Here is a 96,559-nt window from a genome sequence, read left to right on the forward strand (position 1 = left end):
ACCGGCAGTAGTGAAGCGGATAGTGGCAATGCGGTATTACGTGCTAACGGTACGCTGAGCAACAGCGGCACCCTGTATGCCAGCGGCAATATCGACATGGCCGATGCCAGTGGCAATAGCAGCGAGGGCTTCAACAATAGCGGCACGGTGCAGGCGATTGGCAATCTGTCACTGAAAGGCGCTGCTGCCAGCAATACCGCCAGTGGCTGGGTACAAGCGGGTGGCTATAGCAGCCTGCAATTGGCCAGCCTGAACAACGCCGGCAGCTGGCTGCTCTCCACCGGCAGTGGCAGTACGGCAGATAGCGTGAGCCTGAGTGGTGCGCTGACGGATAGCGGCACGCTGCAGTCGGGCCGGGCTTTCAATCTGACTGCGGGCAGTGCGGATATCAGCGGCAAACTGCTGGCTACCGGCGATCTGGGCCTGACACTGGGCGGCACGCTATCCAATGACAGCAATGCCAGCATTCAGTCTGGCGGCACTTTGACGGCCAGCGGTATTACCACGCTGACCAATAGCAGCGGAGCCTTGCTGGCTGGTGACAAGCTGAATGTGAGCGCGGGGACACTGAATAACAGCGGCAATATTCAGGCCGGCACGTCGGCAACCAGCAGCCTGACTGTTAGCAATACCCTGACCAACAACAGCGGTGCGCTGATCAATATGGCTAGCCAGACTGGTGGGGGTGGCACGGTGAGTGCGGGCACCATCAGCAATAGCGGCGCCTTGCAATCGGCAGGTAATTTAAGCCTGTCCCTGGGCAGTGGTGGGCTGAACAATAGCAATACCATTGTGGCTGATCAGACCCTGGCGATCAGTGGCCAGGGCGGTAGCCGCCGCACGATCACCAATAATGGCACCATTCAGGGAAATACCCTGAATGTGACCGCCGATAGCCTGAGCATAGGCAGTGGCAAGTCAGTCCAGTCGCAAGGGGATATGACGCTAGACCTGAACTCGCTGAGTTTTGCCAGTAGCTCGGCGCACATCATTGCTGCGCGTGGTGGTAGTGGCACCGGTACCCTGACCCTGCATTCGGCACTGACTGACAATGCCGGTATTTACTCGCTGGACAATCTGGTACTGAATGCCCCCGGGGTAACGGTGAGCAGCACGGGTGGCATTTCTGCGCTGGGTAATCTGACACTGAATAGCGCTGGTGACATCAGCAACAGTGGTGCACTGTTTGCCGGTAACAATCTGGCAGCCACTGCCAGCGGCTATACCATTACCAACGTTGGCAGCGAAAGCAGCGGGGCAGTGGGCACCATGAATGCAGGAGGCAATCTTGCGCTGACTGCCAGCACCATTACCAATAACAGCACCATCAATGCCAGTGGTGACATCACCCTGACGGCGGCGACCATCAATAATGTCGTGCCAGGTGGTGACAAGCGTGTCTGGGGTGCGGCTTCCAATGATTCCGGCACGGTAGAGACCGGACATGATGATTGCTCTGATTGCGATGGGGCAAACCGTACCCAAACCTGGTATTACCAGCGTACCTGGACGCAGACGCAATACTATGATGCCGCCTATCCGGTGATCGGCGGTCAGGCCACGCCACCCAAGCCACAGATCATCGCCGGTGGAACGCTGACACTGCAGAACTTCAATACCGCCTACAATCTGGCCGGTGTCATTTCGGGCTCGACGGTCAATCTGCAAGGTAATAACGGCTCCACTTTTACCAATGATGATTATTCACTGCAGCAGAAAAATTATCAGCAGACCTGGGAGCATTACATTGACTATATCGCGCAGGGGCCGGCGACCTATACCGACGATTCGGATCATAACGATTCCGGGCCGGTCGTACACAGCACCACGTCGACATACAGCCCAGGTGCCGGCATCTATGCCACCCATTTGAATGGCAATAATTTCAACCTGGTCAACCTGGGTTCGCCATGGTCTGCGGCGACGGGAGCAAACCCGGGGCAAAGCGGCAGCAATGCCACTCAGGCAGGCACGGCCGGTGGTGCCAGCGGTAGTACCGCCACCAATGCCAGCACGACCAGCGCTACCAGCGGCAGTTCTGCCACTAACGCCAGCACCAGCAGTGCGGCTAGCGGTGCAAGCAGCATCAGCTTTGGTGGCATTCACATTACCCTGCCGACCAATCCCAATGGCTACTTTGTTCCCAATACCCAGCCAGGTGCGCATTACCTGATTGAAACCAATCCCTTGATGGGCAATCTGAATGCCGGTTTCGACGGCTCCAACTACATGTTGACTCAGTTGGGCTTCAATCCCGACACGACCCAGACCCGACTGGGCGATGCCAATTACGAGGCCTATCTGATTCAGCAGCAACTGATTGCCCAGACCGGCAGCAACTTGCTCAAGGGCTATCAGAATCAGACTGCAGAGTTGCAAAACCTGATGCAAAACGGTGTGGCCGCCAGCAAGTCGCTGGGGTTGACGTTGGGGCAGGCACCGACTGCACAACAGCTGGCTGGTCTGACGCAGGACATGGTGTGGATGGTTAGCACCACGGTGAATGGCCAGAGCGTACTGGTGCCGCAGGTATTCCTGGCACCGGCCACCATCGCTGGTATCCAGAGCGGGGCAGTCATCGCCGGCAACGATGTCAATCTGAAGGTGAGCAGCCTGAGCAATACCGGTGGCAGCATCAGTGGCAGTCAAAGCTTGAATATCACCAGCAAGGGCGACATCACCAATACCTCGGGTTCGATCAGCGGTGGTGATGTAAGCCTGAACTCCACCGGCGGCAACATTGTCAACCAGACCCTGACCCAGGGCAGTGGTGGTAGCCAGCTATACGCGACCAGTATTGGCAAGCAGGCCGGTATCAGCTCGACCGGCGACCTGAGCCTGACTGCAGCCAAGGACATCAGCAACCTGGGCGCCAATGTGGCTGCCGGTGGCAATGCTAGCCTGAGCGCTGGAGGTAATGTCACTTTCGACACGGTACAAAACACCAATACCAACACCACCCACAGCTCGGAAAGCGGTTTCCTGAGCTCCAGCCGCACAACGACCACCACCACCACCACCCAGCAGATCACGTCGGGTCTGAGCAGCGGCGGTAAGCTGAGTGTCAGCGCTGGTAAGGATGTTACACTGGCAGGCACCAACACGAATGTGGGCGGAGACGCCAATCTGGATGCTGCCGGCAATGTGAATCTGCTGGCACGGGCCAACTCGACCACTACGCATAGCGAAAGCTCCGGCTCGGGTATCGGTGTAGGTGGCGGTCTGTATGGCAGTACCTCTACCGTGACGGACGCCCAGTCCAATCGCAATGTCGGCAGTACCTTGAATGTGGGTGGCAATGCCACGGTCAGTGCAGGGAAAGATGTGACCCTGCAGGGCTCTGCCATGAAGGTAAATGGCGATGCCACGCTTAACGCCACCAATGTGAATGTGCTGGCCGGGCTGGACTCTGATACCAGCCATACCACCACCAAAACCACGACCTTCCTGAGCACCAGCTCTGCCGGTTCATCCGGTGCTTCTGCTAGTTCGGGTTCGTCTGCGTCTTCCGGTGGCGGTCAGGCCAGTGCCGATGCCAGCGCCCAGGCTGGGGCGCAGGCGCAGGGCTCGGCTGGCCTGGTATTGTCATCGACTTCGACGACAACCACGGACACCTTGAATACCCGCCATGTCGCTTCCACCCTGGATGTGGGGGGGAATCTGACGGTCAATGCCAGCAAGGACGTCACACTCAAGGGATCGCAGGTTTCCGCTGGCGGTGATGCCACCATCAATGCCCAGAACGTCAACGTACTGGCAGTGGCGGATGTCTCCACCACCAATACCCACACCTCTACCACTTCTGTTGGTTTCATGGCCAGCAGCGACAACCAGGCTAGTGCCAGTGCCGGGGCCAATGCCTCTGCCAATTCCGGTGGAGCCGGTGCTTCCGGCCAGGCCGGCAAGGGGCAGCTGGGGGGCAGCGTGGGGGCGGATGCCAGCAATCTGAATGCACAGGCGTCGGCAAATGCTCAGGCCAGCGCTTCTTCCAATAATGACCTGACGCTGATGAGCACGACCACCAGCAATACCAATACACTGGATATCACCCATCAGGGCTCAGGTATCAGCAGTGGTGGCAATCTCAATATCAATGCCAGCAACAAGCTGACGACCCAGGGCTCTTCGCTGGGGGCTGGTAATGATCTGAATCTCAAGGCCAAAGACATGTCGTTTGAGGCCGTGAATGATGTGCACCAGGTCAGCAGCAGCAGCAATACCACCTCGGTGGGCTTGTACGCCAATGCCAATGCCAGTGCCAGCGCCAATGCGGATGCCAATGCCAATGGCGCCAATATGTCGGGCAGCGCCAGTGGTTCGGCCCAGGCCTCGGCTGATGCTGGCGTGGGGGTGAAGGTCAACAACACCCAGCAAAGCTCGATTGATGGCTCCACGACCGCAGTGACCTCATCGCTGTCGGCAGGTGGCAATATCAATCGTAATGCCAGCAACAGCATTAACGATGTAGGTACCCAGATCACTGCCGGTGGCGACTTGAACCAGTCGGCCAACACCATTACCAGTCAGGCTGCACGGGATACCACCTATTCCAGCTCCAGCACGACTAGCAATACCGCGACGGTTGGCTTGTTTGCCAGTGCTTCGGCCAGCGCCTCGGCATCGGGTAATGCCAATGGCGGCGTTGGTTCGGGTGGCCTGACCGGGGCAACCAGCAGCGACAGCGATGCATCGGCCGGCGCGGGGGTTGGTATTCGGGCCAGCTATCAGTATCAGCAGGATGGCAGCAGCTCCAGCAGCAGCAATGCCGTGGTATCCAATATCACGGTGGGGGGCAAGGTCAACAGCAGCTCCAAGGGTGCCACTACACTGGAGGGAAGTAATATCAATGCCGGTGGTGACGTGAATCTTGCGGCCGGCTCGCTCAATTACAAAGCGGCCGCCAATACCACCAGCGACAGTTCCACCAGCACCAGTGGCAAGGCACAGGTACAGGTTGCACTGGAAGGTACCGGTACCGGAGCCAATGGTTCGTATGATGGCTCCAAGTCCAGTGCCAGTTCCAGCACTGCGGTGGTGGGGAATATCAGTTCCGGAGGCAAACTCAACATCAGCACCAGCGGAGACACTCGCCTGGAAGGCACAACGCTGAGCTCGGCTGACAGCACCACAATCAAGGCTGGTGGCAATGTCACTGTTGATGCTGCCAAGAACACCAGCAGTTCCAGCAGCAGTGATGCCAATGCATCGCTATCGATTACTGCAGACAAGGGCAGCAAGGGATTCGAGGCTGGTGGCGGATATAGCCAGTCGACCGATAGCAGCAGCACGGCAGTAGTGAGCAGTATCAATGCAGGCACGGGGCTGAATATCACTTCTGGCAAGAACACTACCCTGGTAGGAAGCAATCTGAGCAGTGGCGGTGACGCCAGCATCAGCGCGGGTGGCAACCTCAATCTTCAAGCAGCCCATAGCACGGATAACAGCCAGTCCTTCGGTGTGGATGCCTCTGTTGGAGCCAGTAAGGAAAAATCATCCGAAGGCGGTAGCAACAAAACCAGCAAGAGTGGTGAATTCGCGGTCAGTGGCAATTATTCCCAGTCCAGCAGTGATACCGCCCAGGCCGGCAGCATCAGCTCTGGCGGCAACCTGAAATTGTCATCGGGTGGCAACACCACGCTGGAGGGGACTTCGGTCGCCGCTACCGGACAGGCCAGCGTCGTTGCTGGTGGTAATGTGGATGTCAAGGCCGCCGTCAGCACAGCCAGCAGTGTCGGATTTGATGCATCGATTGGCGGTAGTGTCAGCAAGGAAACCAGCAAGCCGGCAGCTGGCAGCGGCAGTACGGCAGCGAGCAAGCCTGACGCTGCCGCATCGACCACCAAGTCAGACGCCAAGTCAGGCGCCAAGCCAGGTGATACTGCCGCACCGGAAGCGGCCAAGGGCGAAGAAAGCAAGACCGAGACGAAGGCCAATGCCGCGGATAATGGTTTCAGCCTGAATGGTGGCACCAGCAGCTCTGCCCAGGTGGCCAGCCTGCAAGGTGGACGCGGTCTCAGCATCAGCGCCGGTGGCAATGCTTCTTTGGCAGGGACTCAGCTGCAAAGCGGTGGTGATGTCGGCATCCAGGCCGGTGGTAATGTCACCCTGGGAACGGCCAATAGCAGCTCCATCAGCGGTGGTATCGGCGGCGCAGCAGGCAATGGCTCGGCCATGATCAATCAGGCTCAGATCAGTGGTGGGGAAAGCAAGCAGACGGTCAATATCCAGAATGCCGGCAATCTGACGGTCAATGCCGGTGGTGCGGTCAGCCTGCAGGGAACCCAGGCCCAGTCTGATGGCTCGGTGGTGGTGCAGGGGGCGGCTGGTGTGAAATCACAGACAGTGGTGTCCGGTAGCGCCAATGCAGGCTTGACCAATGTCGGTGCTTCCGTCCAGGTGCAAAATGTTCAGTTGCAAGGTGCGGGCAGGACGCTGGTACAGACGGGAGCCAACGGCAGCTTCAGTGCCAGCGTGACGGTACCCGCCAATTTGCCGGCAGGTAGCAAGGTGCAGGCCAGTACCGCAGACGGCAAGCCGCTACCATCCTGGCTCAGTGTTGATCCGGCGAGCGGCAAGATCAGTGGTACGCCGCCCGCTGGCTTCAGTGGCACGCTGCAGGTGAACATCAGCGTGCCGCAGCCGGATGGCAGTAGTAAGCAGGTTCCGTTGACCTTCTCGGCACCCTGATATTCAATCGGCACTATGAGTCAGTTTGGAGAATGCCGATGAATGGCGAAGACCTAGAGCATCTGCTCCGCGTACAGCATGATGCTGTTCACCTGCATCAGGCCGTATTGCATGGTCTGTTGCAGTGTGCTTGGGGGCGGCAACCCTTGTTGTTACCGGCAGACCAGCAGGCCATGCTGGCTGGTCTGCTGGTCCGCTGGGTCGCCCAGGCCACAGTGGATAGCGAGGAGCAGGCTGTTGCGCTGTTGCAGGCGCGCAGTGGTTTGCGACGTCTGGCCGAGGCAAGCGGACTGGATTTGGCCAGCCTGCTATCGCAGGCATTGCTGCCTATGCCTGGCTGCGATCTGGCATCCCTGACACAAAACAGTCGTTACAAGCTGGCTTTGCTGGCGGATGCAGCGCTGCTCTCACCCGCAGCGTTACTGGAATGGGGCCGGCAGGAGCCGGTACTGGCCATGCTGTTTGTCATCCAGGCGCTGGATGTGCAGACCATAGAGCGGCCGGCATGGGTGGCAGTGAACCGGCTGATCGAGGCCCTGCCGGACTTGCCCTTGGCTGACTTGCCACTCAGTGTGCTGAATCCGCTGCAGCAAGCCTGCTTCCGCCTGAGCTATCTGGACAGCCCGCAACGCTACCTGGCCAAGCAAAAACTGGTGGAACAGAGCCGGCATATGCTTGCGTTGCATGATCGCTTGCGGACGCAGTGCCCACTGCCACCGCCGCGCCCACGCCCTTTGTTGCTGGTCGTGGGCGAGGGTTTGCGTGATGGGCATGCCTTGTTCCGCTTTTTTGCCGAACCGATACGAGATCTGCGTAAACATTTTCATGTGGTCTTGCTGAGTGACCATTCGGTCAATAGTGGAAGCGCATCGGAACTGGCGGACGAAATCATCTACTTCGCCAGTAGTGACGACCCGGTGCAGGCTTGGTGCAGGCAAATTGGCGATTTGGCACCCGACATTATTTTCTATCCCGGTATCGGCATGTCTTTTGCCACTTTTACCCTGTCGCAACAGCGACTGGCCCCCCTGCAAGTCGCTTCAATCGGTTGTCCGTCCTCCAGTTGCAGTCCGGTGATTGATGCTACCTTGCTGTTCGAGGGCTTGCAGGCTCCGGCGGGATTGCCCCTGGCTATCCGTTATGACCGCCATCGCTTGCGGCCAGCGCGGCCTGGTGCGGGGGCCGGGAAAGTCCAGGCATCACGTGCAGGGCAAGCCTGTCCCTGCATCGGGATCAACGCCATGGCCATCAAGCTGAATGATGATTTCCTCAGTACGGTGGAAACAATCTTGCAGCGTTATCAGCAGCCTTGCCGGCTGCGTTTCATGCCGAATGTGGATGGGGTGGAGCTGCAGTCACTGATGCGGATGCTGTTATCCCGGTTCCCCGGAGCCGAGGTGCTGCCCTCCATGGGGCACCAGCAATACATGAACGAACTGGCGCAGTGCGACCTGGTCTTGCAAAGCTTCCCGTACGGCGGGGCCAATACCACGACGGATGCGCTTGACTTGCACATACCCGTGGTGGCATTGGGCAGCCCGTGGTTGTCTGGTCAGACCGACTGGCTGTTGCTGCATGACCGCGGAGTATCCGGCCTGTGTACATGGTCGCGCGAGGAGTACATCGAGCTGGCGATGAAATTATTGCAAGACGGCAAATTTGCTAGCGAGGTTCGCCAGCAGTTGCAACAGGCGCAGCAGCCTGATGCACGGAGTTTGCAGGGTGCTGTTTCGGCAGGGGATGCCCTGTGGGCCTTTTGGCAGCAGCATGCCGGGGAGTCGGTGTGAACAGCTCAGTGAAAATCGCCCTGATCGGTAGCGGCGCACTGGCGCTGGAATTGCTGGAAATGTTTGGTCGAGAGCGCTTTGTCGCCGCGTATTGCGATCCGCAATTTGTCGCGGCGGCGCGTATTGATCTGCCGCTTCTTACCAGTTTGTCAGCGTTGGCCCAGGTGGCTACCCACTATGTACTGGCTTTGGCAGATGCAGCAGACCGAACCCGGCTGGAGCAGGCACTGCAGTCCGCCGGCATGCAGCCAGCGCCAGCCCTGATTTTGCCTAGCGCGGTATTGTCACCATCCGCCACTATCGGGGCGGGCAGTGTCATTGGCCATGGTGTGCAGATAGGCTCGCGTTGTCGTGTGGGCCGGCACAACTTTGTCATGCACCATACAGTGATGGGCCATGATTCGTGTACCGGAGACCATGTCGTGCTCTGTCCCGGGGTTTTCGTGTCTGGCTACGTCACTCTGGAAAATGCCGTCACAGTGCAAGCCAATGCGGCGCTGGCCAAGGGGATCACCATCGGCGAGGCTGCCCTGATTGCCCAAGGGGCCTCCTGTTTTCGTTCTGTTCCTGCGGGTATGCAGGCTATTGGCAATCCGGCCCGGATCATCCCCCCTGCCTCACAGGCTCCCATCTGGGAGATCAGCTAGTCTCTACTCTTCCTGATGGCCGCGCCTGCGCTGATCCGGTGCTTGGCTAGCGGGCGGCGAAAGCCTGGGCTTCTATCTCTACCAGCAAGTCGGCGCGGCAGATGTCGGCCTGCACGAACACCACGCGCATGGCTGGACCGATCAGTTGCGCCAGTGTCTGCTGCACGGCCGGGTAGTCGGCGGTGTGACGGATGTAAACGCGATAATCCAGTGCTGCCAGCGTATAGGGCTGACCCTGCTGCTGGTGATTGGCCTGTTCCAGCAGCACCGCGATATTGGCGATGGTCTCGCGGGTCTGGGCAATGACATCTCCGGGGTGCACCGTGCGATGGCCGACAATGCTGGCCGTGCCGGAAATGAACAAGATGCTGTGGTCGCCATTACTGGCCAGTGCCGCGCGGCTGAAGGTAGGGCTGCGGGGGCCGTATTGCTGCGGGTAGGCAAAGGCGCTGACCTGGCGCGGGTTTTCGATGGCTTGTGTCGCTTGCCGTGCCGCCAGAAAGGCAATGGCCAAGGGGCCGTCGGCCACGCCAAGGGCGCAGGCGGCCGGGCTGCTGTCCACCGGGCGGTCAAAGTCGGCAAAGGCCTGGTGGCGGCCGATATTGAATTGCCGGTAGCGTTCCATGCCATGCTCCACGGCATTGATGCGCGGAATATAGTTCCAGACCCGCCACAGGTGGCGACAGCCCTCTGCCTCCAGCAGGGAGAATAACTGTCGGTAAGCCTGCTCGGCCGCGTTCTGCAGGGCGCAGCCGCTATTGTCCGCGAATCGCGCTTCATCCAGGCTGATCACCCCATACAGCAAGTGACCATCGCTGCCAAAGCGAACATCGTGAAACTGTCCGTGGCGCACCGTTTGACTGCTATGCCAGTATTCCTGCAGCGCTTGGGCCGGGCCGGCCAGCAGTGGTGTCAATACCTGCAGCACCGGCCAGGGCTGGGTGCTGCTGCCACCCTGGCCAAGCAGGCTGGCACCCAGCACATGGGTGGCGGCTGGTAGCGGGGCGGTCGAGTCGGAAGAGTAAAACTGCAGGCGGGTGTCTGGGCTCATGGTGCAAGCTTATCGCGGTAACGGCTCAATGATGGATGTGCAAGAGGGCCGCGCATTGGGCGAAGCCGCTCCGGTGTTATGTTTTATCGTTCTGCCAGAGGCGGCTGGCATGCGCTTGCAGCCTACAGGCCCAGGCCGAAGCCAGGCCCAGCAGGGTGCCGCCCAGCACGTCAAGTGCCACATGCTGCTTGACCGCCATGGTGGAGTAGGCAATGGCCAGGCACCAGCCGAGATTGAGCCATCGCCAGGCGGAATGCCACTGCAGCAGGCGCAGCCGCCAGTGCAGCCACACGGCCGAGAACACGGCGGTGGCAACATGCAGCGAGGGAAAGGCATTGCCGGCGGTGTCGACATTTTTCAGGAAAGCCACGGCCGGGTAGTGCGTCCAGTCGATATCCGGCGGAGCGATGGCATTGGGCCAGCAGTAAAAAACCGCCAAGCCCAGCAGGCAGGGCAGTGCCACGCGCCAGCCATAGGCCACGATTTCCCGCCGCGAGTTCATCAATACCGGTGGCAGTGAAACATAGCCCCACAGCGACAGATAGACCGGCAAGGCCCAGGGCTGAAAACTGACGAGTGCATCCAGCCGGCTTGCCGGGACAATGGTTACCGGCGAGGCCGGATGCCGTAGCAGATAAACATAGGCGACAAAAAATACCAGGGTAAAACCCATGGTGCCGAACATCTTGAACCAGAAACGGGTCAGTACCGTCTGCAGAATGCCGGCTTTGCTGCGGCTGTTTGTCGCGGCCTCGTTCAAAACACCTCCTTGATATCGCTGGGATTAGCTGCTTTTGTCGTGTGGCAAGCAGGCAGGCATATTGTTATACTCGCGCTTCATTATTTTTGCCGCTGGTAATGCCTGTTGCGCCCCTGTGAAAGTGCGGCGCCAATCAACATCTTGCGCAGGCTGCTTAATTTGAGCGGCGATGATACCGAAACTGTGTGACATTGGCGATTACCGGCAATTTCCTCAAACCTGACACGATTATTGCAAATCATGGAACAACAACCCTCCGCACATAACGAGCCGGATCTGGCGCTGGAAAGCGAAATCGCCAGCTTGATTGTTTCCGCGCTGAATCTTGACATCGCACCGGCTGATATTGTTCCGGACGCGCCTTTGTATGGCGATGAATTGGGTATTGATTCGATCGACATCCTGGAAATAGCGCTGGTCATGTCGAAGCAATATGGCGTACAGATGAAGGCGGATAACGAAGATAATTCCACCATTTTTGCCTCGCTGCGCAAATTGGCGGCTTATATTCGCGAGCATCGCAGCAAATGACCGGGCTGTGGCGCAATTTGCGCCTGGCTTTGCTGGCTGTCGTCGGACTAGTGTATGTGGTACTGGATTATCTGGCTTCTTCTTCGCCCCATCCCCCGGCTTATGCCGTGGTGTTGGGCGCAGCCCCATTGACCATGGCCTTGCTGGGGGCCAGCTGGAATTCCTCTTTCCGCCTGCCGGCGATGCTGCTGTGTCTGGGGGGCCTGCTGGCGATTGCGCTCAATCTTCAGCAATTGCTGGCTCATGCTGCCTGGTTTTACCTGTTGCAGCATGCGGGAATCATGACTGCGCTGGGCATCATGTTCGGTCGCACGCTGGGTTCGCATGAATCAGCCCTGTGCTCGCGTATTGCCAAAATCGCCATCGCCGCGCCGCTGGATGCCGCTTACTTCCGTTATACCTGGAAGGTGACACTGGCCTGGACCATCTATTTCGCGGTATCGACGCTGTTGTCGCTGTCCTTGTTCGCGCTGGCTCCGCTGGCCTACTGGGCGCTGTTTGCTGCGGTACTGACCCCCTTGTCGCTGGGGCTGATGTTTGGTGGCGAGTACCTGGTGCGCCAGTTTGCCTTGCCGGATAGCCCGCCCTTCAGCATTGCCCAGACCATCCAGTCCTACCGAAAATACACGCAGTGCCGCAATGCCGCTGACTAAAGCCACGTTGTCGCAGTTCATACTGATCTGTCCATGACCCTGATACCACTTCTTCCCGCTAGCGATAGCAGCGCCCCGTTTGCCTTCCACAATGGCGTCAGCATCGACCGGGCTACCTTTTACCGTCAAGTGCTGACACTGGCCGCCGCGCTGCCTGAGCGCGAGCGAGTGCTGAATATGTGTACCGACCGCTACTGGTTTGCGGTGACACTGTTTGCCGCCATCGCCCGTGGCATGCTGACCGTGCTGCCCAACTCCGCCGCGCCAGAGCATATCGCTGCGGTGGCGGCGGTGCAGCCAGGGCTGTTGGTGCTGGGCGATCAGCCGCAGAACCCGCTGGAAGCCTTGCCGTATTTCCGGGTGGATATCTTGCCGGCTGACCCGGCGCAGGATGTCGCCGCCATGCCGCAGATTCCCTTTGAGCAGCGCGTGGCCTGCATGTACACCTCTGGCTCTACCGGTGCGCCGATGCCGCACTTCAAGACCTTTGGCCGCCTGCAACTGGCGATCCTGGCGGGGGCCGAGCGAGTCTGGGGCGTGGCCGGTGCGGCCTGCTCGGTGGTGGGGACGGTGCCGATCCGGCATATGTATGGCTTGGAATCCAGTGTATTGCTGCCCATTCTGGCTGGTGGACGGATGTCGACGCGGATTCCGTTTTTCCCTGCCGATATCGCCAGCGCACTGGCCGAGCTGCCTGCACCGCGCCTGTTGGTGATTACTCCGTTTCATCTGCGCAAATTGCTGGAGGCCGGCATTGTGCTGCCCGACATCGCCGTGGTGCTGTCGGCCACCGCGCCGCTATCGACCGAACTGGCGGCCCAAACCCGCCGCCAGCTGGCTTGCCCGATTCTGGAGATCTATGGCTCGACCGAGACCGGCCAGGTGGCGACCCGTCAGCCTGATCTGGAGAGCGGCTGGCAGACCTTGCAAGGCATTACGCTGGAGCAGCGTGATGATGAGGTATGGGCGGTGGGGGAGGTCTATGAAACACCGCAGATGCTTAACGACACGGTCGAGCTGCATGACGCCCGCACCTTCCGCTTGCTGGATCGCAAGGCCAATATGATCAATGTGGCTGGCAAGCGCAGCTCGCTGTCTTTTCTCAATGCCGCGCTGACCGGTCTGCCCGGCGTGGTGGATGGCGTGTTCTGTCTGCCCGAACGCCAGGACGGGGAAGAGGTCGAACGGCTGGTGGCTTTTGTGGTGGCCCCTGCGCTGGATCGCAGCACCATTCTGGCCGGTTTGCGGCAGCATGTGGATTCGGTCTTCCTGCCGCGCCACATCGTGTTTGTCGATGTGCTGCCGCGTGATGGCAATGGCAAGATTCTGGCCCGCACGCTGCAGGCGCTGCTGGCACAACATCTTCCTGGACGGAGCTAGCCATGCAATACGCCACGCTCAGTATTCCCGCTGATCATCCGGCTTATGCCGGGCATTTCCCAGGTCGTCCCATCCTGCCCGGCGTGGTGCTGCTGGATCAGGCCCAGCTGGTCATTGAAAAAGCCTGCGGCGTATTGCTGGGCGGGCTGTCGCTGGCCAAGTTCCACAGCCCGGTGACGCCGGGTGAGGGCCTGCACATCGCATACCGGCAAGACGCTGCCATGGTGGTGTTCACCATCTTGCATGGCGAACGCAAAGTGGCCGATGGCAAGTTCATCATCACGCCGGAGCCGCTGGCGTGAGTGATCCCGCCGCCACCCCATCGCCAGACCGCCCGCTGTGGATGCGGCAGCGCGAGCGTGGCAACCGCTTCTGGCTGCGCGTCATGTCCGGCTTGTCCTGTCTCTTGGGGCGGCGCTGTTCGCGGCTGGTGCTGTATGGCATTGCGTTTTATTTCATGCTGTTTGCCAGCAAGGCGCGCCAGGCTTCGCGCAGCTACCTGAGCCGCTGCCTGGGGCGGCCCCCGCACTGGCGCGAGATTTACTGCCATGTGCTGAGTTTTGCCAGCACCATCCACGACCGGGTGTATCTGCTGCGCGACCGTTTTGACGACTTCCAGATCGACCTGTCCGGCGTGGATGCGCTGCATCATCACTGCGATAGCGGGCAGGGCGTGCTGTTGTTCGGCGCGCATCTGGGCAGTTTCGAAGTCTTGCGTGCCATGGCACGCAGCCGGCCTCAACTGCAGATGAGCATGGCGATGTATCCGGAAAACGCCCGGCAGATCAATCAGGCGCTGCAGGCCATCAACCCGGCTGCGGCACCGGACATCATTGCGCTGGGCACCATGGACGCCATGCTCAAGGTGCACCAGCGGCTGGAGGACGGGGCGCTGGTGGGCATTCTGGCTGACCGCGCCGCCGGCCCCGACCACTATCTCAGCCGCCAGCTACTGGGTGCGCCGGCCCGTTTCCCCAGTGGTCCTTTCCGCATGGCGGCGATGTTGCGCCATCCGGTGTATTTCATGGCCGGCATCTATCTGGGTGGCAATCGCTACCGTGTGCATTTCGAGCTGCTGGAGGATTTCTCCACCGTGACGCGGCAACAGCGCGCAGCAGCGGGCGAGGCATTGCTGGACAAGTATGTTGCAGCGCTGGAGCGGCATTGCCGCGCCTACCCGTTCAACTGGTTCAATTTTTACGATTTTTGGGATGAAAGCTAGACAGACCATGCGTGTAACCATCATGAGCAAGACCCTGGGCGGACTGCTGTTGCTGTTGGCTGCCAGTTGCAGCCTGGCGGCGGATTGGTCGCTGGCAGATCTGATGCAGCAGCTGGGCCAGAAAAAGGCCGGCACGGCCACCTTTGTGGAAAAGAAGTACATTGCCATGCTGAAGCAGCCGCTGGAGTCATCCGGCGAGCTGGCCTTTACTGCGCCCGACCGGCTGGAAAAACGCACGCTCAAACCCAAGCCGGAAGCCGTGGTACTGGAAGGCAACAAGCTGACGCTGGAGCGCAGCGATGGCCGCAAGATGAGCGTTAACCTGGCGGATCGCCCGGAAGTGTCGGCCTTTGTCGAAAGCGTGCGCGCCACGCTGTCTGGCGATCGCAGTGCGCTGGAGCGCTATTACAGCGCCGCGCTGTCTGGCGGCAGCGAGCAGTGGCAGCTCAACCTGACCCCGCTGCAGCCACGCATGCAGAAAGTGATCAGCCAGATCCGCATCGGCGGTGGCCACGCCCAGGTGCGGACCATCGAATTCCTGCAGGCTGATGGCGACCGCTCGGAAATGACCATTACCAGTACCAGCACCAAATAATGAAGATTCGCCTCCATAAACTGGCGCTGGGCTTGTGGCTGGCGCTGATGCTGGGCTCGGTGCTGGTGATCAGCCAGACCCGTTTCGTGGCCGACCTGTCCGCCTTCATGCCCAAGCTACCCAGCGCGCGCCAGCAAATGCTGATCGACCAGCTGCGCGATGGCGCCATCGCCCGCATCGTGCTGGTGGGTATCGAAGGCGCGGACGAGGCCGAACGCGGCCGGCTGTCCCGCTTGCTGGTAAGCAAGTTGGCACATAACCCGCGCTTTACCTCGGTACAGAACGGCGATGCCCAGACCCAGCAGCGCGATCAACGCTATTTCTTTGACAACCGCTACCTGCTCAGCCCCGCCGTCACCCCGCAGCGCTTTACCGCGCCCGGTTTGCACGAGGCCATTCAGGGCACGCTGGATGCCATGTCGGGCGATGCCGGGCTGATCGTCAAGAAAATCCTACCCCGCGATCCCACTGGCGAAACCCTGCAAATCCTCGATCAGTTCATTGGCGAAAGCCAGCCTGCCAGCAGCGACGACATCTGGGTGTCGCGTGATGGCAAGCGGGCGGTGCTGCTGCTGCAGCTGAGCGAGTCCGGTCTGAATACCGATGCCCAGGCGGCAGCGCTGGAAGACGTGAAACAGGCTTTTGCCAGCCTGTCCGGCCGTCATGCTGACAGCCGGCTGGTGATGAGTGGCACCAGTGTCATTTCGGTGGCCTCGCGCAACATCATCCAGAGCGAAGTGGAGCGGCTGGCCATCATGGGCAGCCTGCTGGTGGTGGCGCTGTTGCTGCTGGTGTATCGCTCGCTGCCGCTGCTGCTGCTGGGACTGATTCCGGTGGTATCCGGTGCGCTGGTGGGCATTGCCAGCGTCAGTCTGGGCTTTGGCCATGTGCATGGCCTCACCCTGGGCTTTGGCACCACGCTGATCGGCGAGGCGGTGGACTACTCGATCTACCTGTTCATCCAGCGTGCCGGAGGCAAGAATCCTTCCCATTTCTGGCGCACCATGCGGCTGGGGGTGCTGACTTCGGCCACTGGTTTTGCCGCCTTGATGTGCTCCAGTTTCCCCGGCCTGTCACAGCTGGGCCTGTACTCCATCAGCGGCCTACTGACGGCGGCGCTGGTCACCCGTTACATTCTGCCCGGTTTGATGCCGCAGCAACTGAATCTGCGCGACTTGCAGCGTCCGGGCCTGTTGTTGCAAAAGATTCTGGATGGCCTGACCCGGCTGCGCTGGCTGATGGCCGTGGCCTTGCTGGCGGCGGTGGCGGTGCTGGTCTTGCATCAGCAGGATATCTGGAGCCGCCAGCTCAATGCACTTAGCTCCACCTCGGCCGCACAAAACAAGCTGGATGCCGAGCTGCGTGGTGATCTGGGTGGCAACGACATGCGCTATGTCGCCAGCTTCAGCGCGCCGGATCAGCAGACTGCGCTGCAGCTGGCCGAACGCACCCGTGCGGTATTGCAGCAGCTAAGCCGGCAAAACATCATCGGCGGCTTCCACAGCCCGGACGAACTGTTGCCCAGCATCGCCACGCAGCGGGCACGGCAGGCCAGCCTGCCAGCGCCGGCGGAGGCCGAGCGACGCCTGCGCCTGGCCTTGCAGGGCATGCCGCTGGAGGCTGATCAGTTATCGGGCTTTCTGGCCGACCTCGAGCGTGCCCGCAGCCAGCCGCTATTGCAGCGGCAAAGCCTGCAAGGCAGTGCGGCCAGCGTATTGCTGGACTCCATGCTGATCCGCCGGGCGGATAGTTATCTGGTGCTGCTACCGCTGAAGCCAGCCAGCGGTGAAACCATTGCCCTGGACAAGGTCCGGGCAGCGCTGGCGGCGCAGCAGCTGGGCCAAGTGACGGTGATTGACCTCTTGGAAGAAACCACCGCCATTTTCGATAGCTACACGCACGAGGCGCTGTTGTTCTCCTCGCTGGGCAGCCTGGCCATCCTGCTGTTGCTGTGGGTGAGTTGCGGCTGGCGGCAGGCGGTGCGCGTCACCATTCCGCTGGGCTGTGCCGTGCTGTGCACGGTGGCCATTCTGGACGCCTGCGCTATCCAGCTGACCATACTGCATCTGGTAGGCCTGCTGCTGGTGGTGGCCATCGGCTCCAACTACGCATTGTTCTTTGCCAACAAGCAGCAACTGGGCAGTGATGCCGAGCAGCGGCAGGTTGAGATATCGCTGGTGGTGGCCAATCTGGCTACGGTGACCAGCTTTGGCTTGCTCGGCAGCTCCAGCGTGCCGGTGTTGTCCTTCATCGGCAGCACGGTGGCGATTGGCGCACTGTTGGCGCTGGTGTTCGCCGCCATGATGGCCAGGATAGGTCCCCGTGCGCTGCCTCGCTGACGCCTACCACGCGGACCACCGCGCCGACACGCTGCTGGTGCTGTTGCCACCAGCCAAAGCCAGCCTGGAAGACATGCTGGCGCAGGGCATGGTGGCCGCCGTGCGCGAACTGGGGTTGGCGCTGGACATCTTGCTGGCCGATGTAGGTTATCAACAGGTGATGGCAGGTACGGTAGCCAGCACACTGCAGCAGGAAGTCATCCTGCCAGCGCGCCAGCAGGGCTATGCTGCCATCTGGCTGGCCGGGATTTCGCTGGGTGCCTTCAATGCACTGCATTACGCTGCCGTGCATGGCGAGCAGCTGGCAGGCATCAAACTGTTGGCACCCTATCCCGGCACGGCAGATATCTTGCAGGAAATCCGCGCGGCAGGTGGCCCGCAGCGCTGGGCGGCTGATCCGGATTGTTCCATGCAGGATGAGCGCCGCTGGTGGCACTGGCTGGCCATGTCAGGGGAGAGAGCAGGCTGTCCGCTATGGCTCAGCCTGGCTGCGGAGGATCGCTTTGCCGCCGGACAGGACATGCTGGCCAGCCTGCTGCCGCCAGCACAGGTCCGCCGCACGGCAGGAGACCACAGCTGGCCGGTGTGGCGCGCGCAGTGGCAGCACTGGCTGCTGCACGGGCCTTTGTCCGGCAAGCCAGCCGCCACCATGGAGGACAGATGATGCTGACGCGGCTTTCCCCGTTTCTGAAATATTGCCTAGCCTTGCATGGTGTGGCCTTGCTGGCGCTGTGTGTCATGCCGCAGCACTGGCTGCTGTTATTGCTGCTGCTGGTGTTGCTGCACGGGCTTATTGCCCTGGCTGGCTTGTTGCCGCGCTGCAGCCTGCTGGGGCCCAATCTGAGCCGGCTGCCGGCGTCCTCCATCCGCCGTGGCGAGGTGGCCATTACCATCGATGATGGGCCGGACCCGGCGGTGACGCCGGCGGTGCTGGACATCCTGCGCCAGTACGGGGTGAAGGCCACTTTCTTTTGTATTGGCGAACGGGCAGCACAGTATCCCGCGCTATGCCGTCAGGCTGCGCTGGATGGCCATGCGGTGGAGAACCACGGCCAGCGCCATCGCAAGCAGACATCGCTGTTTGGTGTGGCCGGATGGCAGCGCGAGGTGGGAGAGGGCAGGGCCACCTTGCAGGCCATTACTGGCCAGTCCACGCGGTTTTTCCGCCCGATTGCCGGCTTGCGCAATCCCTTGCTCGAGCCGGTGTTGCAGCGTGAGGGTTTGTTTCTTGCGAGCTGGACCCGGCGTGGCTATGATACGCGCGTCCACGATCCCGAGCTGGTCTACACCAGGCTCCTTCGCAATCTGGCGGCAGGCGATATACTGCTGCTGCACGATGGCAACGCCGCCCGCACTGCGGACGGCACGCCGCTGATTCTGGCCGTACTGCCGCGTTTGCTGGAGGAGCTGGCCAGACGCAAGTTGCAGGCGGTCACACTGCCTCAGGCATGCCAACCGGACTGACCGGTTGCTGCTGCCTGCCTTTTCGCTAACCCAAGCTGACTCGTCCCGTCGTTTATGCAAGCAATCAGACTTAGTGCCTATACCCTGACCTCTGCCTTGGGCAGCGGGTTGGATGCCCATCTTGCCGCCCTGCGTCAGCAACGCGGCGGCATCGTGAAAAAACGCTGGGAAACGGTGGATTTCGATGTCTGCATCGGCGAAGTGGCCGGTCTGGACGATGTACAGCTGCGGCCGGCGCTGCAGCACTACGACTGCCGCAACAACCGCCTGGCGCAGCTGGCACTGGAGCAGGATGGCTTTGTTGCCAGCGTGCAGGCGGCCGTGGCGCGCCATGGTGCCGGTCGTGTTGGCGTGTTTCTGGGCTCCAGCACCTCGGGCATTCTCAGTTCGGAGCAGGCTTACCGCCAGCGCGATGCGCAAACGGGGGCCTTGCCGCCCGGGCATCGCTATCGCGAAACGCATAATGCGTATTCCGTGGCGGACTTCGTCCGGCAATTTTTCGCACTGAGCGGCCCGGCCTGTGTGGTATCCACCGCCTGTTCCTCCAGTGCCAAGGTGTTTGGTACCGCCCAGCGCATGCTGGCTGCCGGGCTGATCGATGCCGCCATCGTCGGTGGTGTGGATACCCTGTGCCTGACCACCATTTATGGATTTTCCTCGCTGCAACTGGTGTCGCCCAAGCCTTGCCGTCCTTTTGACGGCGAACGTGACGGCATCTCCGTGGGCGAGGGCGCCGCCTATGCCTTGCTGGAACGTGCCGACCTGGCGCAGCCCGGTGACATCCTCTGCACCGGCATCGGCGAAAGCAGTGATGCCTATCATATGTCCTCGCCTCATCCGCAAGGCTTGGGTGCGCGGGCGGCAATGGAGCAGGCCCTGCGCATGGCGGGACTGCAAGCGGCCGATATCGGTTATATCAATCTGCATGGCACGGCCACGCCCAGTAATGACGCAGCGGAAGGAGCGGCGGTGCTGTCGCTGTTCGGTGAGCAAACGCCCTGTAGTTCCACCAAAGGCCATACCGGCCATACCCTGGGCGCTGCCGGTGGCATCGAGGCGGTGTTCAGCGTGCTGGCGCTGCGCGAGGGCTTGCTGCCCGGCGGTGTCGGCACCCAACAAGTGGATGCGCAGCTGCCGTGCAACTACCTGCTGCAAACGCTGGAACAGCCTTTGCAGCATGTCTTGAGCAATTCTTTCGGTTTTGGCGGCAGTAACTGCAGCCTGGTATTTTCGCGGGTGGATGCATGAGTACGGTAACGGTTTATCTGCAGGGACTGAGCGTTCTTGGCCCGGGCATGCCTGACTGGAGTGCGGCGCAGCCCTGTCTGCTGGGGCAGCAAGCTCATGTGGCGGCCGCGGTGGTGTTGCCGCCGGCACAGGCCTTGCCGGCGACCGAACGCCGCAGGGTAGGCGCGGCGGTCAAATTGTCGATGGCGGTAGGCCTGGCGGCGGTGGCGGATGCGGCTGCCGATGCCGCTCAGCTGCCCAATATCTTCAGCTCTACCGGTGGGGATTGTGAAAACTGCCACAGCCTGCTGGATGTGCTGGCTTCGGATGAGCGGCTGATTTCGCCCACCCGTTTTCATAACTCGGTACACAATGCGCCGGCTGGTTACTGGGGGATTGCCACCGGCTGTACTGCAGCGTCCACCAGCCTGTGCGCCTATGACGCCACCTTTGCCGCCGGTTTGCTCGAGTGCGCCACTCAGGCACTGAGCGGCGCCCAGTCCTGTTTGCTGGTGTCTTTTGACACCGCTTATCCCGAGCCGCTGTATGCGCAACGGCCGATTCCCTATCCGATGGGTGTGGGCATGGTGCTCAGCCCGCAAGCCAGTGCCGCCAGCAAAGCCAGGCTGCAGCTTGCCTTGACCCAGGAGCCGGCGACCACCATGCAGGATGTCGGCCTGGAGCAATTGCGCCTGAGCATTCCATCCGCCCGCAGCCTGCCGCTGTTACAGCTGCTGGCCAGTGGGCAGCCGGGACGGGTGGTGATCGATTATCTGGATGACTGCCGCCTGGCGATCGAGGTGGCGGCATGATGGACCGCACGGCGATTGCGGCCCGTATTCCGCACCAGGGCAGCATGTGTCTGCTGGATGGGGTAGAGCGCTGGGACAGTGAGCAAATCGTCTGCTTCAGCCGCAGTCATTTGCTGGCAGACAATCCCCTGCGTGCGGCTGGCCGGCTTGGCATTGCCAATGCCATCGAATATGCCGCCCAAGCCATGGCCTTGCATGGCGCGCTGCTGGCTGGCGATGCCGCAGCCGCCCGTGCCGGCTATCTGGCCAGTGTGCGCGAGCTGCGCTGGCACTGCCAGCAGCTGGACACGCTGGACGCGGCCTTGTCCATCCATGTGCAGCGCCTGTCGGGCAATGCAATCACCGCCATGTATCAGTTCGAACTGGCGGCTGCCGGCAGTGTGTTGGCAAGCGGTCGCCTCAGCGTGGTGCTGGATGCAGCCGCGCTGGCTCCCCGCCTTACTTCTTCTTGAGTCCTGTCATGAAACGAGCCCTTATTACCGGCGGTAGCGGTGCCATTGGTGCCGCCATCTGCCAGCGTCTGGCCAGCGATGGCTTCCATGTCATCATCCACGCCAACCGCAATCTGGCCGCCGCACAAAACCTGTGTCAGTCGCTACTGGCCGAGGGCCACAGTGCCGAGGCAGTGCAGTTCGATGTCGCCGATGCCGCTGCCAGTCTGGCCGCGCTGGAAGGGCTGCTCGAGCAAGGGCCGGTGCAAGTGTTGGTCAATAATGCCGGCATTCACGATGACGCTGTATTCCCCGGTATGCAGGCGGCGCAATGGCATAGGGTAATTGATGTCTCGCTGCATGGTTTCTTCAATGTCACCCAGCCCTTGACCATGCCGATGATCCGCACCCGCTGGGGGCGCATCATCAATATCACCTCGGTGGCGGCGCTGGCTGGCAATCGTGGCCAGACCAACTATGCGGCGGCCAAGAGTGCGCTGCACGGCGCAACCAAGTCGCTGGCGCTGGAGTTGGCCAGCCGCGGCATTACCGTCAATGCGGTGGCACCGGGGATTATCGAGTCGGCCATGAGCAAAGATGTGTTCGACAAGGATATGGTGGCGCAGATGGTGCCGATGAAACGGGTAGGAAAACCGGAAGAAGTGGCCAGCCTGGTGGCCTTTCTGGCGTCGGAACAGGCCGCCTATATCAGTGGCCAGGTGATTTCCATCAACGGCGGCATGTTGTAGCAGCGGCAAGCGCACTGCGCTTGCCATGCTGTGCCCTATGGCTAGCCGTTGAGCTGCAATTGCGTGCGCGGCGTATAAGCCAGCGCGATCTCCAGCTTGGCGACTTCGCTATCGGCCACCTTGACCTGGGCATTCACCTGCACCAGCAAGGGGGCCACCTGGCGGCACTGGATGAAAAACTCCACGGCGCAATCCGGCAGCACCGCTTGCTTGAACCAGCAATTGCGCACGGCAGCCAGTACCCCGACTGAATCCTGCGGCAGCGTCTTGACGTATGGGTCACCGGCCAGCAGGCCGGCTCCGGCAAATTGCGCCATCGACTCGATCAGCATCACGCCCGGCACGATGGGCAGACCGGGGAAATGACCCTGGATCACCGCATTGTCGCGTGGCCAGCAGGCCGTGCCATGAAACTGGTGCGGCCCTTCGATGCACAGCTGCTCGCACACGAAAATCGCCCCGCGATGCGGCAATATCTGCTGGATATCGTCGCGTTGCAGCAACATCGGGTAGTGGTATTCCTGGGTCATGCGTGATGACGTCGGGCCACCAGCGAGGCATTGCTGCCGCCGAAGGCAAAGGAATTGGACATGATGGCCTCCACCTGGCAGCCATGTCGCGCGTGCTGCGGGATGAAGTCAAGATCGCAGCGCGGGTCTGGTGTATCGAGCGTGGCGGTGGGGGGCAGCGAACCGCTGTTCATCGCCATCACCGCCAGGGCGAACTCCAGAATGCCGCTGGCACCGATCAGGTGACCATGCATGGACTTGGTCGAGCTGATGGCCAATTGTTGCAGCGCATCGCCGAACACACTGCGGATGGATTCTGTTTCCACCACATCACCGGCCTCGGTGGCGGTACCGTGAGCATTCAGGTACTGGATGTGCTGCGGCTGCAAGCCGGCATCAGCCAGCGCCTGTTGCATGGCAAAGACCTGTTCCGCACTGGAGGGCGCAGTCAGGTGGGCGGCGTCGCTGCTACGGCCATAACCGCACAGCTCGCCCAGCGCCGGCTGTTGCCGGGCTTGGGCGCGTGCGGCACTTTCCAGTACGATGGCCGCGCCACCTTCGCCCAGTACGAAACCACTGCGATCCTGCGAGAAGGGGCGGCAGCTGCGCGCCGGGTTGTTCGCATCAGGCTTGGCCATCACGCGCAAGGCATTCCAGGCCAGCAGTGAGCCAGGCGTCAGCATGGCTTCACATCCCACCACGATGGCGGCATCCAGATAGCCATCCCGGATGGCGTGGAAAGCTTCACCAATGGCAATGGCGGAGGAGGCACAGGCGACAGAATAGGTATTGCTCGGCCCGTTCAGGCCGTAAGTCATCGAAATGGCAGCGGCAGCGGCATTGGCCATCATGCGTGGCACTGATAGGGGATGGACCACGGTCGGATTGCGCTTGCCCTCGCTTTGGACGGCCGACTGAAAGCGCTCGTACAGGCCATCCACGGTGTGGGCTCCGCCAAAACCGATACCGACAAATACGCCGAAACGGCGGGCATCGCCTGGCTGCGGGGTGATGCCCGCCGCGCTCATCGCTTCGCCCGCGGCTACCAGGGCAAACTGACTGGCGCGGTCGAGCGAGGCATGTTTGGCATCCAGCATGGTGTGCGGCTCGGCGGCGGCACGTGCCAGCAGCACATTGGGCAGCCACTTGGCGATGTCGGCAGATGCTGGGCCGATGGCGCAATCACCGGCCAGTGCCCGGGCGAAACTGCCGGGCAGGTCGGCCCCCAGCGGGCTGATGGCACCCATGCCGGTAATCAGGACCTTGGTCAATTACTTGCCCGCCTCAAGATTGAACGCGGGTAGTTCGCCATTATTGTGTTCGCGAATGGCTTTTTCGATATCGTCCAGCATTTCGCGGAAAGCCATTTTCGGATAACGGCTAGGGTCGGGGAGCTGGAAGCCGCAGCGATCTTCGATTTCGAACAGCATCTCTACCATGTCCAGCGAATCCAGCCCCAGTGCCGATACTTGCAGGGCAGGGTCACTAAACAACGCCGGATCTTTACCCTTGGTATTGATCAGATAGTTTTTGATGATTTCTTCTAGCATAAGCATCCAGTCCAGAGCGTTGCGTGCACCAAAGGGGGCTGATTATATAGTAAAATCCTGGTCTTCGGGTTGGCTGATCCAGCGGCTTTGCTGCTGTGATATTCGCGGTCAATCCCTGCCGTATGGCGGCTGAGGCGATGTTAATACCATCGCCTTTATTATTCTGGCAAGAGTATGAATCCGTATTATCACCACGACCAATCCGGGCGGTGTGTTACTGCAAATTGAAAGTAAAGTTTAATCATGTCGTCCCGTTGTTTACGTCTGGGTCAGGTAATACTTTTTTATCTCATGCTGTCCTGGTTGGGCTCCATGTTGCTATTGGGTAATATCGGCGCCCTGCCATTGTTGCTGCTGCCCGGGCGCTGGCGCCAGCCGCTGGTGCAATGGGTGATCAGCCGCATTTGCCGCTGTTTTCTGGCTGGGGCACAAGCCTGCCGCCTGATGCAGCTGGATTTGCAGGCGCTGGACCAGCTCAATCACCGTGAGCGCATGCTGCTGGTGCCCAATCATCCCAGCATGATCGATGCCTTTCTGGTGCTGTCGCGGGTGCCGCATGCGGTGTGCCTGATGAAGGCCAGTATCAGTTCCAATCTGTTTCTGGGGTGTGGCGCTTATCTGGCGGGATATGTTTCGAATCGTTATCCGGAACAGATGTTTCGCCAGGCAATTCAAACCATTCAGCAAGGCGGCGTGTTGATGATATTCCCGGAAGGCACACGCACTACACGCCAGCCGGTTAATGATATTGGTGGCGCAGTCGCCTTGATTGCCAAAAAAGCCGCAGCCCCTTTGCAGACTATCCTGCTGAGTACCAACTCGGCTTATTTGAGCAAGGGCTGGAAAATATGGAAGCCGCCCGTTTTCCCTCTGATTTATCGGGCTGTTCCCGGTGCGCAATTCGAGGCGCATGGCCGCCGTGATGAAACGGCGCGGCAGCTGCAGCAGTATTTTGAATCCTGTCTGCCAAATGGCTCGATCGATGCTTCGCTGCGTGTGTAACACCCTCCGCGCATTGTTGACCTGGCCGGTGGCAATCGGCTATGGTCCTGCCCAATTCAAACATCATCCCTGTCGCCCGGGCGATGAGCAGCCCGAATAGTCCGCCATGCAACTACCTTCTACCACCCATGTGGTGCTGATCCCCAGTTATAACCCCGGTCCCAAGGTCTATGACACCGTGCGCGCAGCGCGCCAGCAATGGTCGCCAGTGTGGGTGATTGTCGATGGCAGTGACGATGGATCGGCCGCGGGCCTGCAGCAGATGGCTGAGCAGGATGATGGCCTGCTGGTGTTCGTGCTGCCGCACAACAGTGGCAAGGGTGCCGCGGTGTTGCATGGGCTGGAAGAGGCCCGCCGGCTGGGTTTTAGCCATGTGCTGTGCATGGATTCCGATGGCCAGCATCCGTCCACGCAGATTCCCGCCTTCATGGCGGCCTCGCAGCAGCAGCCGCAAGCCATGGTGCTGGGGCTGCCGGTATTCGATGCCAGCGCGCCCAGTTTGCGGGTGAAGGGGCGCAAGATTTCCAACTGGTGGGCCAATCTGGAAACATTGTGGATGGGGATTGGCGATTCACTGTTCGGCTTCCGGGTGTATCCGGTGGAGCCGCTGCGCCGCATCATGCAGCGCCAGCACTGGATGCGGCGTTTCGATTTTGATCCCGAAGCCGTGGTCCGGCTGTGCTGGGCCGGTGTGCAACCGGTGAACCTGCCTGCGCCGGTGAAATATTTCCAGGCAGGGGAGGGCGGTGTGTCGCACTTCAATTACTGGCGTGACAACCGCTTGCTGACCTGGATGCATATCCGGCTGATGTTCGGCTTTGCCCTGCGCCTGCCGGTTTTGCTGCTTCAACGCCTGCGCCGGGCATTGCCTTGTCCGGCACGCGGCCGGTGAGCTTACCGACCGATCAAACATCCTGAGCCATGTCCTTTCCCTTGATGCTTACCCATCTGCTGCTGGAGCGGCTGACGTCGGCAGAGCAGCCGCGCCAGCCGGAACCACAGGCCTTGATGGTGGAGTCCGATCAGGTGGCCTCCTTCATGAACAGCGGCCGGGCCGACGGCATGCTGAATTATCTGTATCTGTTTCATGCGGTGATGACGCTGCCGCTGATCCGGCCAGGTGATGTGGTGTTTGATCTGGCCTGCGGCCCGGCCAATCAGTTGCTGAAAATGGCGGCGCTGCATCCCGAGGTCAGCTTTGTCGGCATCGATGCTTCCTTACCGATGCTGCAGCAGGCCGAGGCGAATATCGCGGCCGCCGGCCTGCGCAATATCCGTTTACAACAGGCTGACATCAGCCAGCTGGATGGAGTGGACCGGGCAGCGGCGGATTGCGTGCTGTGCACCATGTCGCTGCACCATCTGGCGGATACCGGACAATTGGCGCAGACCATGCAGCAGGTGCGGCGCATCCTGCGCCCGGCTGGCGGGATTTACCTGGCTGATTTTGGCCGTCTCAAACGGGCGGCGACCCAGCGTTACTTTGCTTATGACCGGGTCGCACAGCAATCGGCGCTGTTCACCGAGGATTTTCTCAACTCCATGCGCGCCGCCTTCAGCCTGGACGAGTTGCGCCAGGGCGCGGCGCTGCTCGGCGCGGAACTGGACTGCCATCAGACCGCCATCGCACCGTTCATGGTGCTGTTGCGTTCGCCCGCCCGCCACGCTGTCGATGCCGCGCTGGCACAACGGGCGGTGGCCGCTTACCGCGGCCTGAGCCGGCTGGAGCAGCGCGACTTCAACAATCTGGCCCGCTGGTTCCGGCTGGGTGGCTTGTCCCTGCCGTGTGCGCTGCCAGCGGCTGGCCGCTCAGATCCGGCTGATCACGCGTTCGGCCGGCAGGCGTGACTTGGGCAGCTGCGCATTGAAATCGCTGTTGCTGCGATAGCCCAGGGCGACGATGACGGCGCTGGTATAGCCCATGGCACGCAGGCCCAGTTCTTCATCCAGTACTTTCTGGTCGAAGCCTTCGATCGGGCAAGCGTCGATTTGCAGGGCGGCTGCGCCCAGCAGCAGGGTGCCTGCTGCCAGGTAAACCTGCTTTTCCATCCAGTGGTGGGCATCGCGCAATTCGAAGCGGTGCATGTTGACGAAGTGCGAACGGCCACGATGCTGGCCGGCGCGGGCTTCGGCATTGGCAAAGCGGCCGTCGGCCTCTTCCTGCTGCAGCAGTGTTTCCAGATAGCCCTCATCGATGCTGGCGCGGCTGCACAATACCACCACGTGTGAGGCGTTCAGTACCTTGGCTTCATTGAAGGCGTAGGCGCCACTGGTGGCCTTGGCCACGCGGGCCTTGCCTTCCGGGGTGCCGGCAATGAAAAAGTGCCAGGGCTGGGAATTGGTGGAGGAGGGGCTGAAGCGCAGCAGGGTTTCGATCTGTGCGACCTGTTCGGCGGTGAGCTGGCGGCTGGGATCGAAGGCCTTGGTGGTGTAGCGGGTCTGGGCCAGGTCGGCAATATTCATGATGATTTCCTTGGTCGACATGTGAGGGCGTGCGTTGATGCTCGCCATTATCACGGAAGACTCGGGTGCGAGTAAGCGGCTGGCGTGGCAAGCAGTTTCATTTTATTTTTGAAAATGCTGGCTTTTTACTGGCGATTATCAGGATGATTATCCAAATGGCACGGCCGTGGCTAATTGCTCGCACTGCATTTTTTGAATCAACCAGTGGCTTAGCTGCTGGCTGGCTGGCCCGGCCTGCTTGGCATCATGGCAAGCGGCATGCCATTGCCACACCTGTTCGGGCACATCGCTCTGCTGCTGCAGGAAATGGTGCAGCGGACAGTTGGCCAGTGCTGGCCGGGCGGCAGCCTGCGAGGGCTGGGCATACAGCCAGTGCTGAGCCAGTGCGCCCAGATAGCTGGTGATGCAGCCGCTTGCCGTGGGCAGCTGGAACGCCGATTGCCAGTGGATGAAACTGGCTTGCGCCATCGGCCTGGCCAGGCAGTAGCCTTGTCCCAGTGTGGCCCCCAGGATGCAGGCTGCTTCCAGCATGCCGATATCTTCCAGCCCTTCCACCACTACCTGTCGTTCCAGGTCTTGCCCCAGTTGCAGGATGGCGCGTATCAGCGCCAGGCTGGTCAGTGGCGTCTTGCGCAGGTTCAGCGTCAGGCTCTGGTCGATCTTGACCGTGTCAAAGGGCAGGGCGCTCAGCCGCTGCAGGCTGCTGTAACCGGAGCCCAGATCATCCATCACCAGCTTGACGCCGGTCTGACGCAGGCGTTCGATGGCGCGGTCCTGCTCGTGCGGGGCAATGTCGGCGGTTTCCAGCAGCTCCAGGCTCAGCCGTTCGGGGGCCACGCCATGGCGTGCCAGTGCCTCGGCCACCCAGCGCGGGCAATCCTCGTCCTGCAGGGTACAGGGGGCGATGTTCAGCGAGATGTCGATATCCATGCCCTGCCTATCCAGCTCAGCCAGTTGGGTCAGCGCCTTGTCCAGCCCCAGCCGGAAGAGGTGGTCGAGGTCGGCATCGCCCAGCAGCGGCAAAAAGACGCCGGGGCTGACAATCTGCCCGTCTTCCCTGATCAGCCTGGCCAGGGCTTCCACTTTTACCACCTTGCCCAGTTTGAGATCGACCAACGGTTGCAGGTACAGGGTGAGGCCACCGGCAAACAACCGTTCGCGCAGGGCAATGGCCAGGTTTTGCTGGATGGCTGCCGCCGGTTTGGTGCAGGCCGCCAGAATCAGCTCCCAGCGGTGTTGCAGGCCCAGGGCAAACTGCTGCATGGTGGCGGATTCAAACTGGTTGGGGTAGGCACCAAACAGGCTGATGACGGCCACGGTCAGCCCGTCCTGATTGCGCACCGGAATGCTCATGCTGGAGCGTATCTGCACCGCGCCGGCATGCTGGTGCCAGCTGGCGTAGCGCGGGTCATTGCCATAGGAGGCCGAGCTGCAGATGCGGCCGCTGCGCCAGGCGACCGCGCTCAGCCCCTGGCCGCGTGGCGAATTGGGGTCGACCACGGCTTCCGAGCCCGGCTGCTGTAATAGATCGGCCACAAACTGGCCCAAGGGACCACGGCTGTTTTCCGGCACGAAAACGCCATCGGACATCAGGCGCATCAGCAATACCGCCTGCACGCCGGGTAATGTGCCCAGTTGTTCCAGTTCGCTGCCGACCGCATCGGTCCACAGCGTGCCTTGGTGTGGCATGGGTAGCGACAGGCTTTCCAGATATTCGCTTTGTACCTCTGCTGCAGCTTCCAGCTGGGCGTGCAGCTGTTCCTGCAGCCGGCTGTCGATGATTTCCAGCAGCCGGTAGCGCTGGCGTATCGGCAGCAGGGTGATGTTCAGCTGCTCGCTGAAATGGCGGCGGAACAGCTCCACACTTTGTACCAGCAGGGCCGGGGTGACGCCGACCAGGCTGTGGATGCGGCCCAACTGCCGGCTGTCGCGACGGATCTGTTCGGCCTGCTTGTCTGGTGACAGTAGCTGCAGCAGAAAATCGTGATGGGCGCGCTGCAGCTGTTCCAGCTCGGCGGGCTGCAAGCTGGCGAGGATGGTCAGCGCTTCGTGCGCCGGCCGGTCTTGCTGGTAAAAACGGCTGATGTAAAGCGCGGTGGCGCGGCCGATCAGGCGGGTGGATTTGTGCAGCAGCTGGCTGGCCTCTGCACCATAGAGTTCGAAATGGCTGCTCTCTTCGGCGTGATAGCCGGCCTCGTCCGCCACCATGCGCCACCAGCGCTGGCGGGTGGATTTGTGCTGTTTGGCCTGGTACATGGCGGCATCGGCCTGCCGCATCAGGGCATCCGGTTCGATACCATCATGCGGAAAGAGGGCGATGCCCACCGTCATGCCCACTTCGGCCTCGATGCCGGCTTCCAGCACAAATGGTGCTTCCACCGCCTGATGCAGCCGCTGCAAGGCGCTTTCCAGTTGCTGCAGGGCGGCTTCCTCCTGCAGGTCCTCCATGATGACCACAAACTCATCGCCGCCCAGACGGGCGACAAAATCGGCCTTGCGCAGCATGGCTTGCAGGCGCCGGGCCAGTTCTTTGAGCAGGCGGTCGCCCGCCTCATGGCCCCAGGTGTCGTTGACCGGTTTGAAGTCATCCAGATCGATCATGCATACCGCTACCAGCTTCTCGCTGCGCTGGGCGCGCGCCAGTGCAGCCGCCAGGTGGCGGGTGAGGGCAAAGCGATTGGGCAGCGCAGTCAGCCAGTCGTGATGGGCTGCATTGATGATCAGCTCTTCATTGTGCTTGTGCTCGGTAATGTCCTGGTTGGTGCCGATGGCGCGCAGGGCCTGGCCCTGAGCATTGCGGGCCACCACCTTGCCGGTACAGCGTATCCAGATCCAGCCGCCGCTGGCGTTGCGGTAGCGGAACTCCTGCTGAAAGCGGCTTTCGCTACCGCGCAGCACGGCCATGCAGGCCTGGTACACCCTGGGGAAATCATCAGGATGCACGTCGCTGAACATGGCGGTGGCGCTGCGTTGTGCCGCCTGCTCGGGATAGCCCAGCATGCGCGCCCAGCGGGCATCGATACTGACGCAATCCTGCAGGATATCCATGTCCCACAGCGACAGCCGCGAGGCATCCAACGCCAGCGACAACTGTTCGTTGGCCTGCTGCAGTGCCAGCTCCATGGCCTTGCGATCGGCAATATCGGTGTAGGACACCACAAAGCCCTGCACCGCGCCGGCGGCATCGTAAAGCGCATTGCCGTGCAGCATGGCAATGACGCTGCGGCCATCACTGGCGATGCGGCGTACCTCGCCCTGAAACGGCAGCACGACATTCGGCCGGCAGCCAAAGCTGCCATCGTGCAGCCTGTCCGGTGCATCAGCGGGAATGATGATATCGATGGATTGCCCGCAGAGGGCGGCACTGTCATGGCCGAACAGCCGGCAAAATGCCGGATTGGCGTAATCAATGTGGCCCTGGGGGTCGAGGATGGCAAAGGCTTGCGAGCTCTGTTGCAAGGCTTGCTGGAAATTGGGCGCGGTCATGATTGAGTCCTGCAGCCGGGCAATGGCCGTCCGGCTGACAGCAGATAACTTGTCGTGTGCCGGCATACCGCACGGCACTATGGCTGATTTTACCCCAAACCATTGGCATTGCCGCGGCTCAAACCATGGCAAATGACGGCAAAAACGCCAAAAGCAGGCTTCTGTGTCGGCACGGCAATCGCTATCATGCTGCTTTTGCTCGACCTGAAACGACCGGCACGGCTGGTTGCGTGGCGAGCCACTGCCAGGACACCCCATGAGTACTGCACACCAAGCACTGATCCAAGCCCTGCCCAAGGCCGAACTGCACCTGCATATCGAAGGCAGCCTGGAGCCGGAACTGATGTTCCGTCTGGCCGAGCGCAACGGCATAGAGCTACCCTATCCCACGGTAGAGGCACTGCGGGCAGCCTATGATTTTGACAATCTGCAATCCTTTCTCGATCTCTACTACGCCGGCGCCGGGGTATTGCAGACCGAGCAGGATTTCTACGAGCTGACCTGGGCTTATCTGTTGCGCTGCCGTGACGACCATGTCGTCCACACTGAAATCTTCTTCGATCCGCAAACCCATACCGCACGCGGTATTGCCTTTGCCACGGCCTATCAGGGCATCCGGCGCGCACTGGATGATGGCAGTGCGCAGCTGGGCATCAGTTCGCGGCTGATCATGTCGTTTTTGCGCCATTTGAGCGAAGAAGACGGCTTTGCCGTGCTGGATGAGGCACGGCCCTTCCTCGCCGGCATCGACGGTTTCGGCCTGGATTCCAGTGAAGTAGGCCACCCGCCGTCCAAGTTTGCCCGGCTGTTTGCCGCCTGCCATGCACTGGGCCTGCCCTGCGTGGCGCATGCCGGGGAAGAAGGCCCGCCGGCCTATGTGTGGGAGGCGCTGGACCTGCTCAAGGTTTGTCGTATCGACCACGGCGTGCGGGCGCTGGAAGACGCGGCATTGGTGGCGCGGCTGGTGGCCGAGCGCATGCCGCTGACGGTGTGCCCGTATTCCAATATCAAGCTGCGGGTGTTCGACCAGCTCAAGGATCACAATCTGCGCCAGCTATTGCAGGCCGGGCTGTGCGCCACGGTGAATTCGGACGATCCGGCCTATTTTGGCGGCTATGTGCAGGAAAATTATCTGGGTTGCGCGCGCGAGCTGGGCCTGAGCCAGGCCGAGATCGTGCAGCTATGCCAGAACGGTTTTGAAGCCAGCTGGCTGTCGCCAGCGGACAAGGCGCACTGGCTGGCGGAATGCACGCGCATTGCCGCCGGCTTTGCCGACGCGGTTTAGCCAACCAGGCCGGCGGCCAGCTGGCGGGTCAGTTCGCCTGCCGGAATCTCCCAGCAACCGCTGGCATTCTGGCCGCACCATAGCGGGCTGAAGTCGTCGCGGCCCAGTGCTTCCGCTGCCGCGCGCAAGGGGGCCAGCGCGGCGGAGGCCAGTGGAAAGGCCGGCGCGGCCGGGTGGCGTGGGCCCAGTTCCCGCATTAGCCGGTTGACGATGCCGCGTGCCGGCCGGCCGCTATATAGCGTGGTCAAGGCGGTGTGCGCCGCTGCCGGGCTGCGCAATGCCGCCCGGTGCAGGGGGCTGGTGTCGGCTTCCGGACACAGCAGATAGGCCGTACCCACTTGCACGCCAGCCGCACCCAGCCGCATGGCGGCTGCCACCCCGGCAGCATCGGCAATCCCGCCCGCAGCAATCACCGGAATGTCCAGCGCCTGCACGATTTGCGGCAGCAGGGCAAAGCTGCCCAGCTGCTCATCCAGATCATCATGCAGGAACATGCCGCGATGGCCGCCGGCTTCCAGCCCTTGTGCGATCACCGCATCGGCACCATTGGCCTGCAGCCAGCGGGCTTCGGCCACCGTGGTGGCGCTGGATAGCACCTTTGCGCCGCTGGCCTTGACCTGTTGCAGCAAGGCCGGGGCTGGCAGGCCAAAGTGAAAGCTCACCAGCGCTGGGCGATACTGGCTGACCAGATCCGCCATCTCCTGATTGAAGGGCAGGCGTCCGGCACCACCGGTCGCCGCCGGGACGATGCCCAGCTCTTGGTAGAAGGGCGCCAGCAGCGCCTGCCAGCCAGCCTGTGCGGCCGGGTCGTCTGCCGGAGGCTGATGGCAGAAAAAATTGAGGTTGTACGGCTGCCCCCCCAGTTGCTGCAGTACAGCCAGTTCTTGTTGCAACTGGCTGCTGGAGAGCATGGCGGCCGGCAGCGATCCGACACCACCTGCCTGGCTGACGGCCATGGCCAGCCGGCTACCCTGCGCGCCAGCCATCGGAGCCTGAATGATGGAAAAGGGGATGTCCAGCCATTGCGCCAGCGTCATGTTCTGTCCTTGTCAGGTGGGGTAGAAACAGCAGCATAGGCCAGCCGGCCCGGCTTGAACATGCTGTTGGTGTTGCACGGCGAGGCCGGCCGGGGCGTGCTCGCCCACGCCGCATGCCGCGCCGCACAACGGTCGCGTCGGCCACAGCAGGCTTGTTTTTTCCCCTTGGCACCAGGCATTTTGACTGCGATGGGTGAGGTTTTGCGCCATAATCAGACAGCCATACCTGTTTTTGATCGCAATCGGGGCCATTACGATAAAAAGGGCTATGAAGCCATGTTGACCGTCAAGAGCAAGCTGCTGCTGCTCTCCCGCTATTACTGGTTGATTCTGCTGGTATTCATCGCCTTTATCGTCAGCTTTGTGCTGTATGTACGGGCAGAAAATGCCATCGATCGTGCCAACGAAACCCGGCATGCTTCCATTTTGCTGGCCGGTGAATTGCGCCAGTCTTCCGACGACCTTACCCGCATGGTGCGTAGCTATGTGGTGACTGGTGAGCCGGTCTATCAGCAGCATTACCGTGAAATTCTGGCCATTCGCGATGGCATGGTCGCCCGTCCGCAGGATTACCAGAACATCTACTGGGATCTGGTGCTGGAGGATGATCGCCGGCCTCAGGCCGCCAGTGTTGTTCCTTCCTTGCTGCAGCGCATGCGTGATGCCGGCTTTACCCCGGATGAAATGGCCAGGCTGGCCGAGGCCAAAGCCAAATCAGATGCCCTGACCCGGATCGAATGGGCGGCCATGGCGCTGGTGGCATCGAACCCTCCGCTGGATGCACCACAACGGCTGCAGGCCATCCACATGCTGTACGATGCGGCCTACCACCGCGCCAAGGCCGGCATCATGCAGCCGATTGCCGACTTCAACCGCATCTCTGCCCTGCGTACCTTGCAGGCGGTGCAAGATGCCGAACGCTATGCCCGGCAGCTGCGCTGGATATTCCTTGCTTTTGGCCTGCTGCTGCTGCCCTTGCTGTGGGTGCAGCGGCGTAATCTGCACAATGTGTTGGGCGGTAGTGTTGCCGAATTGCACAGCAGCATCGCCCGGCTGGGCAGTGGTGATTTCTCGCAGCCGGTGCCGCAGAGAAGGTTTGGCCATCATAGTGTGATGGGCTGGCTGGCCGAAACCCGGCACAAGCTGCAGCGTCTGGATGAAGCACGCCGCCAGGCCGATGCGCGCAATCTGCGCTTGAACGGGCTTTACAATGCGCTGAGCCAATGCAATCAGGCCATTGTGCGCAGTCGCTCCGAGCACGAGCTGTTTGAGCGGATGTGTCAGGCTGCCGTGGAGCATGGCGGCATGAAAATGGTGTGGGTGGGCTTGCTGGATGAAGATGCAAAACACATCCGGCCACTGTGTGCCCATGGCAGTGGTACCGAGTATCTGGTGGATTTGCCACTGGCGACCGATGCGGCCAATCCGCTTAGCCATGGCCCGACAGGCCGGGCCGTGCTGACCGGCCAGGTGCAATGGTGTCAGGACTTTCAGAATGACCCGGCTACCACGCCATGGCATACCCGTGCGGTGCGCTATGGCTGGGGAGCCTCGGCTGCGCTGCCCTTGCAGCGCAATGGCCAGATCATCGGTGCGCTGACACTCTACAGCGGCGAGCCATACGCCTTTGACGAGGCCGCACGCAAGCTGATCGAAGAAATGGTGATGGACCTGGATTATGCGCTGGACAGCTTCCAGCGCGAGCAGGCGCGCCAGGCTGCCAGCACTGCCTTGCAGCTGAGCGAGCAGCGCTTGCGTACCATCATTGAGACCGAACCGGAATGCATCAAGGTGGTGGGCGCGGATGGCCAGCTGCTGGAAATGAACCAGGCCGGCATGGCCATGCTACAGGCCGAGAACCTGCAGCAGATCCAGCAGCTTGGGCTGATGCACTTTGTCATGCCTGACTATCATGCCGCCTTCATGCAGCTGCACCAGCGGGTGATGAACGGACAGAGCGGAACGCTGGAATTCGAAATCACCGGCCTGCAGGGGCAGCGACGCTGGCTGGAAACCCATGCCGCACCCATGCGGGGTGAAGACGGCACCATCAGCATGCTGCTGGCGATTACCCGTGACATCACCCTGCGCAAGCAGAACGAGCAGCATATCCGCTATCTGGCCCACTACGATGTACTGACCGGCCTGCCCAACCGGGTGATGCTGGAAGAGCAAGCGGAGCAGACCCTGCAGCAGGCAGCCCGCCAGCAACAGGCGCTGGCCTTGATGTTCCTCGACCTTGATCACTTCAAGGACATCAATGATTCGCTGGGGCACAGCATTGGCGATGCCTTGCTGGTGCAATTGGCATCGCGGCTGCGCGAGGCTTTGCCGGATGCTGCGCTGGTGTCGCGACTGGGCGGCGACGAGTTCATCCTGCTGCTGCCCGCGATGGATGCCTCCCGGGCAGAAGCGCTGGCCCAGCAATTGCTGGACGCTATTGCGCATCCCTATCTGGTAGCACCTTACGACCTGAATGTTTCTGCCTCCATCGGCATTGCACTATACCCGCAGGATGGTCTGGATCTGGAAACCCTGTCGCGCCGGGCTGATGCCGCCATGTATCTGGCCAAGAAGGCTGGACGCAGCTGTTTCCGTTTCTATACGGCGGCGATTCAGGAAAAGGCCTCGCGCCATCTGCAACTGGTGAATGCCTTGCGGGTGGCACTGGAGCTGCAGCAGTTCAGCATCCACTACCAGCCACAGCTGGCCATGGCGGGTGGCCAGTTGGTGGGGGCCGAGGCGCTACTGCGCTGGACGCATCCGGAGCTGGGCAATATTTCACCCGCAGAATTCATTCCGGTCGCTGAGGATTGTGGCCTGATTCTGCAACTGGGCGAATGGGTATTGCGCCATGCCGTCCGGCAGGCGCGGCAGTGGCGTGATCAGGGGCTGGCGCTGGTGATGGCGGTCAATCTGTCTGCGGTGCAATTCCGCCAGCCCGATCTGCCGGCGCTGGTGGCGCGCATTCTGCAGGAAGAGGGCTTGCCTGCCAGTGCGCTGGAGCTGGAGCTGACCGAAGGCGTGGCGATGTACGACCCGCAACAAGCCATTGCGGTGATGAATGTCTTGCATGAGCAAGGTGTGCGCATGTCGATAGACGATTTTGGTACCGGCTATTCCTCGCTCAACCTGCTCAAGCAGTTCCGTGTCTACAAGCTGAAAATCGACCAGAGCTTTATCCGCGATATCGTGACCGATCCGGAAGATCGCGCCATTGTGGCCGCCATCATCCATATGGCAGAAAAGCTCGGCCTGCTGACCATTGCCGAGGGCGTGGAGACGGCGGAGCAGCATAGCTGGCTGCGTGCCCAGGGCTGCAATGAACTGCAGGGGTATCTGTTCAGCCGGCCTTTGCCGGCGGATGCATTCGCTGTTTATGCGCAGCAGCACCAGCCGGCCGTCGCGCTACTGGGTTCATGAACCGACAGTGACCGCAGGCGTGGGCTGTTGTGTATTGTGGCCATGCCGGTCTGGCAGGCTATGTGCCAGCCAGTGTTGCAGCTGTTCGGGCGGCAGCGCCTGGCTGAACAGATAGCCCTGTATCACCTCGCAGCCTTGTGCCACCAGGAAATCATACTGGGCGGCGGTTTCCACTCCTTCGGCAATCACGGTCAGGCCCAGGCTGTGGCCCAGGGCAATGACGGCCTTGCAGATGGCGGCATCGTTGGGATTGTCCAGTACATCGCGCACAAAGCTGTGGTCGATCTTGACCTGGTCCAGCGGCAGTTGCTTCAGGTAGGACAGCGAGGAGTAACCGGTGCCGAAATCATCCAGGGCAAAGGTAATGCCCAGCTGGCGCAGGCTGTTCATCTTGCTGCCGGCGTCGTCCAGCTTCATCAACAGCAGGCTTTCGGTGATTTCCAGTTTCAGCAGGGCCGGATTGGCGCCGCTGTCTTGCAGCAGGCGGCGCAGGCGGCTGACAAAATCGCTTTGGTGGAACTGACGGGCACTGACATTGACGGCGATGCTCAGGCCGGCGGTGTCGGCATGGCTGGCCCAGGCGGCCAACTGGGTGCAGGCTTGTTGCAGCACCCAGTGATCGATGGCCAGGATCAGATTGCTCTGTTCGGCCAATGGAATGAACGAGCCGGGCAAGCGCAGCCCCTGTTGCGGGCTATGCCAGCGCAATAGCGCCTCCACGCTCTGGCAAGGCTTGCCGTGGCGGATCTGCGGCTGGTAGTACAGGCTGAGTTCGCCGTGTTCCAGCGCATGGTGTAGCTCGGCTTCCAGCTGGGTGCGGGTATTGATTTCCGCCTGCATCACCGGGTCGAAAAAGCGCAGGGTGTTACGTCCGGCGGATTTGGCCTGGTACATCGCCAGGTCGGCCTGCTTGAGGATGTCCTCGCTGCTGCCGTTTTCGTCGGCAAACAGGGCAATACCCAGGCTGGAGCTGCCACGGTAGTCGTAGCCACGCAGCTGGTAGGGCTGGTGCAGGGTGGCCAGAATCTTGCGGCCGACGGTTTCTGCTTCGTGCATGGCCAGATCGCGCTTTGGCCCCAGGTTTTCCAGCATCACGATGAATTCGTCCCCGCCCAGCCGGGCCACAGTGTCACCGGTGCGCAGGCAGCGCAGCAGGCGGCTGGCCACTTCCTGTAGCAGGACATCGCCAATATCGTGGCCCATGGTGTCGTTCAGCGACTTGAAATTGTCTAGGTCGAGGAACAGCAGTGCGCCATATTCCTTTTGGCGGCGGGCCGCATCCCGCGCGTGTTGCAGCCGGTCTTGCAGCAGGCGACGGTTGGGCAGGTGGGTGAGGGCATCGTAAAACGCCAGGGTCTGGATTTCATCGGCCGCAGCCTTGCGCTCGGTGATGTCCTGGAAAATGGCCACGTAATGGCTGGTGTGTCCTGCATTATCCTTGACCGCCGTGATGGTGAGCCATTCCGGGAACACTTCGCCGGTCTTGCGGGTATTCCATATTTCGCCCTGCCAGGCACCATTTTCCAGCAGGGATTGCCACAGTTGCTGGTAAAAGGCTGCCGGGTGTCGGTGCGAGCTGAGCACGGCGGGTGTCTTGCCCACCACGTCTGCGCTGTCATAGCCGGTGATCTGGCTGAAGGAGGGATTCACCCGCAGGATGTGGCCGTCCGGGTCGGTGACCATGATGCCTTCCTGGGTGAGGAAGGTGGTGGCGGCAATGCGCAGCTCTGCTTCCATGCGCTTGTGACGGCTGATGTCGGCAATAAAGCCGTACCACAACACCTCGCTGCCGTCTTGCTCCGGCATGGCATCCACCAGCAGCCATTTGATCTGGCCGTCCGGCAGGCAGATGCGATATTCGGTGCGCCATTGCGTCAGGGTCTGTGCCGAGTGGTGCAAGGCCTCAAAGAAGCTGTCGCGGTCTACAGGGTGTAGCAGATTGCGAATCGCGTCGGCACTCTGGCTGACCGCTTCCGGCCGGATGCCGTAGATGTCGTAAAAGGCTTCACTGGCAAAGGGGAAGCAGCCATGGCCATCGCTGAACATGCGGTATTGGAACACCACGCCGGGAATCTGCGACACGATCTTGCGCAGCAACTGGTTGGCAGCATGTTCGGCGGCTTTTTCTTCTTCACGCTGGATACGTTCCAGCAGTGTATTGAAGGAGGTGGCCAACAAGCCGACTTCATCTGCCCGGCTGACCGGCAAGGGTTGCTTGGGCAGTTCGCCATCACCCATGCGGGTCAGCAACTGGGTGGCTTCACTCAGTGGTAGTAACTGGCGGCGCAGCCACCACCAGCTCAGACCACCCGCCAGCAAGGTCAGCAGCAGTGCCAGACCGAACAGCTGACGTTGCAGGGTGCGGATGGGGGCAAAGGCCTCTTCCGCCGGCAATACCGACTGCATCAGCCAGCCGGTGGACTTGATGTGCACGCTGGAGGACAGCTCCAGCACCCCGCGCGAACTCATGGCCACCCCGGATCCTTCGTAGCCAGCGATATAGCGGTCATACAAGGGGTTGATCCCGGGTGGCGGGCCAGCCTTGAGCAGACGCTGCTTGTCCGAGGACATGATGTAGCGGCGGCTTTGTGGCGCGGTAATGAAGAAACTGCCGGTGGCACCGTAGCGTGCGGCACTGATGTCATCCAGAAAATTGGGTTGCGCCAGATTGGTCACCCCCATGATCAGCCCTTCCAGCTTGCCATTGGCATCCAGCAGTGGCTCCAGCATGGAAATCACCGGCTTGCCGGTGTAATGGCCTTGCATTGGCTCCGTGATATAACGTCCGCCATGCTGCATGGTCAGCCGGAAAAACGCGCTGTCGGCATAGGAGTGGCCGTCGCGGCCCAGGCTTTCCGGGATGCTGGCCTGCACCTGGCCGTTTTTGTCCAGCACCACGATGCCCCAGTTGAACATCATCAGCAAAATGGGCCGTCGCAGTAGCTCCGGCTGGATGGCTGCGGTGCTGACCGGCTTGCCCTTGAACTGCCGGGTAAGGGACTGCAAGGCTTGCACGCGCTCGCTGACCGAGCGGTCTACTTCGCGTGCAGTCAGCGATACGGTGGAAAACTGCTGAGCGGAAATGGTGTCTTCCATCTGCTGGCGCAGACTATGGCTGATCAGCAAGGTGGTCAGCCACAGAGTGAGCACCAGTGCCAGCAACATGCCAAGGGTGATGCGGGTGCGCAGGGAGCGCCTGCCGTATGGGGAGAATTGCGTGCTCATGATTCCGGTAGCTGCCTGCTGGTAATGCTTGCTGTCAGCATAGCGGAGGCCTTGTGCGCTGTGTGTCCTCTTGTCGGACAAAGCTGCCAAAGTCTGAGGCGGATCAACATTATGACAGCGTGGTCGGGTCCGCGTAGCCGGCCCGACCGGTCAAGGCGGGAATCACCAGTTGGTTTCACGGTCCGGTGTCGCGGTGATCTGGTGGATGGTGAGGTCGGCCCCGTTGAACTCTTCTTCCTCATCCAGCCGGATGCCCACCGTCTTGCGCAGCACGGCATACACCAGATAACCGCCACCAAAGCCAATGGCGATGCCACCTGCCGTGCCCAGCAATTGGGAAATCAAGCTGACTCCACCCAGGCCACCCAGTGCGCTCTGGCCGAAGATACCGGCAGCAATGCCGCCCCAGGCGCCGCAGATGCCGTGCAGCGGCCATACCCCCAGCACGTCGTCGATCTTCCAGCGGTTCTGGGTCTGGGTAAACAGCCAGACAAACATCGCACCAGCTACCAGCCCCACCACCAGTGCGCCTAGCGGATGCATGATGTCCGAGCCGGCGCATACGGCCACCAGGCCAGCCAGCGGGCCGTTATGGATGAAGCCGGGGTCGTTCTTGCCGGCCCACATCGCGCTGAGGGTGCCGCCGACCATGGCCATCAGCGAATTGATGGCCACCAGCCCGGAAATACCGTTCAGCCTTTGTGCGCTCATCACGTTGAAGCCGAACCAGCCGACGATCAGAATCCACGCGCCCAGTGCCAGGAAGGGAATGGAGGAGGGCGGGTGGGCCGAGATGCGGCCTTCCTTGCTGTAGCGGCCGCGCCGCGCGCCCAGGTTCAGCACGGCGGCCAGGCCGATCCAGCCGCCCACTGCATGTACCACCACCGAGCCGGCAAAGTCGTGGAAAGGCTGGCCGAAGCTATGGCTCAGCCAGTCTTGCACGCCGTAGTGGTTATTCCAGGCCATGCCCTCGAAGAAGGGATAGACCAGGCCCACCAGCAAAAAGGTCGCTGCCGACTGCGGATGGAATTTTGCCCGCTCGGCAATACCGCCGGACACAATGGCCGGAATGGCCGCGGCAAAAGTCAGTAGGAAGAAAAATTTCACCAGTTCATAGCCATTGTGCTGGGCAATATGGCTGGCATCCCCCAGGAAGTTCACCCCATAGGCCACGCTGTAGCCGACAAAGAAATAGGCGATGGCCGATACCGCAAAGTCGGTCAGGATCTTGACCAGGGCATTGACCTGGTTTTTCTTACGTACTGTGCCCAGTTCCAGAAAGGCGAAACCTGCGTGCATGGCCAGAATCATGATGGCCCCCAGCAGCAGGAATAGTACGTCGGAAGGTGAATTCGAGTTTGGCATGGCGAGTCCCGTTGTGGTCGGCTTTTATGGGGCTTCCTTAAAGCAAGGGGAATGCCAGCTTGGCGCCAGCGGCACCAGTTTGAATCGCAGATGCTCGAAAATGGTGACGGCGCTGCCCGATTTCGGTGATCACAGGCTGATGCATGCTGCGATTTGTCAGTGCACCCGTGCACCAAAAAGGTGTTTTGCCGCGATGTTGTGCTGTTAATTGGTGCGTTAAAAATGAAAAGCACCGCTTCGGTGCGTGATGGCATTGTCACGGCCAAGACCTGACGCCTGCCGGGCGCATGCCCTGCGCCACCCTGTTGGCCGCCGCCGCGGACATTTGATCTGATTTTGGTAAAAATACTTAGGTATAAGGGATGACAAGCAGCTACATTCAAACGGTGAATTGAAAAAGAAGAAATACAATCGTGGCATTCAATAAAATCAGCCTGCTTACGGGGGTAATCGGCTGCCTGTTGTGTTGCCAGCTGGCCGTGGCCAAAGACGTGCTGCGAGTGCTCGCCTGGCCTGGCTATGCCGATCCGGACGTGGTGCATGCCTTCGAACAGCGCTTCCAGGTGAGCGTGGAAGTGACTTTTGTCGACTCGGACGAGGCGCTATGGGCCAAGATGCATGCTTCCTCCGGACCGCATTTCGATGTGCTGGCCGCCAATACTGCCGAAATGCAGCGTTATTTCGCCGCCGGCCTGCTCAAGCCGCTGGACCCGGCCTTGCTACCTAATACCCGGCGTCAGTTGCCGCGCTTTCGCAATCTGGCAGCCATTCCCGGCCTGCAGCAGCAAGGCCGGCTGTATGCCGTTCCCTTTACCTATTCCACCATGGGCATCATCTACGACCGGCGGCAGTTTCCCGTGCCGCCTGACACCATGAATGTGCTGTGGGACCCGCGTTATCGCCACAAGGTGCTCGACTTCAATAGCGGACAACATAATTTCTCGTTTACCGCGCTGGCCAGCGGCATTGGCCAGCCCTTTCGCTTGAGCGCGGCGCAGCAAGGCATGCTGGTGCAGCGGCTGATTGCACTGCGGCGCAATGTACTGACTTTTTACAGCCTGCCGGAAGAGGGGACGGAATTGTTCATCCGCCACAAGATCGCGCTGATGTTTGGCAATTACGGCACCCAGCAGCTGAACTCGCTGCGCCAGGCGGGGGCCGATGTTGGCTATGCCATTCCGCGTGAAGGCGTGCTGGCCTGGCTGGACTGCTGGGCCATGACGGCGGCCAGCAGCAAGCCACGGCTGGCGCAGCAGTGGATCAACTACATGCTGGAGCCGGCAGTCAGCGCGCTGTTGCCGACACGGCAAGGGCTGGCCAATACCCTCAGCGCCAGCGACGAACTGAAACCCGGTGCCAAAGTGCTATGGCTGCAGCCCGTGGAAAATGCCGCGCAGCGTGAAGCGCTATGGCAAAAGATCTATTCCGGCGACCGGCCGGGGAGCTTCTGAATCATGCGCTCCGGTCTGTTGGTGAAACTGGCGCTGCTACTGGCGGTATTCGGCATCCTGTCGTCCGGGATTACCGGCTACTACGCTTTCACTGCCAACCGCACCATGCTGGTGTCGGCGGCACAGGGGGATTTGCTGACGGCGGCGCGTGGGGTGAACCGTCGGCTGCAACAGGCCGAGGAAGAAGCTGCCGATGATGCCATGCTGCTGGCACGGCTGGTGCAGGTGGCCCAGGTGATCAACGGCCAGGGCGGTAGCCAGATGCAGCGGGCGCGCGACGAACTGGCGCAGGCATTTGCCGGCATGCTGGCGCTGCACCCCGAATACTTGCAGGTCAGGCTGATCGGTGCGGCGGACAACGGGCTGGAACTGGTCAGGGTAGACAGTAGCGGCGGGCTGACCCTGCGCGTGGATGGTGCGGATTTGCAGGAAAAAGGCCATTTCCCTTATGTGTTTGAAACCCTGGCCTTGCCGGCTGGGCAAATCTACCAGTCAGCCATCGGCATCAATCACGAGCGCGCCGCACATGATGCCGAAGGCCGCCCCGGCATGATGGTGGCAACGCCGCTGCCGCGCAGCGACGGCCAGCCAGGTGGCCTGCTGGTGATCAATCTCGATCTGGAGCGGCTGCTGGGGCAGCTGCGTGCCGATTTGCCCAAGGGCTATCAGCTGTACATGGCCAACCGCTGGGGTGATTTTCTGGTCCACCCCGACCCGGCGCAAACCTTCGGCTTTGAGCAGGGCCGCCGCATCCTGATGCAGGACAGCTTTGCCGCTACCCAGCCCTTGTTTGAGCGCAAGCTCAACAATCTGGCGCTGAGCGGGCTGGAGCAGCCACAGCAGGCCGCCGAGCGGGTCATGGCTTTCGTGCGTCAGCCAGTGGGGCTGGGCAATCGGGATGATTTCGTGGTGACCGGCCTGGTACAGCCGCTGGATGCGGTGCTGGAAAGCGCCGTGCCGCTGGGGCAGCGCATCATCCACATGGTACTGGCCTTCAGCGCCATCGCCATTTTGCTGGCCGTGGTGTTCGCTCGTGCCTTGTTGCGGCCCATCAATACCCTGGCGCAGGCTGCCAGCAGTTTTTCCGATACCCAGCTGCAGCAGGTGCTGCCAGTGGAGCGCAATGATGAAATCGGCGTGCTGGCGCGCAATTTCGACCGCATGCAGCGACAGATCAACAGCCATATGGCCAGCTTGTACGACAATCAGCGTGAGCTGAGCTATCTGGCGCACCATGACAGCCTGACCGGGCTGGCCAACCGGGCCTTGTTCTTCCAGCGGCTGGAGCAGTTATTGCAGCTGTCACAACGCAATGGCGCACCGTTTGCCGTGCTGTTTGTCGATCTGGACCATTTCAAAGAAGTGAATGACCTGCATGGTCATGCCATCGGTGACCAGGTATTGCAGATTGTCGCCCGCCGCTTGCTGCATACCGTGCGTGGCAGCGATATGGTGGCGCGCATGGGCGGCGATGAATACCTGATCCTGCTGCAGGGTAACTTCACCGATGCAGCGCTGGCCGAACTGATGAACAAGCTGCGGCAGAGCATAGGCGAAGCCATGACCGTGTCCGGGCAGCGACTGGAGGTGGGGGCCAGCATTGGCTACAGCCTGTATCCGCGTGATGGCACCACGGCTGAGCAACTGGTCAACGAGGCGGATCATGCCATGTACCATGTCAAGGCCGGCATGCGCGGCGGCGAAGCCAACTCCCTGTCCTGCCGCTAGGCTATGCTGCATGAAGGCCTGTCCTGCGGTGCGCGGATTTTCACGCCTTGCATCGATCCAACACGCGCCGCCGTAAACAAGTTCTTACACTTCCGGGAAGATGCCGATGAACAGAGCGACTTCCGCACGCCAACGCCAGCCCAAGCAGGCCAGTCCACAGCAGCCACCGATGGCGGCCATTTGTCTGCCACAGCTGCTGGCAACACTGCACAACGCCTGCCGCCAGTCAGCGGAGCAGCATGGCCTGGCCTGGCTGCTGGACACTGATGCGGCTCTGGCTCCGTCCTTGCTGCTGCACCCACTCGCCTTGCCCCAGCTATTGCAGCAACTGTTGGGTGCCAGCATCCGTTACACCCGCAAGGGCGGCATTCTGCTCCGGACGCAGCTGCTGGCACAGCAGCAGATGTTCCAGATCATCACCATAGAAATCATACATGAGGGGAGTCAGGAGGATGGCCCGGCGGCAGCGATGGCCGCGCTGTTGCAGCAGCCGGAGCGAGCACGCAAGGCCGGGCAGCCGGCCGGTGGCTGGCATAGTATCCGCCGACTGGCGCGGCTGAGTGCTGCCACCTTGCAGCTGGAGCAGGGTAGTGGGCAGGGCTGCCAGCTGATTGTGCAGCTACGTGCCGAAGTTGTCGAAGCTGGCCTGCCAGAGCATCCGCAGGCTGAATCGCTGCCAGTGCTGGATCACCGCGTGCTGCGCGTGCTGTATCAGGACGACTGGCCGCAGCAAAGAGCATTGCTGCAGGCATTTCTGCGCGACAAGCAGGCCGACCTGCATGCGCTGCTGCAAGCCTGGCACACTGGCGACCTGCAGGCGCTGGGGCTGCTGGCCCACCGTATCAAGGGTGCCAGCCGCAACGTGGGAGCCGCTGCGCTGGCGCACGCTGCCGCACGGGTGGAGCAGGCCGCCCGTGGCCAGCATCACGCCAGTTTGCCTGCCTTGCTGCAGGCGCTGGAGCAGGCGCTGCAATCCTTCGCCAGCATGCTGCAGCGGGCGCAGGATGGACCGCTGATTAATATCTAATCCCGGCTCAGGCATGGCGCAATGCAGCGTAAGGCCCTAAAATAATCTGACAATTCCTAAGAGCGTGTCCACGATCGCGCCATGCCGCCTCATCCATGCGGCAGATCGTGTACAGCTTCTAACAGCCCACTACGCTGGAGAAACCTCTCATGGCCGTTATCCGTCAGGATGATTTCATTCAAAGCATCGCCGATGCTTTCCAATACATCAGCTGCTACCACCCCAAGGACTACATCGACGCGCTGTATCAGGCTTATCTGCACGAAGAAAGCCCGGCGGCCAAGGACGCCATGGCGCAGATACTGATCAACAGCCGCATGTGCGCGGAAGGCCGTCGCCCGATCTGCCAGGATACCGGCATTGCCGTGGTGTTCCTGAAAGTGGGCATGAACGTGCAGTGGGATGCCACCCTGTCGGTACAGGAAATGGTCAACGAAGGCGTACGCCGCGCCTATAACAACCCGGACAACAAGCTGCGCGCTTCCGTGCTGCTGGATCCGGCTGGCAAGCGTCAGAACAGCAAGGACAACACCCCGGCCGTGGTGCACTTCGAAATCGTTGAAGGCGACGGTGTGGAAGTGACCTGTGCGGCCAAGGGCGGTGGCTCGGAGAACAAGTCCAAGTTCTACGCGCTGAACCCGTCCGACAGCATCGTCGACTGGGTGATCAACACCGTGCCCACCATGGGCGCCGGCTGGTGTCCGCCGGGCATCCTGGGCATCGGCATTGGCGGTACCCCGGAAAAAGCCATGCTGCTGGCCAAGGAAAGCCTGATGTCGCACGTGGACATCCACGAACTGAAGGCCAAGGCCGCCAGCGGTGCCGAGCTGTCCCGCGTGGAAGAGCTGCGCCTGGAAATCTTTGAAAAAGTGAACGCGTTGGGTATTGGTGCCCAGGGCCTGGGCGGCCTCACCACCGTGCTGGACGTGAAGATTCTGGACTACCCCACCCACGCCGCCAGCCTGCCGGTAGCGATGATCCCCAACTGCGCCGCCACCCGTCACATCCATTTCCATCTGGATGGCAGCGGCCCAGCTCATCTGGCCACGCCCAGCCTGGAAGACTGGCCGGAAATCACCTACGACACCAGCAACGGCAAGCGTGTTGACCTGGACCAGATCACCAAGGAAGAAGTGGCCAGCTGGCAGCCGGGCGATGTGCTGCTGCTCAACGGCAAGATCCTTACTGGCCGTGATGCCGCGCACAAGCGCATGGTGGACATGCTGAACAAGGGCGAGGCGCTGCCAGTGGACTTCACCAACCGCTTCATCTACTACGTGGGCCCGGTTGATCCGGTACGTGACGAAGTGGTTGGCCCGGCTGGCCCTACCACCGCCACCCGCATGGACAAGTTCACCCGCCAGATGCTGGAACAGACCGGCTTGCTCGGCATGATCGGCAAGGCCGAGCGTGGCCCGGCAGCCATCGAAGCCATCAAGGACAACAAGGCTGTCTACCTGATGGCAGTGGGCGGTTCGGCCTACCTGGTGTCCAAGGCCATCAAGGCCTCCAAGGTGGTGGGTTTTGCCGACCTGGGCATGGAAGCCATTTACGAGTTCGAAGTAAAAGACATGCCGGTGACGGTAGCGGTCGATTCCAACGGTATCTCGGTACACAATACCGGCCCGGCGGAATGGCGCGTCAAGATCGGCAAGATTCCGGTCAACAAGGCCTGAGTCTGAGCTGCAGCTTGCTGTAAGCAGAAACCCGCCATTCGGCGGGTTTTTTCATTGGCGGGCAGCTTGGGGTGCACTAGGCCAGTGCTTGGGCCGCCGTTGGCAGGGCCACACGGATGGACAGGGCATTGAGCGCAATGGCGTGCAGCATCTGGTCCACCGTGCTGCAGCAATCGGCCAGCACCGCCACCTCATAGTTGTCGGCCGTACGCGACAGGGCGGTATGGGTCACGCAGTTCTGCGTCATCATGCCGCACAGCAGCAGCTGGCGGCTGCCCAGCCCGTCCAGTGTTGCCTGCAATGTGGTCTGATAAAAGCTGTCAGCGGCCTGTTTTACTACTATCGGTGCTTGCGGCGCGGCGGCCAGAATGCGCGGGTGAATCGCCACGCCCTCGCTGCCGGCATTGAAGAAGGGGGCAATGCCCTTGCTGCTGTCGGCCACGTGCTGCACCAGGATCACCGGCATGCCCAGTGCCTTGGCCCGTTCGATGGCCGCCACACAGTTATCCAGTACGGTTTCGGTATTCCACAGCGGATATTTGCCGCCAGGAAAATAGTCGTTTTGCAGATCGATCACGATCAGTGCGCTGTTTTGTGCGGTCATGTGCATGCTCCGGTTTTGGCTGGTCAGGCGCTCATTATCAGCACAGCGGGCAGGCGGCCATAGTGGCCCGATTGCCAGAATACGTTAAGATCAGGCCAATCCTGTTTCGCTCCGGAATCCTGCCATGTCCGCTCCCGTCATTGCTCTGGTCGCCTTTGCCCAGATCAGCCCCTTCCATCTGTCGGTGCCATGTGTGGTGTTTGGCGATAGCCATCCCGGCCTGCCGGCCTTCGACTTGCGGGTGTGTGCGGTGGAGCCTGGCTGCTTGCCCACCTCGGTTGGTTTCAGCATTACTTGCGAGTACGGGCTGGAAGGTCTGGACGGGGCCGACATCATCATCCTGCCCAGCTGGCAGGCCGGTCGCCCGGTGCCACCCGCCTTGTTGCTGGCGCTGCAGCAGGCAGCGGCGCGTGGTGTGCAAATTGTCGGCCTGTGTCTGGGGGCGTATGTGCTGGCCGAGGCCGGCTTGCTGGATGGCCGTGCCGCCACCACGCACTGGGCCTATGCCGATGATTTCGCCCAACGTTATCCACAGGTGCGGCTGGACCCGGCGGTACTGTATGTAGAGGATGGCCAGATGCTGACCTCGGCCGGAACGGCCGCCGGGCTGGATTGCTGCCTGCATCTGCTACGCCAGCGCTACGGGGCAGAGCTGGCCAATGGCGTGGCGCGGCGGCTGGTGGTGCCGCCACATCGTCAGGGCGGGCAGGCGCAGTTTATCGAGCAGCCACTGCCAGCTAGCGCTGGTGATTCGCGGCTGGCCGTACTGCTGGACTGGATCAGGGCCAATCTGGCCGAGCCGCACAGCCTGGATAGCCTGGCTGACAAGGCGGCGATGAGCCGGCGCAGCTTTACCCGGCATTTCCGTCAGCTCACCGGGCGTACGGTGAGCCAGTGGTTGCTGGACGAGCGCCTGCTGCTGAGCCAACGCCTGCTGGAAAGTGCCGATCACAATATTGAACAGATTGCCCAACTGGCAGGTTTTGGCTCGCCCGAGTCCTTGCGCCACCACTTCCGCCAACGCTATGCGGTATCGCCCAGCCAGTGGCGGCAGAGTTTTCAGTGAAGGGATGATGCTGCGGCGGGCTGGTCCCACGGCGGGGTGGGGGCAAAGCGCTGCTGCAGGAAGTCCAGCAGGGTGCGCATGGCCAGCGGCAACTGGCGACGCGAAGGGTAGAGCGCATAAATGCCCATGCTGGTGGGTTGCCAGTCTGGCAGCAGCGCCACCAGCTCGCCGCTTTGCAGTAGCGGCTTGACCAGATAATAGGGCTGCATGGCCAGGCCGGCACCGTGGCGGCAGGCCTGCAGCAGTGCGACGGCTTCATTGGCGCTCAGACGGCCATGCACCTTGACCACGGCTTCCTCCGCGCCCCGGCGCAAGCGCCATTCGCTGCGGCCAAACTGGCTGTAGCTCAGACAGTGATGCTGGCCCAGATCGACTGGCTGCAGTGGCTGGCCGTGGCGTGCCAGATAAACCGGAGCCGCGACAATGACTGAATGGCAATCAGCCAGCCGGCGAGCGATCAGGCCCGGTTCCGGGTCATTGGTGATGCGGATGGCCAGGTCTATGCCTTCCTCGATCAGGTTGACCGCACGATCCCCCAGTTGCAGGTCGATGCGAATCTGCTGGTGTTCGGCCAGAAAATCGCTGATGGCTGGAGCCAGCTGGGCCATGCCGAAGGACATGCTGGTGGTGATGCGCAACTGGCCGCGCAACTGGCCATCGCGCAGGCCCACTTCTTCGCGGGTTTCTGCCGCCAGCTCCAGCATTTGCTGACAGCGGGCCAGACAGCTGGTACCGGCATCGGTCAGCGTCACCTTGCGGGTGGAGCGCTGCAGCAGGCGCGCGCCCAGCCAGTCTTCCAGTTCGGCGATATAGCGCGTCACCATGGCGCGGCTCAGGTCCAGCTCTTCGCTGGCGGCGGTAAAGCTGCCACGGCGGGCTACTTCAACAAATACCTGCATGGCAATCAGGCGGTCCATGGCTTTCCTTGTTTGTTTGCGCTGCCAGTGCTATCGGTTTGCCGCGGTGTTGCACCGCCAAGCCGGAAGATAAAAAAGCGGTAAGCAGCCAGTTTTGAGCCATGCCTGCCAAGCTGGGTGGCAATTAGCTCATTTGTCATCAAATATTGGCCCTGCGGCTGCGCTGACGGCTTGCCTGTAGGCATTTCCGTTATACTGCCGGCAAGCAGGCTGCTCATCGCGTGGCAGCGCTGCCGTTTCAGCATCGTGTCGCTATTCAGACCCATACGGTACGCACTGGATCGCACCATGTCTAATCTCGAATGGATGCCAGGCTTCACCTTGTTGACGAGGAAGACGCCATGGTAGCGAAAATGCCCCCCAGCCTGAATCAGGCGCTGGCTACTGCCGACAAACAGCCCTGGTATCAGCTCCTGTTCCCGCCGCTGCTGGAAGAAATCTACCAGCGGGATACGGCGGCGCATCGCATCCGGCGTTACCGCCTGTTTGGCGTCATCGGCATCGTGGTGTTCATGTTGTATGGCCTAGTCGACCGCTTTTATCTGGTGGATGTCTACCAGCACATCTGGATCTGGCGCTGGCTGCTGCTGCCAGGTTTTGCCGCACTGACCATCTTCTGCAGTTTCTGGCGGCGTTTCCTGCCTTATTACGAATATTCCGTGGTGGTGGCCAGCACCGCTTTCGCGTTGGGGCTGATCTGGTTTTTCTCGCTGAGTCATATGCCCACCGCCCAGCATTACTATGGCGGGGTTATGTTGTGCCTGGTTTTCATGATGTTCGGATTGCGTATTCCATTTCGTCTGGCTTGTTATAGTTGCGCCGTCACGCTGGCTTACCTGGGATGGGTGTTGTGGAGTTTGCATTTCCTCGATGAGGCAGCACGCTCGCTCATTTTCATTCTGATGCTTTCCAGCGTATTGCTGGGTTTGCTCGGCCTGTTCCAGCTGGAAAAGGAGGAGCGGCGCAGTTATCTGCTGGCGCTGGCATTGCAGCGCGATCACCGGCAGTTGCAGCAGGGCTTCAAGTATCTGCAGCAAATATCCACTGTCGATGGTCTGACCGGCCTGTTCAACCGGCGCTATTTCGACCAGCAATTGCACACATTCTGGGAGCGCCGCCTGCAACAGCAGGTGGACATCGCCCTGCTGTTTGTCGATGTCGATTACTTCAAGCGTTACAACGACAGCCAGGGGCATCAGATGGGAGATGAAACCCTGATCAAGGTGGCACAAGTGATCAGTCGTCATGCAGAACCCTGGCAAGGCTGTGCAGCACGCTATGGCGGCGAGGAATTCGTCCTGTTGCTCAGTGGCTGCAATGTACAGCAGACCATGGCGCTGGCCGAACAGATCCGCCAGCAAGTCGAGGGACTGGCATTGGCACATCCCTCCTCATTGTGCAGCCAGGTGGTGACCATCAGCATCGGCATTGCCGTGGCACATGCCAGCATCAACCAGCAGCCCGACTGGCTGGTGAATACGGCGGATGCGGCGGTCTACCAGGCCAAGAAGCAGGGGCGCAACCGTATCGTGGCCATGCACTCCTGTCAGCCACTCGCCAGCTGAACAGGCGATTATCACTATTTGCTCTGTTTTTGAAACAATACTGCCCAGTTTGACGGGTTTATCTGTATTGTTTTTGGCGCTAAAGTGCACTCCATCAATGACACGCAGGGCAGATGCCCAGCACCATTCAGGAGATACACATGAAGCTTTCCACTTTGAAATTCCTGCCGTTGACGTTTGCTCTGGCCCTGGGTACGACGCTGGCCCATGCTGGTGAACCGCTCAAGCTGTCGGTCTACAATGCCGATGACAACAGCTTCAATGTCACCTCGGTGCTGGTCAGCGGTGAAAAAGATGCCGTGTTGATCGATACCGGCTTCACCCGTGCCGATGCCTACCGCATTGCTGCCCGTGTGCTGGATAGCGGCAAGCAGCTGAAAACCATTTACGTCAGCCAGGCTGATCCGGATTACTACTTCGGCGCCACCGTACTCAAGCAGATTTTCCCGCAGGCCGAACTGGTCGCCGCCGCACCGACTCTGGCCAAGATCAAGGCCAATGTGGTAGGCAAGCAGGCTTTCTGGGGGCCGAAAATGGGTGCCAACGCGCCCCAGGCTCCGCTGGCATTGCCACATGCCTTGTCTGGCAAACAGCTGATGCTGGAAGGCCAGGCACTGGAAGTGCGCGGCACCACCGGCCCGCTTGCTCACCGTGGCTATGTGTGGATTCCGTCGATTCGTGCCATCGTGGGTAATGTCGGTGTGGTTTCCGGTCTGCATGTGTGGACGGCCGATACCCAAAGCAAGCAGGAACGTCAGGCCTGGGTGGCCCAACTGAATGAAATGGAAGCGCTGCAGCCCGAGCAGGTGGTGCCAGGTCACATGGTAGCCAATGCCCCCACCGGGGTGGCCAGCCTGCGCTTTACCCGCGACTATCTGCAGCAGTTTGAAAAGAATCTGGCCGCCTCGGCCAATAGTGCCGAGCTGATCCAGCGCATGCAGCAAGCCTTCCCGCAGGCTGGCGAAGCCATGTCGCTGGAGATTGGTGCCAAGGTCAACAAAGGCGAGATGAAATGGTAAAAGCCACGCTGCATTATTTTTACGACCCGCTATGTGGCTGGTGCTATGCCGCCTCGCCACTGTTGCAAGCCGCAGCCGCGCAGCCGCAATTGTCGCTGCAACTGCATGGCGGCGGCATGATGAGCGGTGTCAATCGTCAATCTGTCACCCCGGCGCTGCGCGATTATGTGATGCCGCATGATCAGCGCATTGCCAAGATGACCGGCCTGTCGTTTGGCGAAGCATACTTTGAGGGCTTGCTGCGTGACAGCAGCGCCGTGTTTGACTCTACCCCGCCAACCGCTGCCATCCTTGCCGCCGAGCAACTGGGCCTGCCGGCGCTAGAGATGTTGTCTGTCCTGCAACGGGCGCATTATCAGCGCGGTTTGCAAATTGCCAAACCCGAGGTCCTGCAGCAACTGGCAGGAGAAGTGGGCCTGCCGGCTGCGGAATTTGCAGCCGAACTGGAACGGCAGCTGGACAAGGTAGCAGCACATACTGCGGACAGCCGCTTGCGTATGCAGCAGGCGGGTTTGAGCGGCTTCCCCAGCCTGTTGCTGGAGCAGAACGGCCAGTGGCAGCGGGTGGATATATCGCCCTGGTTGGGGCAGCCGCAGGCTTTTGTCGCTGCCCTGCTGGGAGAGCTGGCGGCCAGTGGCGAAGATGCCGCCCTGTTGTGCACCCCGGAAAGCTGCACGCCACCCCAAGCTTGAGCGGGCTTCCCATGAAAAAAGCCGATCGCCGTTTAACGGGGATCGGCTTTTTTACTGGCTGGTGATTGATTTACTGGCAGCGGACCACCACCAGCGAGATGTCATCGTGGTTTTCCCGTCCGGCCAGATGCTGGTTGACGGCATGGGTGATGGAACCCTGGATATCTAGCGTGCGCGCCTGGCTTACCGCACGCAGAATGCCATCCACGCCAAAGGGCTGGCGGCTGTCATCATAGGCTTCGGTTACGCCGTCGGAGCAGACGATGAGGGCGCCGGCATCTTCCCAGCTGAAATAGTCGAGCGTGGATTCAAAAGCGCTATCCGGCAGAATACCCAGAGGTGGTGAGCGCGAAGCAAAGGACTTAAGCATCTCGCCCTGGCGGTCGACATACATGGCACAGGGAATGCCGCCATTCCATACCGCTATGCGCTGCAATTGGTAATCCACCTCGATGATGGCGGCGGCGACAAAACGGCCAATGGGCAGAATGGTGTGCAGCTTGCGGTTGATGGTGCGGGCAATTTCCTGCACTGGCAGGTTACGGTCGCACATGGCAAAGAAGGTATCGACAGCCGGCAGGCCACAGATGGCCGCCGCCAGTCCATGCCCCGTGCTGTCGGCCAGCATGATGCGGTCCAGCCCCGACTGGCAGCGACGAATACAGATGGTGTCACCGCTGAAATTCATCGCTGGGCGCTGCCACTGCTGGATATTGGGCGGTGTCTGCTCGGCGCGGCGGGTAAAGCGGTCCAGCACCATCTGGGCAAACATCTGCTCCTGCTCGTTGATGCGATAGTAGCTTTCCAGCCGCTCGCTATCCGAGGCGATGCGTTGCTGCATTTCCGAAATGCGGATCAGCACATGCAGCTTGGCAGTGAGAATGTCCAGATCAATCGGTTTGGTCAGGTAGTCATCCCCGCCCATGGTCAGGCCGCGCAGCAACTGGCTGCGATCCGACAACGATGTCAGGAAAATGATGGGAATCCAGTGCTCGCCCAGCAACTGGCGGATGGCGGCCGTTGCGGCAAAGCCATCCATCACCGGCATGGTCACATCCATGAAGATGACGTCGGGCCGCTGTTGGCGGCAGTAGTCCACTGCTTCCTGTCCATTGCTTACCGGTACGGCTTCATGGCCAAGCAGGCGGATGTAGTCGAGCAGAATCTGACGGGAGGTCGGACTGTCTTCGGCCACCAGGATGGTCAGCGCGCGGGTCATTCAACAAACCTTGTGAGGGGAGGGAGAGAAATCATGCCCCACTACTATAGTGGCCTTGGCCGGTTTATGCCATTAGCTTGGTAATGAATGCACCGACTTTAACAAATTGCCGTGGGCAGAAGTATGGCGACTGTTGTAGGCTTGCCGCACTCCAGCCACACAAGAAGCGTAATCATGACTATCTGGGTAGATGCCGACGCCTGTCCTGCCGTGATCCGCGACATCATTTGTCGCGCCGCCCAGCGCACGGCCACGCCAGCAGTATTTGTGGCCAACCGGCGTCCTGCTTTGCCGGCCAGTCCCCATATCCGCAGCATTGTGGTGGGGCAGGGCTTTGATGTGGCCGATGCCGAAATCGCCCGGCAATGCCAGGAAGGCGACCTGCTGGTCAGCGGCGATATCCCGTTGGCGGCACAGGCACTGGCCAAAGGTGCAGCTGCCATCAATTTCCGCGGTGAAGCCTATTCCAGCGATACCATCGAAGGCCAGCTGACCCTGCGCGACTTCATGGACAATTTGCGGGGCAGTGGTATCCAGAGCGGAGGGCCACCGCCATTCAGCCAGGCAGATCGTCAGCAATTTGCCGGCAAGCTCGACCAATGGCTGGCGGCCCGCCTGCGTCGTACCAGCCCGCCAGCCCACTAATCTGGCTGGTGCAGTACACGCCGGCAAATGTTGTTGCTGCGGCCTGCGGTGACGGTCTATTAGTTGCAAGTCCATTCCATTCGGTCTGCTCGCCTTGCCATCGTCCCCGGTCTGCCTGTCCTGCTGGTTTTTACCGTGGGTGGCAGGCTGGTGGATCTTGCCTGATGTTGTTTTCTCCACGGTAATAATCAACACAATCTGCTGCATGGCTGATCCGGCACAAGTATTGGCTGGTATAACCGATACAGAATAATGGTAACGAATAGCGGCGGCTATTTAACTACCTGATTATTATTTACGGGTGAAAAATGCGGTTTGTTTAAATAATTTTTTGTAAAATAAATTAATTTTAATTCGCGCAAATTTTCAATGCTATTATCATTTTTGTGCAAAATGAAAGGGTGACGCGGAATAGTCCGGCGCACTATTTACCTGAGAGAGCGTTTATTTGAGCCCCATCATGGATATGCGTGCCATTGCCACATTTGATCTGCAGTCCGACCAGTACGCACGCTACCGACCACGCTATCCGGATAGCTTGTTTCGCTGGCTGAATGCGGTGGTGGCCGGGCATGAGCGTGCCTGGGATTGTGCTACTGGCACGGGATTGGCCGCGGTAGAGTTGTCCCGTAGCTTCGCCCGGGTTGATGCCTGCGACATCAATCACAGCCAACTGCAGGCGGCTGAGCCCGTCGGCAATATCATGTACCTGGAGTGTGCGGTGGAGCATCCGCCGTTTGGCGATGCGGTGTTCGATCTGGTGACAGTGGCGCAGTCCCTGCACTGGTTTGACCTCCCCCGTTTCTGGCCTCATGTACAACGGACGCTCAAGCCCGGCGGGGTATTTGCCGCCTGGGGCTATGACTGGTTTCATGTCAATCCGCAGGTAGACGACGCCATGCGCTTTTTCCGCGCCGTCATCGAGCCGTTCTGGTCCAGTTGCAGCCAGTTGCTGTGGGATGGCTATCGTGATGTCGGACTGCCGTTGCCGCTGCTGGAAACGCCGCAATGTCAGATCATGATGGATTGGAATTTCGAGCAGTTGCTGGGCTATCTGCATACCTGGTCGGCGACCAAACTGTGCGAGCAAAGCCTGGGCAATCATGTGCTGAATGATGCCCGTCAGCGTCTGGCGCGTGGCTGGGGCGATCCAACCATCGTGCGCCGTGTCAGCATGCCCTTGCATATCATTGCCGGGCGCAAGGCAGATTGAACAAAAAAACCGGCCAGGCCGGTTTTTTTTATGATGGGGCGGAGGCGCTTAATACTGCTGGCGGTGTGATTCGGCTTCCAGATCTGACAGCAGGATATTCAGGGCGTCGGATGAGCGCACCAGCTCCCACAGCGATGTAGCCAGCGAGGCAATCATCATCAGCAGGCTGATGCCGAAAGACAGCTCACCCAGTTGCTGCCAGCCGGTATAGATCTGGAACATGGCCATGGTGCACAGGAACAGGCTGCCGATACCCAGAAACTGCATCCACTTGATGAGCTGGATGCGGGTACGCAGATTGCCGATTTGCAGCAGGATCTTGGGATTTTGCTCTTCCTTGTAATCGGTATACAGATTACGGATGATGCTGGCCAGGCCGAGGAAACGATTGGTATAGGCCAGTAGCAGCAGGGAAATGGCGGGGAACAGCAGCGCTGGCGTGGTCAGGTTAAGAGCGGGGTGCATGGTGGTCAGGAGTTCTCGTCTATCAAAACGTCGATGCCGTTTGGCGTTTGCTCAAACAGCTGGATAATGTCCGGGTTTTTCATTCGTACGCAACCCAGCGAAGTCGGGTTGCCCCAGGCCACATGATCGCCAGCCCCGTGAATGTAGATGGCACGGTCATAGCTGTCGACATTGCCACCCTGGTTTTTGCCCGGCTCATCACCGCACAGCCACAGGATGCGGGTGAGGATCCAGTCCTTGTCGGGGTATTGCTGATGCAATTCGGTCGTGTACTTCCACGGAGTGACCCGACGGCGAAAAATGATGGTGTTTTCTTCCGCACCGGCCCCCAGCTTGTCGCACACATGGTGCCAGCCACGCGGGGTCTGGTAGCTGTTAACCTGTTCGCCAGCGCCTCGCTTGGCGGTGGAGGCTATATAGTGCTGCTGTTGCCGGCCCCACTCGTCAAACAGGCTGAGTGACTGGCTGTGGATGCCGACCAGAATCCATGGCTGACCATAATGACGTTGATTGGCGCGGGTGGGTTGAATGGGCCACGCCTGCTCCGTCTGCAGGACAAAACTGGCGGCATCCTCTGCTGCCCCCGCCGCCGCAACGTGGGGTAAGGCCAGCAGGCCGCACAGCAGAATCATGCTCCACGACAGTCTGTACATGCTAGGGCTCCTGTGACCGGCGTTGGCGGAAGAAGGCGGCCAACTGGGCCGCACATGGTTCGGCCAACTGTCCACCCCATACTGCGGTGTGATGATTCAATTGCCGTAGCGCAAACAGATCGGTCACGCTGCCAGCCGTGCCGGTTTTGGCTTCGTAGGCCCCAAATATCACCCGCGCCAAGCGCGCATGCAAAATGGCACCGCTGCACATGGCGCAAGGCTCCAGTGTGACATACAGGTCGCAACCGTCCAGTCGGTAATTACCCTCATGCCGAGCCGCCGCACGCAGCGCCTGGATTTCGGCATGGGCCGTTGGATCGCAACTGCCCAGCGGCTGGTTGAAACCGCGGCCGATGATCTGGCCGTCTTTCACCACCACCGCTCCCACTGGTACTTCGCCTTGTCCTGCCGCCAGCTCGGCTTGCAGCATGGCCTGCTGCATGAAGCGCTCGATGTCAGTAGCTGCCGGAGGCAGCGACACCGGCGGGTGTGTAGCCAGTTGCTGGCGTAAATCCAGCTTGTCGGCATCACTCAGCTGCGACCAGTGCACGCCGCGCGCCGCTGCTTCCAGAGCGAACAGCAGGCGCGTGGTGACGGTATGGCCGGCTGCTTTCAGGAGCAGAAAGGTTGTTGCACTGCCCTGTTGCTGTAGTTGCTCCCGGCTGGCAATACCCATGTCGCGTAGCCATTGCACCGCTGCAGGTGGCAGGGGCGGCGTGCCTAACAGGTCGGTAGAAGAAGAGGGCATTGAGTGTATGCGTACAGTCCAAGGAACTGGCATTTTACCGGTATTGCTCGCCAGGCTTGTAGCGTTGCTTTAAAGAAGTCGCCGACAATGCCGATAGATTCACATGAAGATAGCGACTTGGTAGCTGCCGGTATGAGCCAGATTCAGTTTTCCCCCCATTTTCTCAACCAGACTGTGCTACGCAGCAGTAACTCGCCTGCAGCCAGCAAGTCCGCCAACGTCATGGCCACCCAGGCAGGATCAGCCGCTGCGGTTCTGCCCGCCGCCTTGCCAAATAGCGGCAAGCAGGCAGTCAATCAATCGCTCCAGCTTGCTTTGAATCAGTGGCAGCAGCAACAAGCCAGCCTGAGCAGCCGATCTGCGGCCCGCCGCCAGTCAAGTCAGGCGCAACAGCTCGATGGCAGCCGTATGGAGGCGCTGAAAGAGCGCATCAAGAATCTGCGCCAGATGATGATGTTAGTGGGCAAGGATAAGGGCGGGTTGCGCTCCATTGCCATGCAGCTCAAGCAGATTACTTCAGAGCTGCGTCAGATGGTAGCCAGTGCCACAGGCAATGACGCGCAACAGAGCATGGCGCTGACTGTGACCACGAGTGGATCCTCCGGCGCGGAGAGTACGACAACGGACAGTGCTGATGGCCAGTCAGCACAAGTCAGCGACGATGCCAATGTAGGTGCTGTCAGTCAAGAGACGCCGGCTGGCACCGCTGCGGCAGATTCTGGTAGCGACAGCAAGCAGCAGCTTGGCAGTGCTCTCATCGCCGACAGTATGGCAGGGAGCGGTAATAGCGCGGCCTTGAAGGGGAATCTCGAGCTGCAAATCATGCTCAGCAGTATCAAGTCGATTCAGCAGTGGCTAAAGCAGCGCAGCCAGCAAATACAATCGGATGATGGCCTGAAAAAATTGCTCGAATCGAGTGACAAGGACATGGCCGCTATTGATCACATGCTCAATGGTGGCGACAACAGTGATAGTGGCGAAAGCACCATCGCAGTCCAGTTCAGCGGGGCAGAGGTCAGTGCGGGTAGTGCTGACAGTGCTAGCGGTAGTGTTCAGTCCTGAAACCAGCCAAATAAAAAGCGGCTGTCGCCGCTTGGTTTATCACCGGGATGGCCAGAACTTGCTGGCCAGCTTCCAGAGCAGAAATACCCGGGATGCCCGGCGCAACCATTGGCGCAGCGATTCCGAAGGGAGAATGGCGGCCAGCGTGTTGACCAGTTTTCCCAGCGCGCTGCTGCTCGAGAAAGCCTTGAAGCCCTCGCTGGCCAAGCCAAGCGGGCGTTGACGCAAGCTGTCGATTTCCAGCTTCAGCTTCACGCGTAGCACTTCGCCTTTCATCAGCAGCAATTGTTTTTTCAGCGCACGATCTTGTGGTGACATCTCAGCGCCTCCCGCTCAGGCTGTCCCAGTCTTTGCGGACTTCTGCGACCGTATCGGCAAAGGGGGCGCGGCTACGATAGGCACGTTGCTTCAGTTGCCACAGCAACCCCAGCCCCCCTAATACACTGACTAAAGTGAGGCAGGACAGCAGCGCAGGGCGATAGTCGGCCGGGGTCAGCACCAGCAGCAATAGTAGTGCGCACAAGAGGCCAATCAGCAACAGAATCAGCGCCAGCCCGCCAAGTAGCAGGCTGAACAGCAGATTGTCCTTGTGCTCTTCAGCTTCAAGCAGGAAAAGCTCAAAGCGAGTCAGCAGCAAGGAAAACACCCCGCCCATCAGCGAGCGAATGCTGCCTGGGCGAGATGTCTGGCGTGGGGAATCGCTCATTCAGTCAATCCGCCTTAGCGGCGCGAAACCAGCATGCCGAGCAGAAAGCCCACGCCGGCGGCGATACCGATCGATTTCCACGGGTTTTCATGTACATAGTCATCGGTTGCCCGAGCGGCTACCTTGGCCTTGCCGACCACAACTTTCTCGGCTTCCAGCAAACGGGCTTTGGCCAGCTTGATGTTCTCGCCCAGGCGCTTGCGCAACTCACGTCCCTTTTCTCCGCCTTCATCGCTGGCGGCACCAAGCAAATCTTCGGTACTGGACAAAACCTGGCGTACATCTTCCAGTAGTTGTTCTTTTTCCTGATTGAGTGCGGCATCGGACATAGCGATCTCCTTGGCTAAAGTTGAGGCGGGTAAACTGTATCGGACCACCATGCTAAAAGAATGGTTCCCATCTCCCGCGTATGCCTGTTGACCGTAACAGTCGGGATGGGGTACGTCAAATGCTCACGGTCAAACATTTGCTGTAGTGCAACAACGCAGCCTTGCCAGATGGATGCAGCATGGCAGGGAACCGACGATCGCCGTGCTTAATCTGCTGCCGACAATTCCGCAGCTGCAACAGAGAAGGGGCGAAGGGGGCTATGCTGCTGTGCCCATTGAACAACTACTGTGGGTGCCGTGGGACAAAGAAAAGCCCAGTTTCCCGGGCCTTGGATAGCAAGCATATCGTCCAAAATTTGTCCAAGTAGCTTGCGACATCCCCCGGTATTTTACCCATGATGCCTCAAGTCTGACCTTTTAATCATTTTCGCCGGTCTGGATAATCGAAATGTAAAAAGGGCCTGTTTGCTAGCAGGCCCTTTGATTGCAGTGATGTGTTTTTATATCATTTGTAAATCAACAGCTTATCATTCCCACTCAATCGTTGCCGGCGGTTTGCCCGACACATCGTAAACCACGCGGTTGATGCCGCGCACTTCGTTGATGATGCGGTTGGAGGCGCGGCCCAGCAGTGCGTAGGGCAGTTCGGCCCAGTGGGCGGTCATGAAGTCGCTGGTGACCACGGCACGCAGGGCGACCACGTAGTCGTAAGTGCGACCATCGCCCATCACACCAACCGATTTCACTGGCAGGAACACGGCAAAGGCCTGGCTGGTGAGGTCGTACCAGTTCTTGCCGGTTTTCTCGTCCACGGTATTGCGCAGTTCTTCGATGAAGATGGCGTCAGCCTGGCGCAGCAGGTCGGCGTATTCCATTTTGACTTCACCCAGGATACGCACGCCCAGGCCCGGGCCCGGGAAGGGGTGGCGGTACACCATGTCGTGCGGCAGGCCGAGTGCCACGCCCAGTTGGCGCACTTCATCCTTGAACAGCTCGCGCAGCGGTTCCAGCAGCTTGAGGTTCATGTCTTCCGGCAGGCCGCCCACATTGTGGTGGCTCTTGATGGTGTGGGCCTTTTTGGTCTTGGCACCTGCGGACTCGATCACGTCCGGGTAGATGGTGCCCTGGGCCAGCCACTTGGCATTGGTCAGCTTGTTGGATTCGGCCTGGAACACTTCGACGAATTCGCCGCCAATGATCTTGCGTTTCTTTTCCGGGTCGGTTTCGCCGGCCAGCTTGCCCATGAACTGTTCGGTGGCATCCACGTGGATGACTTTCACACCCAGGTTCTGCGCAAACATTTCCATCACCATCTTGCCTTCGTTCAGGCGCAGCAGGCCGTGGTCAACAAAGACGCAGGTCAGTTGCGGGCCGATGGCGCGATGGATCAGGGCGGCAGCAACCGAGCTGTCCACGCCGCCGGACAGGCCGAGGATGACTTCTTCATCGCCTACCTGGTCACGGATTTTCTTGATCGCTTCGTCGATGTAGTTGGGCATGGTCCAGCTGGGAATGGCACCCGCCACGTGCAGCACGAAACGATGGATCATTTCGGTGCCGCGCTTGGTGTGGGTCACTTCCGGGTGGAACTGTACGCCGTAGTAGCCGCGGTCTTCATCGGCCATGGCGGCGATGGGGCAGGACGGGGTTTCGGCGATGACATGGAAGCCGGCGGGCAGGGCGGTGACCTTGTCGCCGTGGCTCATCCACACGTCCAGGAAACCGTTGCCGGCATCGTCGATGTGGTCTTGCAGGCCTTCCAGCAGCTTGGAGTGATGGCGGGCCTGGATCTGGGCGTAGCCGAATTCGCGCGTGTCACCGGCTTCCACCTTGCCGCCCAGGCTTTGCGCCATGAACTGCATGCCGTAGCAGATGCCCAGTACCGGAACGCCCAGTTCGAACAGGGCCGGATCGGCTTGGTAGTCGGATTCGTACACCGAGTTGGGGCCGCCTGACAGAATGATGGCCTTGGGGCCGAATGCACGGATTTCTTCAATCGGCATGTCAAACGAATGAAGCTCACAGTAGACGTGAGCTTCGCGTACGCGGCGGGCAATCAACTGGGTAACTTGAGAGCCGAAGTCGAGAATGAGGATCTTGTCCATGCCTGTCCTTGAAAGGTTCCGTTGGCCCGAGGGCCTGTCGTTCAATGGGTAAATGGTGCGCCGGATCAGGATTTGTCCTGGTCTTCCAGCATGGAGCGCCAGCGCAGGCTGCGCTCCGGAATGCGGTCACTACGTGCCAGCAGCATCAACAAGCCCATCACCACCATGCCCAGCGACAATAGGTGGCTGAATTGCAGGCCCATATTGTCGCGCAGGTAGATGGCCGCACCGGCGTAGACCAGCAGCGGGCTGCTGACCAGGGTGGATTTGTTGAAGCCGTCGATGATCAATAATAGACACCCTGCAGCTGCCAGTAGCAGGGAAAGCAGAGTGGAGGTATCCGGTAGCAGGGCGGTGCTCTTGAGAAACCACACCGAACCCAGGCAGATCAGTGCAATGGGTAGGGCGGCGCTCTTTTTCATTCGCCACCTCGCTGGTTCTTCATGAAACGCTGCTTTTCACGCTGCCATTCACGGTCTTTTTCCGTGTCGCGCTTGTCGTGCAGCTTCTTGCCCTTGGCCAGGCCAACCTGGGCCTTGATATTGCCTTTGCTGTAGTGCAGGTCCAGCGCCATCATGGTGTAGCCAGCGCGTTCCACCTTGCCGATGAAGCGGTTCATTTGGGACTGGGACATCAGCAGCTTACGTGGGCGTACCGGGTCTGGCTTGACATGGGTGGAGGCCGATTGCAGAGCGGTGATGTGGCAGCCAATCAGCCAGAAAGCGCCGTTTTTCCAGTCGATATAGCTTTCCTTGAGCTGGACGCGTCCGGCGCGTATGGCCTTGACTTCCCACCCTTCCAGCACAAGCCCGGCCTCGAGTTCTTCCTCGATGAAATAATCATGGAAGGCTTTGCGGTTCTGGATGATGCTCATGAGCCTGAGATTTCCGTGGCTTTAAAAGGGAATCCGCCATTCTACCAGAAGCTGCGTCCAGGCCAAAATTCCTGAAAATCAGCAGCTTGAAATCAGCTGCGGGACAGGCACGGACAGCCGGGGCAGCTTTTGGTAAACTTGCCAGCTTGAATCATTTTGCACAATGTGCGGCTTCCCCATGCAGGTTGTAGAAAAGAAAGTCCTGGTTGCGCATACCCCGGCGCAGATGTTTGCCCTGGTCGACAAGGTGGAAAATTACCCGCGTTTCCTGCCCTGGTGCGCCAAGGCGGAAGAGCATGCGCGCGAGGGTGATCAGCAGGTGGCCAGCCTGCATATTGATTACCTGAAGATTCGCCAGCATTTCACCACCCGCAATACCTTGCGTGATGGCGAAAGCATCCTGATGGAGCTGGTGGAGGGGCCCTTTCAGCACTTGCAGGGCCTGTGGCAATTTACCCCGCTGGGTGATTTCGGCTGCAAGGTGGAGTTCACCCTGCGCTACGAGTTTTCCAGCAAGCTGCTGGAAAAGGTAATCGGACCGGTGTTCGGCCATATTTCCGGCACGCTGGTGGATGCCTTTATCAAGCATGCCGACAAGGTATATGGCGATGACTGAGCAGATTCGGGTAGAGGTCGCCTGTGCCTTGCCGCAACGGCAGCGCATCATGGCGCTGCAGGTGGCGTTGGGGACGACGGCGGAGCAGGCGGTGCGGCAGTCCGGCATTCTGGCGCAGTTTCCCATCATCGATGCGGCGGCGCTCAAACTGGGTATTTTCAGTAAGGCCATCAAGCCGGATACGGTGCTGCGCGAGGGGGACAGGGTGGAGATTTACCGCCCCTTGCAGGCTGACCCCAAGGCGGTACGGCGGCAACGGGCCGAGGCCGGCAAGGGGATGAGCAAGGGCGGCAGCGCAGAATGAAAAAACCGGGGCAGCTCCCCGGTTTTTTTGTGTGTTGACTGCGTGACTCAGATGATGCGGTCGGGCTCGGCCGAAATGACGCGGTTCTTGCCGCTGATCTTGGCCTGATACATGGCTTGGTCCGCACGTTCGATCACTTCGATGTCCTGTTCGCCCAGATGCCATTTGGCCACGCCGGCACTGAAGGTGATGACCAGCCGGTCGTTATTGGCCATGAAGAAAGTACGGGTCAGCTCGCGTTGCAGTCGCTGCACGGTATCGATGGCTTCATCTACCGGGGTGTCTGGCATCAGCAGGACAAATTCTTCACCGCCAAAGCGGGCGACGATGTCGGCCGGACGCAGATTGTGCTTGATCACGTCCACCAGATACTTCAGCGCGTCATCGCCAGTCAGGTGGCCATAGCGGTCGTTAAGCTGTTTGAAATTGTCGACGTCGATCAAGGCGACGCTCAGGTCGCTGCTGGTGCGCTCGGCACGGCTGATCTCGCGCTGGAAATGTTCGGCTAGGCCGCGGCGGTTGTAGGCACCGGTCAGCTGGTCTTCCTTGACCTTGGCGCTGGCGGCTTCCAGTGCGTTTTCCAGCTCGTTGATACGTTGTTCGGCGGCTTCTACCTGCTCGCGGGCGGACAAGAGTTCGTCGCGCGAACGGGTCAGGTCCAGCTGCATCAGCGAGGTGTCTTCCATCAGCGAACCGATGATGCCGCTCAGCTCTTCGACATTGCTGGTTTGCTTCAATTTTTCGCTATGTTTGCTGATCTTGCTGTGGAAGTCGTCAGTCGTGTCGGTCATCAGCGCCAGGCGCGAGATGAAGCGGTCCAGCAGGGTGCGCAAGGAGCTGGTGGCTTCGTCCAGCGTGCTTTTCAGCATGCCCTGCTTGCGGATGACTTCCTTCAGGCTGGTTTCCAGCTGGTATACCTGTTGCATCGACAGCGGCTGGTGCGACAGCACTTCCTGCAGCGAATGAACCTGGCCGACCAGATAATCATCCGAGCGGTTGATCTCGGCCACATTGTCCAGCAACAGGCGCAGCAGATTGGTGAGTCCGGAAACCAGGCGGCCTTCCTGCTGGGTCTGCAGTTCCAGCTTAATCATGAAGCCGCGCAGCTTGGGCATGTAGACATTGAGGCTGGCATCGTCGCAGACCTGATTCAGCTCACGGATCAGTGCTTCCAGCGATTCCACCATGTCCGGCATGCTGATCAGGCGCGGCTCCAGCCCGTGCTTGAGGGCAAAGGCCAGCGTCCGTTGCCACAGCGGCCAGCTGCTATTGTCCTGGCCGGCCACCGTGGAAATAGTGCTGTCGACACTTGCCGGGTCATCCGGAATGATGAGTGCTTCGCGCTGACTGGCTGGGGCGCTCCAGTTTTTGACCAGTGCCGACAGTTTGGTATTGAGTTCTTCAGGCTGATTGCCGTAATTGATCAGAACCCGTTCCAGCGCTGCCTGTTTGTGATGCTGTGGCAGGTCGGGCAGGCGCAGATCCCAACTGCGGATCAGGCTTTGTATCAGGCTGCCCCAGGTTTGGGTCAGATTACTCTCGGTCAGTGCTAGTCGCAGAAAATCAATGGCCAGCTGCGGTAGTTGTTCCCAGCGGGACTCGTCGGTGGCTTGTTTGATGCGCAGCAGGGAAGTCTTGGTCTGCGGGGATTCAGCGGGAATGGTTTCCAGAGCCCGCAGCAACTGGGTGCCCAGCTTGTTGTCGCGCTCGATCGGGGTTTGCGTGAGCTCGTGGTAGACGCGCTCGAAATTTTCCGGTGTTGGCAGCAATTTGCGCATGCTCAGTTGTTTGAGCGTTTCGCGTGCAACCTCAATCGGATTCTGTGTTGTCATTGACCAAACCCTGGAAGTTTTGAAGCCAGCCATAATTATTTTTAGTCTAGGAGGGTGAAGGTTTGGATGGGCTTAGTCAATGTTTTGCAGAGGCGGCCGGATCCAGTAATTGAAAAAATACCTCACCATTGCGGATCATACCAAGTTCATTCCGCGCTCTCTCCTCAATCGCGTCAGTTCCTTGCTTCAGATCACGTACTTCGGCATCCAGTGCAGCGTTGCGGGCTATCAGCTTTTGCGTGACAGCCCGCTGTTCTTGCAATTGCTTGTCCAGCTGCCAGACCCTGAGCCAGCTCCCCTTGCCAAACCACAAGGGCCATTGCAAGGCGATCAGCAGGGTTACCAGAGTCAAGGTCAGCCAGCGCATAGTTCAGCTTATTTCAGGTGGTAAAAGGCGGCACGGCCCGGATAGTAGGCAGCATCACCCAGCTCTTCTTCGATACGCAGCAGCTGGTTGTACTTGGCCATACGATCCGAACGCGACAGTGAGCCGGTCTTGATCTGCATGCAGTTGGTGGCCACGGCGAGGTCGGCAATGGTGCTGTCCTCGGTTTCGCCGGAGCGGTGGCTCATCACGCTGGTATAGCCGGAGCGCTTGGCCAGATCAACTGCTTTCAGGGTTTCGGACAGGGTGCCGATCTGATTCACCTTCACCAGCAGCGAGTTGCAGATGCCGACTTCGATGCCCTTGGCCAGGATTTTCGGGTTGGTGACGAAGACATCGTCACCAACCAGTTGGATGCGCTTGCCCAGACGGTCGGTCAGGATCTTCCAGCCGTCCCAGTCGTGTTCGCTCATGCCATCTTCGATGGAAATGATCGGGTAGTTGTTGACCAGGGTTTCCAGGTAGTCGGCAAACTGCTCGGAGGACAGTTGCAGGCCTTCGGCGGTCAGGTGGTACTTGCCATCCTTGTAGAACTCGGAAGAGGCACAGTCCAGCGCCAGCATCACGTCCTGGCCTGCTACGTAACCGGCAGCATCGATGGCTTCCAGAATCAGCTTGATGGCATCTTCATGGCTGGCCAGATTGGGGGCGAAACCGCCTTCGTCACCCACGGTGGTGGCGTAGCCCTTGTTGTCGCACAGTTTTTTCAGGCTGTGGAAGATCTCCGCGCCGCAGCGCAGTGCTTCGCGGAAGGTTTGTGCGCCAACCGGCATGATCATGAATTCCTGGATGTCCAGGGTGTTGTTGGCGTGAGCGCCACCATTGATCACGTTCATCATCGGCAGCGGCAGGGCCATCGGGCCGGCACCACCCAGATAGCGGTACAGCGGCAGGCCGGCGTCTTCGGCGGCTGCGCGAGCCACGGCCATGGAAACAGCCAGCATGGCATTGGCGCCCAGGCGGGACTTGGTTTCGGTACCGTCCAGTTCGATCAGGGTCTTGTCGATGAAGGCCTGGTCGGCAGCATCTAGGCCGATAATGGCTTCGCAGATTTCAGTATTGATGTTTTCTACGGCTTTCAGTACACCTTTGCCCAGGTAGCGGCTCTTGTCGCCGTCACGCAGTTCCAGTGCTTCTTTTTCGCCGGTGGAGGCGCCGCTGGGAACAGCTGCGCGGCCCATGACACCAGATTCCAGCAGTACATCGGCTTCAACGGTGGGATTGCCGCGAGAATCGAGAATCTCGCGGGCCACTACGTCAATGATCGAACTCATACTTGTCCCCTTCAGTTGCTTTGCTAGGTTAACCGTATCACCACCGGCCAGCCCTCTTCAGACGGCTGGCCGCAGAAAACTTGTTACCACAAATGGAACGAAAACGTATTACAGCGAGTGTTCCGGCCAGGCACTTTGCTTGACCAGGCTGTCCAGTTGCTGCAGCGTGGCCAGCAGTTCCTTCATGCGGCTCAGCGGCCAGGCATTGGGGCCGTCGGACATGGCACATGCCGGGTTGGGGTGGGTTTCCATGAAGATGCCGGCAATGCCCGCAGCGACGGCGGCGCGCGCCAGTACCGGCACGAATTCGCGCTGTCCGCCGGAAGAGCTGCCTTGTCCACCTGGCAGTTGTACCGAGTGGGTGGCATCGTAAACGACCGGACAACCAGTTTCGCGCATGATCATCAGCGAGCGCATGTCGGATACCAGGTTGTTATAACCAAAAGACACGCCACGTTCGCAGCTCATGAAGCTGTCTTCCGGTAGGCCGGCTTCCAGGGCAGCGGCGCGGGCTTTGTCGATGACATTCTTCATGTCGCCCGGTGCCAGGAACTGGCCCTTCTTGATGTTTACCGGTTTGCCGCATTGCGCAACTGCACGGATGAAGTCGGTCTGGCGACACAGGAACGCCGGGGTTTGCAGCACATCCACCACGCTGGCAACCTGGGCGATTTCACTCTCAGCGTGTACATCGGTCAAGACGGGGACGCCGATCTGGCGTTTTACTTCGTCCAGGATGCGCAGGCCTTCATCGATGCCAAAGCCGCGAAACGAGGTGCCGGAAGAACGGTTGGCCTTGTCGTAGCTCGACTTGTAGATGAAGTTGATGCCCAGTGCGCTGGTGATTTCCTTCAGCTGACCGGCAGTGTCCAGCGCCATCTGTTCGCTTTCGATCACGCAGGGGCCGGCGATCAGGAACAGGGGCTGGTTGAGGCCGACTTCGAATCCGCACAGTTTCATGCTTATTTCCCTTGCTTTTCAGCCTTGTAGTCGATAGCTGCCTGCACATAGGCCTTGAACAGCGGGTGGCCATCGCGCGGGGTAGAGGTGAATTCCGGGTGGAACTGGCAGGCAAAGAACCAGCGGTGGTCTTTCAGTTCGATGGTTTCCACCAGCTTTTCATGACCGGCGGAACGGCCGGAAATGGTCAGGCCGGCAGCTTCCAGGCGCTGTACGTAGTAGTTGTTGACTTCGTAGCGGTGGCGGTGGCGCTCGACAATATCGGTGGCGCCGTAAACGCGCGCAGCCAGCGAACCATCAACCAGATCACAGTGCTGACCACCCAGGCGCATGGTACCGCCCAGATTGGAGTTTTCGTCACGCTTTTCGATCTTGCCGTCGTGATTGACCCATTCGTCGATCAGGGCGACCACCGGGTAATCGGTGTCGAGGTCGAATTCGGTGGAGTTGGCTCCGGCCAGACCAGCCACGTCACGCGCGTATTCGATTAGCGCGATCTGCATGCCCAGACAGATACCCATGTAGGGGATATTGTTCTCACGGGCAAATTTCACCGCCTTGACCTTACCTTCCACGCCGCGCTTGCCAAAGCCGCCCGGTACCAGGATGGCATCCATGTCTTTCAGCGATTCGGCACCGTCGCGCTCGATGTCTTCGGAGTCGACATAGATGATGTTGACGGCCGAACGAGTGTGGATGCCCGCGTGTTTCAGCGCTTCGGACAGCGATTTGTAGGATTCAGTCAGATCGACGTATTTGCCGACCATGGCGATATTGACCGATTGTTCCGGATGCTCGATGGCGTCGATGATGCGCGCCCATACCGACAGATCGGCCGGCGGAATATCCAGCTGCATGTGTTCGGTAATGATGTCGTCGATGCCTTGCTCGTGCAGCATCGCCGGTACCTTGTAGATGGAGTCGGAATCGTAGCAACCGATGACGGCGTTTTCTTCCACATTACAGAACAGCGCGATCTTGCGCTTTTCATCGGCCGGCAGTTCGCGGTCCATGCGGCATAGCAGGATGTCCGGCTGGATACCGATTTCGCGCAGTTCCTTCACCGAGTGCTGGGTCGGCTTGGTCTTGATTTCGCCGGCGGTGGCAATGAACGGCACGTAAGACAGATGCACATACATGGTGTTCTTGCGGCCCAGGTTGGAGCGCAACTGGCGGATGGCTTCCAGGAAGGGCAGGGATTCGATATCACCCACGGTGCCGCCGATTTCGACGATGGCCACGTCGGCGTCGCCGGCACCCTCATGCACCTTGTGCTTGATTTCGTCGGTAATGTGCGGAATGACCTGAACGGTGCCACCCAGGTAATCGCCACGGCGTTCCTTGGTGATGACCGACTCGTAAACCTGACCGGTGGTAAAGTTGTTGCTCTTCTTCATCTTGGACTGGATGAAGCGCTCATAGTGGCCAAGGTCAAGGTCGGTCTCTGCGCCGTCTTCCGTCACGAATACTTCACCGTGCTGGAAGGGGCTCATGGTACCCGGATCGACGTTGATGTACGGGTCGAGCTTCAGCATGGTGACTTTCAGCCCGCGCGACTCAAGAATGGCAGCAATGGACGCAGCGGCAATGCCCTTCCCGAGGGAAGACACCACACCGCCGGTTACGAAGATATACTTGGTCATGGAATTACGGCTCTATGGGAATCCGGGATTTTAACCTGAAATCGCTTGGATTTGAACCGCCATGGCACCGCTTGTTGCAACAATGAATGCAACACTTGCCTCGGGCAATTGCATGTTGCACTCGCGTGTTTGTGGTAATTCCGTTACAATCCGCCCCGACTGTTTCATATACGAGATCGTGCTTTCTACGGAAAGTGCGCATCATGCTTGAATCGCTGGCTTTTTTCATGGTATAAAGCCAGCTTTTACCGGTTTTGGGAGTGTTAACATGGCGCGTGTTTGCAAAGTCACCGGCAAACGTCCGATGACCGGGAACAATGTTTCCCACGCCAACAACAAGACGAAACGTCGTTTCCTGCCGAACTTGCAGTACCGCAAGTTCTGGGTAGAAAGCGAAAACCGCTGGGTGCGCCTGCGCGTATCCAACGCTGCACTGCGTACTATCGATAAAGTTGGTATCGATGTAGTGCTGGCAGATCTGCGCGCTCGTGGCGAGATCTAAGCGGTCAACTAGATAGCGACAGATAGGTTATACAATGCGCGATAAAATCAAGCTTGAATCCACCGCCGGCACTGGCCACTTCTATACCACTACGAAGAACAAGCGCACGATGCCGGAAAAAATGGAGATCAAAAAATTTGATCCCGTTGCCCGTAAACACGTTATCTACAAGGAAACCAAGCTGAAGTAAGCTTGTTTTTCGGTAACGTTCAAGAGCCCTTCTCTGGTGCACGGAGAAGGGTTTTTTATTGCCTGTCGTGCACTGGTTCATGATGTTGTTTCCACGGCTCACTTCTGCTGGTCTCTTGGTAATTTGATCAATTATCAATTCATCGTCGCTGTAAATTCATCTATATTGGCTTTTTTCATTTTTTTGTGATCACTTTCTACCGGTTGTGTGCAAGGTGAGCATGAGGAGACGATGTGAAGCCCATCGCCATTATTCAGCATGTATCGCTGGATGGACCGGAGTATTTTCTCGATTATCTGAACCGCCAGGCTATACCTTCGTGCATTTTCAAGGTCTATGCCGGGGATGCGCTACCCGAGGATGTGACGGCCTATGCTGGTATTGCCACGTTTGGTGGCCCAATGAGCGTCAATGACGAGGCAGAGCATGGCTGGATTCTGCCAGAGATCGATTTTTTACGGCGAGCGGTGGCTGCCGATGTGCCGGTAATTGGGCATTGTCTGGGTGGCCAGTTGCTGGCACGGGCGCTAGGTGCACACGTCCGCAAGGCGGAGATTCCGGAAATCGGCTGGATCGATCTGCAATCCGAGTCGGGAGTAGCGGCGGCGGAGTGGTTTGGCGAGCGCTCGTCCTTGCGTGTTTTTCAGTGGCATAGCGACAGTTTCGACTTGCCGCAGGGGGCAAGTTTGCTCGCCAGCAGTGCTTATTGTCGCAATCAGGCCTATCTGTACGACGGTCGGCACCTGGGCATGCAGTTTCATTGCGAGGTGAAGGTTGAAATGATCCGGCAGTGGTTGCAGGTGGGTTATCAGGAGATCAATGCGCATGACCTGCCCAGTGTCATGTCGGTGGCGCAGATTGCCGCTTCTCTGGAAGAGGGAATGCCACAGAGCCACAACCAGGCCGATGCGATCTATCGGCGCTGGTTACAGGGGGTCTATGGCTGATGCTACATGGCCTGAAGGCGCAACTAACTGCTGAGGCGGCTAAAGTGTTGTTTGGCCAGCACCATATCTTGCCAGGCTTTGGCCTTGTCCGGCAGGTTGCGTAGCAGATAGGCCGGGTGATAGGTGGCAATCAGTGGAATGCCCTGATACTGGTGTAGCTGACCACGCAGCTTGCCTATGCTTTGCTCGGTCTGCAGCAGGGTTTGCACGGCAAAGCGGCCCAGCGCCAGGATCAGGGTGGGTTGTACATGGCGGATCTGCTGTTGCAGATAGCTGCTGCACGCCAGGATTTCTTCCGGATTGGGGTTGCGATTGCCTGGTGGCCGGCATTTCAGCACATTGGCGATATAGACATCGTTTTCACGGTCCAGCCCGGCGGCGGCCAGCATATTGTCCAGCAGCTGGCCGGCCTTGCCGACGAAGGGCTGGCCTTGCCTGTCCTCTTGCTCACCGGGCGCCTCGCCGATCAGCATCCAGCGGGCCTGCGGATTACCGCGGCCAAATACAGTCTGGGTGCGAGTGTGGCAGAGCTGGCAGTTTTGGCAGTTTGCCACAGCGTGTTCCAGCTGTTCCCAGCCCAGCTCCACCTGTGGCTGGGGCGATGTCAGTGGCTGCTCCGGGCGGTCAGTTACCTGGGGGGGCGCTGAGGCAGAAGCCGCGGTACTAGCCACCGCCGCTGCGCTTGTCACCATGGCCGGGGCGGGTAGGTGATCCTCGGCCAAGGTCGGGGGAGAGGGCGGCGCATCAGTAAGCGGCGGCAGGCTGGCTTGCTGCTGTGCCAATTGTATGGCTTGCCTGTCCAGTTCGGCTGGATGCTGTTCAAACCAGCCGCTGCGGGCCTGCCATTGCGGGCCAAGGCCGATGGCCTGCTGGATAAAGCTGCTGCGGTTCACAGGCTTGCCTCCATCAGGATGGCGTGTTCGCGTTGGCCATCCTGGCCGGGGTAGTAATTTTTGCGCAGGCCGGATTCACGAAAGCCACAGCGCTGATAGAGTGCCCGCGCCGGGATATTGCTGGCGCGCACTTCCAGAAATAGCCGCAGACAGCCCTGTTGCTTCAGATCCTGCATCAGGCCGTTCAGTAGTTGTCGGCCCAGGCCACGTCCCTGCTGCGGCGCGGCGATAACAATGTTCAGCAATTCGGCTTCATCCAGTACCGGCATCACCACGGCAAAGCCGATCTCTTGCTGATCCAGGCAGTAAAACGGGTGGCCGGCGCTGATGGAGTCCTGATAATTACCTGCGCTCCAGCCATGCTGTGTTGCGGCGGCCTCCATTGTGGCCAGGTCACCGGCCGAGGATGGGTGGTAGCGACGGACGCTGCTCATCCCTTTAGTGCCTGCTGTTCGATCGAGGTCAGTGCTACTTTGTTGCGAACATACAGCAGCTCGGCCTCGCGCGGGTGTTGCATGGGGTAGCGGCCGCTCTGTGCCAGCGCGATGTGGGCGCGGGCATCGGCACGCAGCACGCCGCTATGGCGGATTAGCTCGCGTTGCCCAGCCAGTAGCGTAGGGTAGTTTTCAAAACCATCGCCTGCTACCTGGCTGATTCCGTCGGGTAAGACCACGGCCTGGGGGTCTTGCAGGGTGATCGGTCCCTTGCGTTGCCAGTGCGGGCCGGTTTGGTAGACCGCGCAATACACTTGCTGCATGCGCGCATCCAGGCAGACCAGCAACTGGTCGGCTTCGCTTTGCTGGGCGACGGCATCCAGTGTGGGAATGCCGATGACTGGCAGCCCTGCTGAAAAAGCCAGTCCTTGTGCCAGGCCGCAAGCAATGCGCAGACCGGTAAACGAACCTGGCCCCTGCCCGAAGACGATGGCGTCGAGCGCTGCGAGTTTGATGCCTGCCTGTTGTAGCAGGCTGTCGATTTCCGGCAGTGTCCGTTCTGCGTGTTTTTGTCCCATTTCCTCATGAAAGGCGTACATCTCGCCATCCAGGCTGAGGGCCAGGGACAAATAACTGCTGGAGGTATCAATGGCTAACAGTTTCATCGAGGGGGTCGGAACCGGCTGAAGGGCTGGCAATTATAAGCCCAGATCCTCGACCCATGCGAGTGCGGCGACGTGGGCCTGATTGAGCTGGTCTGCATTCAGCTTCAACTGGGCTGACTGTTCGACTACTCCGGTCAACTGGCCATCTTCGCAGCTGCAGGTCAGTTGCAGCAGCGCACCCATCTGGCCCTTGCGTTCCGACAGGGCTTCGATCAGGGGCACCGGCAATTGCAAGTGTTCCAGAATATTGGGCATGGGCATGTCGAATAGCACATCCAGCAGACTGAACATGCCGACAATGAACAAATTGTCGCAGTCGTCATGATTCAGCCCCAGTTGCTCGCCCAGTAGCTCCATCAGGCGACCACGCGTCACGGCGGTTTTCTGCAAGGCCGGCGGGGCATGACCATCATCGGAGGCCGTGACCAGCAGCAGGGTCAGCCAGCGGTACAGTTTTTTGTAACCCAGTACGGTGACTGCATGTGAAAAGGAACTGATGGTGGTGTTCAGGCCAGCTGCGGCCGAATTGACATAGCGCAGCAGTTTGAAGGACAGGGCCACATCGCGCTTGAGGATCTGTTCTACCTGGCGCAGGTCAGCGTCCATGCGCAGCAGGTTGAGTAGTTCCAGCGCATTGCTGAAGGTGGGGTGAATCACCCGTGCCGACAGGGTTTCCGGCTTGGCGAAGTAGTAGCCCTGAAAGCCATCCATGCCCAATTCTTTGCACAGATGGTATTGCTCATGGGTTTCTACCCGTTCGGCGATGCGGATCACCGGATAGCTGCGCAAGCGGGCAGCCAGCACCTGGAAGTGGTTGGTATTGCGGTTCTGGATGTCCAGCTTGACGTAGTTGGCGAACTCCAGAAAAGCGGCTGACTGGGCCTCGAACGAGAAGTCATCCAAAGCGATGCCAAAACCCAGCGAACGCAGATGGCGCGCTCGCGACAGCAGCTCACTGGATGCGCTGATGTCAGGGGCGATATCCAGAATCACCCGGCGTGGTGGCAACAGCTCCAGAAAGTCGCTGGTGAGCATGGCTTCACCAACATTGATAAACGCCAGCTTGTTACCGATCAGCCAACTGGTACCCATATTGTTGAGGGTGTTGACCAATACTTGGGTATCCGCCTGCAGCTCGCTGTGGGGCCCTACCGAGTTGGCTTCCTCGCTTGCACGAAAAAGCAGCTCATACCCGATGAGCTGCTGGTTACGGTTTAATACCGGTTGTCGGCCAATGAAGGCGCTTTGTGAGGTCATGAAACTTGCCAGTTCTGGTTTTTCTTATGCGGAGATCAACTCCGAGGTCCGGACTTGGCCGTTGGTGCCATCGCTGGAGCTGAGCAGGTCTTCCATGTCCAGCACCAGTACTACCGAGCCGTCGCCAGACAGCGTGGCACCGGCCACACCCTTCGGACGAATATTCTGCAACGGCTTGATGACAACATCGTCACGACCAACAAAGGAGTCGATGGCCAGAATGAAGGACTTCTCAGCCGACTGCATCAGTACGCCAAAGTAGGGCTTCTGCGTCGGTTCCCAGCCCAGCAGGCCAGCAAGGGTGCGCAGCGGCAGGATTTCGTCGCGGACCACGATGGTGGGCTTGCCGGATACTTCCTGGATGGCGTTCGGATCGATGGTGATGATCTCGCGTACCATGGCCAGCGGAACGGCAAACGGCTGGTTGCAGGCGCGGACCACCAGTACCGGCAGAATAGCCAGTGTCAGCGGCAGCGAGATGCTGATGCGGGTGCCTTCACCCGGCAGCGAGTTGATATCAATGCGACCGTTTAGCTTCTGGATATTGGTCCGCACCACGTCCATGCCGACACCACGGCCGGAGACGCTGGAGATTTGGTCCTTGGTGGAGAAGCCCGGCATGAAAATGAGCTGCAGGCACTGTTTCTCATCCAGACCGTTGGCGGTTTCCTGATCAATCAGGCCCTTTTCGATAGCCTTGCGACGCAGGGCATCCGGATTCATGCCCTTGCCATCGTCGGTGATTTCGATCTGGATGTGATCACCCACCTGCTCGGCAGTCAGCTGGATCAGCGATTGCGGCTTCTTGCCGGCGGCAATGCGTTCTTCCGGCGACTCCACACCATGATCGACGGCGTTGCGTACCAAGTGGACCAAAGGATCGTTCAGATCTTCGATCATGGTCTTGTCCAGCTCGGTTTCTTCGCCGGACAGCACCAGTTCCACTTCCTTGCCCAGTTGACGGGCCAGGTCACGTGCCAGACGCGGATATTTCTGGAACAGGCGGCCGATAGGCTGCATGCGCGTTTTCATCACCGCGTTTTGCAGATCGCCCACCAGCAGGTCGAGCTGGCTGATGGCTTCGTCCAGCGAGCGCAGGGTGTTGCCGTCGCGATTGCCCTGCAGGATTTCCGTGCGCAGGGTGGTCAGGCGGTTTTTGGTCAGGCCGATTTCACCGGACAGGTTCAGTACCATGTCCAGGCGTACCGTATCAATACGGATAGTATTTTCCTGCGGGCCACTGCTGTTGCCGGCACTGCTGGGCTGCTTATTGGCAACAGCCTTGCTGGCGGGTTTGGCTGCCGGAATATGTTCTGCCACGGGCAGCAATTCCTGAACCGGTGCGGTGGCAATGGCTGCAACAGGTGCTGCCGGTGCTGCTGCCGGAGTAGCCTGCGGCACGATGGCCTGATGCAGGGCATTCCAGTCTGGGCCATCTGTGGCTGCTGCGGCTACCGGAGCCGGGCTGGCCACAGCTTGCGCTACCGGGGCCGGCGCTACCGCGGCAGGAGCCGGGGCAGGGGCAGGGGCTTCTGCCTTGCCGGGCATTTCACCGGCCAGTACGGCATCCAGTGCATTGAGTACATCGGCATCGGCATCGGCCACCATCAGGCCTTGGCCCAGAGTGCCGAACATGTCGCGCACAATACCGGTTGCGTCCAGAATCACGTCCATGACTTCCGGCGTGATGTGCAGTTCACCGTTGCGCAGCTTATCGAACAGGTTTTCGGTGCGATGGCACAAATTCACCATCGGACCCACGTTTAGAAAGCCAGCCCCGCCCTTGATGGTATGAAAGCCCCGGAAAATGTCATTCAGCAATGCCTTGTCTTCAGGACGTTTTTCCAGCTCCACCAGTTTGTTGTCCACATCGGACAGCAGATCGGTAGACTCCATCAGGAAGTCTTGTAGCAGTTCTTCCATGCCGCCAAAATCGCTCATTTTCTCACCCCGCTTATGCCGCTAACACGTTCACCGCTTTTTGTTTAGAAGCCCAGGCTTTCCAGCAGGTCATCAACCTGCTGCTGGCTGGACACCACGTCCGTTCTGCCTTCTGGATTGACCACCGGTCCATTCAGCAGATTATTGTCCAGCTCGGCCTTCTTCGAATCCGGAGAGAATTCGATCAGGAAGGCGACCAGTTCCGTTTCCAGTATATGCACCATATCCATCATTTTCTTGATGACTTGGCCGGTAAGGTCCTGAAAGTCTTGTGCCATCACGATTTCCAGTAACTGGGTATTGGTGGCTTGGGTCTGTTTCGGAACATGGCCGAGGTACTGACGGGTGTCCTCGGCAAGGTTCTTGAATTCGGCCGTGGAGAGCTGGTTGGCGTAGAGCAAGTTCCAGCGTTCCGACAGCAGTTTGGCACGGCTTTCCAGGTCATCCTGGTAGGGCTTGGCCAGATCAGTGGCATTAAGCACCCGTTCTGCGGCACTTTCCGTCAGTGAGGCAATATAGCTCAGCCTGTCTTTGGCATCGGGAATGGCATCCGCCACTTTTTCCAGTGACTTGTCGTAGCCCAGATCACGTAGCGCGTCGTGCATCTTGCGTGTCAGCTGGCCAATCTGTTCGTACATGACTGCCGTACTGATTTCGTTGCTACCTGCCGTGGTGACCGCCCCAGCCGATGTCGTCGAGACTGCTTCTGGTTCTTTTTGCTGTTGCTGACTGGCAATGCTGTCAAACAATGCTTCGAGATCCGGTGAATCTCCACTTTCCAGAATGTGATCCGGCACGATAGCCTCTCCTCAGTGCTGACTAGGCAAGTTTATTTGCTATGTTTATTCGTTTTACTTGTTCATGGTCTGGAAGATCTTGTTCATCTTTTCTTCCAGCGTTGCGGCCGTGAACGGTTTCACGATGTAGCCGCTGGCACCAGCCATGGCTGCTTCAATGATGTTTTCCCGCTTGGCTTCAGCAGTAATCATCATGAATGGCAGATGCTTGATCTGCTGGTCGGCGCGTACTGCTTTCAGCAACTCGATGCCGGTCATGTTCGGCATGTTCCAGTCGGAAACAATAAAGTCGAAATGCTGTGTTTTAAGCTTGTGCAAGGCAACCTGGCCGTCTTCGGCTTCATCTACGTTGGTGAACCCCAACTCTTTCAGCAGGTTGCGAACAATTCTTCTCATGGTCGAGAAATCGTCCACAACGAGGAATCGCATGTTTTTATCTGGCATCTGGGTAGGTCCTGAAATGTCGGTATTCCATTGAGCCGTTGATTTTAACGGTTACCTCTGCAGGAATGGAATCAAAGTTTCAGCCAGTATTGCCGGATCGAATTTGGCAACATAGGCATCGACACCCACGCTGGAACCCATCGCCTTGTTGGCGTTGGAGGAGAGCGAGGAGTGCATGATAACCGGGATGCCTTTAAAGCGGACATCGGATTTGATCAGTTTGGTCAGGACATAACCGTCCATCTCCGGCATTTCCGCATCCACCAGAATGATCTTGAGATAGTCGTGCAGCGACTCGTCCTCCCCCCAGTTGCGGCTGGCCAGTACTTGCAGGCGGTCCCAGGCTTCGCGGCCATTGGTGGCTTGCTGGAACTTGATGCCCATCTTTTCCAGTACGCTGGTGATTTCCTTGCGCGCCACCACCGAATCGTCGACGAAGAACAGGTACTGGTCGGTGTCCAACTGGGCCTGCGGGATGTCCGGCAGGCGTGGTTCGCCCACCACGGTGGCCAGAATCTGCTCCACGTCCAGAATGGAAACCAGCTTGCCGTCTTCCAGTTCGGTAATCGCGGTAATCAGATTGGAATTGGTCGTGGTGCTCATCATGTTTTCCGGGGCGCGGACCCGGTCCCAGTCAACGCGGATGATGCGATCGACTGAGTCCACCAGAAAAGCCTGGGTGCTCTTGTTGAATTCGGTGACGATCATGGTGTCAAATTTGCGGCCGCTCTGTTCGGAACCGACAAAACGGGCCAGCGAAATCACCGGGATGATGTTGCCGCGCAGGGACAATACGCCCTGCACCCCGAACGGCATGTTAGGGGTTTTGGTGATGGCCGGCGTCTGCGAGACTTCCCGCACCTTGAATACATTGATGCCAAAGGTTTCGCGGGTACCCAGCGAAAATAGCAGGATTTCCATTTTGTTGGAGCCCGCCAGTTTGGTACGGGCATCAACACTGGCAAGCAAGGATGCATCTGTTGCTGACATATTTTTTTCCCCTCTTCCGAATGGCTGTCTGGCTTAGTTTAGTTTTTGGCCAGGTTGAGCATTTCACGCAGCTTCATCGACAGTTTCTGGGCTTCGAATTTGGAAACATATTCGTCGACGCCGACTGACTGGCCTAGCTTCTGGTTGGAAGAGCCGGACAGCGAGGAGTGCATCAGCACCGGAATGCCGGCAAAGCGCGGGTCGCTCTTGATCAGCTTGGTCAGCATGTAGCCGTCCATTTCCGGCATTTCCACGTCGGTCAGCACCAGATGCAGAGTTTCGTTCAGACGCTTGCCAGACAGTTCGGCCTGCATGGCCATTTTTTGTAGTTCTTCCCAGGCGCGCATGCCGTTGATGGCGTAGGCGTACTTGACCTGCATGGCGTCCAGGGTACGTTCGATCTGCTTGCGAGCGACGGCGGAGTCGTCAGTAAAGAAGATCATGCGTTCTTCTTTCACCGGCTCGATATTGATGAAGTGGTGGGAGTCGTCAACCAGCGAGGTTTCCGCCAGCACTTTTTCCACATCCATCATCATCACCAGCGTGCCCTGATCCAGCTCGGTAACTGCGGTGACCAGGCCGGCCATGCGGTTGGTGATCATGTCCGGCGGCACGCGCATGGCGGACCAGTCCAGGCGCAGAATGGTATCCACCGCCTCGACCAGAAAACCCTGGGTGTGGCCGTTATATTCGGTGACGATCATGATTTCCGGCTTGTTGCTGGTGACAATGCCGGCGTATTTGGCCAGGTCGATCACCGGCACCAGTGAGCCGCGCAGGCTGACCATGCCTTCCACCGACGATGGCATTTCCGGAGCAGACGTGATTTCAGGGGTACGCATGACTTCGCGCACCTTGAACACGTTGATGCCGAAAATTTCCTTTCTCCCCGTACGCTGGTCGTGACCCAGGGAGAACAGCAGGATTTCCAGCTTGTTGGTCCCCGCCAGTTTTGTTCTGGCATCAATTTTTTTAAGAAGCTCTGACACAGAAACCTCCGCTGCATCGGTTCGTTGTGGTGGCGCAATACTCCCGTTGTATACGCCAATTATTCATTTTCCCAGCTTTCTTTGAAAACTGTCTTGGCTCAGATCAGACTTTAAGTTGGCTTGGCTCAGACTTAGTCATTATCATACTGTTTAAGTCCTTTTTACAAATACGACGCTAAACATGGCCAAGACAGCATCAAATTTGAAAGACCAGGAGATGCTGGAGGCGGCTTTCGAGCAGTTTAATACGGTGTCCAGTCAGTTGATCGACGCATATCGTCAGCTCGAGGTGCAGGTTAACGTACTGAATGCGCAGTTGGATGAGGCTAACAACCAATTGCGTAAACAGCGTGACGAAAACGCCGAGCTCGCCGAAAGACTGGGCATGCTGCTGGAAGCGTTGCCAGCCGGTGTGGTGCAACTGGCGGCTGATGGTGTGGTGGTGGCTGAAAACCCGGCGGCGCAGCTCCTGCTGCAAGGCAAACATGGAGGGCTGGCCTGGGATGCTGTCATGTCCGGCTGGACGCGTTCCGAGCTGGACGGGACCTACACCTTGCCGCAGCAGGAGGCCGCCCGTCGGCTGGCCTTGCAATACCAGGATCTGCCGGCTTCGGGTGGACGCATCGTGCTGCTGCATGATGTCAGCCGCCTGCATCATTTAACGGTGGAGTTGGCCCATCAGCAAAAGCTGGCAGCAATGGGCGGCATGGCGGCGTCGCTGGCGCACCAGTTACGCACCCCACTGGCCACGGCCATGCTCTATACCGCGAATCTGAAGCAGGAAGGCTTGCGGCCGGAGGATAGGGCTAAGTTTGTCGACAAGAGTCTGGCCCGCATGAAGGCGCTGGAGGGACTGATTCAGAACATGCTGGGATTTGTACGTGGCCAGACCAGTGCGCTGGAGTGGCTGGATGTGGCCGCACTGGTTGAGGATGTTGCGGCCGTACTGATACCGCAATGTCATGAGCGTGGCATGATTTGGGATTGCAATAACCTGTTGCCTTCTGCCATAACGGTAATGGGTGATCGCAAGGCCCTGCAGGGCGCGCTGGTCAATCTGCTGGAAAATGCCATGCATTTCTCGCCGGAAGGCGGGCGTATCGGCCTTACAGTGTGTCTGCAGGATGAGCAGGTCTGTTTCCGGGTAGAGGACGATGGCGTGGGCTTACGGGGTGCGGATCCGGCCAGGCTGTTTGAGCCTTTCTTTACCACCCGCCCAGGCGGAACAGGCCTTGGGCTGTCCATCGTAAAAAAGGTGGCAGAAGAGCTGGCAGGCACAGTAGTTGGTGGAGATCGTGCGCAAGGTGGTGCTTATTTCGAATTGACTCTCCCCTGCCGCGGGATGGGAGCGATTGATGTGTAATGTGAATCAGGGGGATTGATGATGAAGCCAGTGGTTAAAGTAGAAGGTCAGGTTGGTACGCTCGTTCTGGTCGGCCAGTTCGATTTCAATCTGCACAAGGACTTCCGCCTTTCCAGCCAGGAATTGCTGGAAAATCCGGCCGTGCACGAAATTCAGGTCGATTTCGACCAAGTACCGTTTCTGGATAGCTCGGCGCTAGGCATGCTGCTGCTGCTGAAAGAGCGTGCTACCAGTCAGAAGAAATCGATGTCACTGATCAATTGCCGCGATACCGTGCTGCAAGTGTTGGAAATTGCCTGCTTCAACAAGATGTTCACCATCAAGTAATGCGATCGCTCGGTGCCACGGGCCAGGCTAGCTGCTGAAGGCTCGGTTGCAGCCTGTTGAGGTTTTCATCGGCAGCTGGACAGTCTATATATTTTAACAGACAGCTATTTGGCCGCTTGTCTGCAGAAGCGGTAAAAACATTAATAATTAATTCTTTAACGGGTAAAACGATTATTTACACCATCCGGTCGATTTCTTCCTTGATTAAGATGGCATATTAGTTGATGAAGAAGATAGTACATTGGCAATTTTGCTGAATGACCGGGGGCTACATGGTGCTTTCCTATCCGCAGCGACGTTTCGTAGCGTGTGGTCTTTGCCTGATTTCGGTACTGCTGATATTGAGTGGCCCCTTATGGGGTGCGCTGGTGTGGGGCTTGGCTTTGCCACTTGCCGCCAGCATGCTGTTCGTTTTGCATTTTCTGTACCTAGCCAAGGAGCCGAAGGTGATTGATAGGGAAGGGGCGGATTCCGGCAAGAACGAAGCTGCGCCTGCTGCGCCTGACTGCCTTGACTTCATTCACGAGCAGATTTCCCAGTCTAAGCTGGAGGTGAGTCGGGTACAGACATTGATTCAGGATGCGGTGCTGACCCTGGTCAACAGTTTTTCCGGCCTGTCGCAGGAGGCTGCTGCACAGTTGCAGCTCGCCGAAAGCCTAGCCAAAGGCGAAGTGGGTATTGACTCACACGCCATGTCATTCAGCACTTTTGTTAATGAAATTGCCAGCGCGATGGGTAGTTTTGTTGAAAAGACGGTGGAAAACAGCCGGCTGGCCATGCTGCTGGTGGAGCAAATGGAGTCGATTGGTCAGGAGATGCAGGGGGTCATTCTGTTGCTGGATGAGATCCACTCCATCACCAACCAAACCAATATGCTGGCCTTGAATGCTTCTATCGAGGCGGCCAGGGCCGGGGAGGCCGGCAGGGGCTTTGCCGTGGTGGCTGAGGAAGTCCGCCATCTGTCCGGTCGTACCAGTAGTTTCAGCGATGAAATCCGCAATCTGATCAACCGGGTGAATGGTTCGGTTGAACATGCGGAGGGACTGATCAACCAGCTTGCCTCGCAGGACATGATGTTCACCTTGCAGGCTAGGCAGCGGCTGGATGACACTTCGTCCCGTATCCGGGTAATGGATGACATGATGGCCGAATCGATCGGTCGTTTGCGCCACGGCGTGGGTTTGCTGTCTGATCATGTGGGCGATGCGGTGCGCTCGCTGCAGTTTCAGGACATGGTGTCGCAACTGATTGCCCATGTTGGCAAGCGCTTGTACGGCATCGAAGAAATGATGGAATTGACCAGCAACAAGCAACAACAACAAGGGCAGTGGGAGGTGAGAGCCTCTGCCCGGCTGGCAGAACTGCAAATCAGCCTGTCCAACAATCCGGTGGCACAAGGTCAGATGCAGAGTGGCAGCATTGATTTGTTTTGAGCGTGAACAAAAGAAAAGTGGGAACAACATGCCAAAAAAAGTACTGACAGTCGATGACTCGGCGTCAATCCGTCAAATGGTGACCTTTACCCTCAAAAGTGCGGGCTATGAGGTAGTAGAGGCAGTCGATGGCAATGGTGGTCTGGCTCGGGCGCAGGCTGACAACTTTGACCTGATCCTGACCGACCAGAACATGCCGGGCATGGATGGCTTGAACCTGATTCGCGCACTGCGCAAATTACCGGCCTACGGCACGACACCCATCCTGATGCTGACTACCGAGTCCAGCGATCAGATGAAATCGCTGGGGCGGGCGGCCGGTGCCACCGGCTGGCTGGTCAAGCCGTTTGATCCGCAAAAGCTGCTGGATGTGGTAAAGCGGCTGGTTGGCTGATTGCCCAGACCGATCGTGATGTGCCGGGCAACAGCAGGCGGGTTCCAGAGCTGACTATCCGGACTGCGCAGTAAGGGGAAGCATCGTGTCAATCGATATGTCGCAGTTTCATCAGGTGTTCTTTGATGAAACCGACGAGCATCTGGCCACCATGGAGTCCGTGTTGCTGGGAGTAGACCTGGCGGCACCGGACGGCGAAGACCTCAATGCCATCTTCCGTGCAGCTCATTCCATCAAAGGTGGAGCTGCCACTTTTGGGTTTGCCGATTTGGCCGCGCTGACCCATATCCTGGAAAACCTGCTGGACAAGGTACGCAAGGGCAGCATGCGCTTGACTGCCGACATGGTGGATGCCTGCCTGAATGCCAAGGATGTGCTGGCCGGCATGCTGGGTGCACATCGAGGTGGCGAGGCCGTGGCCGATTCGGCCATCAGTGCTGTGGAGAGCTGGCTGGAACGGCTGGTCGCCGGTGGTCATGGCGAAGCGCACCCGGTGATTGAGTCGGTGCCGCCGGCTGCGGCAGCTGCTGCCTGCGCTACGCTGTATGTCGAGCTGGACTGCTGCTTGCCGGCCACCGATTACCAGGCACTATTACAGTCGTTGACTGCACTGGGTGAATTGAGCGTAGTGCAGGAAGGTGGCGGTAAGGATCAACTGCCCTGGGTGTTGATTTTCACCTCAACCCTGGCGGCAGACGAAGTTGCCGAATCTCTGGCCTTTTCCATCTCGCCCGAACATTTCCGCATCACCCAGGATCATGGCCAGCAGGACGAGGGCGATTTCGGACTGTTTCTTTCCTCCAGTATTGCCAGCCCAACGCAGACTGCCGCTGCCAGCATTGCCTTTGAAGATGATGGCTTCGGCTTGTTCGAACCCTTGGTCCCTGCCGCCGGCGACAGCGCGCCGGCGGCCGACATGCTGTATGAAGAAGACGGCTTCGGGCTGTTTGCCCCGGTTGCCGGCCCAGCTGCTGCACCAGCCGCACCAGCCATGCTGCATGAGGAAGAAGGTTTTGGCCTGTTTGCTCCGCTGGAGCCGGCTGCACCAGAGCAGGCCGTGGCCGCCGTGCCAGCTGCTGCTGCGGTTGCCCCGCCACGGCAGGAGCGTGCCGCGCCAGCTGTGGAAAATTCCATCCGGGTGAATATTGACAAGGTCGATCTGCTACTGAATCTGGTGGGCGAGCTGGTCATTACCCAGTCCATGCTCACCCAGTCCAGCCAGGAGCTGGACGCCGTGCAATACGAACGCCTGCTGGGCGGCATCTCGGCCTTGCAGCGCAATTCGCGCGAATTGCAGGAAGCCGTGATGTCTATTCGCATGACACCCATTGCCTTTGTCTTCAACCGTTTTCCACGCGTGGTGCGCGATCTGGCCGGTAAGCTTGGCAAGCAGATCGAGTTGAAAATGGTGGGTGAGAATACCGAGCTGGACAAAGGTTTTATCGAAAAGCTGGCCGACCCGCTGACCCATCTGGTGCGCAATAGCCTGGACCACGGAGTGGAATCGCCCGAGGTCCGGGTGGCCAAGGGCAAATCGGCGGTGGGGCGCTTGACTCTGCGTGCCTTTCATCAGGGCAGCAGCATCGTGATCGAAGTCACCGACGATGGCGCGGGCCTCAATCGCGAACGCATTCTGGCCAAGGCGCGTGAGCGCGGCATGCCAGTCAATGATGCCCTGAGCGATAGCGAGGTGTGGGGGCTGATTTTCGAGGCGGGTTTTTCCACGGCAACCGAAGTGACCGATGTATCTGGCCGTGGCGTCGGCATGGATGTGGTCAAGCGCAATATCCAGAGCATGGGCGGGCGCATCGATATCGATTCCATGCCGGATTTCGGTACCACTATCAGCATTCGCCTGCCGCTGACACTGGCCATCATGGATGGCATGTCGGTACGTGTCGGACGGGACATCTATGTCATCCCGCTGTCTTTCGTGCTGGAGTCCCTGCAACCGCAGGCCCAGGAGCTGAAAACGGTAGCCGGGCGCGGCCAGCTGGTGAATGTACGCGGCCAATACCTGCCCATCGTGTCGCTGGCTGCCTTCTTCGGCAATGTCGATGCGGCTGCCGCCAGCGATCCCACCAGTGCCATTCTGGTCATCGTCGAGGCCGGCGGCTACCAGCTTGCCCTGCTGGTGGATGAACTCATCGGTCAGCAACAGTTCGTGGTAAAGAATCTGGAAACCAATTATCGCAAAGTAGAGGGCATGTCTGGCGCCACCATCATGGGGGATGGCCGGGTGGCCCTGATTCTGGATATATCGATCATCGCCCGTCACAACCAGCGCCCGGCACAAACGGCGGCACGGCAGGCCATGACAGACGAGGCATGAGGGGAAGGCAGAACCGATGACAGAACAGCTGGAATACCACCACGGGCAGAGCAAAGCAGTGCGCGAGCTGCTGGTGTTTACCCTGGGGCAGGAAGAATACGGGATCGACATCCTGAAAGTGCAGGAGATTCGTGGCTACGAAGCTGTCACGCGTATCGCCAACGCCCCTGCCTTCATCAAGGGTGTGGTCAATCTGCGCGGCAGCATCGTGCCGATTGTCGACATGCGCATCAAGTTCGGGCTGGGCGAGCCGGTCTACAACGCATTCACGGTGGTGATCATCCTCAATATCTTCCAGCGTACGGTGGGGATGGTGGTGGATGGCGTGTCCGATGTCATCCAGTTGGCTGAGGATGAACTGCGCGATCCGCCAGAATTTGGTTCCGTGGTGGAAACCACGTATATCGAGGGCCTGGGCACCCAAGGGGAGCGCATGGTGATTATTGTGGATATCGAGCGCCTGATGAGCAGTGACGAGATGGCGCTGGTGGATATTACGGACCGTGGTTGAGGCCGACATCGCGTTTGGGAGAGGTAAAAATGAATAATCTGAAAGTGTCCCACCGGTTGCTGCTGGGCTTCGGCCTGTTGGTCGTGGTGATCATCGCTGCGATGACGGTAGCCATTGCGCAGATCCACAGCCTGCGCAACGATATCGACGAAATCGCCAATATCCATGTGCCACGTGCTTCTGAAGCCAACAAGGTGGTGGACAATATCAATATCACGGCCCGGGCCACCCGGACTGTGCTGTTGTCCAAAGACCCGATGGTGGTGGAACAGCAGCAAAAACAGATGGACGAAGCGCTGACGCTGATTACCCGGCAGATGGCTACTTTGTCCAATGGTGTGCCAACCGAAGGGCAGGTGCTGTTTGATCGCCTGCGTACGGTGGAATCCAGTTATCGTCAGCAACTGGCGGTGTTCCGCCAGCACCTGGTGGCCGGGCAGGAGGAAGAGGCCAAGAGCTATCTGCTGCAAACCCTGCGCGCCACTCAGCTGGACTACCTCAAGGCGGCTGATGATTACATCAAGTTTGAAGAGGGCCTGTCCCGCCATGTAGCACAAGGCACGCTGGAGCGGGCCAATAGTGCGGCGGTCTTGCTGAACTCACTGATGGCGGCAGCTGTGCTGATCGCCATGCTGGCCGGCTGGCTGATCAGCCGCTCTCTGCTGCGGCAGATTGGTGGCGAACCTTCTGCTGCGGTCAAATTGATGCAGGAGCTGGCTGCCGGGGAAGTCACCACCGAACTGAAAGTGGCGGCCAATGACAACAGCAGCCTGTTTGCCTATATCCGTCAGGCCGCAGACAAGGCGGTGGAGAACATCCGGGTACGTAATGCCTTGGATAACGCCGCCACCAATATGATGATTGCCGATGCCGACTTCAATGTGGTGTACGCCAACCAGTCGGTCATCAATATGTTTTCTCAGGCAGAAAGCGATATTCGCCGCGACCTGCCGCAGTTTTCCGCTCGCACTTTGCTGGGCAGCAATATCGATCAGTTCCATCGCAACCCGGCACATCAGCGCGGCCTGATGCAGCAGCTGCGCAATCCGCACCAGGGCACCATTCATGTCGGTGGCCGTACCTTCAACCTGATCCTGACCCCGATCAATGGCCGCAATGGCAACCGGCTGGGTTATGGCGTGGAATGGATTGACCGCACGGCCGAGCTGGCACAGCAAGCCATCGAGCAGCAGCGCACCGATGCCGAACGTGTGATTGCGGCAGAAAATGCCCGCATCCGCAGCGCACTGGATAATGTCACCACCAATGTGATGATTGCCGACAACGAGCGCAACATCATCTATGTCAATCACAGCGTGCTGGAAATGTTGGCGGCGGCCGAGGCGGATCTGCGCAAAGCCCTGCCTAATTTCAGCACCCGCCATGTCCTGGGTGGCAGCATGGACATGTTCCACCGCAATCCGGCGCATCAGCGTGACCTGCTGGCCAATCTGCGGGCCACTTACAAGGCTGATATCGCCGTTGGTGGCCGCCATTTCTCGCTGACTGCCAATCCGGTATTCGGTGGAGAGGGCGAACGTCTGGGTACGGTAGTGGAGTGGAAAGACCGTACCGGCGAAGTGCTGATCGAGAAAGAAGTGGAAGACATCGTCAATGCCGCAGGCAAGGGCGACTATGCCTCTCGCCTGGTCGTGGAGGGTAAGACCGGCTTCTTCCGCGTGCTATCCGAAGGAGTCAACCAACTGTTGAGCGTGACCAGCCAGGCGTTGGGCGATATCGCCATCGTGCTGGGCGGGCTGGCTCAGGGCGACCTGACACGCACCATCAAGAACGACTACGAAGGCATGCTGGGGCAGCTCAAATCGGATACCAATGCCACGGTGGAACGCCTGCGCAGCATTGTGGGCAATATCCAGGAATCGACCGAGGCTATTAATACCGCCTCGCAGGAAATTGCCGCGGGTAACAGCAATCTGTCCGGTCGTACCGAACAGCAAGCAGCCAGCCTGGAGGAAACCGCCTCCAGTATGGAAGAAATCACCAGCACCGTGCGGCAGAACGCCGAGAACGCCAAGAAGGCTAACAGCCTGGCCATCGGCGCGTCGGACATCGCGGCCCGTGGCGGTCAGGTAGTGGGCAATGTGGTGTCCACCATGAACGAGATCAACGACAGTGCCAAGAAGATTGTCGACATCATCAGTGTGATCGACGGTATTGCCTTCCAGACCAATATCCTGGCACTGAATGCTGCGGTGGAAGCGGCGCGTGCCGGCGAGCAGGGCCGGGGTTTTGCCGTGGTGGCCAGCGAGGTGCGCAACCTAGCACAGCGCTCGGCAGCAGCGGCCAAGGAAATCAAGCTGTTGATCGGCAACTCGGTGGACAAGGTGGAATCGGGCAGCCGGCTGGTGGATGAAGCCGGGCGGACCATGGAAGAAATCGTCAGCTCTATCCGCCGCGTGGCCGACATCATGAGTGATATTTCGGCCGCTTCGGTCGAGCAAAGCTCGGGGATCGAACAGGTCAATCTGGCGGTGACCCAGATGGACGAAAATACCCAGAAGAACGCGGCACTGGTCGAGCAGGCTGCCGCTGCGGCCGAGTCGCTGGAAGAGCAGGCCCGTCATCTGATGGAGGCGGTATCGATCTTCCGGCTCGACGGCACCCCGGTGGCACGTCTGTCGGCACCCAAGGCGCAGCGCAGCCACGATCACGTCCAGCCGGCCCGGCTGCAAGCACCCGGCCAGCAGGTGAAACCGGTATCGGCCCGCATGGCGCTCAATGCCGAGCGTATCAAGACCCTGCCGGGGCCGGCTCAACACGACGACGAATGGGAGGAGTTTTGAGCCGCGCGGTGATGCCCGATGAGCACTGAGCGCGATATCAAATTTACCGCGGCGGATTTTCGTCGCCTGCGACAGATGCTGTACCAGCGTGTCGGCATTTCGCTGAACGACAGCAAGAGCCACATGGCTTATTCCCGGCTGGCCAAGCGCGTGCGCCAGCTGGGCATGCGCCAGTTTGCCGACTATCTGGACCTGCTGGAGAAGTCGGAAGGCGAGGCGGAGTGGCAACACTTCGTCAATGCGCTCACCACCAATCTCACCGCGTTTTTCCGTGAGCCGCATCATTTTGATCTGCTGCGACTGCATGCGATGGAACGGGTGGCTCAAGAACGGCATTACCGGGTGTGGAGCGCGGCGGTGTCCACCGGCGAAGAGGCCTACTCCATCGCCATGACCCTGCTGTCCTTGCCGCAATTGAACCGGCAGCGGCTTGAGCTGGTCGCCTCGGATATCGATACCAGGGTGCTGAGCCAGGCCGCGGATGGCGTCTACGATGCCGAGCGGGCCAAAGTGCTGGACAGCAGCCTGCTCAAGCGCTTTTTCCTGCGCGGGGTAGGGCACAATGCCGGCAAGGTGCGCATCCGGCGCGAAGTCCGCGAGCAGCTGTCGTTTTACCAGTTCAATCTGGTTGCCGCCGAGTGGCCGGACATGGGGCGCTTTGACGTGATTTTCTGCCGCAATGTGCTGATCTATTTTGACAAGCCGACCCAGGCCGCCATCCTGCAGCGGCTGGCTGCCAGCCTGCAGCCGGATGGCCTGCTGTTTCTGGGACACTCGGAAAACATCCAGCATCTGAGCGATGCTTTCCAGTCTTGCGGCCGAACGGCCTATCGCCTGGCTAACCACAACGTGCGGAGATGACATGAGCGCAGCCGCAGGCAGAAAAATAAGAATTGTGGTGGTAGATGATTCCGCGCTGATCCGCAGCCTGCTTACCACCATTATCAACGAAGCCCCTGACATGGAGGTGGTGGCCACCGCATCCGATCCCATCGTGGCGCGCGAACGTATTCGGGAAACCAGCCCGGACATGATCACCCTGGATGTGGAAATGCCGCGCATGGACGGGCTGGAGTTCTTGCGCCGGCTGATGCGGCTGCGCCCGACCCCGGTGTTGATGATTTCCTCGCTGACCCAGTCCGGCTCGGAAACCACGCTCAGTGCGCTGGAACTGGGCGCGGTGGATTTTCTGCCCAAGCCAACGCTGGATGTCAGCAATACCATGCAGAGCTACGCTGACGATATTCGCGACAAGATTCGCATGGTGGCTGCCGCCCGCTTGCGCCGGCCGTCACTATTTGCGCCGAGTGCCGCCGCCGCACCAGCCCGCGTGGCGCCAGCCTTGCTGCGGCAAAATGCCATCATTGCGGTGGGCGCCTCTACTGGCGGTACCGATGCCATCAAGGAGTTTCTGGAAAAACTACCGGCAGGCAGCCCGCCGGTGCTGATTGTCCAGCACATGCCGGAAGGCTTTACCCTGTCGTTTGCCCGGCGGCTGGACAAGCTGTGCGCCATACAGGTCAAGGAGGCCGAAGATGGCGAGCCGCTGCTGCGCGGCGTGGCTTATGTCGCCCCTGGTCATTCGCATATGCGGCTGGGCAAGGGGACGCAGGGTTTTGTCATCTGCCTTGACCAAAGCCCACCGGTCAACCGGCACCGGCCATCGGTTGATGTGCTGTTTGCTTCGGTTGCCGCACTGGCTGCCGCCCAGACCGTGGCCGTCATCATGACCGGCATGGGCAAGGACGGTGCGCTAGGCATGTTGCAATTGCGCCAGGCCGGCGCCACCACCTTTGCCCAGGATGAAGCCAGCTGTGTGGTATATGGCATGCCGCGCGAAGCCGTGGCGCAGGGCGGGGTGATGCATGTGCACCCGCTGTCGCAGTTGGCGGACAAGGTGATGGACTGCCTGCGTCTGCCGCATGATAGGGCGACGCCATGAGCTATTCCGACCAGCCTTCCGAGCGACTCTACTTCGACCGCCAGTTCCAGATCGATGCCATCAAAATTCTGCCGGGCGAGTATTTTGCCACACGCCAGCCGCTGATGCTGACCACGCTGCTGGGCTCCTGCGTGGCGGTGTGTCTGATGGACCGGCAGGCACGGGTGCATGGCATGAATCATTTCCTGTTGCCGCAAGGCAGCGACTGGCATAGCCAGACCAGCGTACCGGCCCGCTTCGGGGTCAATGCCATGGAATTGCTGATCACCGACATGCAAAAGCTGGGCGCACAGCGACACCGGCTGGAAGCCAAGGTATTTGGTGCCGGCAATGTGCTGGAGGGCATGTCAGTGGTGAATATCGGCGAACAGAACAGCGAATTCATTCGCGCTTATCTGCGCAGCGAGCAGATTCCGGTGCTGGCGGAAGACCTGCTGGGCAGCTTCGCCCGCAAGGTATTTTTCTTCCCGGATGAGGGCAGGGTACTGGTGCGCAAGCTCAAGGGCAGCCGCACCCTGGTATCCAAGGAAGTGGCTTATCGGCAGCGACTGGACCGCCAGACTGCATCCCAGCCCGGCGGCGATATCGATCTGTTTATTTGATTCAGTCGCGTTGCAGATGGGGCAGCTTGTTTGTCACCTCTGCCCAGTCGGCATGATCGGGCAGTGGTGCCTTGCTTTGCGATAACACCGGCCATTGCTGCGACAGCTCGGCATTCAGCCGGATATACACCTGCTGTTCGGCCGGTACGTCGTCTTCGGCATAAATGGCCGATACCGGGCATTCGGCCACGCACAGCGTGCAGTCTATGCACTCCTCAGGATCGATGGCGAGAAAGTTGGGCCCCTCATGAAAGCAGTCCACCGGGCAGACATCCACGCAATCGGTGTATTTGCATTTGACGCAGGCATCGGTTACAACGTAGGCCACGTTTGATTCCTCCTGATGATGGGAGCAGCCAGCTGCTACGGCAGGGTGTCCCGGGCATGCCGCAGGATGGTGCCGGCAGCCTTGTCGGTGGATGGATTATTTCCGAGTAATACGCTCAGGTATTATCAACCAAAAAACAGCACATTGTGGCGCAATCTGTATTCTCATCGCCGAAACCTTTCGTCATGCCAAGCATTCCCTATCGTGGCCGTTTTGCCCCCAGTCCTACTGGCTTGCTGCATGCCGGTTCCCTGATGACCGCCGTGGGCAGTTATCTGGAAGCGCACCGCCGTGGTGGTGAATGGTGGCTGCGCATGGAAGACCTGGACCCGCCGCGTGAAGTGGCCGGGGCTGCCGACGACATTCTGCGTACGCTGGAGGCTTTTGGTTTCGAGTGGGATGGCGAAGTGGTGTACCAGAGCCAGCGCCATCAGCTGTATCAGGCGGCATTACAGCAGCTGATCGATGCCGGGCTGGTCTATCCCTGCACTTGTTCGCGCAAGGAAATCACCAGCGTGGCCCGACGTGGCGTGGATGGTTATGTCTATCCCGGCTGGTGTCGGAGCGGCTGTCGCAGCCAGCGCGCCAGCCATGCCTGGCGTTTGCGGGTGGATGAGCCGGCAGTGGGTTTTGTCGATCGCCTGCAAGGGCCATATCAGCAGGATCTGCCGCACGATATCGGCGATTTTGTCCTGCTGCGGGCCGATGGCTACTGGGCCTACCAGCTGGCGGTGGTGGTGGATGATGCCGCGCAGGGCATGAGCGATATCGTGCGCGGGGCCGACCTGCTGGTATCCACGCCACGGCAGATCCATGTGCAGCGCTGTCTGGGCCTGCCCACGCCCACTTATTGCCATCTGCCCTTGCTGGTGAATGCTGCTGGTGAAAAGTTATCCAAGCAGACCCTGGCTCCGGCCATCAACGCTGCCGATGTCAGCCGGGAGTTGCGCCTGGCACTGTGCCGGCTGGGTCACGTACCGCCTGCCGAGTGTCAGAGCGTGGGCGAATTGTGGCAGTGGGCTAAGCTTAACTGGTCGCTTGCTCACGTTCCCGCAGGGCCCTGCCTGCTCTAAGAGCCGCTGCCCGCCGGTTTCCTGCCATGCCCGCATTCTGCGGGCATTTTGTTATTGCTATCCCTCATGCGGGCTTGTGACGGCATATCAAAGGTGCTGATTACCGTACTTTTCCGGCGCTGCTGCGCTGGCTTGTCATTATTTCGGATTATCTATTTGATTTATCACATGGAGTTTGTTCGTTAAACAGCCTACATCGTAATAGGTAGCTGTGTGTCTGGTGTTTCCATCCGGTATTGGCAGTCATCTGCGTTGCCGGCCATTTTCAAAACAGCGACATGGAATTACATATGCGAAAATAATACATTTACAAAATAATTAAATACTAATATAGTGAAGCTCATACAGAACACGTTCTTTAACAGCTTCGATTTTCGGCCTCGATGGAGACAAGACCATGAGCGAGACCAATGTAAAAAAAGCGGCCCTGGGCGTGTGGATGTGTACCGCACTGGTGGTGGGTAATATGATCGGTTCCGGTGTATTCCTGCTTCCCGCTTCGCTAGCCCCCTACGGGGGGATGTCCCTGATTGGCTGGGCAATTACTTCGGCTGGTGCCATTTGTTTGGCGCTGGTGTTTGCCCGGCTCTCCGCCATGATTCCCAAAGAGGGTGGCCCCTATGCCTATATCCATGCCGGCTTTGGCGACTTTGCCGGCTTCTGGATCGCCTGGGGTTACTGGATAGCCCTGTGGGCCGGCAATGCCGCACTGGCGGTGGCCGCCACCAGCTATATGCAGGTGTTCTTCCCGCAACTGGGGCATGACAACCTGCTGGCTGCTGCGTTTTCCATCGGCCTGATCTGGACGGTTACCTGGATTAACAGCCGTGGCGCACGCAGTTCCGGGCTGGTTGCCATCGTGACAACCCTGCTCAAACTGCTGCCGCTGGCCGCCGTCACCTTTATCGGCTTCTTTTACATGCAGCCGGAAAACCTGGTGTTCAACCCGCATGGCAAGCCTTTGATGAGTTCGGTTTCCGCCACCATGGCGCTCACCCTGTGGGCGTTTCTGGGGCTGGAGTCGGCCTCGGTGCCGGCTGGCGATGTGGAGAACCCGAGCAAGACCATACCGCGGGCCACGGTCATCGGCACCTTGCTGGCTACCGTGCTGTACATCCTGTCCACGGTGTCGCTGATGGGGGTGATGTCACCGGCCATGCTGGCCAACTCACAAGCCCCGTTTGCCGATGCCGCCCGCCTGATGTGGGGCGACTGGGCCTACTGGGTAGTGGGTCTGGGGGCGGTGGTGTCCTGCTTTGGCGCACTCAATGGCTGGAGCCTGATGCAAGCCCATGTGCCCCATGCTGCCGCCAAGGACCAGTTGTTTCCGCGCCGCTTTGGCCAGACCAATCGCCAGGGTGTACCGCTATTCGGTCTGCTGTTGTCCAGTGGTCTGGTGACGGTGTTGCTGGCGATGAAATACGCCGGCGGGGAGGGCGGGGTGAAGATTTTTGAATTCATCATCCTGCTGGCCACGGCCACCACCTTGCTGCCCTATGCCTTTTGCTCGATGGCGCTGCTGGCCATCATGCTGATGCAAAAAGGCAAATACACCCGGCGTGATTTCACCGCGCCACTGATTTTTTCCTCCATCGGCTTTCTTTACGCGGTATGGGCACTGTTCGGTGCTGGTGCCGAGATTGTGATGTGGGGGATTTTGCTGCTGATGCTGGGTTTGCCAGTTTATGTCTGGCAGATCAAAGAACGTTACGAGACCGAAAACTGAAGCCAGCCTTTTGCTTTCCACTCCTTTGCCCAGGCAAGGGAGTGTACGGAAAAAGGTTTATGCGATTACTTATCTGAAAGGATTCATCATGACCGGCAAATTTGGTGTTCATTCCGAATGCGGCAAGCTGCGCAGCGTGATGGTGTGCCGTCCGGGCCTGGCCCACAAACGCCTCACCCCCGACAACTGCCACGACCTGCTGTTTGATGACGTGATCTGGGTCGAACGCGCCCAAAAAGACCACGCCTACATGGTTGAGCAAATGCGCGCTCGCGGCATCCACGTGATCGAAGCCCACGACGCCCTGGCCCAGGTACTGGACGACAAGGCCGCCCGCAGCTGGCTGCTGGACCGCAAGGTCAAGGCTGACAACGTCGGTATCGGCATGCTGACCGACCTGCGCAGCTGGCTGGACGAAATGCCGTCTACCCAACTGGCCGAGCACCTGATCGGTGGTATCGCCAAGTTCGAACTGCCGTTCGACCCCAAAGGCCTGTTCGGTGGCTATCTGGACCAGTCCGAATTCGTTATCCCGCCGATTCCGAACAGCCTGTTCCAGCGCGACCCGTCTTGCTGGATCTACGAAGGCGTGACACTGAACCCGATGTACTGGCCGGCTCGCCGTCAGGAAACCCTGATTCTGCAATCGATCTATCAACACCACCCCTACTTCGCCGGCAAGGTGAAGGTATGGTGGGGCGACTGTGACAAGAACCACGGCCCGGCCACGCTGGAAGGCGGCGACGTGATGCCGATCGGCAACGGCGTAGTGCTGATTGGCATGGGCGAACGCACCAGCCCGCAAGCGGTGGTGCAAGTGGCCAAGAGCGTGCTGGGCAAGGAAGGCGGCGCTACCCGCGTCATCGCCTGCCAGATGCCCAAATCCCGTGCTGCCATGCACCTGGACACCGTGTTCAGCTTCCTGGATATCGACCTGCTGTCGGTGTTCCCGGACGTGGTCAACGAAATCGTCTGCACCAGCATCTATGCCGGTGACAAGGAAGGCGAAATCCGCTTCGAACGTCACGAAGGCGTGGTCTTCACCGAAGTGGTACGCCAGGCACTGGGCCTGAAAGAAGTGCACATCATTCAGACCGCTGGCGATGCCTACCAGCGTGAACGCGAACAATGGGATGACGGTAACAACGTGGTGGCCCTGGATCGCCGCGTGGTGGTGGCCTACGACCGTAACACCTACACCAACAAGCTGATGCGTC

At 59.5% G+C, this 96,559-nt stretch carries 88 protein-coding genes; 50 read left to right on the forward strand and 38 right to left on the reverse strand.

Translation table 11 applies throughout. The annotated features are described in order from the left end of the window. The 3 genes from H2Z84_RS05425 to H2Z84_RS21445 all read left to right on the forward strand — a co-directional run. On the forward strand, positions 1-6,687 hold a 6,687-nt coding region (locus H2Z84_RS05425; protein WP_181835074.1), incomplete at its 5' end, for a hemagglutinin repeat-containing protein. A gap of 38 nt (positions 6,688-6,725) precedes the next feature. Next, entirely contained in the window at positions 6,726-8,474 is a 1,749-nt protein-coding gene (locus H2Z84_RS05430) for a tetratricopeptide repeat protein (RefSeq protein ID WP_181835075.1), read from the forward strand. Next, positions 8,471-9,121, forward strand: a complete 651-nt coding sequence (locus tag H2Z84_RS21445) for an LbetaH domain-containing protein (protein ID WP_181835076.1) — start codon at positions 8,471-8,473, stop codon at positions 9,119-9,121. Before H2Z84_RS05430 ends, H2Z84_RS21445 begins: the two co-directional genes overlap by 4 nt. 46 nt (positions 9,122-9,167) lie before the next feature. Here the strand turns inward: H2Z84_RS21445 and H2Z84_RS05440 are convergent, their stop codons facing one another. Continuing rightward, positions 9,168-10,172 (reverse strand): chorismate transformation FkbO/Hyg5 family protein, encoded by a 1,005-nt coding sequence (locus tag H2Z84_RS05440; protein ID WP_258869302.1) that lies wholly within the window; start codon positions 10,170-10,172, stop codon positions 9,168-9,170. Between the two features lie 76 nt (positions 10,173-10,248). After that, complete coding sequence (locus H2Z84_RS05445) at positions 10,249-10,932, reverse strand: phosphatase PAP2 family protein (protein ID WP_258869303.1); 684 nt, start codon at positions 10,930-10,932, stop codon at positions 10,249-10,251. A gap of 240 nt (positions 10,933-11,172) precedes the next feature. Here H2Z84_RS05445 and H2Z84_RS05450 point away from each other — a divergent pair, with 240 nt between their 5' ends. From H2Z84_RS05450 to fabG, 13 genes are read left to right on the forward strand one after another with little or no spacing between them, the layout of a single operon-like run. After that, a complete protein-coding gene (locus H2Z84_RS05450; RefSeq protein WP_181835077.1) occupies positions 11,173-11,463 on the forward strand; it encodes a phosphopantetheine-binding protein in 291 nt (96 codons plus the stop codon). Beyond that, positions 11,460-12,116 carry a COG4648 family protein gene (locus H2Z84_RS05455; protein ID WP_181835078.1) on the forward strand — a complete coding sequence of 219 codons (657 nt, stop codon included), beginning with the start codon at positions 11,460-11,462 and terminating at the stop codon, positions 12,114-12,116. The genes H2Z84_RS05450 and H2Z84_RS05455 overlap by 4 nt, the downstream gene beginning before the upstream one ends. A gap of 33 nt (positions 12,117-12,149) precedes the next feature. Continuing rightward, on the forward strand, positions 12,150-13,496 hold the full coding sequence (locus tag H2Z84_RS05460) for an AMP-binding protein (protein WP_181835079.1): 1,347 nt from the start codon (positions 12,150-12,152) through the stop codon (positions 13,494-13,496). 2 nt (positions 13,497-13,498) lie between these two features. Next, entirely contained in the window at positions 13,499-13,798 is a 300-nt protein-coding gene (locus H2Z84_RS05465; protein WP_181835080.1) for an ApeI family dehydratase, read from the forward strand. After that, complete coding sequence (locus H2Z84_RS05470; RefSeq protein ID WP_309545440.1) at positions 13,795-14,718, forward strand: lysophospholipid acyltransferase family protein; 924 nt, start codon at positions 13,795-13,797, stop codon at positions 14,716-14,718. The genes H2Z84_RS05465 and H2Z84_RS05470 overlap by 4 nt, the downstream gene beginning before the upstream one ends. Before the next feature lie 7 nt (positions 14,719-14,725). Further along, on the forward strand, positions 14,726-15,313 hold the full coding sequence (locus tag H2Z84_RS05475) for a LolA-related protein (RefSeq protein ID WP_220272714.1): 588 nt from the start codon (positions 14,726-14,728) through the stop codon (positions 15,311-15,313). Then, positions 15,313-17,652, forward strand: coding sequence for an MMPL family transporter (locus H2Z84_RS05480; RefSeq protein WP_181835082.1), 2,340 nt, complete (start codon positions 15,313-15,315; stop codon positions 17,650-17,652). The genes H2Z84_RS05475 and H2Z84_RS05480 overlap by 1 nt, the downstream gene beginning before the upstream one ends. Then, positions 17,636-18,316, forward strand: coding sequence for an alpha/beta hydrolase (locus H2Z84_RS05485; protein WP_181835083.1), 681 nt, complete (start codon positions 17,636-17,638; stop codon positions 18,314-18,316). The genes H2Z84_RS05480 and H2Z84_RS05485 overlap by 17 nt, the downstream gene beginning before the upstream one ends. Then, a complete protein-coding gene (locus H2Z84_RS05490; RefSeq protein ID WP_181835084.1) occupies positions 18,313-19,116 on the forward strand; it encodes a polysaccharide deacetylase family protein in 804 nt (267 codons plus the stop codon). The genes H2Z84_RS05485 and H2Z84_RS05490 overlap by 4 nt, the downstream gene beginning before the upstream one ends. Before the next feature lie 54 nt (positions 19,117-19,170). Next, the gene (locus H2Z84_RS05495; RefSeq protein WP_181835085.1) at positions 19,171-20,364 is read left to right on the forward strand and encodes a beta-ketoacyl-[acyl-carrier-protein] synthase family protein; all 1,194 of its coding nucleotides are present in this window, start codon (positions 19,171-19,173) and stop codon (positions 20,362-20,364) included. Beyond that, the gene (locus tag H2Z84_RS05500) at positions 20,361-21,155 is read left to right on the forward strand and encodes a beta-ketoacyl synthase chain length factor (RefSeq protein ID WP_181835086.1); all 795 of its coding nucleotides are present in this window, start codon (positions 20,361-20,363) and stop codon (positions 21,153-21,155) included. The genes H2Z84_RS05495 and H2Z84_RS05500 overlap by 4 nt, the downstream gene beginning before the upstream one ends. Then, positions 21,152-21,607 (forward strand): hotdog family protein, encoded by a 456-nt coding sequence (locus H2Z84_RS05505; RefSeq protein ID WP_181835087.1) that lies wholly within the window; start codon positions 21,152-21,154, stop codon positions 21,605-21,607. The genes H2Z84_RS05500 and H2Z84_RS05505 overlap by 4 nt, the downstream gene beginning before the upstream one ends. Before the next feature lie 8 nt (positions 21,608-21,615). Next, positions 21,616-22,335 (forward strand): 3-oxoacyl-ACP reductase FabG, encoded by a 720-nt coding sequence (fabG, locus tag H2Z84_RS05510; RefSeq protein ID WP_181835088.1) that lies wholly within the window; start codon positions 21,616-21,618, stop codon positions 22,333-22,335. 41 nt (positions 22,336-22,376) lie between these two features. Here the strand turns inward: fabG and H2Z84_RS05515 are convergent, their stop codons facing one another. The 3 genes from H2Z84_RS05515 to H2Z84_RS05525 are packed head-to-tail and all read right to left on the reverse strand — an operon-like array spanning position 22,377 to position 24,394. Beyond that, positions 22,377-22,865 carry a 3-hydroxyacyl-ACP dehydratase FabZ family protein gene (locus tag H2Z84_RS05515; protein ID WP_181835089.1) on the reverse strand — a complete coding sequence of 163 codons (489 nt, stop codon included), beginning with the start codon at positions 22,863-22,865 and terminating at the stop codon, positions 22,377-22,379. After that, complete coding sequence (locus H2Z84_RS05520) at positions 22,862-24,115, reverse strand: beta-ketoacyl-[acyl-carrier-protein] synthase family protein (RefSeq protein ID WP_181835090.1); 1,254 nt, start codon at positions 24,113-24,115, stop codon at positions 22,862-22,864. The genes H2Z84_RS05515 and H2Z84_RS05520 overlap by 4 nt, the downstream gene beginning before the upstream one ends. After that, entirely contained in the window at positions 24,116-24,394 is a 279-nt protein-coding gene (locus H2Z84_RS05525; protein ID WP_181835091.1) for an acyl carrier protein, read from the reverse strand. Between the two features lie 291 nt (positions 24,395-24,685). Between H2Z84_RS05525 and H2Z84_RS05530 the strand changes: the two genes are divergently transcribed. The 3 genes from H2Z84_RS05530 (at position 24,686) to H2Z84_RS05540 (ending at position 27,244) form a co-directional block, all read left to right on the forward strand. Next, positions 24,686-25,396, forward strand: a complete 711-nt coding sequence (locus H2Z84_RS05530; protein ID WP_258869304.1) for a lysophospholipid acyltransferase family protein — start codon at positions 24,686-24,688, stop codon at positions 25,394-25,396. Between the two features lie 106 nt (positions 25,397-25,502). Further along, positions 25,503-26,288, forward strand: coding sequence for a glycosyltransferase family 2 protein (locus H2Z84_RS05535; RefSeq protein ID WP_181835093.1), 786 nt, complete (start codon positions 25,503-25,505; stop codon positions 26,286-26,288). A 29-nt stretch (positions 26,289-26,317) separates the two neighbouring features. Then, positions 26,318-27,244 carry a class I SAM-dependent methyltransferase gene (locus H2Z84_RS05540; RefSeq protein ID WP_181835094.1) on the forward strand — a complete coding sequence of 309 codons (927 nt, stop codon included), beginning with the start codon at positions 26,318-26,320 and terminating at the stop codon, positions 27,242-27,244. Here the strand turns inward: H2Z84_RS05540 and nfsB are convergent. Beyond that, a complete protein-coding gene (gene nfsB, locus H2Z84_RS05545) occupies positions 27,206-27,859 on the reverse strand; it encodes an oxygen-insensitive NAD(P)H nitroreductase (protein ID WP_181835095.1) in 654 nt (217 codons plus the stop codon). The genes H2Z84_RS05540 and nfsB overlap by 39 nt on opposite strands. A gap of 147 nt (positions 27,860-28,006) precedes the next feature. Further along, positions 28,007-31,345 carry an EAL domain-containing protein gene (locus tag H2Z84_RS05550; RefSeq protein WP_181835096.1) on the reverse strand — a complete coding sequence of 1,113 codons (3,339 nt, stop codon included), beginning with the start codon at positions 31,343-31,345 and terminating at the stop codon, positions 28,007-28,009. Between the two features lie 256 nt (positions 31,346-31,601). Here H2Z84_RS05550 and H2Z84_RS05555 point away from each other — a divergent pair, with 256 nt between their 5' ends. Further along, positions 31,602-32,630, forward strand: coding sequence for an adenosine deaminase (locus tag H2Z84_RS05555; protein WP_181835097.1), 1,029 nt, complete (start codon positions 31,602-31,604; stop codon positions 32,628-32,630). Here the strand turns inward: H2Z84_RS05555 and H2Z84_RS05560 are convergent. Continuing rightward, a complete protein-coding gene (locus tag H2Z84_RS05560; protein WP_181835098.1) occupies positions 32,627-33,667 on the reverse strand; it encodes an NAD(P)H-dependent flavin oxidoreductase in 1,041 nt (346 codons plus the stop codon). The two genes, H2Z84_RS05555 and H2Z84_RS05560, sit on opposite strands and share 4 nt — an antisense overlap. 276 nt (positions 33,668-33,943) lie before the next feature. On the opposite strand from H2Z84_RS05560, the gene H2Z84_RS05565 reads away from it, so the two are divergent. Further along, complete coding sequence (locus H2Z84_RS05565; protein ID WP_181835099.1) at positions 33,944-37,090, forward strand: putative bifunctional diguanylate cyclase/phosphodiesterase; 3,147 nt, start codon at positions 33,944-33,946, stop codon at positions 37,088-37,090. On the opposite strand, the gene H2Z84_RS05570 is transcribed toward H2Z84_RS05565, so the two are convergent. Then, the gene (locus H2Z84_RS05570; RefSeq protein WP_181835100.1) at positions 37,085-40,315 is read right to left on the reverse strand and encodes a bifunctional diguanylate cyclase/phosphodiesterase; all 3,231 of its coding nucleotides are present in this window, start codon (positions 40,313-40,315) and stop codon (positions 37,085-37,087) included. The genes H2Z84_RS05565 and H2Z84_RS05570 overlap by 6 nt on opposite strands. Before the next feature lie 162 nt (positions 40,316-40,477). Further along, positions 40,478-41,680, reverse strand: a complete 1,203-nt coding sequence (locus H2Z84_RS05575) for an ammonium transporter (RefSeq protein ID WP_181835101.1) — start codon at positions 41,678-41,680, stop codon at positions 40,478-40,480. 413 nt (positions 41,681-42,093) lie between these two features. Between H2Z84_RS05575 and H2Z84_RS05580 the strand changes: the two genes are divergently transcribed. The 4 genes from H2Z84_RS05580 to H2Z84_RS05595 all read left to right on the forward strand — a co-directional run bounded on the left by H2Z84_RS05580 (position 42,094) and on the right by H2Z84_RS05595 (position 47,562). Next, positions 42,094-43,131 (forward strand): extracellular solute-binding protein, encoded by a 1,038-nt coding sequence (locus H2Z84_RS05580; RefSeq protein ID WP_309545441.1) that lies wholly within the window; start codon positions 42,094-42,096, stop codon positions 43,129-43,131. 3 nt (positions 43,132-43,134) lie between these two features. Next, positions 43,135-44,859 carry a diguanylate cyclase domain-containing protein gene (locus tag H2Z84_RS05585; RefSeq protein ID WP_181835102.1) on the forward strand — a complete coding sequence of 575 codons (1,725 nt, stop codon included), beginning with the start codon at positions 43,135-43,137 and terminating at the stop codon, positions 44,857-44,859. A gap of 106 nt (positions 44,860-44,965) precedes the next feature. After that, positions 44,966-45,886 (forward strand): Hpt domain-containing protein, encoded by a 921-nt coding sequence (locus H2Z84_RS05590; protein ID WP_181835103.1) that lies wholly within the window; start codon positions 44,966-44,968, stop codon positions 45,884-45,886. A gap of 149 nt (positions 45,887-46,035) precedes the next feature. Beyond that, positions 46,036-47,562 (forward strand): fumarate hydratase, encoded by a 1,527-nt coding sequence (locus tag H2Z84_RS05595; RefSeq protein WP_103525361.1) that lies wholly within the window; start codon positions 46,036-46,038, stop codon positions 47,560-47,562. Positions 47,563-47,638: 76 nt separating this feature from the next. Here H2Z84_RS05595 and H2Z84_RS05600 read toward each other — a convergent pair whose 3' ends face one another. After that, positions 47,639-48,166: a cysteine hydrolase family protein gene (locus H2Z84_RS05600; protein ID WP_181835104.1), complete on the reverse strand. Its 528-nt coding sequence runs from the start codon at positions 48,164-48,166 to the stop codon at positions 47,639-47,641. A gap of 124 nt (positions 48,167-48,290) precedes the next feature. Between H2Z84_RS05600 and H2Z84_RS05605 the strand changes: the two genes are divergently transcribed. After that, entirely contained in the window at positions 48,291-49,232 is a 942-nt protein-coding gene (locus tag H2Z84_RS05605) for a GlxA family transcriptional regulator (RefSeq protein WP_181835105.1), read from the forward strand. Here the strand turns inward: H2Z84_RS05605 and H2Z84_RS05610 are convergent. Both H2Z84_RS05610 and H2Z84_RS05615 read right to left on the reverse strand, forming a co-directional pair. Beyond that, entirely contained in the window at positions 49,226-50,149 is a 924-nt protein-coding gene (locus tag H2Z84_RS05610) for a LysR family transcriptional regulator (protein ID WP_181835106.1), read from the reverse strand. The genes H2Z84_RS05605 and H2Z84_RS05610 overlap by 7 nt on opposite strands. Further along, complete coding sequence (locus tag H2Z84_RS05615) at positions 50,137-50,439, reverse strand: hypothetical protein (RefSeq protein ID WP_181835107.1); 303 nt, start codon at positions 50,437-50,439, stop codon at positions 50,137-50,139. The genes H2Z84_RS05610 and H2Z84_RS05615 overlap by 13 nt, the downstream gene beginning before the upstream one ends. Positions 50,440-50,490: 51 nt before the next feature. Here H2Z84_RS05615 and H2Z84_RS05620 point away from each other — a divergent pair, with 51 nt between their 5' ends. The 3 genes from H2Z84_RS05620 to H2Z84_RS05630 all read left to right on the forward strand — a co-directional run bounded on the left by H2Z84_RS05620 (position 50,491) and on the right by H2Z84_RS05630 (position 53,425). Beyond that, on the forward strand, positions 50,491-51,714 hold the full coding sequence (locus tag H2Z84_RS05620; RefSeq protein WP_181835108.1) for a GGDEF domain-containing protein: 1,224 nt from the start codon (positions 50,491-50,493) through the stop codon (positions 51,712-51,714). Between the two features lie 140 nt (positions 51,715-51,854). Further along, on the forward strand, positions 51,855-52,733 hold the full coding sequence (locus tag H2Z84_RS05625; RefSeq protein WP_181835109.1) for an MBL fold metallo-hydrolase: 879 nt from the start codon (positions 51,855-51,857) through the stop codon (positions 52,731-52,733). Then, the gene (locus tag H2Z84_RS05630) at positions 52,727-53,425 is read left to right on the forward strand and encodes a DsbA family protein (protein ID WP_181835110.1); all 699 of its coding nucleotides are present in this window, start codon (positions 52,727-52,729) and stop codon (positions 53,423-53,425) included. The genes H2Z84_RS05625 and H2Z84_RS05630 overlap by 7 nt, the downstream gene beginning before the upstream one ends. A gap of 70 nt (positions 53,426-53,495) precedes the next feature. Here the strand turns inward: H2Z84_RS05630 and H2Z84_RS05635 are convergent, their stop codons facing one another. Continuing rightward, positions 53,496-54,644 carry a SpoIIE family protein phosphatase gene (locus H2Z84_RS05635; protein WP_181835111.1) on the reverse strand — a complete coding sequence of 383 codons (1,149 nt, stop codon included), beginning with the start codon at positions 54,642-54,644 and terminating at the stop codon, positions 53,496-53,498. 174 nt (positions 54,645-54,818) lie between these two features. Here H2Z84_RS05635 and H2Z84_RS05640 point away from each other — a divergent pair, with 174 nt between their 5' ends. Together H2Z84_RS05640 and H2Z84_RS05645 are read left to right on the forward strand one after the other, a co-directional pair. Continuing rightward, positions 54,819-55,289 (forward strand): YaiI/YqxD family protein, encoded by a 471-nt coding sequence (locus H2Z84_RS05640; protein ID WP_181835112.1) that lies wholly within the window; start codon positions 54,819-54,821, stop codon positions 55,287-55,289. A 460-nt stretch (positions 55,290-55,749) separates the two neighbouring features. Beyond that, positions 55,750-56,502 carry a class I SAM-dependent methyltransferase gene (locus tag H2Z84_RS05645; protein WP_181835113.1) on the forward strand — a complete coding sequence of 251 codons (753 nt, stop codon included), beginning with the start codon at positions 55,750-55,752 and terminating at the stop codon, positions 56,500-56,502. Between the two features lie 48 nt (positions 56,503-56,550). Here the strand turns inward: H2Z84_RS05645 and H2Z84_RS05650 are convergent, their stop codons facing one another. The 3 genes from H2Z84_RS05650 to tadA are packed head-to-tail and all read right to left on the reverse strand — an operon-like array spanning position 56,551 to position 58,368. Then, positions 56,551-56,967 (reverse strand): DUF2721 domain-containing protein, encoded by a 417-nt coding sequence (locus H2Z84_RS05650; protein ID WP_181835114.1) that lies wholly within the window; start codon positions 56,965-56,967, stop codon positions 56,551-56,553. Positions 56,968-56,972: 5 nt separating this feature from the next. Next, a complete protein-coding gene (locus tag H2Z84_RS05655; RefSeq protein WP_181835115.1) occupies positions 56,973-57,620 on the reverse strand; it encodes a L,D-transpeptidase in 648 nt (215 codons plus the stop codon). A 1-nt stretch (position 57,621) separates the two neighbouring features. Further along, the gene (tadA, locus tag H2Z84_RS05660; protein WP_181835116.1) at positions 57,622-58,368 is read right to left on the reverse strand and encodes a tRNA adenosine(34) deaminase TadA; all 747 of its coding nucleotides are present in this window, start codon (positions 58,366-58,368) and stop codon (positions 57,622-57,624) included. Between the two features lie 3 nt (positions 58,369-58,371). Between tadA and H2Z84_RS05665 the strand changes: the two genes are divergently transcribed. Then, positions 58,372-59,430, forward strand: a complete 1,059-nt coding sequence (locus H2Z84_RS05665; RefSeq protein WP_181835117.1) for a hypothetical protein — start codon at positions 58,372-58,374, stop codon at positions 59,428-59,430. 39 nt (positions 59,431-59,469) lie between these two features. On the opposite strand, the gene H2Z84_RS05670 is transcribed toward H2Z84_RS05665, so the two are convergent. The 6 genes from H2Z84_RS05670 to smpB form a co-directional block, all read right to left on the reverse strand. Beyond that, on the reverse strand, positions 59,470-59,748 hold the full coding sequence (locus tag H2Z84_RS05670) for a hypothetical protein (RefSeq protein ID WP_181835118.1): 279 nt from the start codon (positions 59,746-59,748) through the stop codon (positions 59,470-59,472). A 1-nt stretch (position 59,749) separates the two neighbouring features. Continuing rightward, a complete protein-coding gene (locus tag H2Z84_RS05675; protein ID WP_181835119.1) occupies positions 59,750-60,136 on the reverse strand; it encodes a phage holin family protein in 387 nt (128 codons plus the stop codon). A gap of 14 nt (positions 60,137-60,150) precedes the next feature. Further along, the gene (locus H2Z84_RS05680) at positions 60,151-60,465 is read right to left on the reverse strand and encodes an ElaB/YgaM/YqjD family protein (protein ID WP_181835120.1); all 315 of its coding nucleotides are present in this window, start codon (positions 60,463-60,465) and stop codon (positions 60,151-60,153) included. Positions 60,466-60,992: 527 nt separating this feature from the next. Continuing rightward, positions 60,993-62,570: a glutamine-hydrolyzing GMP synthase gene (gene guaA, locus H2Z84_RS05685; protein ID WP_181835121.1), complete on the reverse strand. Its 1,578-nt coding sequence runs from the start codon at positions 62,568-62,570 to the stop codon at positions 60,993-60,995. 65 nt (positions 62,571-62,635) lie between these two features. Next, positions 62,636-62,992: a hypothetical protein gene (locus tag H2Z84_RS05690; RefSeq protein ID WP_181835122.1), complete on the reverse strand. Its 357-nt coding sequence runs from the start codon at positions 62,990-62,992 to the stop codon at positions 62,636-62,638. After that, entirely contained in the window at positions 62,989-63,444 is a 456-nt protein-coding gene (gene smpB, locus H2Z84_RS05695; protein ID WP_181835123.1) for an SsrA-binding protein SmpB, read from the reverse strand. Before smpB ends, H2Z84_RS05690 begins: the two co-directional genes overlap by 4 nt. Before the next feature lie 178 nt (positions 63,445-63,622). Here smpB and H2Z84_RS05700 point away from each other — a divergent pair, with 178 nt between their 5' ends. Together H2Z84_RS05700 and H2Z84_RS05705 are read left to right on the forward strand one after the other, a co-directional pair. Further along, on the forward strand, positions 63,623-64,060 hold the full coding sequence (locus tag H2Z84_RS05700; protein ID WP_103525393.1) for a type II toxin-antitoxin system RatA family toxin: 438 nt from the start codon (positions 63,623-63,625) through the stop codon (positions 64,058-64,060). Further along, positions 64,053-64,364 (forward strand): RnfH family protein, encoded by a 312-nt coding sequence (locus H2Z84_RS05705; RefSeq protein WP_181835124.1) that lies wholly within the window; start codon positions 64,053-64,055, stop codon positions 64,362-64,364. Before H2Z84_RS05700 ends, H2Z84_RS05705 begins: the two co-directional genes overlap by 8 nt. A 47-nt stretch (positions 64,365-64,411) precedes the next feature. Here the strand turns inward: H2Z84_RS05705 and H2Z84_RS05710 are convergent, their stop codons facing one another. From H2Z84_RS05710 to pyrG, 5 genes are all read right to left on the reverse strand, one after another. Continuing rightward, a complete protein-coding gene (locus tag H2Z84_RS05710; RefSeq protein WP_181835125.1) occupies positions 64,412-66,196 on the reverse strand; it encodes a GGDEF domain-containing protein in 1,785 nt (594 codons plus the stop codon). A gap of 76 nt (positions 66,197-66,272) precedes the next feature. Continuing rightward, positions 66,273-66,563, reverse strand: coding sequence for a cell division protein FtsB (gene ftsB / locus H2Z84_RS05715; RefSeq protein WP_059284867.1), 291 nt, complete (start codon positions 66,561-66,563; stop codon positions 66,273-66,275). Between the two features lie 8 nt (positions 66,564-66,571). Beyond that, positions 66,572-67,855, reverse strand: coding sequence for a phosphopyruvate hydratase (gene eno, locus H2Z84_RS05720; RefSeq protein ID WP_103525331.1), 1,284 nt, complete (start codon positions 67,853-67,855; stop codon positions 66,572-66,574). A 108-nt stretch (positions 67,856-67,963) separates the two neighbouring features. Next, complete coding sequence (kdsA, locus tag H2Z84_RS05725; RefSeq protein ID WP_181835126.1) at positions 67,964-68,815, reverse strand: 3-deoxy-8-phosphooctulonate synthase; 852 nt, start codon at positions 68,813-68,815, stop codon at positions 67,964-67,966. 2 nt (positions 68,816-68,817) lie between these two features. Continuing rightward, positions 68,818-70,458, reverse strand: coding sequence for a CTP synthase (pyrG, locus tag H2Z84_RS05730; protein ID WP_181835127.1), 1,641 nt, complete (start codon positions 70,456-70,458; stop codon positions 68,818-68,820). Between the two features lie 268 nt (positions 70,459-70,726). On the opposite strand from pyrG, the gene rpmB reads away from it, so the two are divergent. The 3 genes from rpmB (at position 70,727) to H2Z84_RS05745 (ending at position 72,097) form a co-directional block, all read left to right on the forward strand. Beyond that, positions 70,727-70,960, forward strand: a complete 234-nt coding sequence (gene rpmB / locus H2Z84_RS05735; RefSeq protein WP_011137003.1) for a 50S ribosomal protein L28 — start codon at positions 70,727-70,729, stop codon at positions 70,958-70,960. A gap of 34 nt (positions 70,961-70,994) precedes the next feature. After that, positions 70,995-71,150: a 50S ribosomal protein L33 gene (gene rpmG / locus H2Z84_RS05740; RefSeq protein WP_028453358.1), complete on the forward strand. Its 156-nt coding sequence runs from the start codon at positions 70,995-70,997 to the stop codon at positions 71,148-71,150. A gap of 233 nt (positions 71,151-71,383) precedes the next feature. Then, positions 71,384-72,097 (forward strand): type 1 glutamine amidotransferase, encoded by a 714-nt coding sequence (locus tag H2Z84_RS05745; protein ID WP_181835128.1) that lies wholly within the window; start codon positions 71,384-71,386, stop codon positions 72,095-72,097. Positions 72,098-72,120: 23 nt separating this feature from the next. Here the strand turns inward: H2Z84_RS05745 and H2Z84_RS05750 are convergent, their stop codons facing one another. From H2Z84_RS05750 to H2Z84_RS05790, 9 genes are read right to left on the reverse strand one after another with little or no spacing between them, the layout of a single operon-like run. Further along, positions 72,121-72,990, reverse strand: coding sequence for a uracil-DNA glycosylase (locus H2Z84_RS05750; protein ID WP_181835129.1), 870 nt, complete (start codon positions 72,988-72,990; stop codon positions 72,121-72,123). Continuing rightward, positions 72,987-73,424 carry a ribosomal protein S18-alanine N-acetyltransferase gene (gene rimI, locus H2Z84_RS05755; protein WP_181835130.1) on the reverse strand — a complete coding sequence of 146 codons (438 nt, stop codon included), beginning with the start codon at positions 73,422-73,424 and terminating at the stop codon, positions 72,987-72,989. The genes H2Z84_RS05750 and rimI overlap by 4 nt, the downstream gene beginning before the upstream one ends. After that, the gene (tsaB, locus tag H2Z84_RS05760) at positions 73,421-74,089 is read right to left on the reverse strand and encodes a tRNA (adenosine(37)-N6)-threonylcarbamoyltransferase complex dimerization subunit type 1 TsaB (RefSeq protein ID WP_181835131.1); all 669 of its coding nucleotides are present in this window, start codon (positions 74,087-74,089) and stop codon (positions 73,421-73,423) included. Before tsaB ends, rimI begins: the two co-directional genes overlap by 4 nt. Before the next feature lie 33 nt (positions 74,090-74,122). After that, on the reverse strand, positions 74,123-75,346 hold the full coding sequence (locus H2Z84_RS05765) for an EAL and HDOD domain-containing protein (RefSeq protein ID WP_181835132.1): 1,224 nt from the start codon (positions 75,344-75,346) through the stop codon (positions 74,123-74,125). Between the two features lie 24 nt (positions 75,347-75,370). Further along, on the reverse strand, positions 75,371-77,287 hold the full coding sequence (locus tag H2Z84_RS05770; protein WP_181835133.1) for a chemotaxis protein CheA: 1,917 nt from the start codon (positions 77,285-77,287) through the stop codon (positions 75,371-75,373). A 44-nt stretch (positions 77,288-77,331) separates the two neighbouring features. After that, on the reverse strand, positions 77,332-78,084 hold the full coding sequence (gene cheZ / locus H2Z84_RS05775) for a protein phosphatase CheZ (RefSeq protein WP_181835134.1): 753 nt from the start codon (positions 78,082-78,084) through the stop codon (positions 77,332-77,334). 54 nt (positions 78,085-78,138) lie between these two features. Further along, the gene (cheY, locus tag H2Z84_RS05780; RefSeq protein WP_082693990.1) at positions 78,139-78,528 is read right to left on the reverse strand and encodes a chemotaxis response regulator CheY; all 390 of its coding nucleotides are present in this window, start codon (positions 78,526-78,528) and stop codon (positions 78,139-78,141) included. A 51-nt stretch (positions 78,529-78,579) separates the two neighbouring features. Further along, positions 78,580-79,518 carry a chemotaxis protein gene (locus H2Z84_RS05785; RefSeq protein ID WP_181835135.1) on the reverse strand — a complete coding sequence of 313 codons (939 nt, stop codon included), beginning with the start codon at positions 79,516-79,518 and terminating at the stop codon, positions 78,580-78,582. 38 nt (positions 79,519-79,556) lie between these two features. Continuing rightward, a complete protein-coding gene (locus H2Z84_RS05790; RefSeq protein ID WP_181835136.1) occupies positions 79,557-80,507 on the reverse strand; it encodes a chemotaxis protein in 951 nt (316 codons plus the stop codon). Between the two features lie 202 nt (positions 80,508-80,709). Here H2Z84_RS05790 and H2Z84_RS05795 point away from each other — a divergent pair, with 202 nt between their 5' ends. From H2Z84_RS05795 to cheD, 10 genes are all read left to right on the forward strand, one after another. Further along, positions 80,710-81,870, forward strand: a complete 1,161-nt coding sequence (locus H2Z84_RS05795; protein WP_181835137.1) for a sensor histidine kinase — start codon at positions 80,710-80,712, stop codon at positions 81,868-81,870. 18 nt (positions 81,871-81,888) lie between these two features. After that, positions 81,889-82,197 carry an STAS domain-containing protein gene (locus H2Z84_RS05800; RefSeq protein ID WP_258869305.1) on the forward strand — a complete coding sequence of 103 codons (309 nt, stop codon included), beginning with the start codon at positions 81,889-81,891 and terminating at the stop codon, positions 82,195-82,197. Between the two features lie 272 nt (positions 82,198-82,469). After that, positions 82,470-83,630, forward strand: coding sequence for a methyl-accepting chemotaxis protein (locus tag H2Z84_RS21450; RefSeq protein ID WP_181835138.1), 1,161 nt, complete (start codon positions 82,470-82,472; stop codon positions 83,628-83,630). Positions 83,631-83,658: 28 nt separating this feature from the next. After that, a complete protein-coding gene (locus H2Z84_RS05810) occupies positions 83,659-84,024 on the forward strand; it encodes a response regulator (RefSeq protein WP_181835139.1) in 366 nt (121 codons plus the stop codon). A gap of 85 nt (positions 84,025-84,109) precedes the next feature. Beyond that, positions 84,110-86,356 (forward strand): chemotaxis protein CheW, encoded by a 2,247-nt coding sequence (locus H2Z84_RS05815; protein ID WP_181835140.1) that lies wholly within the window; start codon positions 84,110-84,112, stop codon positions 86,354-86,356. Positions 86,357-86,372: 16 nt separating this feature from the next. Continuing rightward, positions 86,373-86,867, forward strand: coding sequence for a chemotaxis protein CheW (locus H2Z84_RS05820; RefSeq protein WP_103525980.1), 495 nt, complete (start codon positions 86,373-86,375; stop codon positions 86,865-86,867). A gap of 29 nt (positions 86,868-86,896) precedes the next feature. Next, positions 86,897-89,671 carry a methyl-accepting chemotaxis protein gene (locus H2Z84_RS21515; protein ID WP_181835141.1) on the forward strand — a complete coding sequence of 925 codons (2,775 nt, stop codon included), beginning with the start codon at positions 86,897-86,899 and terminating at the stop codon, positions 89,669-89,671. A gap of 18 nt (positions 89,672-89,689) precedes the next feature. Continuing rightward, positions 89,690-90,532, forward strand: a complete 843-nt coding sequence (locus H2Z84_RS05830) for a CheR family methyltransferase (protein ID WP_181835142.1) — start codon at positions 89,690-89,692, stop codon at positions 90,530-90,532. A 1-nt stretch (position 90,533) separates the two neighbouring features. After that, a complete protein-coding gene (locus H2Z84_RS05835; protein WP_181835143.1) occupies positions 90,534-91,613 on the forward strand; it encodes a protein-glutamate methylesterase/protein-glutamine glutaminase in 1,080 nt (359 codons plus the stop codon). Continuing rightward, on the forward strand, positions 91,610-92,215 hold the full coding sequence (gene cheD, locus H2Z84_RS05840; RefSeq protein ID WP_181835144.1) for a chemoreceptor glutamine deamidase CheD: 606 nt from the start codon (positions 91,610-91,612) through the stop codon (positions 92,213-92,215). Before H2Z84_RS05835 ends, cheD begins: the two co-directional genes overlap by 4 nt. 1 nt (position 92,216) lies before the next feature. Here the strand turns inward: cheD and fdxA are convergent, their stop codons facing one another. Continuing rightward, positions 92,217-92,543 carry a ferredoxin FdxA gene (gene fdxA / locus H2Z84_RS05845; RefSeq protein ID WP_103525975.1) on the reverse strand — a complete coding sequence of 109 codons (327 nt, stop codon included), beginning with the start codon at positions 92,541-92,543 and terminating at the stop codon, positions 92,217-92,219. A 185-nt stretch (positions 92,544-92,728) separates the two neighbouring features. On the opposite strand from fdxA, the gene gluQRS reads away from it, so the two are divergent. The 3 genes from gluQRS to H2Z84_RS05860 form a co-directional block, all read left to right on the forward strand. After that, complete coding sequence (gene gluQRS, locus H2Z84_RS05850) at positions 92,729-93,616, forward strand: tRNA glutamyl-Q(34) synthetase GluQRS (protein WP_181835145.1); 888 nt, start codon at positions 92,729-92,731, stop codon at positions 93,614-93,616. Positions 93,617-94,013: 397 nt separating this feature from the next. Continuing rightward, positions 94,014-95,342, forward strand: a complete 1,329-nt coding sequence (locus H2Z84_RS05855) for an amino acid permease (RefSeq protein WP_181835146.1) — start codon at positions 94,014-94,016, stop codon at positions 95,340-95,342. A gap of 88 nt (positions 95,343-95,430) precedes the next feature. Next, positions 95,431-96,559: arginine deiminase (locus H2Z84_RS05860; RefSeq protein ID WP_181835147.1), on the forward strand; the 1,129-nt coding region annotated here is incomplete at its 3' end.

It is taken from the genome of Aquitalea aquatica (genome assembly GCF_013911085.1).
GTDB lineage: Bacteria > Pseudomonadota > Gammaproteobacteria > Burkholderiales > Chromobacteriaceae > Aquitalea > Aquitalea aquatica.

What these genes read in the sequence shown, in the direction of transcription:
- H2Z84_RS05430 (WP_181835075.1), top strand. Translation starts at nt 6,726, where the DNA reads ATGAATGGCGAAGACCTAGAGCATCTGCTCCGCGTACAGCATGATGCT.
- H2Z84_RS05440 (WP_258869302.1), bottom strand. Translation starts at nt 10,172, where the DNA reads ATGAGCCCAGACACCCGCCTGCAGTTTTACTCTTCCGACTCGACCGCC.
- H2Z84_RS05450 (WP_181835077.1), top strand. Translation starts at nt 11,173, where the DNA reads ATGGAACAACAACCCTCCGCACATAACGAGCCGGATCTGGCGCTGGAA.
- H2Z84_RS05455 (WP_181835078.1), top strand. Translation starts at nt 11,460, where the DNA reads ATGACCGGGCTGTGGCGCAATTTGCGCCTGGCTTTGCTGGCTGTCGTC.
- H2Z84_RS05460 (WP_181835079.1), top strand. Translation starts at nt 12,150, where the DNA reads ATGACCCTGATACCACTTCTTCCCGCTAGCGATAGCAGCGCCCCGTTT.
- H2Z84_RS05465 (WP_181835080.1), top strand. Translation starts at nt 13,499, where the DNA reads ATGCAATACGCCACGCTCAGTATTCCCGCTGATCATCCGGCTTATGCC.
- H2Z84_RS05475 (WP_220272714.1), top strand. Translation starts at nt 14,726, where the DNA reads ATGCGTGTAACCATCATGAGCAAGACCCTGGGCGGACTGCTGTTGCTG.
- H2Z84_RS05480 (WP_181835082.1), top strand. Translation starts at nt 15,313, where the DNA reads ATGAAGATTCGCCTCCATAAACTGGCGCTGGGCTTGTGGCTGGCGCTG.
- H2Z84_RS05490 (WP_181835084.1), top strand. Translation starts at nt 18,313, where the DNA reads ATGATGCTGACGCGGCTTTCCCCGTTTCTGAAATATTGCCTAGCCTTG.
- H2Z84_RS05495 (WP_181835085.1), top strand. Translation starts at nt 19,171, where the DNA reads ATGCAAGCAATCAGACTTAGTGCCTATACCCTGACCTCTGCCTTGGGC.
- H2Z84_RS05500 (WP_181835086.1), top strand. Translation starts at nt 20,361, where the DNA reads ATGAGTACGGTAACGGTTTATCTGCAGGGACTGAGCGTTCTTGGCCCG.
- H2Z84_RS05505 (WP_181835087.1), top strand. Translation starts at nt 21,152, where the DNA reads ATGATGGACCGCACGGCGATTGCGGCCCGTATTCCGCACCAGGGCAGC.
- fabG (WP_181835088.1), top strand. Translation starts at nt 21,616, where the DNA reads ATGAAACGAGCCCTTATTACCGGCGGTAGCGGTGCCATTGGTGCCGCC.
- H2Z84_RS05515 (WP_181835089.1), bottom strand. Translation starts at nt 22,865, where the DNA reads ATGACCCAGGAATACCACTACCCGATGTTGCTGCAACGCGACGATATC.
- H2Z84_RS05525 (WP_181835091.1), bottom strand. Translation starts at nt 24,394, where the DNA reads ATGCTAGAAGAAATCATCAAAAACTATCTGATCAATACCAAGGGTAAA.
- H2Z84_RS05530 (WP_258869304.1), top strand. Translation starts at nt 24,686, where the DNA reads ATGCTGTCCTGGTTGGGCTCCATGTTGCTATTGGGTAATATCGGCGCC.
- H2Z84_RS05535 (WP_181835093.1), top strand. Translation starts at nt 25,503, where the DNA reads ATGCAACTACCTTCTACCACCCATGTGGTGCTGATCCCCAGTTATAAC.
- H2Z84_RS05540 (WP_181835094.1), top strand. Translation starts at nt 26,318, where the DNA reads ATGTCCTTTCCCTTGATGCTTACCCATCTGCTGCTGGAGCGGCTGACG.
- nfsB (WP_181835095.1), bottom strand. Translation starts at nt 27,859, where the DNA reads ATGAATATTGCCGACCTGGCCCAGACCCGCTACACCACCAAGGCCTTC.
- H2Z84_RS05550 (WP_181835096.1), bottom strand. Translation starts at nt 31,345, where the DNA reads ATGACCGCGCCCAATTTCCAGCAAGCCTTGCAACAGAGCTCGCAAGCC.
- H2Z84_RS05555 (WP_181835097.1), top strand. Translation starts at nt 31,602, where the DNA reads ATGAGTACTGCACACCAAGCACTGATCCAAGCCCTGCCCAAGGCCGAA.
- H2Z84_RS05560 (WP_181835098.1), bottom strand. Translation starts at nt 33,667, where the DNA reads ATGACGCTGGCGCAATGGCTGGACATCCCCTTTTCCATCATTCAGGCT.
- H2Z84_RS05565 (WP_181835099.1), top strand. Translation starts at nt 33,944, where the DNA reads ATGTTGACCGTCAAGAGCAAGCTGCTGCTGCTCTCCCGCTATTACTGG.
- H2Z84_RS05570 (WP_181835100.1), bottom strand. Translation starts at nt 40,315, where the DNA reads ATGAGCACGCAATTCTCCCCATACGGCAGGCGCTCCCTGCGCACCCGC.
- H2Z84_RS05575 (WP_181835101.1), bottom strand. Translation starts at nt 41,680, where the DNA reads ATGCCAAACTCGAATTCACCTTCCGACGTACTATTCCTGCTGCTGGGG.
- H2Z84_RS05585 (WP_181835102.1), top strand. Translation starts at nt 43,135, where the DNA reads ATGCGCTCCGGTCTGTTGGTGAAACTGGCGCTGCTACTGGCGGTATTC.
- H2Z84_RS05590 (WP_181835103.1), top strand. Translation starts at nt 44,966, where the DNA reads ATGAACAGAGCGACTTCCGCACGCCAACGCCAGCCCAAGCAGGCCAGT.
- H2Z84_RS05595 (WP_103525361.1), top strand. Translation starts at nt 46,036, where the DNA reads ATGGCCGTTATCCGTCAGGATGATTTCATTCAAAGCATCGCCGATGCT.
- H2Z84_RS05600 (WP_181835104.1), bottom strand. Translation starts at nt 48,166, where the DNA reads ATGACCGCACAAAACAGCGCACTGATCGTGATCGATCTGCAAAACGAC.
- H2Z84_RS05605 (WP_181835105.1), top strand. Translation starts at nt 48,291, where the DNA reads ATGTCCGCTCCCGTCATTGCTCTGGTCGCCTTTGCCCAGATCAGCCCC.
- H2Z84_RS05610 (WP_181835106.1), bottom strand. Translation starts at nt 50,149, where the DNA reads ATGGACCGCCTGATTGCCATGCAGGTATTTGTTGAAGTAGCCCGCCGT.
- H2Z84_RS05615 (WP_181835107.1), bottom strand. Translation starts at nt 50,439, where the DNA reads ATGGTGCGATCCAGTGCGTACCGTATGGGTCTGAATAGCGACACGATG.
- H2Z84_RS05620 (WP_181835108.1), top strand. Translation starts at nt 50,491, where the DNA reads ATGGTAGCGAAAATGCCCCCCAGCCTGAATCAGGCGCTGGCTACTGCC.
- H2Z84_RS05625 (WP_181835109.1), top strand. Translation starts at nt 51,855, where the DNA reads ATGAAGCTTTCCACTTTGAAATTCCTGCCGTTGACGTTTGCTCTGGCC.
- H2Z84_RS05630 (WP_181835110.1), top strand. Translation starts at nt 52,727, where the DNA reads ATGGTAAAAGCCACGCTGCATTATTTTTACGACCCGCTATGTGGCTGG.
- H2Z84_RS05635 (WP_181835111.1), bottom strand. Translation starts at nt 54,644, where the DNA reads ATGACCCGCGCGCTGACCATCCTGGTGGCCGAAGACAGTCCGACCTCC.
- H2Z84_RS05640 (WP_181835112.1), top strand. Translation starts at nt 54,819, where the DNA reads ATGACTATCTGGGTAGATGCCGACGCCTGTCCTGCCGTGATCCGCGAC.
- H2Z84_RS05645 (WP_181835113.1), top strand. Translation starts at nt 55,750, where the DNA reads ATGGATATGCGTGCCATTGCCACATTTGATCTGCAGTCCGACCAGTAC.
- H2Z84_RS05650 (WP_181835114.1), bottom strand. Translation starts at nt 56,967, where the DNA reads ATGCACCCCGCTCTTAACCTGACCACGCCAGCGCTGCTGTTCCCCGCC.
- H2Z84_RS05655 (WP_181835115.1), bottom strand. Translation starts at nt 57,620, where the DNA reads ATGTACAGACTGTCGTGGAGCATGATTCTGCTGTGCGGCCTGCTGGCC.
- tadA (WP_181835116.1), bottom strand. Translation starts at nt 58,368, where the DNA reads ATGCCCTCTTCTTCTACCGACCTGTTAGGCACGCCGCCCCTGCCACCT.
- H2Z84_RS05670 (WP_181835118.1), bottom strand. Translation starts at nt 59,748, where the DNA reads ATGTCACCACAAGATCGTGCGCTGAAAAAACAATTGCTGCTGATGAAA.
- H2Z84_RS05675 (WP_181835119.1), bottom strand. Translation starts at nt 60,136, where the DNA reads ATGAGCGATTCCCCACGCCAGACATCTCGCCCAGGCAGCATTCGCTCG.
- H2Z84_RS05680 (WP_181835120.1), bottom strand. Translation starts at nt 60,465, where the DNA reads ATGTCCGATGCCGCACTCAATCAGGAAAAAGAACAACTACTGGAAGAT.
- guaA (WP_181835121.1), bottom strand. Translation starts at nt 62,570, where the DNA reads ATGGACAAGATCCTCATTCTCGACTTCGGCTCTCAAGTTACCCAGTTG.
- H2Z84_RS05690 (WP_181835122.1), bottom strand. Translation starts at nt 62,992, where the DNA reads ATGAAAAAGAGCGCCGCCCTACCCATTGCACTGATCTGCCTGGGTTCG.
- smpB (WP_181835123.1), bottom strand. Translation starts at nt 63,444, where the DNA reads ATGAGCATCATCCAGAACCGCAAAGCCTTCCATGATTATTTCATCGAG.
- H2Z84_RS05700 (WP_103525393.1), top strand. Translation starts at nt 63,623, where the DNA reads ATGCAGGTTGTAGAAAAGAAAGTCCTGGTTGCGCATACCCCGGCGCAG.
- H2Z84_RS05705 (WP_181835124.1), top strand. Translation starts at nt 64,053, where the DNA reads ATGACTGAGCAGATTCGGGTAGAGGTCGCCTGTGCCTTGCCGCAACGG.
- H2Z84_RS05710 (WP_181835125.1), bottom strand. Translation starts at nt 66,196, where the DNA reads ATGACAACACAGAATCCGATTGAGGTTGCACGCGAAACGCTCAAACAA.
- ftsB (WP_059284867.1), bottom strand. Translation starts at nt 66,563, where the DNA reads ATGCGCTGGCTGACCTTGACTCTGGTAACCCTGCTGATCGCCTTGCAA.
- eno (WP_103525331.1), bottom strand. Translation starts at nt 67,855, where the DNA reads ATGAGTTCGATCATTGACGTAGTGGCCCGCGAGATTCTCGATTCTCGC.
- kdsA (WP_181835126.1), bottom strand. Translation starts at nt 68,815, where the DNA reads ATGAAACTGTGCGGATTCGAAGTCGGCCTCAACCAGCCCCTGTTCCTG.
- pyrG (WP_181835127.1), bottom strand. Translation starts at nt 70,458, where the DNA reads ATGACCAAGTATATCTTCGTAACCGGCGGTGTGGTGTCTTCCCTCGGG.
- rpmB (WP_011137003.1), top strand. Translation starts at nt 70,727, where the DNA reads ATGGCGCGTGTTTGCAAAGTCACCGGCAAACGTCCGATGACCGGGAAC.
- rpmG (WP_028453358.1), top strand. Translation starts at nt 70,995, where the DNA reads ATGCGCGATAAAATCAAGCTTGAATCCACCGCCGGCACTGGCCACTTC.
- rimI (WP_181835130.1), bottom strand. Translation starts at nt 73,424, where the DNA reads ATGAGCAGCGTCCGTCGCTACCACCCATCCTCGGCCGGTGACCTGGCC.
- tsaB (WP_181835131.1), bottom strand. Translation starts at nt 74,089, where the DNA reads ATGAAACTGTTAGCCATTGATACCTCCAGCAGTTATTTGTCCCTGGCC.
- H2Z84_RS05765 (WP_181835132.1), bottom strand. Translation starts at nt 75,346, where the DNA reads ATGACCTCACAAAGCGCCTTCATTGGCCGACAACCGGTATTAAACCGT.
- H2Z84_RS05770 (WP_181835133.1), bottom strand. Translation starts at nt 77,287, where the DNA reads ATGAGCGATTTTGGCGGCATGGAAGAACTGCTACAAGACTTCCTGATG.
- cheY (WP_082693990.1), bottom strand. Translation starts at nt 78,528, where the DNA reads ATGCCAGATAAAAACATGCGATTCCTCGTTGTGGACGATTTCTCGACC.
- H2Z84_RS05785 (WP_181835135.1), bottom strand. Translation starts at nt 79,518, where the DNA reads ATGTCAGCAACAGATGCATCCTTGCTTGCCAGTGTTGATGCCCGTACC.
- H2Z84_RS05800 (WP_258869305.1), top strand. Translation starts at nt 81,889, where the DNA reads ATGATGAAGCCAGTGGTTAAAGTAGAAGGTCAGGTTGGTACGCTCGTT.
- H2Z84_RS21450 (WP_181835138.1), top strand. Translation starts at nt 82,470, where the DNA reads ATGGTGCTTTCCTATCCGCAGCGACGTTTCGTAGCGTGTGGTCTTTGC.
- H2Z84_RS05810 (WP_181835139.1), top strand. Translation starts at nt 83,659, where the DNA reads ATGCCAAAAAAAGTACTGACAGTCGATGACTCGGCGTCAATCCGTCAA.
- H2Z84_RS05820 (WP_103525980.1), top strand. Translation starts at nt 86,373, where the DNA reads ATGACAGAACAGCTGGAATACCACCACGGGCAGAGCAAAGCAGTGCGC.
- H2Z84_RS21515 (WP_181835141.1), top strand. Translation starts at nt 86,897, where the DNA reads ATGAATAATCTGAAAGTGTCCCACCGGTTGCTGCTGGGCTTCGGCCTG.
- H2Z84_RS05830 (WP_181835142.1), top strand. Translation starts at nt 89,690, where the DNA reads ATGAGCACTGAGCGCGATATCAAATTTACCGCGGCGGATTTTCGTCGC.
- H2Z84_RS05835 (WP_181835143.1), top strand. Translation starts at nt 90,534, where the DNA reads ATGAGCGCAGCCGCAGGCAGAAAAATAAGAATTGTGGTGGTAGATGAT.
- cheD (WP_181835144.1), top strand. Translation starts at nt 91,610, where the DNA reads ATGAGCTATTCCGACCAGCCTTCCGAGCGACTCTACTTCGACCGCCAG.
- gluQRS (WP_181835145.1), top strand. Translation starts at nt 92,729, where the DNA reads ATGCCAAGCATTCCCTATCGTGGCCGTTTTGCCCCCAGTCCTACTGGC.
- H2Z84_RS05855 (WP_181835146.1), top strand. Translation starts at nt 94,014, where the DNA reads ATGAGCGAGACCAATGTAAAAAAAGCGGCCCTGGGCGTGTGGATGTGT.